Origin of the sequence: Francisella sp. XLW-1, from assembly GCF_008711455.1 — a bacterium.
GTDB classification, from domain to species: Bacteria; Pseudomonadota; Gammaproteobacteria; order Francisellales; family Francisellaceae; genus Francisella; species Francisella salimarina.
Genome location: NZ_VXKP01000001.1, coordinates 173,015 through 260,306, shown reverse-complemented (window position 1 = coordinate 260,306; position 87,292 = coordinate 173,015). Strand labels below are relative to the sequence as shown.

Here is an 87,292-nt window from a genome sequence, read left to right as displayed (position 1 = left end):
GTCTTTATTGTCTTTATTGTCTTTATTGTCTTTATTGTCTTTATTGTCTTTATTGTCTTTATTGTCTTTATTGTCTTTATTGTCTTTATTGTCTTTATTGTCTTTATTGTCTTTATTGTCTTTATTGTCTTTATTGTCTTTATTGTCTTTGTTGTCTTTGTTGTCTTTGTTGTCTTTGTTGTCTTTGTTGTCTTTGTTGTCTTTGTTGTCTTTGTTGTCTTTGTTGTCTTTGTTGTCTTTGTTGTCTTGAGAATTCTGCTGATTATCTTTTTGTTTATCTAGCTCTTTTGCTACTTCTAAATTATTTTTTGCATCTGCAAAATCTGGTCTTTTTTGTATAGCTTTTGTATATGCGTCTATAGCTTTTTTGTATTCGCCCATGTGCGTTAAGGCATTACCCTGATTATACAACCCTTTAGCTGAATCATCTTTTTTAAACTCTTGATATGCATTTTGGTAGTCTCCGGCTTTATAGTATGAAGAACCTTTCCAATTACTATTTTCAAAAGCTTCAGCCGCTTTTTTTGCATTACCACTATCATAGTAGCTCATGCCTTGTTGATCTCTTGTTTGCCATAAATTATTCCACTTATTCGCAAAACAAAAACATGGCAATAGTAACAAGATAAATATTAATTTTCTTAGCGACATATTCTCTCCAAAACACCTCTTCTAAAAAATAGTAAACTCATAGCTACCAGTAACCAAATAAAATAAATCCCCTCATCCTGCCAAAAAATATTTGCCGACTTTTTATCTGATTTCTTTTTACCATTGCCTTGTGTATCTGATAGTAACTTCTTAATATCAGTATTATTAGCAGTTAAAGTCACTAATTTTCCAGATCCAGCTTTTGCTAATGCTTCAAGTTGATTCATATCTATACCAAAATACTGGATATTGCCTCCATCATCTTTTATATAATTACCCTTATCATCTTTAGCAATACCGCCTTTTGGAGTTCCTATTGCATATACATCAGTATCTATACCCTGCTCTGCTAACTGTTTTGCTTTGGCGATAGCATCAGCTGATGGTGTTGAATCTGTTATCAAAATTATCTGACCTTTTTTTGCACCTGCCTGAGTAATTAACTGAGCAGATTTTTCTATAGCTTTATAGATATTATTACCTTGCACAGGCACGATATCTGAATTAATAACAGGGACAAGGTTCTCAACAGTATTCGCATCAGATGTTAAAGGAGAAACAACAAATGGCTCACTTGAGAATACTATCATCCCAACCTGACCTTCTTTTATTCTACGCAAAATATCCAAAGTCTTATATTTAGCTCTCTCAAGCCTAGTTGGAGAAACATCTGTAGTGTCCATAGACTGTGAAACATCTAAAGCTATAACTCTCGAAACATTTTCTTGATATACAGGCACATCTTTATATTTCCATGTAGGACCTGCCAATGCTACCACAGATACAATCCACAAGCACAAAAACAAAAATGGCACTAATGACTTTTTAGTTTTTGACTGCTTACCTACAACTATATGCTCCAATAAATGACTATCACAATACTTAGCCCAACTATTTGCTTGTGAAGAACTTCTAAAAAGTAAAATAACAAAAACTACAATAGGCACTAATGCTAACAGCCACCACGGACGCAGAAAATGAAAATCCATACTAATATCCTCTCCTACGCTTCAACCATACTATAGCCATCACAAAACTTAACAACAATGCAAAACCAAGACTCCAAGGATATAGATATGTAACTGGTCTAACTACTGTTTTGTCTGACTCTATCGGCTCTAGCTGATCTATCGACTCGTATACTTGTTTCAAATCAGTACTATTTTGCGCTCTAAAAAACTTCCCTCCGGTCATTGTGGCAATTTTTTGTAATACTTCTGTATCAAGATCCTCTGATGTATTAACTAATCTTTCACCAAAAGTAGTCTTAACCATCATTTGCCCGCCACCCAAACCTATGGTGTATATCTTTATGTGATACTGTTTTGCAAGTTCTGCTGCCTGCAAAGGCTGTAAAGCTCCGGAGTTGTTTTCACCATCTGTTAGCAAAACAAGAGCTTTAGAGTCACCTGGATATCTTTTGAGCTTCTTAACTGCCAAACCTATAGCATCGCCTATAGCAGTTTGTGGACCTGGTAAGGCAATACTTGCATCATCAAGCATTTTTTTGACAGTTGGAATATCAAAAGTCAATGGCGTTTGTAAATATGCCCAAGTACCAAAAAGTATCAAACCGACCCTATCTCCTTGACGAGTATCTAAAAACTCATTAGCAACACGCATTACAAGATCAAATCTTGACTCCATTTTACCATTAGACTTCTGCATATCTTGGATAGCCATACTACCAGATAGGTCAATAGCCATCATTAGATCTCTACCACTTTGCGGCAAGCTAACTGGTTTGCCTAACCACTGAATACCAGAACCTGAAATAATCAATAATATCCAAATAGTACTTAGAATATATTTAAGATAATTTGCTTTGGTAAAGTCTCCATTTTTATTACCTCTCAACTGAGATTCTAACTGAGCAAAAAATGGTATTTTTAGTGCCAGCTGCTTATCATGTTTTACTCTTGGAAATATCCAATAGCTAACAAAAGGTAAAATAATCAAAACCAAAAACCAAGGATATTCTATATTAATCACAATACTCTCCTTAGCCACTGTTCTGCTACAGTTAAAATTTCATTTAGCGTTTGTTTATCTAATTCGACAGCTCTATAACTATTTGCCAACATGTTAGCTTTGGTATTTTTGAAATTTTGATTTTTCATTTTAGAGTCGAGAAACTCAAGCCATTGCTCACCATGTAGAGTTTTGATTTGTTGATTTGGAAATTTTTGTAATGCTACTCTTTTTAAATATACAGATATATTTTGCAAAACCTCTTTCGGTTTATTTTGTTTAGTCTCTTCTATTGCCCTTCTAAAATCATTAACAATAGAATCCTTATAGTTATTTTTCTTCTTTCTAAAATGTAGAATGATCAAGAAGATAATAAAAGCTAGTACAATCAAACCTAAAAGTAACCACCAACCATAAGCCAAAGGCCACCATTGAGAGACCGTTGCAGGCAAATAAATATCTTTTAATTGAGCCAAAAGATCATTAGTTTGCATAATTAGCTATCCCATAGTTTATTGCTTTAACCAGATCATCATTCGTTGCTATCTCAATAAACCCTGTTTTATTCTTACGTGAAAAATCCTTTATCGTAGTGTATCTTTCTTGATAAAGTTTTTTATAAACATTTCTTTGTTTCTTACTCGCAGCATCTAATATTATACGATGCTCACCATCACTAAAATAATATGTATCTAAAGCTGGTAACTCCTTTTCTATAGGATCATAACTAAATATATTTATAACCTCATTTTTAGCTCTCAATAATTTAAGATACTGTTTTGCTTGATCATCGAAACTACTAAAGTCACTAATAATAATTATCACACTATTACTACGAACTTTCGCATACAGAAACTTTATGACATCTGCTAATTTCTTTTGAGATTTAAGCTGATAATCTTTGTGATCCATCGTTATAAAATTAAACATTTTGATCAGCGCTGATTTATCTTGTTTTGCAGGATAGAAATTATAGCCTTGATCATCAAAAATGATACCACCAACCTTATCATGCGCCTCTAATGCTCCAAACCCCAACAATGCTAGTGTATTGGCAGCCTTAACACACTTAAAGCATTCCCTTGTACCAAAATTCATTGTACTATTTTGATCAACAATAAAATACAGACTACGTTCACGCTCTTCATGATAAACCTTAGTGTATGGTTTACCAAGCCTTGCTGTAAGTGACCAGTGCATCAATCTAATATCATCGCCTGCTTGATAATGTCTAACCTCATCAAAGTCCATACCACGACCTTTTGCATTAGAAATATTTGTACCAGCATTAGTCGTATTAACTTTCTGATTAGCAAATAATTTTAGTGACTTTGCCTGATAGCGATGATTCAAAAGCTCTTGGATATCAGCCTTAACACCTTTATAACTTTTCATTGAGGATACTCTAAGGGATTGGCACAGCCTTTAGCAATTCAGCAATCACATCATCACTTGTGATACCATCAACATCTGCTTCAAATGTTAATAGTATTCTGTGACGTAGAACTTCATATATAACTGCATGAACATCTCCAGGAGATACATAATCATTGCCAGATAACCAAGCATGTGCTCGAGCTGCTCTATCTAATGCTATAGTTCCTCTAGGACTTGCACCAAAGGCAATCCACTTTTTGATACTTGGACTATATTTTGATGGGTCTCTAGTAGCTAGAATCAACTCAATAATATATTGCTCAAGAGCTGCTGACATCTGAACATTCAAAACTTCTTTTTGTGCTGCAAAAATTGCTTCTTGAGAGATATTTGGGTAGCGTAATTTATGCCCTAATGCCTCACCTCTACTTATAGCAAGAATCTTTGCTTCCGTTTTTGGATCCGGATACTCAATCTTCACAAAAAGCATAAATCTATCTAACTGTGCTTCAGGAAGTGGATAAGTGCCTTCTTGCTCAATTGGGTTTTGCGTAGCCATCACCATAAAAAGATTAGACAATGGATAAGTCTTCTTACCCACTGTGATTTGCTTCTCTCCCATAGCTTCAAGCAATGCTGACTGAACCTTTGCAGGCGCCCTATTTATCTCATCAGCAAGCAATAGGTTATGAAATAATGGCCCTGACTGAAACTCAAAGCTCTGTTGCTGAGGTATGTATATCTCTGTCCCTGTCAAATCTGCCGGTAAAAGATCCGGTGTAAACTGCACTCTATGATAAGAGCAATCTATACTTTCAGACAATGTTTTGATCGCAGTTGTCTTAGCTAACCCAGGAGCTCCCTCTACAAGTAAGTGTCCTCCAGCTAGCAATGCTATCAATAAACGCTTATTTAAATTTTCTTGACCAACAACACGATTGTTTAAGAACTCTAGTAATTCCTCAAACTGATTATATACAGACACAGTCTCTCCAAAACCTCTTATCTTCTTTTGTAGAGTATATGGGTTGTTACTAGTTTTTCAAGAGTCTAGGCTCGATATAACTAATTTACAAAGATTAAACAGTGTTATAAACTTTAGTTTATTAACTAAAATCGACAAAATTCTTATGAAATTTCTTAAAATATGGGCAGTATCAATGCTAGTAAGTTTAACACTAGTTAGCTGCTCGAACACATCTGATTTAACTAGCAACCTGAACTCAGCAGGCGAATCTATTGCAAGATTTGTGAATGGTACTTTTTCTGCTAAAATTGATAACACTAGCCTGCAAAGTGTATACAATGCAACACTTTTGGCTCTAAATAACGGTAGTGATAAAATAGTAACTAGCAACATCAATGATGACACCGCGAACATCACTGGCACGTACACTATCAACGGCAGTTTTTTTGACAAAGACCACACTGTTAATTTTGATATAAAACTACTCAAAGGTAACGACAATACTGTTAATTTACTTATCCGAATAGGTAAGTTTGGCAATAAAGAAGCATCTGTTAATTTACTAACAAACATAAAGAGTAATCTAGGATTATAAATAATGAGTGTAAGTACCCCAAAAGTATTATCTATTCAATCTCATGTAGCCTATGGCTATGCCGGTAATAAAGCTGCCGTATTCCCTATGCAGCGTCTTGGTATAGAAGTCTCTCCAATATATACAGTCCAGCTCTCAAACCATACTCAATACGACTTTTTTAAAGGTTCTTTTTTTAGTGCTAAAGATATTCAAAATGTTATAGAAGGCTTGATTACTAACAACTTCTTAGCAAAACAGGATGCTATCTTATCTGGATATATCGGTAACGTCGATGTTGCTAAAGTTATTGCAAATACAGTCACATTACTAAAAGAAAAAAAACAAGCTAGCCTATACTGCTGTGACCCTGTCTTTGGTGATAAATATGATGAAGATGAAACAGGACATATTTTTGCATCAAACGATCACCCAGAAATATTCTTAAAATATTTATTACCATTAGCTGACATAATTACACCAAATATATTTGAGCTAAGTGTACTAAGCGGTGTCGAGATAAGAAAACATGAAGATATAGTCAAAGCATGCCAAAGTCTAATTGTAAAAACCAAAAATGAAAAACAAATCATAATCGTTACAAGTGTGTCTTTTGATAAAAATAAAACTGGCATTGCAATTTACCAGAACAATAACTTTTCTTATATGGAATCTGCCAAATATAAAGTTCAACCTAAAGTAAGTGGCTCAGGTGATATTACTGCAGCGATGTTTTTAAGTTATCTTTTAAAGGGTAAAACATTAGATGAAGCTCTAAGTTTGGTTACTAGATGTTTGGACGGCATCTTCAGGGTTACACACGAATTAAACACTGATGAGCTAGCCTTAATACAAGCACAGGAGTACATCAAATAATGGATCGTTATAGCAAAATCACAGATGTCCATCGCTACAAAAGAGAAATCGTACTGCTAAAAAGTCGCCCTTGTGCTTATGGAAAATGTACTTTTTGTGACTATATACTAGATAACTCAAAAAATATTGACGAAATCAACTCTATTAATTTTGATATTTTAAACAATGTTAGCGGAGAGTTTGGTGTTCTTGAAATAATAAATTCAGGCAATGTATTTGAACTTCCTCAAGCAACTAAAAATCGTATTAAAGAAATAGTTCAAGAAAAAGATATCAAACTACTATTTGTCGAAGCGCACTGGATGTACAAAGACCATCTACATAAAATCAAAGATCTATTTGATACTAATATTTTTATCAAAACTGGTTTAGAAAGCTTTGATAATCAGTTTAGAGAAAAAATTTTAAATAAAGGATTCTTTCATACATCACCGCAACAGCTAAGTGAGCTATTTGACTCAGTTTGTCTCTTGATTGGTGTCAAAGGTCAAACAAAAGAAATAATAAAAAAAGATATTGAAATAGCTAAAAAACACTTTAATCACACGACTTTGAATCTATATGTAAACAATACAACATCAATAAAAGCAGATGAAGAGTTGAAAAAATGGTTCTTAGATGAATATAAAGAGCTATTTAATGATCCACAATTTGAGATACTTGTCAGCAATACTGATTTTGGTGTTGGTGACTAATGCAACTTTAGCTGATATCAAAATACGTTAAAGTATGCTATCTTTGTAGTACAAGTGTACTTTAGGGGAAGATGTTGCAACACACTCTCAAACAAATTTCCGATATTCTAAAAGCAAGAATAATCAATGATCCGTCTACTGAAGTTATTATTTCAGGACTTAATTATGCGGAATCCGCGAAAGAAAATGATTTGACTTTGATAGATCAATACGAGCATATTAAGCTTTGGGAAAACTCAAAGGCTGCTGCTGCTATTGTCAGCGATAAGATTAGCACTGAGTTAGCAAAAATTAATGATAAGCCAATATTGGTAGTGAATAACGCAGACTTAGCCATGGCTAAGGTACTAGAACTATTCTCTGTACCATACCCTGAACAAAATGGCATTCATGAAAAAGCTGTTATAGACCCATCAGCAAAAATTGGTAAAAATGTTGAAATTGGCCCAGGAGCATATATAGGTAAAAATGTTGAAATTGGTGATAATACAATAATCTACGCCAATGTATGTATTTATAACGATACAAAAATTGGTACTAACTGCATTATATGGCCTAGTGTTACAATTCGAGATAGAACAGTTATAGGACACTTCTGTAGACTGTACTCAAACTGCTCTATAGGTACAGATGGATTTGGCTACAGACCTTCAGAAGATGGTAGAAGTATAGTTAGAATTCCTCATATAGGTAATGTTGTGATTGGCAGTTTTGTAGATATTGGCTCTAATACATGTATTGACAATGCTAAATACGGCTCAACAATAATTGGTGATTATACAAAAATCGATAACCTAGTTCAGATAGGTCACAATGTCATTATTGGTAAAGGTTGTATGATATGCGGACAAGCAGGTATCAGTGGCTCTGTAACAGTAGGAGATGGTGTAGTAATAGCAGGTAACGCCGGCATCAAAGATCATACCAAAATAGGCAGCGGAGCTCGAATAGGCGGTAAGGCTGGTGTGATGTGGGATGTACCTGCTGGTGAGAGTCATATGGGATACCCCGCCTATAAAGATACTGAATTAGCAAAACAATGGATAGCCATCAGGAAGCTTCCAGAAACTATGAAAAAACTCAAAGCACTAGCAAAAAGTCTAAAAATAGATCTTTAATCTTTAAATTAAATGTATTTCATACATAAGAAATTTAAATATAACAAATAAGATTTTTAAATATGTAACATGTAGCAGTATAAATTCACCCCCTCCGCTTTAAATAAATAACTTCTCAAAAGCTAATATATAGCTTAATTTCACCTGCATTAGGTATCTAAACTCAAACCAGATACTATACCATTTTAGTATACTCAAAGCCTTTATTTTCAATATCTTCACTCGAATTTAATTTTTGATTTAGACTATTAATATGTTAAAATTTGGAGTGTATAATTATAAGGCAAGAAAAGACCTCTAAATTATCAAGTTATAAGATTTTTTCTTTCCAATTCTTTTACAAAAAGGAAATAACACTAAAATACTAGAACTATAAGGAGAAGCAACATGTTACCAACGCTCATGTCTGTTGACTTAGCAAGATTGCAGTTTGGTTTAACAGCATCATTTCACTTCTTATTTGTTCCTCTAACGTTAGGGCTAACGTGGATTTTATTCACAATGGAACTAATGTACGTAAGAACAGGTAAGCAAGTATATAAAGATATGGTGAAGTTTTGGGGTAAATTACTCGGAATTAACTTCGCTCTAGGGATTATTACTGGTCTAACTATGGAGTTTGAATTCGGTACTAACTGGTCATACTACTCTCAATCAGTAGGTGATATTTTTGGTACACCTCTGGCTATTGAAGGCTTGGCAGCATTTATGCTTGAGTCTACTTTTGCTGGTTTATTCTTCTTCGGCTGGGATAAGTTATCAAAGAAACAACACTTACTGTCTACATTCTGCTTAGCAATAGGTTCAAGCTTCTCTGCGTTACTAATATTGGTTGCTAACGGTTATATGCAACATCCTGTTGGTTCTGAGTTCGTTGCATCTACAATGAGAATGGAAACTGTAAGCTTACTTCAAGTATTCCTAAATGAAACAGCACAAACAAACTTTGGTCACGTGATAACAGCTGGATACACAACTGGTGCGACTTTTGTAATCGGTATTAGTGCTTTCTATCTACTAAAAAATCGTGATAGCGGTTTTGCTAAAAGATCTTTGGGTGTTGGCTTAGGTTTCGGTATCGTTGCATGTACTATGGCGATGTTCTTCGGTGATGCAAACGGTGTAGATGCATTTAAAGTACAACCATTAAAAATGGCTTCGATAGAAGCTGAATGGGATACTTCTAAAGCTCCTGCTGCTTTCAATGCTGTAGCTATCCCAAGCAATGCTGACCAAGAAAACCATTATGCAGTAGAGATACCTGCTGTACTTGGCCTAATCGCTACTCACTCTACAGATGTAGAGGTCCCAGGTATCAAAGCTATCCTCTATGGAAAAGCAGATGCTAATGGTACTAGAGATCCTAATCTTGCATACTACAGAGATATCGCAACAGGTGAAACTGCTGATGTATCTCCAGAAGTAGCTGCTGCTAACCCTGCTAAGTACGAAAAAGTACCTGCTGCGGTAGTTATGATTAGAGATGGTGGTTTAGCGTATGCAGATCTTCTTAAGTGGAGAGAAACTGGTCATGAAGGTGATACTCCTGATGCTAGCTATGCTAACTACAACAACCCTGAATATCAAAGATATATGGGCTTCGGTAAGTTACTTGTACAAGTAGCTCAAGAGAAGTATGGCAAAGCTGATTCAGATACGATAGCAAAAGTTGCTAACGATCCTGAATTAGTAAAAGCAACTGCTACTAATATGGTTCCTGAAGTTGTTAGCATATTCTGGGCATTTAGAATAATGGTTGGAATTGGTCTATTATTATTTGCTCTAATGTTTGTTGGCTTAATCCTACTTGCTAAAAACTCTTTAGGTAGCTCTAAATTTAGCAGACTTGTATTAAGAGTAATGCTATGGTCAATCCCATTACCATTTATTGCTTGCTCTGCTGGCTGGTTCGTAACAGAGCATGGTCGTCAGCCTTGGACAGTATATGGAGAGCTTCCTACTAGTATAAGTTCTTCAGCTCTTACGGCTGCTGATGTAGGCACATCTATGGCAATCTTCTGTCTAATAGACTTAAGCTTATTTGCTGTACTAATTTTCTTAATGTTCAAGTATGCAAGACTAGGACCTAGTTCGTTAGGCACTGGTAAATACCATTTTGAACAAAACAAAAATGATAAATAAGGAGAGATAAATGTTATTAGATGTTTTACAAATTATCTCTTGGCTAGTTGTAGGAGTTCTAATATTCTTAGTAGCTGCTACTGTTGGTTTTGACTTTGGTGTAGGTATTCTTGCCAAATTTGTTGGTAAAGATGACTACGAAAAAAGAGCTATCATAAATACAGTTGGTCCTACTTGGGACGGTAGCCAAGTTTGGTTTATTACAGCTGGTGGTGCTATATTTGCTATTTGGCCACAAGTTTATGCTACTAGCTTCTCAGGTTTATATATCGCTATCTTACTAGTGTTATGGGGACTTTTCTTAAGACCACCTGCTTTTGAGTACAGAAAGAAAATAGACAATCCTACATGGAAAAACTTCTGGGACTGGATGCTTCTACTAGGAAGTGTTATTCCTATAGTTGTCATGGGTGTAGCTATTGGTAACTTATATTTAGGTTTCCCTATCTCTTATGATGATACTTCAAGATTAATATATGGTGCTGTTACTAACGGCCAGTATCAATCTATGTGGGTTACTTTGATACACTTACTAACTCCATTTGCATTATTGTTTGGTATCTTTGCTCTAAATATGTCACTAATGCATGGTTCAGCTTATGCTAAGCTTAGAACAGATGGCGTTTTAAGAGATAGATTTAGAAAAATTACAAATGTTACAGCGACTATTTACTTAGTCTTATTTGTAATCGCAGCTATTTGGATTGCTCTAATACCTGGATATCAGTACTCTACTGGTGCAAGTTGCACATACGCATCAGAAGCATTACAACATCCATTCAGTGCTGGAGTTATTACTAATGACCATTCTTGGTATTATAACTTCACGCAAGCTAAAACTATTTGGATGTGGTTTGCTCCTATTCTAGCTTTTGTTGGCGCATTACTTGTTATCAAGTTCAACAACAAAGATAAAGATGGCTTAGCGTTTATAGCTAGTATGGCTTCTCTACTAGGAGCTGTATTAACAGTTGGCTTTGCATTATTCCCATTCATTATGGTATCTAATGTAGGTAGTTTCCAATATAGCTTGACAGTATTTAACGCAAGCAGTAGCCAAACTTCTCTAATAGGTATACTATGTGCAGCTGTTATTATACTTCCAATCATTTTCTCTTATACATTCTTTGTGTATAAGAAAATGTGGGCAAATGGTCGTAGAGTGTCTGCTGAAGAAGTTAAAGCGAACTCTCACGAGTTATACTAAAAGGAGACTAGTATGTTTTATTTATTATGGGTTACATCTGCATTTGTAGCTGTTGGTGCTGGTTGTTTCGTAGCTAGCAGAATCGACAAAAAAGAAGACTAATTTTCTATCTGCTATTTTCTTCTATTTTATTTCTTCTCTTTGATATAAAATTTTTTTCATTCAAATTTTATTTGTTTAAGAAAATGAAAAAAATAATATATCTAACTATCGCTTTATTTTCTGTTATAACATCTAACTGTTATGCGGATATTATTGTTGGAACAACTGGAGATTATGCGCCTTTTTCAATTTATGACAAAAACGATAATAAATTCTCTGGGAAAGATATTGATCTCATAAAAGCTTTTGCTAAAGCAAATAATGAAGATATTAAATTTGTTAAAACCACTTGGGCAACTGCAGAAAGTGATCTAAAAGATAATAAGTTTGAGGTCTTTGTAGGAGGTATGACAATAACTCCTGCTCGCCAAGCATAATTCATATTCTCTACTCCACTAGGCTCTTTTAGTAAGGCTGCAATGACTAACTGTAAAAACATACCTAAGTTCAAGAGCTTTGCAGACATAGACAATCCAAATACCCTGGTCATAGAAAATAGAGGTGGAACAAATGAAAAATTTGCCTTACAGAAAATCAAAAATGCTCAATTATTAATTATCGCTAATAATAAGCTTGCGGTTAAATCTATCACCGATGGCATAGATGATATATATCCAGATATAATGTTTACCGATTCTCCTGAAATTGCGTACCAGCACTCTATAAATCCAAATATTTGCCAAGTACCAATTAAAGTTGATGATAGTATTTCATATAAGGCTTTTATGTTTGATAACACACCAGCAGGGAAAAACCTTGTGAATAAATTTAATGACTGGATAAAAGATAACCATAAAATTTTTCATCAATATTTAAATTCAGAAAAATAGAAGTTCGCTAAATCAGCCTAGCTCTATTGGGTCAATATCAAAATACATCTTAACTGAATTTTTTAAACTTGACATTATTTGACTATTAGCAACCCATTTAATTATTAAATTTATCTGACTACGTGAGTTTGAGGTTAAAAGTATACTATAACGATATACATTATTTTTTTTCAGATGAAGAGCTGGTAATGGCTTAGATACTTGCACACCAGAGCTATCTTTCAAGTTTGAATATATTTGCTCCAACATATTTAAGACTTTATTCTCATCTTTTGATTCTGCTATGATTTGCGCTTGATAGGTATATGGTGGATAGCTCGCGTACTTTCTTTGCTCTAGAAGATAATTCAGAAACTCAAGATAGTCACTATTTACCAATAACTGTAAAAGTTTATTATCAGGCTGATATGTCTGAAGTATTATCCTTCCAGGTTTATCCGCCCTTCCAGCTCTTCCAGAGACTTGAACTATCGTTTGCGCAGTTCGCTCTATTGCATGGAAATCAGTACTATATAAACCAGCATCAATATTAATTAATCCTGCTAATGTAATATTCTCGAAATGATGCCCTTTTGCTATCATCTGAGTACCAACGACAACATCAACTTGCTTATCATTTATCATCTGATTGATGCTATGTAGATCATTCATAGTTTTGATATTTGATCTATCAAAGCGCACCACCTTATTATATGGAAATCTTGCCTCTATTCTTGACTGAACTTTTTCAGTACCACTACCATAAGCAAAAAGCTCTTCAGCATTACAACTTGGACAAGCTGTAACTATTGGCTTACGAGAACCACAAAAATGACATTCTAAGTACTGATATGGGTGTGTATGTAATGTATATGGTTTATCACATCTCTTACACTCCACAGCCTCTCCACAACTCTTACAGACCAAAGCCTTAGCAAAACCTAATTTGTTGATAAATATTAATGACTGCTGATGATCGTTGATATTCTTCTCAATCAATGAAAAAAGAGTATTACTAATACCATTATCAACAATACTTGATTTTAGATCTAATAGCTCAATCATATTCTGGTGTGAGTTTAGCGCCCTTTTATTAAGCTTGAGTAAATCATATTTACCAACCACATAATTATAATAACTTTGAATAGATGGTGTAGCACTACCCAGAACTACTGCTATATCAAGCTGACTAGCTCGAAATATAGCAACATCACGAGCATTATAACGAATAGTTGTAGTTTGCTGCTTATATGAACTATCATGTTCTTCATCAACTATGATAATCCCAAGATCCTTAAAGTCAGCTAAGACTCCACTTCGAGTAGCAATTACAATATCAGCTTCGCCATTTTTTATTTTTAACCAGTTAGTCAACCTAGCTTTATCACTTAGTTTAGAATGTAATGCAACAACACTCTTATCTATAAACCTCTTCTCAAATCTTTTGATTGTCTGTGGTGTCAGATTTATTTCTGGCACTAAGACAAGAACTTGTTGAGACTTTGACAAAAACCTCTGAATCACATGTAAATAAACTTCTGTTTTGCCGCTTCCAGTTACTCCATAAAGTAGAGATACCTTAAAACCCGATTGTGATATGATTTGCTCAAAAGCAGATTGTTGCTCTAGATTAAGCAACTTAGGTAAATCTGATTCTATAGCATTATTGGACTGTCTTAACTTATAAGTTTTTTTGAGGATGTTTTTATCAAGTAACTTATTAATAACATAACTAGAGACTAGTTCTTTTATATCCTCAAAACGAAGCGCTTCATTATTAGCAAAATTTTTTAGAACATCTTGTTGCTTTGAAGTCAGTTTATGTTGCTGTAGCTCTATTTGATCTAAATATACATAGGTATCTTTCTGAGGAGAAACTTTCTCGATTTTCAAAAAATCATTTGGTAAAGCCAAACGTATAGCATTATATAAATCACAACAATAATACCGCGATAACCACAAAATAAGTCTTTGTACAGCATCGCTAATAGGTTGATCTATAATCTTTAGAATAGGTTTTACTCTTGTAAGCTCATAATCAATCTTTATATCTTTAGCTACAACAAAGCCTATAAGATGACGCTTACCCACCTGTACCAAAACTCTGCTAAATAGCTCGACATTAGTATCTTTAATAGAGTAATCAAGCAAGTAACTTGGAGGTACTGCTAGAGCAACCTTAACAATCATTATCTAACTTCTGCAGTTTTGGTATTTTTATACCAGTAATAAAAGCCATAAACAGCTGTAATGAAAAATATAAAGTTTTGTAGCACTTGACCATACAGTTCTTGTTGATACATGACTACAACGAAATATAAATCCGAAATAATCCATACAATCCAATTTTCCATAAACTTCTCTATAGTCATGATAATTGCTGTAAATGTAATACCTGTCAGAATACCTGTTGAAAATATATCTGCTGAACTAGTGATATAGTTAAATACAATACTAAAAATACATAGTATCACTAGATAGACAATATAACGAAAATAGTCAGCTCTCTTCATCCATTTAACAGTCTTATGCTCACCATCTATACCTTGTGTGTACCACTTATACCAACCATAGCTGAAGAATACCACATAAACGAACTGCAACAGTACCAGTGAGTAGGTCCCCTTCATCGCAAACAAAAATAATAAAAGTATCGCACCTACTATACCCAATGACCAAGACCATACTTTAAGTCTTGCTAAGTATATTGTATACAATACATTTATAATCAATGCTGAATAGTCAAGAGTCTCAAATATCATTATATAATTTCCTATATCTCTAAAAACACTCGTATAATTTTATATCAAGATCTTTATATAAGTCAGACTTTATTACATTAATTTTTCTTATAGAGCTCGTTTTGAAATTAATCGTTGGATTACACGCCAAATATATCTCATACAAGTCTGTACTAAATACATCACAATTTAAATAACAAATATCTTGAGCAGTTATCCTAATAACTCCGGCGGTTTCTAAGTCATATAAAATTTTCTTAACTTTATCGTAATCAGCAACGGCCATCTTTTGATACATCTGATCAATACTAATCCCATTTCTCAATTCTTTTTGAGCCACATGTAGCTCTTTAAGCATACAAACACTTATACTTAAATCATCTCTTTTTACTTCTTTCTTAAAATCTAATGTCACCTCCATATACTGTATAGCTTTGATCATCACAGCACCTAAAAGTGTAATCTGCCAAGCCACATAAACCCAAAGTATAAAAATAGGTATCAAAGATAATGAACCATAAATTACTGAGTAAGTAGGCACATAAAACATGTATAGTGCAAAAATCTTCTTTGCAATAGAAAAAACTATAGCTACAAAAAATGCTACAATTAACGCCGTTTTTGAGCTAATCCTTGTATTAGGTAATATTTTATAAAAAACAAAGAAACCTGCTATTAAAAAAATCAAAGATAATCCGTTTAAAAGATATTGCTCGATACCAATATCTTTTACAAACCAAGCCATAGAAATAAGATACGTACTAGAAATAAATACAAAACCAATAAGTATAGGCCCCATTGTCATCAAAGCCCAATACACTAACAAGCTTTGAACAAGAGGTCGCTGTTTATTAACATAAAAAACTTTATTTAAAGTAATTTCCAACCTTTTAATCATTAGAAAAATAACAACCAATAAAACTATAACTGATGTAATTGGCAAAGAGGTCATCTTATCAGAAATACTTGTTATGTACTGCTGAACTGTCGCTGCAGTCTCAGGAAGCATATTTTGGAAAAGAAAATTCTGCAAATTCTCAGAAAGAGAGCTAAATGCATTAAAAGCATTCAAAATATTTATTATAATGAAGAAAGCTGGTACGATAGCAAACAAACTTGTAAGTGTTATAGCTGCAGCTACTGTTGGGCAGTCTTTACGAAAATATTCTTTGAAGACCCAGATCCAATAGTTTTTAAATATTGACAAATATTTTTTGTATAACTTGATATTAAACATAGAAAAACAACAATGAAAAACATACTAATACTATACTACAGCCAAGGTGGAAGTACAAAGAAAATGGCTCATACCATAGCTCTAGGTGTAGAAGCCACAGGTGCTACAGCCATAGTCCGTACGGTACCAAATATCTCAGCAAAAACTGAGCAAATTGACTCTAAAATTCCAGATAATGGCGATCTATATGCTACAAAAGAAGATCTTGCAAACTGTGATGGTTTAATTGTTGGAAGTCCTGCGTATTTTGGCAATATGGCATCACCTTTGAAATACTTTTTAGAAATTCATAGTGATATATGGTTTAAGGGTAGTCTGATTGGCAAGCCTGTTGGTTTTTTCACAGCTGCCTCTGGGATGCATTCAGGGCATGAGAGCACTCTACTATCAATGATGATCCCTTTTATACATCATGGTTGCCTAATTGTTGGTGTACCATATAGCGAACAAGCTCTAGAGCATACACGTACAGGTGGTACACCGTATGGTGCGTCTCATCTAAATACTTTTTCACCAAACAAGAATATGTCAGATGATGAGATTAAAATTTGTAAAACATTAGGTAAAAGAGTCGCTGATATTGCTAATAAACTTTGTTGTTAGGAGAATATTAGATGAGAAATATTTTTTATACTTTAATATTTTTATCACTTTTACTACTAAACAGCTGTAGCACATCTCAGCCAAGCTATTCTGCTAGCTCTGTAGGTCAAGTATCCCAAGTAAAGCAAGGTAAAATCATAGGCATTCAGCAAGTTCATATCAAAGGTTCTGACAATGTAGGTGCTCGTGTAGGTGGCCTTGCTGGTGGTCTTGGTGGAGCTCTAGCAGGTAGCGGTAATATGCTTACTAGTATTGCTGGTTCTATCGGTGGAGCTCTAGTCGGTGGTATTGCAGGTGGTGCTACAGAAGATGCCATAACCTCTTCAAAAGGCTATCAATTTACAATACAGGTAAGTAATGGTGAAACACTTGCCATATTACAAGAAGATAAACATGATTTAAATATTGGCGATGAAGTAACTATATATATGTCTGGTAATAACACCAGAATTGTTCCTGCAAAAAACTAAAAGACAATATTAAAAATAAGTAAAATTTGCTTTCGCAACACTTATAGTTTAGTATATTTTTCTCATCATTATTGATTAGTATTTACATCTCCTGTGAACACTAAATAGTTTTTTTGACTTAGAGGAACCTAACCTAATGTATAAGAAAAAAGTTACCACACTGGGATTAAGCATCTGGTTTACATGTGCATTTTTTTATGCTCTTGAGTATTTTGTAAGATCATCGACAGGCGCACTACTTGATGACTTCACAAAAGAACCTTATAACCTTAGCCTCGCAGCGACTGCAATGTTTAGCTCATCATTTTATTGGAGTTATATAATATCACAGATACCTGCTGGCATACTCGTGGATAGATTTGGTATCAAGAGAGTTATGATAGTAAGTTCGGCCATATTTTCTCTAGCAATGCTAGTCGCAAGTATTGCTCATAATGAGTCAATGCTTCTGGCTTATAGAATATTAGCTGGATTTGGTGGAGGCTTTGCTATATTGTGCGCTATAAAAGCAATCGCAATTTGGTTACCAAATAGGTTATTTCCTGCATTTACAGGTTTAACGCAATTTGTACTATATATAGGTGCAACGCTTTCAGCTGCTCCTCTAGTATTCTTAGCTAGCCACTTCAGTATTTCACAAATCATGGCTTTACTATTTATAATTTCTATAATTTTGTTGCTTGTTAGCATATTTATAATACAGGTACATCCTGACTACTCTAAGCATAATAAACAAAATGAACATAAGAAAGATAATTTAAAGGATATTATTACTGTATTTAAAAATAAACAAATTTGGTTTAACGGCCTGTACTGCTTCACTATCTATGGAACAACTGTTCTTTTCGCAGACTTATGGGGTATAAAATATCTACAGCTAACAGGTTTTTCTGAAGTCAACGCTGGTTACTGCACTTCATTAATTTTTATTGGTGTAGCTATATCTAGCCCTATATGGGGTACTGTTGCATCAATATTTGATGGTGAGAAGAAATTCTTATTGATTACACCTATTTTTGGGTTCTTTATTGTTACATATTTACTGTTTTTTAATACAAGCTTTCCTATAGCTGTAGTTTTATGTATTCTTTTTGGTGCTGTCCAAGCTGTTCATGTTTTAAACTATTCTGCGTTGAGAAATACAGTTTCTGCAACGCAGATTGCAACAGGATTAGCAGTAGTTAACATGTTTTTACCATTAAGTGGAGGGGTTTTGCAACCAACCACTGGAGCATTAATAACTCACCTAAAACAATCACATGAATCATTATACGCATTCCAAACAACATTAATTATTATTCCAATATTAATGATTCTTTCATTTATAATCGCTTTGTTTATCAAAGATTCAAATAACTAAAATATATACTGCTTTACTCTAACTTTTTTTTAATCTATTATTTGTTATAAAATTTTGAACTTGTATTATGATATGAAAAAATTAGTAATTGCTGTGGCTGTAGCGATAGTCATTATAGCTTTTGTAGCAGTCAACTTTCTAACAAAAGATTCCACCAAACCTCAAACTACTAAAGGATCTCACGATATAACTGTAGTTGCAGCTGAAAACCAGTATGGAAGTATAGCTCAACTTATAGGTGGTAGTAATGTCAAAGTTACTAATATCATAAATAATGCTGATGGCGATCCGCATACTTTTATATCATCAGTTAAGAACGCTAAACTCTTAGCATCAGCTGATGTAATTATTTACAACGGTGCTGATTACGACTCTTGGATTACACCTATTATTCAAAGCAATAAACATGCCAAAATCATTAAGGTACAGGACCTCATAAACTATCCAGAGACTCCAAAATTTGGTATTAACCCACACCTTTGGTATGATCCGGATACATTCCCTGCTCTAGCAAAAAAACTAAAGGAAACATTCTCTGAAGAAGATAGTATTGATAGTAACTTATTTGAAAAAAACCTAGTTAATTTTAATCATAAGTACCAACAAGTATATAACCTAGTTGGCCAAATTAAGAAATCTAGTGCGGGCACACCTGTAACAGCTACAGAGCCTCTGTTTGGCTATATGTCAGATGCTTTAAACTTAGATATGAAGGGTTTGGCATTCCAGTGGGTAATAATGAATGAATCTGAACCGAGTCCTACTATGATGGTTGATTATCAAAACTTATTCTTAAATAAAGAAGTTAAAGTTCTTTTCTATAATAAGCAAGTTACTGATAATGTCACTAATAAAATGTTAGAACTAGCAGAAGAAAACGATATACCAGTAGTTGGTATTACAGAAACAATGCCTACAAATGAAGATGCTATTACATGGATGGTAAAAACACTGCAAAAAACTGCTGAAGCTCTAGATAAAGCAAACCAATAAAATGATCAGATGTTCAAACTTAGTGATTGGCTACGATAAACCAATCACACAACCTCTTAATCTTGAAATCCCAACGAATGCTTGGGTGGGTATAGTAGGTAAAAACGGTGTTGGTAAATCAACCTTTTTTAAAACACTATTAAGCAAGATACCAAGCTTCTCAGGGTCTATAACTATTAATGAAAAGAAAGTTGATATCAATACTATAAGCTACATACCACAAGAGAGAGAAATAAACTTTGAAGAAAAAACTTCGGGTTACACGCTCGTAAAATATAGCTACAAGCCTAGTTCATGGGGGCTACCTCTATTTAATAAAAATTTCAGAGAAAAACTAGACTACTTGATTACCTTGACACAAACTCAAGATTATATTCACAAGCCATTTAGAAACCTTTCTGGTGGTCAAAAAAAACGTATATATTTAGTTCAAGCACTTATAAACAACCCCAAAGTATTACTATTAGATGAGCCTTTATCTGATCTTGATCCAGATGCAAAGCAAAGATTCCTAAGTTGTTTGAGAGCAATTCATAAACAAGAAAATATCACACTACTACTAATCTCTCATGACATGAAAGAGATTAGCTCTCAGCTAGATGCATTTATTCATTTTAAAGACGGACAATGCCATTACTGCAATGAGTTACCATGTCTACAGGAGGATATCTGTGTTTAACTATACTTTTATGATTTATGCTTTTATAGCGGGTACTATAATTGCTCTTATTTGTGGGATTATTAGTTTTTTTGTAATTATTAGAAGATTATCATTTGCATCTCATGCACTAGGACATATTAGCCTTACAGGAGCATCCGGAGCTGTTCTTCTAAATTTATCTGCCATGACTGGACAGCTTGTCATAAACCTAGTCGCAGGTCTTCTCATGGGTGCTTTTGGCGACAAAATCAAAAAGAACGATATTGCAATAGGTATAGTTTTAACTTTCTTTTTGGGGCTTGGTACATATTTCCTATTTTTATATCAAAGTGGCTACTCAGGTTCTGTAATGTCTATACTTGTCGGTAATATTCTGACTGTAACTTTAGAGCAGATTTATATATTGCTTGCCTTAGCTATATTCACCATAGCTCTTCTAGCTGCGATTGCTAGACCGTTATTCATATCATCTATTGACCCCGTATTTGCAGAATCAAAAAGAATCTCAAATAAATTTTTGTCTATATTATTATTTATATGCATAGCAATCACAGTATCTATGGCTTGCCAGATTGTTGGTATATTGTTAGTATTTTCACTACTTATAGGTCCTGCTGCGATTGCTACTCAATGGGTTGATGGATTTTATAAACCTATAGCTCTTAGTACAGTGATATCCATCTTGACCGTTTGGTCTGGAATTATTGCCGCTTATTATATCGATGTTCCTATTAGCTTTTTTATCACTACTATTATCTGTATCTTATATCTGATAAGTATCATAAAAAACAAATTCTATTAATTTTTACTAAACTGTCAAATTGTGACTATACCAAAGCCTTATTTACCATTATAATTATGCTAGTTTTAGTATATTTAATATAAAAAATGATAATAACAAAAGAAGTTGAGTACCGTGGAGACGGTGTTTTATTGAAAGGTTTCTGTGCATACCCTGATAGAGGCGCGCACTTACCGGCAGTATTAGTTGCTCCAACATGGGCAGGTAGAGACAACTTTGCTTGTGAGAAAGCTATAGCGATGGCTAAAAGAGGCTACCTAGGCTTTGTTATAGATATCTATGGTGAGGGCAAAGTAGGTAGCTCTAAAGAAGAAAATGCTGCTCTTATGAATAATCTATTAGAAGATAAATATGCACTGATGACTAGGCTTAGATCAGCATTTAATGTTGTTAGAAAAATGCCTCGTGTTGATAAATCAAGTATTTCTGCAATAGGTTTCTGTTTTGGTGGTCGATGTGTCCTAGATATGGCTAGATCGAACTTTGAGTTAAAAGCAGCTGTTAGTTTCCATGGATTACTAGAATCCAACATCGTCAAAGAACAAAACATAGATACAAAGATATTGGTACTACACGGCTATAATGACCCTATGGTATCACCTGAACAAGTCAATAAATTCCAGCAAGAGATGGATATGCGCAAGGCTGAATGGCAATTACATACTTTTGGTAATACGTATCATGCCTTTACAAATCCTAATGCTAATGATCTGGAGTTTGGTACAGTATTTAACAAACTATCAAATAAAAGAGCCTGGAAGCTTGCTGAAGATTTCTTGAGAGAGACTTTTGTTAGTGGGTACTTTTAAACCATCTAAGCAGATTCAAACCGTAATCCAAACTCTTTAAAAAAATGATCTTATTCATAAATAGCTTGTATATCTATAGATAATTAACTATTATCATTATATGGTCTTTAAAATTAATTTTAATTAAAGATTATACATTATGCACTTATGAAGAATTAAGAGGAGAATACATATGAAAAAGCTACTATTAATCCCTATTATGCTAATAATTATGACAACACTTGTAACTAGCTGTCACCATCATCACAAAAAACAAGAATCTAGTTACTAATATACTCTTATAATCTTCTAATAATAGTTAGTCTTTAATAAAAAATAAATAATGACATAAAAATTTACTTAGTATCTTTCATAAGACCGATATATGGCAACTGGCGATATCTATCATTATAGTCTAGACCATAACCAACTATAAACTTATCTTCAATTTCAAAGCATATATAGTCTAGGTTTACTTCTCTTTCTAGCCTAGCTGGTTTGAATAGTAAAGTCGCGAATTTCAAGCTCTTTGGCTCTAGCTCATTTACACCATCCATAAGCTTATGGTAAGTATGTCCAGTATCCACGATATCTTCGACTATAATTACATTTTTACCTTGGATATACTCTTTTTTCAAAGAACCAATAGTAGAGATTACCTTGCCCGAACTAACTGTACCAGAACCATAAGACGAAGCCGTCACAAAGTGAGTTCTTAGATCAACTTCTAGCTTCCTAGTTAGATCCGCAAAAAACATAAACGAGCCCTTCAATACACAAATCAATACAATCTCTTGACCTGCGTAATCTTTATTTATTTTATCAGCTAGCTTTGTAATCTCAGTTTCTAGCTGTTGGGCATTAATATATACTTCTGTATTATCTTTAGCAAAACTCATAATTAACCCTTTTTGAAATAATCTTCAAAGAATAAAATCTGTTCTCTAGATGGGCCATAAGCCAATGAAGATATTGGAATACCAATATGATTTTCTATAGTTCTTAAATATGTTTTAAGAGCAGTTGGCATATTTTCTTTCGTCACAACTTCATCAAGAGAGAACGGTTCCATATCTACCAATATAGGCTCGACCTTGTATAGATCTATGCCTGGATAAGCACAGAATATTTCTTTGCCTTCATACTTATAACCTATACATATTTTTAGAGTGTCTAAGTCTGAAAGCACATCTACTTTTGTCAAAGCTATAGATGTAAGATTTGAGCATTTAGCCGAGTATTTAAGTAATGGTAAGTCTAGCCAACCGCATCTACGTGTTCTACCCGTAGTTACACCTATCTCACCACCTTTCTTCTGAATAAAGCTACCCACATCATCAAATAACTCAGTAGGGAAAGGACCCTCACCAACTCTAGTAGTATAAGCTTTTGTGATACCTATTACATGATCAAGACTATGTCCTGCAGTTGTTGCACCTGAATACACACCAGCTACAGATGTGCTTGAAGATGTTACAAATGGGTATGTACCATAATCGATATCTAAAAGTACTCCTTGCGCACCTTCATACACAACATTTTTACCTGCAGCAATCGCTTGATCAATTATTGAGAAAGTATCAGCTGAATACTGTTGAAGCTTTTGACCTAATGTATACAATCTCTCAAACTCTTCTTCTAAAGATGGATACTCAACTTTATAAAGATCTCTAAATAATGTCTCTTTCTCTGACAATGAAAGTGCTAATCTTGATCTTAAAACATCTTTGTCAAATAAATGTTTAAATTTGATACCTTTACGTGATACTTTGTCCTCATACGCAGGTCCAATACCTTTACCAGTTGTGCCTATTTTCTCAGTAGTACTACTTTCTCTAACAGCATCTAAAAGCTTGTGATATGAAGTAATAACCGTACAGGATTCTGAGACAAATAGATTATCTGCAGATATCTCAATACCAGTATCTTGTAAACGTGTAATTTCTGCATCTAGAGCTATTGGATCAACAACTACACCATGACCTATTACACATTTTGTGTGCTTATGCAAAACACCTGAAGGAATTAAATGAAGGAATGTTTTTTTACCATTTACGACCAGAGTATGCCCAGCATTATTACCTCCTTGATAGCGAACAACTAGATCTGATTTTTCGGCTAATGTATCGGCAATCTTACCTTTGCCTTCATCGCCCCACTGTGCACCAACGATTACAATATTTGACATATTAAATTGAATATCTAAAGATTAAAGTTTTGATACTAAATATACTAATATATTAGTGAGTATTTTACTAGTAAAATATCTGATAAACAAAAGCGTTTTGACTGAGATTTTGTGATTAAAATTGTTATAATAAGATTTTAATTTTAAGCTTTAACACGCCAATAACAAGGAAAAATCATGTCAAAAATAAAAAGGGTCCTAATATCTGTATCTGATAAAACGGGTATTGTTGAATTTGCCAAAGAGTTAAGCAAACATAATGTCGAAATACTTTCAACAGGTGGAACATCAAAAACCCTTAAAGAAGCTGGTTTAAATGTAAAGGATGTATCTGATCACACTCAGTTCCCAGAAATTATGAATGGTCGCGTAAAAACTCTACACCCACTAGTTCACGGTGGTATTTTAGCAGATAGAGATAACTCTGAGCACCTACAAGCAATGACAGACAACAATATTGGTCAAATTGACATGGTTGTAGTTAATCTATACCCTTTTGTTAATACTGTTAAATCAGGCGCTGACTTTGACACTTGTATCGAAAATATCGATATAGGTGGGCCGTCAATGGTGCGTTCATGTGCAAAAAACCATAAGCACACAACTATCGTAACAAATCCCAATCAGTATGAAATAGTTGCAAAAGAAATGACAGATAATGACGGTCAAACAACTCTAGCTACTAGACGTAATTTTGCTAAAGAAGCATTTGCTCATACTGCTGAGTATGATAGTCATATTGCAAACTGGTTCAGCAAAGAGTTAGATGAAGAATACCCACAAAAACTATTCTCAGTAGGTACTCTAAAGCAAGTTCTAAGATATGGTGAAAATCCTCATCAGAAAGCAGCTGTATACTCTACTGATACTGATTGTGTCAGCATTACAAATGCTAAGCAACTACAAGGTAAAGAGCTATCATACAACAACCTAAACGATGCTGATGGTGCTTTTGAAATGGTTTGTGAATACTCAGAACCCTCATGTGCGATTATCAAACATGCAAACCCTTGTGGTATCGCATCTGGTGAAAATGCTTTTGAAGCTTGGACAAAAGCCCTAGCTTGTGATCCAATTTCAGCTTTTGGTGGTATTGTTGCATTTAACTGCGAGGTTGATAAAAAATTTGCAGAATCTCTAGGCAAGATGTTCCTAGAAGTAATAATTGCTCCAAGCTATACTCAAGAAGCACTTGATATCTTAGCTGCTAAAAAGAACCTTAGAGTTCTAGAGACTGGCAAAGCTTTTGATACAAAATCATCGCGTATGATTAGCAAAAATATTCATGGTGGGATTTTATCTCAATCTTATGACAACGGTGGTGTTGACATTACTGATTGCAAAGTTGTAACTGACAGAGCTCCAACTGACAAAGAGTGGGCTGACATGATGTTTGCTTGGAAAGCTGTTAAATATGTCAAATCTAATGCTATCGTCTATGCTAGAGATACTCAGACAGTTGGTATCGGAGCGGGGCAAATGTCGCGTGTTGACTCAGCTAGAATTGGAGCAGAAAAAGCACAAGCTCATGAAGGTGCTAAAGGTTCTGCTGTGGCTTCAGATGCCTTTTTCCCATTTGCTGATGGTTTAGAGGAATGTATCAAAGCTGGTGCAACTGCTGTAATCCAACCTGGTGGTTCAAAGAATGACCAGGAAGTTATTGATGCTGCTAACAAAGCAGGTATTACTATGGTCTTCACAGGTATGAGACATTTTAGACATTAATCTTTTAAAAACATCTATCTTATTTAAATCTTCTAATTGTATAGTCACTATTTTTAAGATAATGCTGATGTCAACAATGGCGATATTACTAATATTATTCCAACAAAAATAACAAAATAGATACTTTTAGTTCGATATTTCTCAAGACTAGGTATTTTAAAAACAATATACGCAGGCACCAAGCAACCCAATATACCAAAGACAGGTCCAGACAAAGGTACTAATTTATATACAGGAGCATCAAAAACTATTGAAAGCCATGTCATAAAAAAAATTATTCCTACCACAAGCGTATTTAGACTAAAAATACCCTTTGAGTCATCTTTTAGCCCTAATTTGATAGCACTATTTCGCAGCAAGCCTTTTAGAGACTCCTCCATACCTGCTAGCACACTCAAAAAAGATGTCAAAATAGCACATAAGCTAATAATAATTCCACATGTATATATCAGCATATTTGATATGTGCTGTTTCTCTAAAAGTATAAATGCTGATTGATTATTTTGTGTTGCCTCTAATGCATCAGCTCTAGGAATAACTAGCGAAAATGATAAAACATAAAAACCAATAATAATAACCAAGATCACAAATGCTAAAGTCATGGTTTTTAAAGTTTTAGATAAAACAAAATCCTTATCTTTATTACCATAATACTTGCGATAGCCAATCACCATAGGGCTTAGAGATTGGATAAATAATATCGATGTCAAAGAAAATGGTAACATAATAATACTCTTAGCAACGAACTCGCCAGTATCTGTTGGCATTTCGACAACATTCTTAAGTGACCACAGTGGAATCAAAGATATAGACACCAAGATAATCGCTACAATTAATATAAACACCAAAAAAGTTGATACTCGTACAAATAGTTTCTGACTTTTCATTCCAGTGAATATCAGTACAATCATCAGTAAAGCACTATATAGTGCATTTTCTTCCAGGTGCGGGTTTGAACTAATATCAAACATATACAAATATGCTGCTAATGATTTTGCAACAACTTCAGCATATATAATAGTCCATGTTAACATCATCAATAAATATACAGCTCCTAAAAAAACTGCCCATTTACTACCTAGTAATTCAGCTACAGTGTCCTTATATGTTTTTGGTTGTTTTGTAGCAAACAAAGTCTCTATGTATAGCTTTTGAAATAGATAAATACCAGGATAAGCTATTAGTATTGAGACAACAAAAACTACAAAACCTACAACCCCAACACTCACAGGCACCAATACAATACCGGCACCTACTGCCATACAAATACTGACAACTAACCAACCAAAATCAAATTTATCAAAATTTGCTAAACTTCTCATTTTCAACTAACTTGGATACACGTAATTATATTCTAGCTTTTTTGGCGGTGATTAAAAATGAAGAAATAAAAGATTACAAGACTATTTTCTAAGAAACAACTATTGTTTCACCCACACTAAATTATTAGTATCAAAACCTAGTGCCTTAGCTTTTTTAACAAAATCATTTTTGACACTTTGTGGCACAGCTTTAGTTCTTGATAATAGCCATAAATAATTTTTATTAGCACCTGCAACGTAAGCATACTTATAATCATCATCAAGCTTGAATACTACATAAGCTCCATAAAATGGTCTAAAGAAAGATACTTTTAGATATCCCTTATCATCTTCATCTACAAATTTAGCGATACCTGTTGCATAACTTCTCTTACCAGTTGACGGTGTAACTCCACTATTTACCACCTTTATCGAACCATCTGGGTTTAAGCTATACTCAGCATATACTTCTGTCATACCCTTTTCAAAATTATTATCGAATCTAGCTATCTCATACCATTTACCTAAATATTTATCTGCCTGAAAGTTCTGCACAGGCTTAATATTATCAGGTTTTGTTACACAGCCAGTTAATAAAACTGCAAGCAAAACCACAGCTATTGATAACATTTTTCTCATATTATTCACTTTTAATTTTTTATCCATTACCCAGTATAGTAAACTAATCATGATATTTAACTATAATTAAACTTTTTTAATATTATGCAACTAAGTTATTTTGATCTACTCAAAAAAAACGATTTAACAGAATATAAGCTTTTTATAATCACAGGTGATGAACCTTTACAAAAGCATAATATTATAGAAAAAATAACAGATCAGTTTAAAGCAAAAAGTTATGAAATTTCATATCATGATTTAAATGAGCAAAACTTAGATGTCTTGTATGGCGAAGTTGATAGTTTAAGCTTGTTTGCTATGGATAGGCTTATTCAATTTAGCTTTGATAAGCCTCCTCAAAAAAAGCTCCAACAGGCTTTAGTTGATAAACTATCAAATGAAGATGATAATATTTATCTATTGGTTTTCAATGGCATGAAAAAACAAAATATCTCAGCTAAATGGTTCCAGAGCTTGGAGCATCGTGCTGTACACATACGTATTTTTCAACCCAACATAAATAATGCTATAAACATAATAGATTATGAAGCTAAACAACTGGGGCTAACTCTTACAAAAACTGCTATTCAACTCCTAGTCCAAAAAACAGAAGGTAATCTAATAGCCTCTAAACAAATTATCAAACTATTGTCTCGTCAAGAAGTCCAAAACTTTGATGAAAATACAATTCGTCCATTTATACATGAACATGCTAGTTTCGATATATTTGATTTATCTGAGGCTATTTTATCCCAACAAAAAACTAAAGCCCTAAAAATTCTAAATAGCATTTTAGCTGAAAATGATAAACCTCCCTTAATACTATGGGCTATCAAAAGAGAGCTTAGAATAATCTCTCAACTTAAAAACACTCAACCGACATATCATCAAAAGATATTCAAGGATAATAATATTTGGCCCTCAAAGCAGAAATTCTACATCAGTTTAGCTAATAGAGTTAGTATTGACAAAATATCTACAGGTTTTGAAAAATGCCTAGAAGTTGACCTATACATCAAAGGCGCAAAAAAAGGTAATATCCGGCTTAAACTCAATGAAATAATTTTTGAAATTTTCTAGTTCAGTTTTGAGTTTTTTTTATTGTTAAGCTATAAGTATTATTTACTTTTTTTAGACAGTTGATATTATTAATCAGGATTAATCAATCAATGTTAAGGAATATGTTAAAGATATGAAAGTAGTGACCGCTGAATATATATGGATTGATGGTTCAGATCCTGTACCTGGTCTTAGGTCTAAAGGAAGAGTTTTACCATTTAAAGATTTTGAGACAGCTGACGATTTCCCTGAGTGGAGTTTTGATGGTTCCTCTACAAATCAAGCTACTGGTGATAATTCGGACTGTATTTTAAAGCCCGTTAACTTTGTAATCGATCCACTGAGAGAATGTGGATACCTTGTTATGTGCGAAGTTTATAATCCAGATGGAGAGACTCCACATACCACTAATAATAGAGCTAAGCTAAGAAATTTACTGGCTAGTACAGACTGTCAAGATATGTGGGCAGGTTTTGAGCAAGAGTATACAATGTTCAAGAATGGTCGTCCATTAGGTTGGCCTGCTAATGGCTTCCCTGGACCTCAGGGACCGTATTACTGTAGTGCTGGTAATAGCAAAGCCTATGGTCGTGATCTAGTAGAAGCTCATATGCAAGCTTGTTTAGATGCCGGAATACTATTTTATGGTATCAATGCTGAAGTTATGCCTGGACAGTGGGAGTTCCAAATTGGTTACAGAGGTGTCGAAGGCGAAGATGCTGGAATACTGAACATATCTGATCATACACATTTAGCAAGATGGCTTTTAGAAAGACTTGGTGAAGAGTATGGTATAGATATTTCATTTGATAATAAGCCTATCAAAGGTGACTGGAATGGTGCAGGTCTTCATACAAATTTCTCTACAAGTAAAACAAGAGATCCAGAAACAGGTAGAGAAGCGATTAAGAAAATTTGCGCTTCATTAGAAAAAAATCATAAAATAGACATACTAAACTATGGACACAATCTTCACGAAAGGTTAACAGGCGAATTAGAAACATCTGATATGAGTAGTTTTAGTGTCGGAGATGCTGACAGAGGCTGTTCTATTAGAATCCCTAGACCTGTTGCTCTTAAGGGTTATGGCTACCTTGAAGATAGAAGGCCTGGTGCAAACTCTGATCCATATGTAGTTGCTATGGCTTTAGCAAACGCTGCTATTAACTAGCCTAAGCGTTTCTATATATTAAATCTCTCTTTTTTTATGTAAAATAAAATCCATACAATCTTTAAAACATATCTAAATGAAAACAAAAATGATTAGAGCTGGAGCTACTAGTGAAAACTACTATGCAAATATCTTTAATGCTATTAGTGATAAAGATGGTTTTTTGACAAAAACTGATGTATTAGCCATTTTAGATGATGCTGGTATAGCTAGTGATGATCCACGCACCAAAAAGCTGAGAGCTGAACTAGATGGGTTAACGGTCATAGATAAGATTGACTTTAACAAATTCAAGGAAATGACCTTAGAGAGTAGTAGTATCATTGAAAAATCTGTCAATAAAGGCTTTATGATACCTAACTTTAAGGATTTCCAAAAAGAGATTAAAGAAATCTATGAAGAAACCAAAAAGAATGTATCTGGCAAAAATGCAGACTACATCCCCCAATTAGCGCGAGTGGATTCTGAGCTTTTTGCAGTTGCCTTTTGTAGTGTTGATGGCCAAATGATTACTTTGGGCGATTTCTTACATCCATATTGTGTACAATCTACTGCAAAAGCTATTACATACTGTATTGCAACAGAAGAAAATGGCGAGGATAAGGTTCACAAACATGTAGGCAGGGAACCGAGTGGTATTACGTTTAACGCAATCGCATTGAATAAGTATGATTTACCTCATAACCCAATGATAAACTCCGGCGCAATTATGACCTGCTCACTGATTAAACCCGAATGGAATTTAGCGGATAGATTTGAATACATAACAAATGTTTGGAAAAATTTAGCAGGTGGTGAATCTATTGGTTTTGATAATGCGGTATATCATTCTGAAAAAGAAACTGCCGATAGGAACTATGCCCTAGCTCACTTTATGAAAGAAGTTGGAGCATTTCCAGAAGGTACTAATATACATACATCATTAGATTTCTACTTTCAAACATGCTCGATTCAGATCAATGCAAAAAAAATGGCTAAAATCATGGGATCAATTGCTAATGGTGGTATATGTCCTTTTACTCACAAAAAGATCTTTTCTCCGACAACAGTTCGTAACTGTTTATCTATGATGTACTCTTGTGGAATGTATGACTTCTCAGGTGAATACGCATTTTCTGTTGGACTGCCAGCAAAATCAGGCGTATCAGGTGCATTAGTCATAGCCATACCAAATGTTGGTGGTTTTGCAATATTTTCCCCGCGCTTGGACAATAATCACAACTCTGTTAGGGGTGTAGAGTTTAGCAAAAGATTAGTAGAAAAATTTAGTTTCCACAACTATGACCATATCACTCATTGTGACAAAATTAATCCTATTGAGAGTAGAGTAACTATAGAGTCAAACCTAACTCTTGAACTAATCTGGGCTGCCAGTAATGGAGATCTATCAGAAATAAAAAGAGCAGTCGCATTAGGAGTTGATATTAGCAAAGGAGATTATGATAAAAGAACAGCTCTTCACTTGGCTGCTGCTGAAGGTCATGAAGATGTTGTCAAGTACCTCATCCGCAAAGGAGCAAATCCTACTATTAAAGACAGATGGGGCAAAACTCCTCTAGATGATGCTAGAGCTAATAGCCACAGTCATATTGTAAGATTATTAGAAAAAGTCTCATCATAGAAACAGGTAAACTCTTATACTTCATATAATCTTTACTTATATCTCTTATCAAATTATCTGATAATAGCTGGTTGCTTTTATTTTTTAACTCATATATCTTTACTACGGATTAGTTAATTTAAAATCTACAAATAAGGATTTAATTCATGAGTAAATTCATTAATAAAATACTATCAGTAATAGAAATGTTCATATTTGGAATTCGCTGGCTTCAAGCACCAATTTATTTGCTTTTATCACTAGTTCTATTTGGCTTTATCTACGAAATATATCATGAACTTCACCATTTATTTACTGCTTATAGTACCATTGATGAAGATCAACTTATTATACTAGCTCTGACACTATGTGACGTTGTACTAGTAGCAAATCTTGTAGTAATTGTAGTAATAAGTGGCTACGAAAACTTCGTAAGTAAAATGAACCTTGATAAAAAAGGTGGTGGTCAACCTGTTTGGATTAAGAAGTTATCTCCAAATGCCGTTAAATTAAAGATTGCAGGCTCTATTATAGGTATTTCTTCAATATCTCTTTTGAAGAAGTTTCTAGAAGTATCTCACTCATCTGATAGAGATTTAGCATGGTCAGCAGCTATCCACTTAGTATTTGTAATATCTGCGCTACTAATCGCATTTACTTCATTTATAGAAGGTAAATCTCACAAAGCTAGCTATGATGATGATCACTAGTAACTTTACTATCCTAAATATTATTTTCTACGCCCGAGATCTTCATCCTCAGGCTTGCCTTGGATAATTCTAGTACGCTCATCACAAGAAACTAACATATTTTCATCAAATTTAAAGAAAGCATGAACTTCAGCTATTAGTTTACGATTATCCAGCTTGATATTAGCATATACTCTATGTAAAGAGGCTACCATATCACCCTCTTCTACTAGATAAACAAACTCAAATCTAACACTCTCAACAACCTCACGTTGTTTTTTGATGTGCTCAATAAAGCCATCGTAATCAATCTTATGACCATCAACAACTTGTTTATAGTCTAAGCGTACAAATTTTTGAATAAACTTTTCGGAATCAATATCTGGATTATAGATATTTTCAAATAAAGATTTTAATAAGCTTTTTTTCGACACTTTTTACTCAGGCTTCATATGTGGGAACAATATTACATCTCTGATAGATTGCGAATTCGTTAGATACATCACAAGCCTATCAATACCGATACCTTGACCAGCTGTAGGAGGCATACCGTATTCTAATGCTCGGATATAGTCTTTGTCATAAGGCATAGCTTCATCATCACCAGATGCCGCTGCTTCAACCTGCTTTCTGAAACGTTCTGCCTGATCTTCAGCATCATTTAGCTCAGAGAAACCATTAGCAATCTCACGCGCACCAACAAAGAACTCAAATCTATCTGTAAACTCAGGATTACCATCTTGTCTACGTGCTAAAGGTGAAACTACAGCTGGATAATCTGTGATAAATGTAGGTTGAATTAGTTGATGCTCAACCGTCTCTTCGAATATTTCATTTATTAGGTGACCAAGCTCGTGATAAGCTTCTACTTTTATCTTCAGCTTCTCAGCAACAACTTTTGCAGATTCAAATGTTGCTAAATCTTCTTTAGTAATATCATCATTATATTTAACGATTGAATCAACCATTGAAATACGCTCATACTTACCACCAAAGTTAATTTTATACTCACCATACTCAAGTATTTCACTACCTATAACCTCTTGTACAAGTTTAGACAACATATCTTCGGTTAGATCCATAAGATCATTATAATCAGCATACGCCATATAAAACTCAAGCATTGTAAATTCTGGATTATGACGTGAAGATACACCTTCATTTCTGAAGTTGCGGTTTATCTCATAAACACGCTCAAAACCACCAACAACAAGTCTTTTTAGATATAGCTCTGGAGCTATACGCAAGTATAATGGCATATCCAAAGCATTATGATGTGTTTTAAATGGCTTAGCTGCTGCACCACCTTGCAAAACGTGCATCATAGGCGTCTCTACTTCCATAAAATCTAATTTATCAAAATAGTTACGAATAAAACTCACAACTTTTGAACGAACTTTAAAAACTTCTCGAGCTTTTTCATTTGTGATTAAGTCAACATATCTTTGACGATATCTCATCTCTTGATCTGCTAAACCGTGGAATTTATCAGGTAATGGTCTAATTGCTTTTGTTAGGATTTCAAAATGATTTGCCTCAACAGAAAGCTCGCCAGTATTTGTCTTAAACATAGTACCTGTAATACCCACAATATCACCTAGATCACATAGGTTTTTGAAAGTATTGTACTGTCCTTCTGGTAAATCACTTTTTTTAAGATAAACCTGTATTCTACCTGAATAATCCTGTAACGTAATAAAAGAAGCCTTACCCATCACACGACGAAGTACAACTCTTCCTGTTACATTGTAAGTTTTTTTATTTTCTAACTCTTCTAGCTCTTGTTTTGAGTAATGTGCATATTGATTCTGTAAATCATGAGCAACTACATTTCTTCTAAAACCATTTGGATGACTGATACCGTTATTTTGATCTGCTAGTGTTTGAAGCTTTTCTTTCCTAAGCCCCATTTGCGAACTTTCTTGCATATCTGTTACATGTTTTTTAACAAGTACAGATATCTTCTCTTTTACGCTTTCATTTATCTCACTAATGCCTTCTAGAGATTTGCTAACTTGCTCTCTAAGCTTACCTCTTACAGCGTCTTTAACTGTAATATCATTAGCATCCAAATACTCTTTAATCGAATTTTTTATTAAATCTTTTAATTTACTACTCATTTTAAACCTTATTACACTCTCTACGGTTTTGTATATATCTCTGCGATGAAAAAAGACGTCGCTACAACCTATGTAGTAAGTAGCGAAACTTTATTTATCAAACTATTTATTATAACCCACTTTTTAGGCTAGCCTCAATAAACTTATCTAAATCACCATCTAAAACTGCTTGTGTATTTGTATTCTCAACACCCGTTCTTAAATCTTTGATTCGAGACTGGTCTAAAACGTAAGAACGAATCTGACTTCCCCAGCCAATATCAGCCTTTGTATCTTCAAGAGCATTTTTTTCAGCATTTCGTTTTTGCAGCTCCATTTCATATAGCTTTGATTTTAATTGCTTCATCGCACTATCACGGTTTTTATGCTGTGACCTATCGCTTTGGCTTTGTACAACAATATTTGTAGGAATATGAGTTATTCTCACCGCAGAATCCGTTTTGTTGACATGCTGTCCACCAGCTCCTGATGCTCTATATGTATCAACACGAAGATCTGCTGGGTTAATCTCTATATCAATATCGTCATCAACTTCAGGTGATATAAATACCGATGCAAAAGATGTATGACGTTTGCTATTTGAGTCAAATGGCGATTTTCTTACTAGTCGATGAATCCCTGTCTCAGTTCTCAGCCAGCCATAAGCATATTCGCCTTCTATTTTTAAAGTACAGCCCTTAATACCTGCAACATCACCATCTGATACATCATCAACAGTGATCTTGAAACCGTGACTATCTGCCCAACGCATATACATACGCATTAGCATCTCTGCCCAATCCTGTGCTTCTGTACCACCTGAACCTGATTGAATATCCAAAAAAGCATTATTAGAATCCATCTCTCCAGAGAACATTCTTCGAAATTCTAACTTTTCTATCTCGCAAGTTATATCTTGAGTATCTTTTGCAATTTCTTGCATCAAAGATTCATCTTCTTCAGCAAGCTCAAGTAGCTCTGTTAAAGTTTCTAGAGTTTCATAAATATGTTCACAACCATTTACAACATTCTCAAGTTCTACTTTCTGTCTACCCAAGTTTTGTGCATATTCAGGATTATCCCATATAGAGCCATCTTCTAACTCCATAAGAACTTCTGTTAGCTTTTCTTTTTTGACATCATAGTCAAAGATAGTCCCGTAGAGATTCAATACGGGCCGTTAGATCTTTTAATACAATCTTGTAATTTATAGATTCCATTTTATTGATTTTTATTGATTAGAATTTGTGTATAGATTTTATATTTTTGTGCTGAATTTTACAAACAAAGAGTATTCAAAGTTATTTAAATACTCTCTTATTCTTTTAACCTAACTCTGCTATCATTTAGTATAAGATTTCTAATAAAAAATTTACAGATGTCATATCAAGCATTAGCTCGTAAATATAGACCACAATCATTCTCAGAAGTTGCAGGACAACAGCATGCGCTTAATAGTCTAGTACATGCTCTGGAAACACAAAAAGTCCATCATGCCTATTTATTTACAGGCACTCGTGGTGTAGGTAAAACAACACTTGGCAGATTACTAGCAAAATGTCTAAACTGTAAAACTGGTGTTACAGCAGAGCCATGTAATAAATGCGAAAACTGTCTGGCAATTAATAATAATAGTTTTATAGATTTGATTGAGATTGATGCTGCATCACGTACAGGAGTCGAAGAGACAAAAGAGATTCTAGATAATATCCAATATATGCCATCTCAAGGTCGCTACAAAGTATATCTAATAGATGAAGTTCACATGTTATCCAAACAGAGCTTTAACGCACTACTAAAAACATTAGAAGAGCCACCTGAATATGTCAAATTTATATTGGCAACCACAGATTATCATAAAATACCAGTCACAATACTTTCACGTTGTATTCAACTACATCTAAAGCATATCTCACAATCAGACATCAAGGATCAGCTAAAAGTAGTTCTTAATAAAGAAAATATAAGCTCAGATGAGCAATCACTAGACTACATTGCTTATCATGCAAAAGGTAGTCTAAGAGATGCTCTAAGCTTACTTGACCAAGCTATAAGCTTTTGTAGTGGTGAACTTAAGCAAGCTCAAATTAAACAAATGCTTGGGATTATAGATAGTGAAGAGGTCTATAATATTATCGAAGCTATTATAGACAATAACCCAAGTGCGGTATTACCTGCTGTAAAAAATTTAACTCTTACAGAAAGCAATGCTGATGCAGTACTAGATAGAATCGCTGAGATATGGTTTGCATGTTGTATTTATAGTTTTACACAGTCGCTAGATGCCATCAATGATATTGACGTTGATATCATCAATAAGGTTCTTGGCAAAATATCAGTAGAACAAGCACACTTCTTATATCAACTGACTATCATAGCAAAAAAGGATATCTCCCTTGCACCCAGCTTTGAAACTGGTGTAACAATGGCTGTACTTAGACTGATAGCCTTCCAAAAAAAAAACTTAACTAGTAGCCATTCATTAACAACTGGCTCAAATATCTCTTCAGAGACTAAAAATGACATCAAAGCCCTAAAGAATGCTTTGCAGCCACAGCCACAGCCACAGCCACAGCCACAGCCACAGCCACAGCCACAGCCACAGCCACAGCCACAGCCACAGCCACAAAGGCAGCATAGCATACCAACTAGTAAAAACAACTCTTCTGAACCAACACATATGGAGAATGTACAAGAAGAATCTTTAGATAAGAAATGGTTTAATCAACTTACAAGAATTAAGCTAAAAGGATTCACTAAAACATTGGCATACAATAGTCACTTACTTAATGAGTCTGATGAATCTTATGAAATTCAGCTAAATGATGATGCAAAAAAAATTCTTGAGCTTGACCCTCAAAGTTTAGCTAAACTTCAATCAGCAATTAGCCAATACTTGAATAATCCAAGCTTTAGATTAGATATTAAAAACCTACCAAGCATTAACGCTAACTCTAATAGCAAGTCTCCAGCTGAAATAAAAACTCAAAGAGCTATTAAAAAAATTCATAATGATGAAAATGTCAAACTTGTTAAGGAAGCCCTTAATATAGATATTAAAAATGAAGATATAATTTTAACTGATTAAAAGAAGTTATATCAAAGCATCAACCTGTTGTTTTATTGCATCAAAATTAGCTTTAAAGTCACTATTTTGTTTCAATGCACTATATACAACATTACCCATTACTCTCCCAGCCTGCACATCACTTCTCCAATGAGCACCGCAGATCACTCTACTATCTCCATAGTCCACTTCTCTAGCCAAAATTTGCTCCCTATAATTAGGTAGAAGATCAGCTATCGTATACGCAACAACCATACCCCTTGTTGAATGTGCTGAAGGATATGAATGATGTGGATCAGGGTCAGAGCTAGGATCAGAATCAGAATGAGTACAAACATTCTTACTGTAATAAACGTATGGACGCTATCTTTGATAATGGTCTTTTGCCTCTGTTGTAGAGTTTTTTCCATCATGAATAACCTTTTGGAAAAAGTCAGAATGGCTCTTTAACAGTTGCTTAAGTTGCTCTTTCTTTTCTTCTGAAGTATTTGAATCCAAAGGCAAAGCATCTATAAATATGTTAATAAAATTATCTGGATCTGTATTAGCATCATTAATAGCTTGACTATACTTCTCTTTAGATATTTCTTTTGCATTAAAAAAACGACTCTCTACAAAAATTTGATTTGATATGTTCTGATCTTCTGCAAATGATGGTAATAAGTTTGAAACTGGAACAGGTACTTTTTATGCAGGTTCATTAGGTATTTCAGGAGGAGGTGGCAATATTGCTAAACCATTAGGAAGCTTATCTCCACTTAAAAAGCCATCCCCTCTGCGAAAGCTATAGTCGCACAAACAAAAGAAAGCAATACTATTATTTTTTCATACTTGTATATTTCCCTATTTTTATATACAAACATTCAGGGATTATACAAAAATGAATCAATAAGACTAAATATATACTATTGATAACAGTAATAAGAAAATTTTATAAGGGTTTAGATATATTCCCACGCATCTTTATCAGCGAGAATAGCATGTAAGAGTTTATTATTAAGGGTATGACCAGATTTAAAGCAATTAAAATGTCCTAGTATATAACCACCAACATAAAAGTCGCCAATTGCATCTAACAGCTTATGTCTTACAAATTCATCTGCATATCTCAAACCACCATCATTAAGTACACCATCATTTGAAATACCAACAGCATTATCAAGTGAGGCTCCTTTTGCAAGATTGTTTTGGTGTAAGTATGCAAGCTGCTCGTAGAAGCCAAAAGTTCTAGCCTTTGAAACCATCTTAATATACTCATCTAGGTTATACTCAAATAGTATATGATCATTTGTCGCAGCAATTACAGGATGATCCCACTCAATCTTAAACTCATACTTAAGATTATCACTAGGTAAAACTTCTGCAAATTTATCTTCATGCTCAACTCTAACAGGCTTTAATATCTTTATACCTTTACGATTAGATTCTTGCTCAACGATACCAGCTTCTTTTAATAGCTGAGTGAACTCATAAGAGCTTCCATCCATCACTGGTAACTCTGGTGCATTAACTTCAATAAGGACATTATCAACCTCAAACATCGCAAATGCAGACATTAAATGTTCAATAGTCGATACCGATAAGCTCTGATCACCATCCTTTGTTAATAAAGTACACATTATAGCCTCTTTAATATTAGATGGAGTTACTTTGATATCAACTACAGGACTAAGATCAGCTCTACGAAATACTATGCCAGTATCGACATTTGCAGGTTTAACAACCATAGAAACATCAATACCAGAATGCAGACCGATACCCGTAACCGAAAATTCTTTTGTTATAGTTTTTTGCTTCATATTTACTCTCTATTATTAAATTTTAACACTTCAATTTAGCTAACATAATATAGCAATGACAGTAGCAACCTTGCAGATTATCATATACTACAAAAATATAATTACTGTAATCGATAAATTAAATTATATATATCAAAAAATCATATTGATATAGAATCACTGAGATTTTAAGGCTATATCAATATATTTAAATTACTAGAGTTATAAAGAAAAATTATCTTCTTCTAAGGAAACTTGGAATATCTGATTTATTAACATCTTCAGATTCTGTTTTTGGAGTACTAGCAGAAGAGCTAGATACATCATCATTCCTAGAGAAAGATGGTGATGGTTTACTTGAGAAACTTTGAGGTTGACTAGAAGTTGTCTTTTCTACACCAAAGCCTCTTTTCATAGCAACTTTTTCAATACCAGTAACTACAACTGTTACTTTCATAGAGTCTGTCATATCAGGATCGATAACTGTACCAGCAATCACAATAGCTTCATCTGAAATGAATGATCTAATTACTTCACCAACTTCTTCAAACTCACCAATTGACATATCCATACCAGCCGTTATGTTTACAATAACACCTTTTGCACCATCAAGATTAATATCTTCTAATAACGGGCTAGAAATAGCAGCCTCTGCAGCTTCTCTTGCTCTATTCTCACCATTAGCTTCACCCATACCCATCATAGCTAGACCCATATCAGTCATCACAGCTCTAACATCAGCGAAGTCAACGTTAATAAGACCTGGCTTAGTAATAAGTTCAGAAACACCTTTAACAGCATTTCCTAATACATCATTTGCTGCATTAAATGCATCCAAAAGAGATGCTCCTTTGCCAAGAACACTTAAAAGCTTTTCATTTGGTACTGTAATAATTGAGTCAACATGTTGAGTTAATTCATCTATACCATACTCAGCCGCTTTCATCCTTCTAGGACCCTCAAATGGGAAAGGCTTAGTAACTACTGCTACAGTCAGTATACCCATTTCTTTTGCCACTTCAGCTACTACAGGTGCACCACCAGTACCTGTTCCACCACCCATACCAGCTGTGATGAAAACCATATCAGCACCTTCTAGAAGTTGCTCAATTTTTGCTCTATCTTCAGTTGCTGCTCTTTTACCAATTTCAGGATTTGCACCAGCGCCTAGACCTTTTGTAAGATTAGTACCAATTTGTAATACATTTTGTACTTTCGACTTTGATAATGCTTGACCATCTGTATTTAATGCAAAAAACTCAACATCAGTAACATCTTCACACATGTGCTGAACAGCGTTACCGCCACCGCCACCAACTCCAACAACTTTAATTATGGCATTTGAGACCATTGAATCATTAAAATCAAACATATATTTACTCCTTTACTTTCGATTCATTATTGCTTAACTTAAAAATTATTTGAAAACCAACCTTTAACTGATGATATTATCTTCTTCTTCGACTTAGTGGTATTTTCATCAATCTCCATAACATCATCATCAATATTTTGATCATTACTTACATCACTATTTTCTGCAGCATACTTCAATAACCCAACTACTGTGGAGTATGATGGGTTATGGACAACTTCACTTGCACCAGAAACCTCTATAGGACCACCAACCCTTACAGGAAGCTTAAACATATCCTCTGCCAGTCTTGCTAATCCTTTTAGCTTAGCGCCACCGCCTGTAAAGACAATACCTGAAGAAATAACCTCTAATAAACGGTTCTGATCCAACTCACGATATAGAGACTCAAATATCTCTTCTACTCTTGCCTCTATTACAAGTGATAAATCTTGTAATGATATTCTCTTTTTAGCATTCCCTAATGAATTCGGTATATCTATCTTTTCATCCGGATTTTTAAGATATTTACTTGCTGCGTAACCAAATTGAAGCTTTAAGCTTTCAGCAGCCTCGATAGGTAATCTAAACACTTTTGATATATCAGAGGAGATACTACTACCACCGGTTTTAACACTTGATGTATAACATATACCGCCATCAGCAAAGACAGAAAAACTTGTCGTGTCAGCACCAATATTCACAAGGCAAACGCCCATTTCTTTCTCATTGTCAGTAAGAGTCGCACTACTTGCTGCTAAATGTTCTACTACTAAGTTTTCTATAGCATAACCACAATTTGAAACGCATTTACGTACATTCTGCAACATCCTAGATGACGCAACAATAATATGTACATTAGATTCTAGTCTTACTGCAAACATTCCTATTGGTTCAGTAACTCCAGGCTGACCATCAACTATGTAGTCTCTCTGCAGAACATGAAGCATTTCTGTATCAGCAGACATCGGCACAGCTTTTGCTGTCTTAATAGCCATAGCCAAATCTTCTAAGCTCACCTCTCCATTTTCGACAGCTGCTAAACCATAAGAATTAAAGCCATTAATACTAGGCGCACTGACACCCAACGTGACTTCTTTAATATCGACTCCTGCTATGCTTTTTGCTTCATCTAAGGCTGCATTTAGTGTTTCTATAGCCATTTCAAGATTAATAACAGAACCTTGTTTAATGCCCTTTGACTGCTTTTGGCTTACACCTAATATTTTTATACTGTTGTTTTCAGCAAGTTGTCCAATCGCAACGGTTATCTTGTGAGATCCCAAATCTACCGCACAAAAATTATTATTCCCAAAACCCATTTATTATAGCCCCAATCTAAGACAGATATTTTCTTACTTTCATACACTTACATTACATTATATGCTTATTATCATAGAAAACCAATAAAATAAATCTTTTTCTAGTTATACTTTACTGCAAAACCATCACTGTATCTCATATCAAAATATTTCACAGATTTGTAGTTTTTAACATCTTTATATGATTTAAAAAACAGATTTAATCGTTTTTTTAATTTTATAGAACCTAGGACAACTTCAATATCATCTGTAAGTAAGACACTAAACTGATTACCTCTGTAGGATATTTTGACTATTTGCATATTATTATTTTCAGCTACCTTATTTAACTCTTGTAGAGTCTCATAGATATAGTCCTTACTAGCATCATCATTACTATCTATGTATGGTAAATTTTGATCATAATTAAAAACAACTGGAGTGATAATATCCATATTATCAAGCAGAATTTGGTTATTATTCCAATACGCGACAGGCTTATGATCATAGACATATACAACTAAAGTTGAAGGCCAGACTTTCTTTACAAGGGTATAGTCAACCCCTTTCATATCATAAAAATACTTCTCAACAGTATCAATATTAAGATCAAACCACTCTTTATCGTTTAAACCTATTATTTTATTAATTAAGTCCTGCTTTGAAATGTATACCAAACCATCATTAGAGACCACATCTACCCTTGAGATTTTTTTATCTGTCTTACTAGCAATAAAAATCACAGCACCAAAAATTATTACGAAAATAAAGCTTAGTATAAAAAATTTTTTAAAAATCTTTAGCATTGTGCCTGTTCTAATATTGATTTAACAAAGCTATCAAAATCAATCCCCTCAGCTGCCGCTGACTTTGGAGATAAACTATTCTCTGTCATACCTGGTGATGAGTTAATTTCCATAATATAAAAATCTCCCCTATCATCATATATAAAATCGACTCGAGCATGTCCTTTACACCCCAATAGGTCATAGGCTTTTTTGGCTAACTGGCGAACTTCTAGCTCTTTTTGCTCACATAATCCACTAGGTGCATGATATATTGACTTACCGCTATATTTTGACTCATAGTCATAGAACTCATTCAATGGCTCGATCCAGACAGATGAGTAAACATCATTATTAACAATAGCTACAGTTATTTCTTTACCAGTAACCCATTGCTCAATCATTACTTCACCATGCTCTGAAGCTTGTTTATATGCCTCCTCAAGCTCTTTAAAATTTTTTACTTTGAAAGTAGCTATACTAGATCCACCATTACTTGGTTTAACTGCAACAGGAAAACTAATCTCATCAGATTCCACTAATTTATCTGTAAGGAACTTTGCCATGGGTGTAGGCATACGATGGTGCATCCATATTTCTTTCGAGATCATTTTGTCCATAGTTATGACACATGATTTCATAGTTGAGCCAGTATGCTTAATGCCTAGCATTTCAAGCAATGCTGCTACCCTACCATTTTCGCCATCTTCACCGTGCAATGCAATAAAACACTTATCAGGATTTAGCTCTATAAGTTTAGTAACTAAATCTTTTGAGCTTGCATCTAAGCCAGACGCATCATAGCCTTGATTTAGTAAAGAATCCAAAACTGCTTTACCAGATTTCAGAGATACTTCTCTTTCTGGAGAGTCCCCACCATATAGAACGACAATTTTTTCTTTTTGCATAAGTACCTAATTTCTTTTTTGTTTAAAAAAATCTCTTAAGAGCGTACTACACTCTTCAGTCATCACACCAGATGTTACTTTAAGGCTATGATTGATGTTCTTGTTTTGATGCAGCTTTTCATGAGAAAAAGCCCCAACACGAGTATCATAACAAGCATAAATCAACTCAGATACTCTAGCCTGAACTAAACCACCCAAGCACATTATACATGGCTCTAAAGTAACATACAATTTTGTATTAACTAATCTATAATTTTGAAGTTTTTTAGCAGCCTCACGTAAAACTAAAATCTCAGCGTGTGCTGTTGGGTCGTTCATCATTATCGTTTTATTAAAATTTTGTGCGACTATCTGATCATCTTTGACAAGCACTGCTCCTATAGGAACTTCACCGGCATCATAAGCCAACAGTGCTTGCTCATAAGCCTTTCGCATATAGAAAATATTTTCATCTGGACAATTAGGCATAAAGTTTTAGAATTTTCTTCTTGAAGAATTTACATCTCTTAGATAAGATAATACATTACATAATTGTTTGCTAGTACTTTTTTATATATAAACCAGTGGGTACTTGTCAAACTATGTATAACCAACCACACTGGAAATGGAAATCAAAAAATGTCAGAAAATTTCAAAGAACTATTTGAGCAGTCTCTGAAACAAACAGAGATGAGAATAGGTAAAATCATCGAAGCAACTGTAGTAAGCATAGACAAAGAATTTGCAATGATTGATGCTGGTCTTAAATCAGAATCTTTCATACCTGTATCTTCTTTGAAAAATAACAACGGTGAACTAGAAGTAGCTGCTGGTGATAAAATCAACGTTGTATTAGAAGCACTGGACAATAGCTGCGGTGAAACTAGATTATCTAGAGATAAAGCTAAAAAAATCGAGCTATGGGATAGAATTGAAAATGCCTTCGAAAACAATGAAACTGTTCTTGGTAGAATCACTAATCATGTTCGTGGTGGTTACACTATGGATGTTGAGGGTCTAAGAGCATTCTTACCTGGTTCACTAGTTGATACAAGACCTGTCAAAGATGTTGCTCATTTAGAAGACAAGGATATCGAGTTAAAAGTTGTTAAAATCGATACTAAAAGAAATAACATCGTTGTTTCTAGAAAAGCTGTAATCGAAGAAAATAACTCTGGTGATAGAGATGCTATGTTAGAGAAAATCTCTGAAGGTAGCGTACTTCAAGGTATAGTTAAAAACATCACCGACTTCGGTGCATTTATCGATCTTGGTGGAGTTGATGGTCTACTACACATCACAGATATCTCTTGGAGCAGAATTAGCCACCCTACAGATGTATTATCTATAGGTCAAGAAATCGATGTTAAAGTAATCAAGTTCGACAAAGAGAAGCAAAGAATTTCTCTAGGTATCAAGCAGCTTGGTGAAGATCCTTGGTTAAACATCGCTAATGAGCTTCCTGTAGGTGCTAAGCTTATGGGTACAGTAACTAACATAACTGACTACGGTTGTTTTGTTAAGTTAAAAGAAGGTATCGAGGGTCTAGTTCACACATCTGAAATGGATTGGACTAACAAAAACGTTAATCCTCATAAAGCTGTATCTATCGGTCAAGAAGTTGAAGTTATAGTACTTGAACTAGATGCTGATAATCACAGAATTTCTCTAGGTATCAAGCAATGTAGAGCTAACCCTTGGGATGAGTTTGAGAAAAACTATAAGCCTGGCGATAAAGTGACTGGTAAAATCAGATCAATTACTGAATTTGGTGTATTTATCGGACTAGAAGGTGGTATCGACGGTCTTGTACACATCTCAGATGTTGCATGGGATAACCCAGCTAAAGCAATTAAAGAGCTTAAAAAAGGTGATGAAGTTGAAGCAGTATTAGTTTCTGTAAACACTGATCTTGAGAGAATTGCCCTTAGCATGAAGCAACTTTCTGAAGATCCGTTCAAGAACTTCATAAATATCCACCCTAAAGGATCTTTAGTGAAAGGTAACGTTACTAAACTACAAGATAACGGTGCTGTAGTTATGCTTGACGCTGACAATAACATTGATGGTTTCATCAGAATTTCTGAGATTTCTGCTGAGCATACTAAAAATGTTAGTGATGAGTTAAGTGAAGGACAAGAAGTTGAGGCTAGAATCATAAACATCGACACTAAGAAAAGAAGTATTGCTCTTTCTATCAAGGCTATTGATGAAGATACTACGGCTGGAGCTAAGTCTAATTACAAAGTAGAACAAATGACTCCTACAACTCTTGGTGACTTAATCAAAGAGCAACTAAATAAGAAGTAGTACTTCTTCAATCTTTTAAAATCTAGATCTAACTAAACCCCATAAACTATTTATAGCTTATGGGGTTTTTTTATTCATAAAATATAATAGAATATCCCTAATTTATAAATCTGATAAAAATAGTATGCTCACAAAAGATTTGAATGAAATTATATCGAAAATCTCTGATAACCAGGCTGTTAGCATTCCAACTGATACGGTATATGGTCTAAGCTGCAGGATATCCAAAGATGCTGTTGCAAAAATTATCAGCTTAAAAAAAAGAGACTCAAGCAAAGGGTTTATAATAATCTCACATAACTACAAGCATTTGTTAAAATATACAGATACTGCTGTGCTATCAGCACAGCAAATCAAAGAAATATGTTCAGTACAGGAGCAGCCCACGACATGGATCGTACCAGGCAAAGAAAGCATACAATGGCTAGCAGGTGGGAAACCAACTATTGCTATACGCCTAGTAACAACAGATATCATAACAAATATTTGTACTAAAATTGATGATGCTATTATTTCAACTAGTGCAAATATATCTGGACAAGATTTCATCAACAATTCTCATTCAATTAATAAAACTTTTAACAATATTTATATCTTAGAAAGAGAAGTTAACTCTTCACAACCATCAAGAATTATTGATATAATCACTAGAGATAGATATAGGTAAGCACAGGCACTAAAAATTTGCTAATTATCTCAAAATATAATAGCATTAAGACTGCTGAATTCTTTTAAGCTTATAGATAAAAAAGGAATAAAATGGAAAAGATTAATCATAAAGATATACAAGATAAATTATGGAGCAATGAAGATGAAAGTAATTTATCTAACGAGCAGTATAATCAACTGCTAATTGAGCAATATAGAATATATGTTGAGCTAACCGACAGAACTAGCTATAGAAGAATTGTAATTAATTTATTCTTCTTAGTTTTCAACCTTGTTCTTGTAGGTACTGTTGCTTTGGCAATTAGTAATAACATTAATGTTGAGAACCCACCATCAGGCATACTTGTTACTATACCTTATTTTGCGGGATTAGTATTCTGCTATGCTTGGTGGAAAATCATAAGATTCTTTAGACATCATATACAAATAAAAAACAGTATTGTTCCATCTCTTGAGAAGCGTCTTCCTTCAAAAGTTTGGTTGACTGAGGAGCATATTGCTGAACAAAAAGGATCTTTCAAACCTATCAGAATACTCGAAATATATATGCCTTTCATCTTTATGGGTATTTATTCAGCATTATTCTTATTTGTTGAGCTTAACTGGCTTCCTCATACATTAAACTAATTTTATTTCTAAAAACTTTTCTCAAAATAAACTACTCTATTAGATTGCCTGTCGCTTCTTTTAGTCAGCTAACTATATTCATCGTAACAAAATAACTTAAAACTAGTACAATCATGTAAAAGTTACTGAAGTAAACTTAGCGTAGTATTTTATAGTTGTGATCATATAGAATTTAATAAAAACGGGGATTGATAGCTAGTAAGTAATTTTCTTTGCCTCCTTAGAAATATACTCATCATTAGTTTGCCAAAGTTGATTTAACCAAGTCTGGAAGTGCTCCTTATCAGCTTCGCTACTAAAATAATCTCCCATAGGTACTTCAGATATAGGGATTAAGTCTACTTTCACTTTGATCTGCTTAGTTCTTCTAGTCATATAATCCCATAAAGTCTGTTTAGGATTATCATAAACTATAGTCGTATTTAGAACCCCTACCATCCTATCTGAGAGACTTTTTAGAATAACTGCTATACCTCCAGCTTTTGGATTAAGTAAATTCTTATAGTTACTCTTAACAGCCTTTTGTGAGGTATATCTAGTACCCTCAACAAAGTTAACGATAGTTGTTGGTCTAGAGGATAGCTTTTTACAGTACTCAACAGTTTTTTTAATATCTTCGCCTTTTTTCTCTGGATGCTGCTTGAGATATTCTTTCTTATAGCGTCTCATCGCTGGAAACTCTAAAGCCCATGCAATCAACCCTAATACAGGTATAAAGAACACCTGAAACTTCATAAAGAACTTAGGAAAGGCTATTTTCTTATGAAAAATCATCATTAATATAAAAGTATCAAGCCAGCTTTTATGATTGCATATAATCAAATAAGAGCCATTTTTATCCAACTCTTTATTCTGATCAACATCAATTTCAGTAGGTGATAAAAATCGAGCAATAAAAATAACAACACTTACCCATACACTCACAAAATATTGAACTGCTGAAGTACAAAAATACCTTATACCCTTTATCGGCACCAAAAGCTTAATTAATGAAAAAATAAATACTGGTATAAAAGTAATTATAGCAGTAGACATCAAACATACTATCGAGAATAGTCCATAGTAAGCACACCTAATAACATTTATCATCAAAGATTATTAAAAATTACTGATTGTTAGCTTAAATATTATCATTAATAAAAACTTTTTTGAAAGACTATAAAAGATATTAATCGTTTTTAACTAATATTGCTTAAGTAAAGACTTTATTATTAAGTGACTATCACTATCTATCATGACGGTTATAGCTCCATTATTATATGTGTCAAATATTCTTATCCGACTACTTTTATAAACCTGTTTATTGAATGGCTTATCAGATATGTATACGAGGTAATCAGTATTTGATTTTAAAAATTTAGTACTAAGGATTAAAGGACTAATCACTATATTTGGATTAATAATTCTATTATATAAAGTGTAAATTTGTTGCTGATCTTTAGTACTTGAGTTATCTACAATTAAGAATTCTTTATTTCCGTGTCCAATAGTTATAAAGCAACTTTCATCATTAGAAAGAAACTTTACTTTTGTATCCCCAGTTAAGTTAAAATTATTTTTATAGCTACAGCTTTGATGTTTTCTGTTAGTTTCTAAATTTGTAACAACTTTTTTAACAGAGACTATTTGTTTAATAAAATTAAAAACCAAATCATTATCACTTGAACCAACCACTACTAAATAATTAATTTGTTTAATACCTACTAGCTTAATGTAGTTACCTAAAATATTTGCCAACACATATTCATTCTCTAAGTTTTCAGCTGAAATATATAGAAGACTTTTACCATTTTCTTCAACTAATATCATTAAATTTTCAGTATCAAAAATATGTATCCTAAAGTATTGATATTTCTCTGAAGTATTTTCTGAAGATTGCAAAAACACTAAGCATAAAGCTAATCCAAGCAGTCTGATTGAATTACTGAATGGGAAAATAACTAGAACAGTCCCAAAAATAATAATTATAAGACTAAAAAATGAAAAATAACTCCAATACTCAATAAAGCCAGCATAACCCGTCAAAAAGCTTAAATAATAAATTAATAATTTAATAATTAAGCTAGGAATGATCCACAAACTTAGTCCAACATAAGATAGTAGTAAACACACTAACAGTAATGGCACTATAACAAAACTAACCAAAGGAATTGCAACGATATTTGCTAAAATCGAAATAACTGAGAAACCGCCAAAATAATAAACTGAAATTGGTACTAAAAAGATTGCTAGATAAATTTGTGCAAGTAATGTTTTTGTTAATTTTGATTTATATTGTTGTAACACTATAGAAATAATAACCAAGAGCACAACAGCTGAAAAACTCAACCATAGGCTCACACTATATATTGATTCAAAATTAACCAACATTATAATGCCTAAAGCAACAATCAGTGATTTAACTATCGAAATACGCCTACCCAAAAGCCAAAATAATGCTACCACTAGAAGCATTATCAATGCTCGCTGTGTTGGCAAACTAAAGCCCGCTAATAAACTATATATAAAAGCTACTATGACAGAGCTAATAACACCTGCATACTGTGCTGGCAGCTTGCAACATAAGCGTGGGAATAATGACCACAAACCTCTAAAAATAACAAAAATAATAAAAGCCAAAAGTCCTATGTGTAATCCTGAAATTACCATTAGGTGTGATGTACCAGAGCTTATCAATAGATTTTGCTGAGATTGACTAAATTCTTTATCGCCAATAAGTAATGCTAGAATATAAGGTTTAAGTTCATTTCCTTGCAAATCTTTTTCTAGTTTATTAAATAAGTAATACCTTATCCTTTCGGGCAAGTATAAGCTTGCAGTACCTTTGTAGATAATATCCGTATTATCCACCATCCGCCCTATGGCAACGATATCATTATGATCTAAATATTCAGAATAGTTAAAAGCTTCTATATTATCATACTCATGAGGCTTATATACTTTTGCTTCTAACTCTAACTTATTTGCTGGTACTAAATAATGGCGATATGATCTGTTAACCTTTAGTAAGACATCTCCGTATTTATAGCTATGAAAAATAAACTTATAATCGTTACCTTCTAGTCTGGGAATACTACTGATAACACCAGTGAGAAGAATATTTTGGTTATATTTAAAATCCTCAATCCTATCATATGAATAGCAAGAGCAAACACTTACAAACAAAAGCATTATGAGTAAACATTTTTTGTATAACATACAACAACTAAACGACTCTTCTCCTGCTTTTATATTAGCTTAATTCAACGATAACTAATAGCTCAAAAAATACCAAACTTAGTCATGATAAAACTTCAAAAAAACAACTTACTTATACATCAATAAACAAAAATATTTCTTTACTACCAAAATACAAATTTTTTAACCAGTGATCATACCCTCCAATTTGGGACACTTATGTGTTAAGAAAAGGAGACAAAATGAGATACACAAAAGAGTTTAAAGAAGAAGCTATTAAATTGTGTTTACAACCAGATGCAAATCGTAAAGAAATAGCAGATAATTTAGGGGTTAAATATAAAACCATCTGCAGTTGGATATCCAAAGCTATGTCAAACCCACCTAAAGAAATAAAGATAGATTATAAAACGCAGTACCAGCAACTATCTTCTGAAAATGCTGATTTAAAGAAAAAGCTCAAACAAGCAGAAACAGAGCGTGAAATACTAAAAAAGGCAGCAGCGTACTTTGCAAAGCAAAATCTGTAAGGTACGCCTTTATTAAGGAGCATTCTAAAACTATGCCAGTAACAACACTATGTAGATCTTTGAATGTGAGTACATCCTCATATTACAGGTGGATTTATGAACCTATCGGTAAAAGACAGTCTAATGATACTGAGCTAGATGATGCTATTATCAAAATATTTAATGAACATTAATCTAGATATGGAAGTGTTAGGATATACAAAGAGCTTAAAGATATTGGATGGAAAATTACTCAACCTAGAGTATCTAAAAGCATGGAGATACTTGGTTTACAGGCTAAAGCTGCTCGCAAGCATAAGAAAACTACAGATTCTAACCATAACAAACATGTTTCTGATGATTATATAGTTGAAAATTACATAGATGGTGAAGTATATCATATAGATGGACTTGTATCTAATAACAGAGCTATTTTAATTAGTCCTGCTAAATATCATTCTAATTGTTTGGATTATGTGAATGGTAATAATTTAGGCTCTTACACATTGATGAGTAATAATAAATACTATGATCCTCTTTATAAGTTTGCGGAGTATTTAGTTACTAATGTTTATCATATGCCTATACACTCTCTATTTCATATAGAAGTATTTATTGATAAAAATGATAAAATCACATTATGTGAAATTGCTTGCCGATTAGGAGGAAATAATTTATCAAAAGAGATTGAGTTAGCATATGGAGTAGATATAAATTTATTATTTTTAGAACTGGTATACAATAAATCAAACCAAAGTATTATTAGTAATAAGCCGAAATCTTGTGGTGGTAGATATCTCATCCCTCCAAAATGTGGTATTCTAAAAAAAGACATTAACCTACCAAAACATGATTCCATAATAGATTCATTTTCTCTTGGATGCAAAGAGAAACAATATAATCAAATGGAAATGTCGAATTCAGAGCTTGTAAAATTCATTCTTAAAGAAGACTGTGAAGATAAAATGGTTAGTTTGATGGGGCAATTAGCTGATTGGGGAGAAAATAATATTCATTGGGCTAAGGATATGTAATGTTATATGAAGGTTTTTTAGTATTTAAGAATAAGAATTATCTAAATTTTTGGATATCAAATTTAATAAGTAATAGTGCCATATGGATGCAAAATATGGCTTGTGCAATAATTTTAACAAATATTTCAAGTTCACCAACAGAGAACTCTTTAATTCAAGCAGCTACTACTTTGCCATTGTTTCTATTTGGTATTATTTCTGGAATAATAGGTGACAAATATAATAAATATCATATATTAACAGTTATACAGTTCGTACTTAGTTTTTTAGCCATATCGATTGGTATATTTGTTTATAAACAAATTATGAATCCAACAATATTAATTTTGATGACTTTTCTATTTGCTACTATGACTACTTTAAGAATGTCATCTTCACAAGCAGGCATTGCAGAGGTAGTGGAACCACATCAGATTAAATATGCGGCAATTATGAATAACTTAAGCTTTAATCTGTGTAGAACACTTGGCCCTTTTATAGCGGGAATTATTTTGGCTTTATTCCCAACATATCTAGTGTTTATTATTTCTTGCATTTTATTTGGACTAGTCGGTTTTAATTTTTTGCTATATAAAAATGAAGAAAAGACCATACTCAAAACTAAATTACCTTTTAAAGATTGTGTAAAGAAAATAGTCTCAAGTCATACATTTAGGCAAAACTGTTTTGATGCTTTTATTATATTTTTTAGTGGAACATATATATGGGCTATGCTTCCATATATTGCACGTTATAAGCTACATATGACAGCAGCTGGACAAGGTAAGCTTATGGCTATAATAGGAATAGGGGCATTATTAACTGTCATTGTACTTCCACCATTAGTTAAAAAAACTACAAAAAATAATATAATCTACTTATGCTACTTTTTATGTTTTGCATCTATGTTAGGGGTTTTATTTTTTATAGAGATAAATTATGTACTTACTATACTCTTTTTAATTTTATTTGGATTAGGATGGAGTATGAGTGTTGCAATCTTAAATGGAATAGTTCAATCACTTTTTCCAAAGGAAATTGCAACACGAGCAATTTCAATTTACTTAATGTGCATGTACTTCTCTCAGTTTTTAGGAAGTATTTGGTCTGGTTTTTTGACTTCATATATGTCAATAGAATTTTCCTGCTTATCATCAGTGACGCTTTTGTTTTTAGGATTTTGTTGTAGAGCCTCGGTTCAGAGGGGTGTAGAGCTTCTGCGACCATAGTTCTAAACTATGTTAGTTTACATCAATATTTGATAGGTTTTATCTTATATTTTTGCACTATTATATCTCCCATATGTGACTATAATTAATAAATTGATCTACCCCGTCAATTTGGGACAGTTTACCTCTTCATTCTCTATTATAGCTAACTACACATAAAACTAGTATGCATAGCATTTGATCATACCCTCCAATTTGGGACACTTAGGTGTTAAGAAAAGGAGACAAATATGGGTTACCAAAGATATACTAAAGAATTTAAAAATAATGCAGTTAAATTATGTTTACAACCAGATGCAAATAGACAAGAAATAGCAGATAATTTAGGAGTTAAATATAAAACCCTTTGCAACTGGATATCCAAAGCCATGTCAAACCCACCCAAAGAGATAAAGATAGATTATAAAACACAGTATCAGCAATTATCATCTGAAAATGCTGATTTAAAGAAAAGACTTAAACAGGCAGAAACAGAGCGTGAAATACTAAAAAAGGCAGCAGCGTACTTTGCAAAGCAAAATCTGTAAGGTACGCATTTATTAAGGAGCATTGTAAGGTTATGCCAGTAACGACTCTATGTAAATCTTTGAATGTAAGTACAACTTCATACTACAGATGGATTCATGAACCTATCGGTAAAAGGCAACAAAATGATGATGAACTAGATGAGGCTATTACTACTATATTTAATGAACATGAATCTAGATATGGAAGTGTTAGGATATTCAAAGAACTTAAAGATAGGGGCTGGAAAGTTACTCAACCTAGAGTATCTAAACGTATGAAGTTACTTGGTTTACAGGCTAAAGCTACTCGTAAACATAAAGTAACAACAGACTCTAACCATAATAAACATGTTTCTGATAATTTATTAGAACAAAACTTCACAGCTTTATCTGTAAATCATAGATGGGTTACAGATATAACTTACATACCAACACAAGAAGGATGGTTGTATTTGTGTGTAATTATCGATTTATTCTCAAGAGCGGTTATAGGTTGGTCAATGGACTCTAGAATGAAAGCAGATTTAGTCTGTAGTGCTTTAAATATGGCACTGTTTAGAAGAAACTTCCCTAGTGGTGTGATTATACATTCTGATAAAGGATCACAATATTGTAGTAAGCAGTATCAAGATATTATTAAAGAACACTAGCTACTATCAAGCATGAGTTCTAAAGGATGTTGTTATGATAATGCCGCATGTGAAAGCTTCTTTGGAACCTTAAAAGTACAATTGGTACATGATGAAAGCTATAAAACTAGAGAGCAAGCTAAGATATCAGTATTTGAATATATTGAGGCTTACTATAATACAAAAAGGAAACATTCTACAATAAATTATATGACTCCAAATCAGTTTGAATATATAATGGAAAATCAAGAAATATACTGTCCCAAATTGACGGGGTAGATCAGGTTTTGGAGTTAAATGTTTTGGGAATATTCAGTCAATTGATGATCTGAAAAATAAAATTATAAAAGCTATAGAAATAATTAAAGAACAAAAAACTTTAGTAATTTTAGATATTAGAATTCAGAATAGATAAGGAAATAGATTAGATGAGAAATATAAGATGGTTTGACAATACAATTCCCCTCTTAATGAATAATAAGAAGCTCTCTAATAAACGTATTAAAGAATGTGTAATCAATACGATTAATCATCTTGGTGAACTTGGTATAAAAAAGATTAATATTGGAAGTAATAGTTTTTACAGCACAAACCAAGAAATGTTCACAAGTTTTGAATCTAGAGGCTACGAGTTTTATATTAAATCTAAAGGAGATTTATATTTTACAGAATATACACAACTAAATGGAGATGAAGTTCTTATAGTAAGAGAGATTAGCATTAATACATTAGAATCTATAGATAAGAGTCATGAAATAATTAATCAAAATATTGATAATCCTAGATTATATTATAGATTTTCTGGTAACAATGATCTTATAAAATTTTTGATATTAAAACATCTAATAGAACATGATGAGCTTATTAGTATTTCTAGTGACTTTAGTAATATAGATAAAAAATATATTCTAAAAGATATTTTAGAAATCTATTATCCTAATTCAACTTTACCATATAAAAGTGAAAGATTTTATAAGTTAATAGAAGTTTATCTTGGAGTTAACAACTATGATCAATTTAAAGATTTTATTATAAAACCAAAGGTAAATGAAGGAAAATTAAAATATCACAAGCAAGGTCCTGGTAGGCGCTTTGAAATACTGAACGATAGTTTATTGGCTAATGTAAATCAGTATTTTATAGTAAGAGAAATAAATGAAAGTAAGGATATTCAAAAGTATGTTTCACCCCATCAACATTGTGTTAATAACATTAACTTTTTTATGGGTAAGGGTGAAAACCTTGATGGATTAAAGATTGAGTTTGAAATAGAAGATGAAAGCTACGTATTAGATGCTCCTGTTGCTGTATTTATTCCAGCGGGTGTTAAACATACTTTTAGAATTCTATCAGGATCTGGATTTTATCAAAATCATTTATTAGCTGGTAACTACAATAAGGGGATATTAGAAGACTCTGTTGTAGGAGAAATCTATGATAAATAATCAAACGAATATTTCGTCTGCCATATGTTTTGCTCTGCTTGCGAGTATTAGTATGACTTTAGTGGGATTTTTTTCTAGATTTGATGTAAGTATATTATTTTTACTCTTAGTTAGATGCTTTGTACCACTAATAATAATGCTTACACTTTTGTATTATCTGAGAATAACCGTTTCTCTTATAAATATTAAAAGCCATTTTATTAGGAGTGTTTTTTTTATAATAAATCAAGCAAGTTTCTTTTATACAGTGAAGCACAGTAGTGTATTAATGGGCACGTTATTATTTAATACTGCACCATTATTTATACCTATTTTGATTTATCTCTTTTTTAAGGAGAGGGTGAAAAAAAGTATTATACTAGCATCCATAGTTGGTTTGATAGGTGTTTGTATTACTCTTCATCCTAGTTCAGAATCTTTTCTAAATGTATATTCCATTGTTGGAATTATATCTGGATTTTCATTGGCATGTTCACAAATTATTCTACAAAAAAATGTTAGGAATGAGTCTAATCTTTCTTGTATGCTTTGGTTTTATGTATTTTCTACTATGATAGCTGTTTTAATAAGTGCCTATGCTTATATATTTAACAATTATTCAGTTTTTGAAGTTGATTATCATAGTAAAGGTTTATGGGTTGTGATAATTGGCATTTCATTAAGTACTCTTTCTTATCAATTTTTCACAGGTAAATCATATCAAAAATGGAATGTTAAAAACCTAGCTCCAATAATGTATACATCAATATTTTTTGCCGGGATATTGGATATTATTTTCTGGAATAAATTTCCAACATTAATAGAAATATTTGGAATGTTAATAATAATAATTTCCTGTATTTTTGTTATTAGAAATAGATGATTTTAAATGGTTAATGGAGATGTTATGAATATTGCTAAATATAAACAAGTTTTTTCAAGATTGAATACCAGCTCAATATCAGATGCACTAGATAGCTTAGGAATTAAAAATAGAATTGGTAAGTTTATATCTAGAAGCTTAAACCCTAGCTTAATAGGATTTGCCTATACTGTAAAATATGATATTTTAGAAAATAATAGTGATTTTAAAGATGCTGGTAACTATATAGATAATGTTTCAGAAGGAGAAGTGATTCTGATAGATAACTCTGGGAGAGATTAGTGTACCACATGGGGTGAAATATTAACAAAATTTTCTATTTCAAGAAAAATCGGAGGGGCTGTTGTATATGGGGCTATTAGAGATTTGGATGAAATACAAAAAAGCAAATTTCCTATATATAGTAGCCATGTCTCTATGGCTTCAGGTAAAAATAGAGTAAAAAAAGTATCTGAAAGATGTTCTTTAAAAATTGGTAATGTTGAAGTTAATCATGGAGATTTGATCATTGGTGATGTTAATGGAGTAATTTTTATATCTAGAAATATGATTGAAGAGGTAGTTTACAGAGCACAAAATATTGAAAAAAATGAGAAGAATATAATTAAAGCAATAGAAATGGGAATGAGTTTGACTGATGCAAGAAGAAAGTTTAATTACTCTAAACCATGGGAATTATAAGAAGATTGAAAAACAAATCATAAATAGCAAACCTTTTTAAATCTAATTTTAAGAAATTTACATGGAGCTTTATTAATGTCTAAAAAAATTGCCATCATTGGATTTGGTGCATCTGGACTTTCAGTTCTTTTGAACTTATCAGATAGAACAAATAGCCAGATATCTATCGATATTTTTCAGGAAAAAGAACTTTTTTCAAAGTGTGTGGCGTATCAAAATGATCAAAATCATATAATTAGGCCTAAACCTAAGGAACGGATCTAAATCTGCAAAGTTGATTAAAGTGATCTCGAATGTGATTCAACTAGAATAGTCATTAGAGATATTAGCTCGACTCTACATGCTATTAATCAGTAATGAAAAAACTGAGCAATAATGCTTTGTATGAATATCTGAATACAAAATAGACCAGTTAATACAATAATTGGAGAAAAATCAAATCCTGAATTAGTTGGTTTGATTATATTTCTAGCTCTTGATAATAATGGCTCCGTAACTTGATATATAACCATAATAATTGGATTATAGCCTCCTTGAACAAACCAACTAGATATTGCTCTTATTATTATCAAATATACATACATATTAATAACTGCAAAAACTATATCAATCAGCGGTTTAAAGAAAATAAACATCAAACTAAGACCAATACCATTTAATAAGCCTACAAGTAAATCCTGCACCACAAATACAATATACACAGCTACTATACATGACCAATCTAGATTCAAAAATCCTGGTATAAATTTTCTGAGAGGTAATATAGCAGCATTTGTCGCACGCATAATCATCTGACAAATTGGATTATAAAAATCTGCTTTTACCCACTGTAAGAAAAATCTAAACAGTAGTATAAAAGCATAAATGCCAAAGACAATATCTATCAAAAAAGTCGCTACATTAATCAAACCATTTAACATTTATATTTTCCTTTTATTTTTTTGCTGGCTAATAAAGTTCAAACCTGCAGCTATCGCCTCTACTTGAGCAAGTATACATTCTTGAGGATTTGTTCTTGGACTATCTGGATAAACCTCAGTCGTAGTTGTATACTCAGCATTTGATAAAGACATGCATAATTTTTCTTTGTCTGAATCACAAGCCATAATTCCATCTCTGATAATATCATCACCTAATATATTTATGCTAGGATCAGTAGGAGCAATATGAGTAACTTTAGCTACTGCATCAATTATATATTTCTGGAAGTCATAGTGTGGATTTCTATTATTAGCAACTAAATAAAATCCATCTGGAATACCCCACTTATCTATAGTTATACCCTCACGAGCTGCTAATGCTGGTCTAAATTCACTATCATCAGTATCTGTTGTCTCATGCAAATCTATATGCATCAGAAGTTCAATATTCAATGAGTTAATATATTTCATTGCAAGAACCGACTCATCACAACCACTCTCCAGATAGAATGATCTATTAGGATCCATAGCATTAGGATTCCAGCGGTTAATTGTTTCATATCCCCAAGGACTTAAGCAAGGCAAGATCAAGATATTATAATCACTTGCAAACTCTCTAGCTCTATTTGCAGCAAAACTAATAGCTCCTTGTACACCACTTGTTTCATAGCCATGCACTCCACCTGTAACTAAAACATAAGGCTTACTAGCATCCCAGTTTTTAGTCTTAAGTGCATACAACTTATAGCTGCCTACTAAATAATCTAATTCTCCATAGACATCGATATCAAAATCATTTGATAATGCTAAAATCTTTTTTTCAGCTTCTTCTTGATACGATCTTTTTTTGCTTTGCTCAGATAACCATTGTTTTTTTTCTTCAGAGTCCCACTTCTTACCAAGTGTTCCAATATGATATTGTGTAGACATATTAATTCCATATAAAAATTTTATCTATGCAAATAGTATAACGATTAATAGGCCATCTCTGCAAAATTTTTATATATTATTTATTAGATCAATATATAGTACTGATATTTTTGACTAGAACAATTAAAGTATACAATATTGAATTTTTATGGCTGGGCTAGCAGGATTCGAACCTGCGCATGACGGGATCAAAACCCGTTGCCTTACCGCTTGGCGATAGCCCAACATAAGCACTAACTAAAGTTAGTAGGCATAGTTTAATGTTTTGACCACCCATTTGTCAAGAGGTTTATCAAATTTTCTTGCAAGTTGCTGTAGTTTATTAATATTATTAGAAAGTAGATAAAAGCATGATCCAGTTCCTGTCATTCTAAAACCATCATCAATACTATACAAATATTGCTTAAACTCAGGATACTTTGTAAAGAATACATTTTCAAAATCATTATGCATAGTGTTAGTATCAAAGCTCAGATCTTTTGATAATATATCCTTTGTCTTAGCTAAATTCTCACTTTCAAAAAACTCTTTGGTACTAATATGAATATTAGGCTTAATTAATAGTACATATTGTTGCTCAAATTCCTTAGGGTATAAAATATCTCCAATCCCTTCAGCCCATGCTGATCTGCCATACAGAAATATCGGCACATCTGCTCCAAGCTTTTTAGCTAAAGGCATCATCTCCTCATTTGATAGTTCAGGTAAGTAATAATCTCGTAATGCTATTAAAGTGGTTGCTGCATTTGAACTTCCGCCACCGAGACCAGCACCCATTGGTATATTTTTGATAATATCAATATCAACTCCGATATTCTCAATATTATAAGCCTCTTGAAACTCTTTAACGGCTTTATAAATCAAATTATCTTCTTGGGAAGCTATTTGTATATTACTTGTAATTTCAATCTTACTATAATTTTTAAACCTAAAGCTAAGATGATCTTTTAGATCCAAAAATGTAAACCAGCTTTGTAAATTATGATATCCATCATCTCGCTTATTTAATATATGCAAAAACAAATTAATTTTTGCATAACTTTGATAATTTTTGGGTTCTATATTTGCCATGACTTTATAACAATCTTTAACGTTATATTCTCTCTAGACATTCTAATTTTAGCGGGTAACGGATACTTAGAATCAACTAGTTCATAATTCTGATAAGAAATATTCCAACCATTTTGAGATAATTTATGTGGCAACCCTTGCGAGTTCAGTTGCGTATTATATTTGATATTTGGTATAGCTACAGCTTTGATCCAATACTTAAGCCCATCAACGGGAACATACCAGCCTAACTGCTCCAACATTAAGGTTTTGGCATCTTTAGCTACTATTTTTTGTCCTTTACTATTTTCAAGCGATACCTCATCAGTATCTCCTTTTATCTCAACACTACCTATACCCAAAGGACCATATAAGCTAATACTAAATTTATCACCATCTTGAGTGTATATATAGTTAGCAGATTCCGCCTGATTATTATAAATAATCCCAATAACCCCTTTTGCCTGCCACTTATTTAATTGCAAAAGCTCTTCAGATGTCAATTTTTGATCAAATTTCATATTATCATTTATTGGAGCAATACTAGATTGCACGCTAGTGCACGATACTAATAACGATACGAAAATCAGAGTTAATACTAATCTAATTTTGTGCTTTATATCTATTTTTGACTTTAACATAATGCTCAGCATTTTCTTTGATAATTTGTCTCTCATGATCACTAATTGGCCTAATCTTTTTGACCGGCGACCCTAAATACATATAACCAGACTCTAGAACTTTACCTGGAGGAACCAAACTTCCAGCGCCTAAGAAGACCCAAGGTTCAACAACAGCTCCATCAAGAATTATAGACCCCATACCTATTAGACAATTATTTTTGATCTCACAGCCGTGCAATATCACACCATGTCCTACAGTCACATCATCTCCAATAGTTAGAGGATATCCTTGACCCGAATCCTTTGGGTACTCTGTAGTATGTAATGTACTACAATCTTGAATATTGGTCCCTTTTCCAATAGTTATTGTTAAGAGATCACCTCTTACACTAACTTGAGGCCATATAGATGCATCTTGACTTAGAATTACATCTCCTATCACTGCGGCTGATTCATCAACATAAGCTGAAGCATCAATATTTGGTACTTTATCATTAAAAACTCTTACACATCTAGACATAGCTGCTCTCTAGTCTTACTAACATCATCTCTTAATGATACCAAACTATAGCTATCAAATCTTAACCTTTTATCTTTATCAAAAGGCTGAGCATAGCCATTATCATCAATTATAAACAATGCTATAGCATTAGGATTATCTTTAAAGAATTTCTCGAGTGGGTAATTAGGTGTAATATTTGTACTCCTAATAGTAGCACCTTGATTCATTCTCTCTATTAAAACGTTGAAATCAGTACCCTCTTCAAACAACAGATTTGCTAGATTATTTTCTATCGACCCTATGCCTTTGTAGCTTTCTTTCTGAGATGCTCTTAACACAAAAACATTATTTGAACCAAATTCATACCTATATTTCATGGCTGATACAGCATTCACATATTCGCTAGTTGATAATCCTAGCATAGCTCCAATACCCACCAAATTAATACTCCAGTCAGCGTGTGCTGATACAGGACTACCATAATATGTATTCAAGCCTAACTGACGACATTTTTGGACATTTACCCAAGATGAATCAGTAACAACCACTTCAATATCATTTTTGACAAACACTTCTGCTAGTTCACGTGCAAACCTATTCCCGCCGATTATCAAAAATCCTTTACCTTCAGGTTCAGTAACTTTAAGAAGTCTTGATATATAAGGAGTAAATATACTTTGAAAAACCACAGTAAAAACAATTATCATAAATACAAAGAATACTAAAGTGTTAGCCTCATCGTATAATTCAGGATGAGATTTAGTAATTCTTACAGCAACCAATGCCGCTACAGATGCTGCTACAATACCTCGTGGATAAATAATACCCATGACAATTCTTTCTGCAAAAGTTGTTTTAGATTTAATAGAGCATAATAGAACTACAATTGGGCGCAAAATAAATTGTAAAAATAAAAATAGCACTATTAGATCTAGCCAATAGTCTTTGAACAAACTAAAATCTATCTCTGCACCCAGCACTATAAAAAGAACTGAAATAATAACTATACTTAGATTTTCTTTAAATGACAAAATATCAGACATCTTAATATCTTTCATATTAGCCATCACAAGGCCAGCAACCGTTACCATTAAAAGCCCTGCACCATGCATAGTAGCGTCAGTTATTATAAAACCTACAACTATTACAGCTAACACAAAAAAACTTTTTAGATATTCAGGAATATAATGCTTTCTAAAACTCAGTCCTATTAAGTAGCCAAAAATAAAGCCCGAAGTTATTCCCAAAATACATACGAAGATTATATAAGCTATGAATATACTTGTTCCATTAGGCTGATTTGCATAATTCCCCCCTATAACGAACCATGCTAACATGAATACAACTACTAAAGCTCCTATAGGATCTACAAGTATAGATTCCCACTTCAAGATACTTGCAATATGTCTTTTCGGTCTAACAGTTCTCATTAATGGAGGTACAACAGTTGGACCACTAACACATGTAATACCGCCTATTAGCATAGATAGCTCTAAGTTCAAGCCAATGACGTAATAGCAGAACATTGCTGTGAGTATCACTGTAACCCCTAATCCTACAGTAGTCAAAAGTATTACAACACTACTGACACTCTTAATCTTACTAAAATTAAGTGATAAACTCCCCTCAAAGAGGATAATGGCCACACAAATTGATACAAATGGAGATAATGCTTCTCCAAAAATAATCGTACCATCTACAAGTTTAAAGCCTCCATGAAATACAGCTTCAGATAAAGGTCCTAAAATAATACCACTAAGGATCAAAAATAGTATTGAAGGAAGTTTTAGCCTCCATGATAAAAACTGAGATACAATCGCAAAAAACAATATTAAGCCAGATGCTAATAAGATGTAATTAGATGAATGCAGAAATAGCTCCAAACTATTATCCAAAATATAGCCTTAATTGAATATTTAATAATATAGTTTTAAACATTATATCCATATTAGTTTTTTTATCAATGTGATAACACACTATGCCCAACTCTAAAATATAAACACCAAATATTTTTGTCGTATTTCTTATGCAAAAAATATACAATTTATAGCGTTTTAACACAAATATCATTACCATGGAAGTTGCTAACCTTAATAATTTAGAGTCAAATAAATTTATAAAATATATCACTCCTGCTGCTCTTTTTATCACATTGAAAATATTATGTGACCCACTTTTTCTTAACACTATAAATATTAATTTTTTAGGTATTCACCTAGTAATAACACAATCATCTTTGGTATATGCAGGAATTTTTGTCGTGTTAGATGTTTGTTCAATAATTTATGGCCTAAAAAACACTTATAAATTAATAATTCTAGCTATGGTAATGGATGGCATATACTCCTTTGGCGTTTATTCATCATCATTTTTTCATTTGGCTGATATATCTATAATCGGAGATAATAATCACATAAGATCAAGCGCTATACACCAAATCGCTGAGCCGACGATACTGTTATTTTTATCAGGAATGTTAAGCACCTTTGTGACAAATCTAGCAGAAGTCTCTATTTTTAGTTGGATTTATAAGAAACTCTTAAAAAATAATATCTTCTTCTCAACTATAATAAGTGTTGCGATAGTTATCCTAATAAACAATATAGTAATGCTCCCAATTATGATAAAAGACAAAAGTGTTCTATGGACTATGTATTGGTCAAACTTCACGATTAATATGATATTTATAACAGCTTATACAAGCATATATCTAATCTTCTTCAAAAATATCTATACTTCAACAAAAGTCTCTACTAAAGGTTAAATCTATACAACTTATTAGCGGTATTAAAGAATATATCTTGCTGTGATTTAGCATCTGCAAATGTGCTATAAACTATATTAAACCATTTATTATAATTATCTTTATTTGATACAGGGTAATTAGAACCATAACAAAGTTTTGATGTAGCAACACTATCTTTTACCTCATTTAAGATCTCTTTAATATCGTCCTCGTCATTATTTAGATCTCCTCCTGACAGCTTTAGATATAGATTTTGATTATTATCAACATACCTAAGCAAATCTCTCCAATACAGAAGATTGTCTTTTCTTGTTTTTATAGGTAGCCCAAAATGTTCAACACAACAAGTCACATTTGATTTAAGAATATCTGACACAGCACTAACAAACTGTTGAGGATACATCTGACATTCAAATATCATATTATATTTTTTTAAGATGACTAATTTTTCAAACAAGTCTGATGGAATTTCTTTATCAAAAGGGCTATATTTAGCACCAGAATCCTTAGACATTATTTGTCGAACACCTACTATATCTTTACAAGATGATAATTCAATTATTTTTTGTTCGAATGATTGCACATTCTGTGTAAAGTCCACAAATGCAATAACTTTTATATTTTTGTTGCTAAAATTAGCAACTAACCACTTATATTCACATAAATGATCAATATCTTCAGCATGAGCTTCTATATGTACAAAGTTATCTATTTTAAAATCAGACGGTAATACCTTTATAGGCAAATCGGTATCCTTGACCCATCTATTGTAACCATTATCAATATCCCAAAAATGAATGTGTGAGTCTATTATTTTTTGCATAAAGTTTACCTTGCCGTATAGCCCCCATCTACCGGAACTAAAGATCCAGTCATAAATGAACTTTTGTCACTCAGAAGAAAAATCACAACATTAGCAACCTCTTCTGCAGTGGCTACTCTGTTAATAGGTATTTCTTTTGCCTCACTTTTCTCAATATCGGATAAATCAATTCCTCTTACTAAAGAGTGTTTTTCTATTGCATTTCTATACAGTGGAGTATCTGTAGTACTAGGACAAACAGTATTTACTCTTATATTTTTAGGTGCTAAATCTAGTGCCAATGATTTTGTCATCTGAGCAATTGCCCCCTTAGTCAAACCATACGCGAAATTATTCGTTTTACCAACAAAACACTGATCTGAACCATTAAAAACTATAGAAGCTCCTGATTTAATATTCTCAGCCAAAGATTTCAAAATGACCACACTAGACATTAGATTGATTGATATACACTTATTTATTTCATCCAAAGACTGAGAAAATATCGACCCACTTTGATGAATTCCAGCATTAAAGAATACTCCATCAAAATCTATACCTTTTGGCAAAATAGCATCAATATCCATATATTTAGACAAATCAAACTTGATAAATATCTCTTTTTCAAGAACTTCTTCTGGAGTGACAATATCTATGTTATAAACAGTAAAACCTTCTGATACCAACTGATTCAAAACAGCTCTACCGATACCTGAACTTGCTCCTGTGATTAAATAATTCTTTGTACGCATGGAATAAATCTCTTTGGAAAATAAAAATAATGAAACATATATTAACAGTATTTTATCATAAACATACTATGATATTGATAGGCTAAAACACTTTATAGTTTATAGGTTCTACTCTAGATATATACCGATAAATCCAACGTTAACGTATTCATATTCTCACCATTATATAACCTCTGATATGAGTATTCTGGACCAAATAAAACATTATTGTCAAAATATGCCCTTTGTGCCGATGCAATCATCTGATTTTTGATTCCTGAAGATGTAAGACCAAATGTTGGAGATGCATTTGAAGTTGGCATAGGTATATTCTCAGCATTATATGATTGACCATACGTAATGTTAAAGTTAGTATCTCTTCCACCTAGTGTAAGAGCATAAGCTACACCTAAATACCACGCACCAGTATTTACACTAGACCCATTTTGGTGAAAATCTTGTTTATTTGTTGTAGCTGACCACCCACCTTGCAGCTGCCAGATTCCTCCAAGCATTGAATATGCCATAGTACCATCAAAGTTTAACACGCCAATGTTCTTTTCACTCTCTCCAATATTATCTAAGAATTGAGAAATACTTCCATTACCAGCACCAGCAATATTAAAAACATACCCAGCATTAAAACCAACTGATAAATCTTCTGTCCAAGAATCTGTATAGAAAAATCCAGCTGAAAAATTAGCTCTTTTATCATCTGAGCCAAAAACTGTTATATTAGTGTTTATAATATCATTCTTATAGTTTAGCGAAACATTAGTAACCTTATCAGGCGATAAAAACTCATCAATAATACCACTAGTCCATGGTCCACCACCACCATAAGACCCTACCGAAAGCTTACTTCTACCAGCGGTAACAAAAAATGGTGATGTATCTAAATTACCGAAGATAACAAATGCATTCCCTAAGCCAAAACCTCCTGTCTCATCCGTATCAAAATCAAATTGGGCTGTTACATAATGACCTAAGTTAGATAAAAAATATAATTTTGAATTAGTTAAATAAATATTTTGTCCATTAGCAGGAAAGTTTGGAGCTCCACCTGCTCTACTTATCTGACTCCCAAACCATGTTTGAGCATCTGCTTCTATGTACCCACCAAAAAATACTGAGTAATCATCAAAAGTATCTCTTTGTCCCAATATTGTCGATGCAAAAAGATTACTTGAAATCATTCCTATCGGAATACTGTTATTACCCGAATATGATCCCAAATAAGTTATTTGACCTTGAGTCGTAATTGCAGGTGTCCCACCGACATCAATTCTACCATTTGATACAAAAACTCCTTGAGAACCTGTACTATCACCTAGTGATTTACCATCGCTTGCTATATTAGAAGCAATATCTTGTGGAGTTACTCCATCTAGCCCAAGTTGATTGAAATTTTCATTAGCTATTTTCTGGCGATACGTACTAAACTGTGACTTATTATTAGCTTCTACATTTTGAGACTGCACCTTACCTATTTCTTGCTTAAGTATAGATATTTGCTGTTGAAGATCAGAGATTATTTGCATTTCCTGTTTTGACAGGCTTGCTTGCTCAGCAGACTCGCCTGCATATACTTTTATTGTGATAAAAAGAAATAATATAAATATCCATTTAGAAAATAGTTTCACATAATCAAATCTTTGAATAAAAGTTAAGATAGATTACTTTATTTATAATAGACGCTAAATATTAATATTTAATGGCAGATATTAATTATTGATTGGAAAAAGAATTTACTCTTACATTTTTTTGATATATTCAGCAGCATTATCATCCAATGAGATAACACCAGTATTAGCATCATAGTAAACAAGTTCAGCATAACGAGCCCAATCAATAAAAGTATCAAATACACGCTCTGCGATTTCCATTGGATAATAATCATCCAACTCTGCCAAGAACCTACTTCTAGGAGCAGATTGGCTCTCTCTTTCACTCAAAACTTTGACAACATGACGAGCTAATGGAATATACTTTAAGAATAATCTTCCAAAAATAAACTTTCTTTCATCAATATTTGAATCAATAAACTTACGCCCCATAGCAGTCATTTTGATATCACCATCAGATACTTCTGCAAATCGTAAGATTGATAAAATCTCGATAATAGGAAATAGATCATCAATATCAAGATGCAAGTCATCCGCTAATTGAGGTAGATCTACGGCTTCAACATCCTTGATCTCAGCCATCTCATCTAAAAGACCATTCATCTCTGAAATATCCACATCTGGTAGGCGATAACCAATAGTGATAGCAGTCTTTTTGTTCATACGCTCAGATAGCTCTTTAGTTTGAGCAGTAGTCATCATACGATAAACCTGATCAACCAAATCTGCTACTACAGGATCTTGAGAGCTTCTTGGATGAGGAGTATCTATTTTTAATTCACCACGTATGAATCCTGGATTACTGCCAAATATAATAATTCTATTTGCTGTTAAAACTGCTTCTTCAATACTATGAGTAACATACAGAATACCTTTCATCGCTTCATTGTTTTCCCAAAGATCAAGTAAATCCTCTCTAAGGTTCTCAGCAGTAAGAATATCAAGGGCAGAAAAAGGCTCATCCATTAACAAAACATCTGGTTCTAATACAAGAGCTCTAGCAAAACCAACACGCTGCTTCATACCACCAGAGAGCTCTTTCGGATAAGCATTCTCAAATCCATCAAGACCTACCATATCAATCGCTTTTAATGCTCTTTTTTTACGCTCTCTAGCTGGAATATTACGCGCTTCAAGGCCTAACTCAACATTTTGCAAAACGGTAAGCCATGGCATAAGCGCAAAGCTTTGAAAAACCATAGAAATATCTGGAACAGGTGCGGAGACTTTCTTACCTCTATACATTACTTCACCTGAACTTGGACTTAACAAACCTGCGATAATTCTAAGTAAAGTTGACTTACCAGATCCAGATTTACCAAGTAGTGCGACAATCTCACCTTCATGTAAAGTAAAATCAATATTATCTAATACTTTAAGTGTATGACCACCTTTGATGTTAAATTGCTTATTAACTTTTTCTACTGTAAAAATTTTTTTTGAACTCATTTTCTAAAAATCTCCTATGCTTACATATTCATACTAAAGCGATTTTCTGCATAGTTATATAATCTGCGCCAGAATAGTTTATTAGATGCTACTACCAATACACACATTACTATCACACCTAGCAGTACATTTGCCGTATGATCGCCCTGTAGGTTTGTATAATAAGTAATATAATCTCCAAGACCTGATGCTTGAATTATTGACTGATCTCCAGTCCCCCAATTGATATATTCACAAACGATACTTGCATTCCATGCTCCACCAGCTGCGGTAATTGCGCCTGTAACATAGTATGGCATAACTGCTGGGAACAAGTACTTACGCCATTTCATAAAACCTTTTAGTTGCATATTCTTAGCAGCTAGTTTTAGCTCGTCCGGAATTGCTGAAGCACCAGCAATCACATTAAACAATATGTACCACTGTGTCCCAAGAGCCATCAATAAAATACACCATATATTAAAGTTAAGACCCAGAGTTATCACTAAAGTCCCAAAGATGCCATATAGAACGTTAACTGGGAATGCTGCAGCCATCTGTGCATAAGGCTGTACTTTTTGAGCAATTCTAGGTCGCATACCAACCCATACGCCTATCGGCACCCAGATTATTGATGTAATTATAATAAGCACAACAACTCTAAAGCCTGTGAGTAAACCATACCCAAAAACCTTAAAAGTCTCTGATAGACCAATATCAGAATTGTTACCATACACAGCTTGATAAGCAAAGTAGAACAATCCAATAACTATCATCAAGGTAAATACTCTCCACAATATTTTCTGTAGCAATGTTTCTTGTCTTTCTTGCTTTCTGTGTCTTGGTTGATTATAGACTTTATTTAAATTTTTCTTAAAAAATCTTATATTTACCAAAGTTGAAGTTATACTTCCAAACATATTCGAAAAAAGCTTTGTTATTGCAGACTTTTGCAATATCTTCAAAAACCATGATTTACTATAGACTTCTGATTGATTCTCACCCAAAACAAACTTCTCTGACCACACAACCAGAGGTCTAAAGAGTAGCTGATCATACAAGATAATAGTGACTAACATCATCACTATTGCTGCACCAACTGCTCCAAAATCTTGAGCATTGTTCGCTGCATCTATAAATGATCCTATACCTGGTAAGTTAATAGGTATTGACTGTGAAGCACTGAAATTAACAATTATTGTCTCTGATGCAACTATCATAAACCAACAAGCTGACATTGACATCATAGTATTCCAAACAAGTCCTGGCATTGAGAAGGGAACCTCAACTTTCCAGAATCTTTGCCATGCCGAAAGCTGATACATATCAGCCGCTTCAGCCAATTCTTTAGGTACAGTTTTAAGAGACTGATAAAAACTTAATATCATATTCCACACTTGAGCTGTTATAATCCCGAATATCACAGCAGATTGAGCTCCCCATAGTGAGCTTGGGAATAAAACTAAAAATCCAGTAACTGTAATAGCAAAGAAACCCAAAATAGGAATAGACTGTAAAATATCTACAGCAGGAATAATTATACTCTCTGCTCTTTTACTTTTTGCTGCTAATGCTCCAAATATAAATGTAATCAGTAAAGAAATACCTAAACCAATAAACATCCGCATAACTGTTTCTGCTGTATAGTAGGGCAAAAGCCAAAGGTTTAAAGAAACTTCCGAATACTGTTGAACACTTGTTTGATTTGTATAGTCTATATTCCCACCTAAACCTGAGGTTGACCACACAAATATACTTAATACTAAAAGTATAATTGATAACGCTAAAATATCCCACTTAGTGCGAGAAACCTTTGCTGACATATTAGAATTATATAATCTTTTCATATGTCAAAACCCTTTGGTTTTTTTCAACAACGCTTTTAGTATATGCTATTTAGCTTTGTTTTTGTATTATAAATTTGATAATATTTTGCTAGAATCAAGGTAACTGTAAGCATTATTAAATTGCAAAAATGAAAAAAGAACAAAAAATTATAAAAGTAAAACCTGGCGAAAGAGTATCTTGTCCAACAAAATATCATGAGAATTGGAATTTACACCCAAGAGTTTATATTGACCTTCAAGATAAGAAAACTAATACTTGTCCATACTGTGGTACCGTTTTTAAAGTAGAAAAATAATTAATCTTTTTCTATCTTTGCATCTTCATTGCTATCTTGATCTAACTGCTTTATAAAGTATGTCTTTACATCCTTATACTCACTTTGATAAATATCTACCTTGTCTCCTGAAGCATATTCAACATCTGTAAACTGCTCAAATGTTATCGGTGAAGATTTACCATCCTCTAAAACCTCAAACTGATATTTACCTTTTATTTTATCTACATCTTTAGTAGATGCGTAGATGTAGCTACCACCAGCTCCTACTAGAGCTCCACTTCCTGCTCCTATAAAAGCCCCAGCTCCAGCTCCCATCAAAGCGCCTGTTCCCACACCAACAGCTGCAACACCTCCCATAGCAGCAACACATGGAACAATCCCTAAACCTAAAGTAACAATCGTGCATACTGCAGTACCTATTGCTAATGCAAACACTCCTCCAAATACAGCTCCTGTACCAGCACCAACAGCGGCACCACCACCTGTGCCAGTAAGGACATCATCTTTGGTCTCTTGCTTTTTTACTTCTTCTTTTGTTAATAGTTGCTTCTCAGAAACGATTACTCCAGGTCCTACTTCTGTAATTTTTGGATTACTTGAACATCCTATTAACAATATTGACAAAACTATTACCGAATACTTCTTCATGATGCTCCTTATTTATTACGATCAATAACAACTCTAATTTTGCGCTATATCTTAACTAGCTACTACTCCACCATAAATGTCGACTACTATAATGGGATATACAGTATACTTAACGTTATAACACTCCACATTAGTCCTAAAATAGCTCCTACGATACTACCTACTAAGACTCCATTTTTAGTATTTGAGTTATTACTTATAGTTACACATGATGTGATAGTTACTATCAATACTAATACAAATAGGTTTTTTATAAACTTCATAACTTATCACCCCATATTTATCAATTTGGCAAAAGCCCCGTGATAGCCATAAATTTTGACATATTAAAAACTAAACTTTACTTTACTTCAAATTGATATTTTTTATTTCGCATATAAGTTTTACTGATACATATATGACAAAAAGTTACTATTGCTGATTAAAAATAAGATTAAATATGACTATAAGGTATTGGAAAATACTGAAAAAATAGCTCTAACTATTTTGACTGTTGTAAATTATTTAGTACCAAATCTTGAATATGATATATAGCTTGCATATCCTGCTTAGACTGACCTTGTTCGCCCATACTGACTTCTAAGTATACTCTGTCATTTCTTTGGGTTGCTTCAAATGTAACAAGTTCTTTATATTTATTAGAATAGGTCCATACTGTAGATTTTTGTTCACTATAGTCATCACCCTTTACTTCAAACTGTTTAGGATGCTGTTTTATAGCCTCTTTGATTGCAGTATATACCTGTTTAACAGAAATTCCTTGTTGCATTTCAAGACCATATCGACCGCCATCAGATTCAAATCTATTATCTTGAACTACCATATCACCACCAAGGAAAGGTATACAACTAGCTATAAGCAAAGTTACTAAAACCAAAGATACTAGCCTTTTCATCTATATACTCCCATTATAAAATAAAAGCCTAAAATAACGGCTATTAAAGATACAATTACACTAACAAGGATATATCCAATAGCTAATAATGCCTCCCCACGTTGTAGTAAGTTGAGGATATCTAAACTAAAACTAGAAAAGGTAGTAAACCCTCCAAGAAAACCTGTAACAAAAAGAGATCGAACGTATGTCGAAATATCTTCATTAAAGAGCTTAGTCTCTATCAAAAAAGCTGCCATCATTCCAATAATTAGAGAACCAATAACGTTACATAGTAATATACCCAAAGGAATTTGCTTAGAAATATTTGCTGTTGCTTGAGTCAACGCAAATCTTGACATGGCACCAAGGCCACCACCGATACCAACCAATACTAATAAAAGTCCCATTTCTTATTTCTCCAATATTGTATATGCTCCTAGCTCTATCATTTCTTGAGCTAGTGATTTACCAAGTTTAATAGGATCCTCTCCTATAAGTTTTCTTTTTAAGATGTTCTTACCATCACTACTTGCAACCATTGCTGTGAGAGTTATCTGATTACCTTGTAACTCTGCATATGCACCAATTGCAACATGACAACCACCTTTTAGCTCTTGATTGAATGCTCTTTCAGCAGTAGCAACACAAAAGCTATCACTACAGTTTAGATTTTGTAATTTTTCTAAAAGCTTACTACTTTTACTCAAAGCTTCTACAACTACTATACCCTGACCTACAGCTGGTAAAGATATTTCTACCGGAATATACTGTGTTATTCTATCGTTAAGCCCTAAACGAATAAGTCCAGCACTCGCTAAGATAATTGCATCATATTCATCACCATCAAGTTTCGATAGCCTTGTTACAACATTTCCTCTTAAATCTCTAATTATAAGATCATCTCTATAATTCAAAAGCTGAGCCTTACGGCGTAAACTTGATGTACCAACGATTGCACCTTTCGGTAAATCATCTATAGAACTATATTTATTAGATACAAATGCATCTCTAGGGTCTTCCCTGGGCATAAAGCTGGCTAAGCAAAAACCATCTGGTAATTTATAAGGTACATCTTTAAGAGAATGAACAGCAATATCAGCCTTACCATTAAGCATAGCTATTTCTAGCTCTTTCATGAACAGCGCTTTACCACCAATTTTATTAAGTGGTTTATCCAGAGTAATATCGCCCTGCGTTTTCATAGTGCTTATTTGACAAGGAATATTTAGCTCATTTTGGATACGATCTTTGACAAAATTTGTCTGCCATAATGCTAGTTTACTTTCACGACTAGCTACAACTATTTGTTTCATATTTTAAATGTCTTTGCGATAAAGTTTGAGATATCTTTTATTTCTTCCATACATACAGAGTGTTGCATACCCACATAGTGTTTATACTCATTAGCAAAACCACTGGCTTTTAGCTTATCTGATAAATCACGGCCAAGAACTTCGGGCAATACCTGATCATCTGTACCATGACCAACTAGTATAGGTAGTCCTTTATTTACAGATGTAATCTTATCTTTAAAATCACCCCATGCTGGCAAATATGTAGATAAAGCCATAATACCTCCAAGCTTTCTTTGAGACGTAATAGCTGTATAAGTTGCGATTACACCCCCTTGAGAAAAGCCTGCTAAGATGATATTTTCACTAGCAATACCTTGATTGATTTGACTATCTATTAGTTCATTAACTTTTGCAACTGATTTATTTATACCTTCAACATCAACCACTCTATTTAGACTATTAGCATCAAGTGACTTGATATCATACCAAGCACGCATCTGCATCCCCATGTTTATAGTTACAGGCATAACATCAGCATGAGGAAAAACAAATTTAATTTCATCTAATGAAACATCAAAGTAATTAACGACATCAACAAAATCATGTCCATCTGCGCCCAGACCATGCAACCAAATAACACAAAACTTAGACTGCTTTGGCGACTCAATAAGCTCGTAATTCATAAAAATTCTAATTCTTCTAATATTAGTTAGAATGATACATTAATTTGAAAAATTTATTAATATCTAAAAAGTTAAACAATCCTCAAAGCATTACACATTAAGTAATTCAAGCTGTGAAAGAATAATATCAACACCAATTGTGGATAAGTTTGTTCATATCTATATGAAACTTTTGTTAAAAATGTTAATTTACCAAATTAGTAAAGATTTGATACAGGTCTAAAACCATTGATACACAAGGGCTAAATAACTTAAGAAGTAATCGCTCTTTTATTTGCAGCTATTTCTCACACCCTGTGGATAAAACTGTTGATTTATTGTTAGAACTCGGTTAATTCTCTTCAATAACCTTAAAGAAAGCCTCTTGTGTAACAAGGTTTATAGAGGTATTTTGTAATTTTATTTGATCATTTAAATCGTACTTACCACTAACAGCAAGTTTTTTAGTCATCGCTAAATCTGCGATAGAAACCATTAAGCGACCTTTATCTAATTTTTCAATAACTGCTGCCTGGAACTCTAAATTAGGATTCTGCATTAGATAGACTAATTTCCAATGAGAATTAGAAAAACGCTCTGTTTGTCTATTTGACTTAATAGGAATATCTACTTGAGCAATTATATTATCAACATCATCAATGCTAATCATTTGCTTATTTTCTAAGAAATTACGTAATTGATAATGAACAATTAAATCTAAATATCTTCTTAGAGGGCTTGTCACTTGTACATAAGAATCTAAACCCATACCTGCGTGAACATCAGGTTCTGTAGAGTACTTACCTCTTTGGAGCTTTTTACGTGTTGCAAACATATCAGCTATTGAGTCAATATTCTCTAAATCGTCTTGTTTAAGATCATGCTCTGGCTGTGTCGAAAAAGGTACGCAAATATTATTTTCTTTACAAAACTGTCCAATCGCAACTCCAGCCATCAGCATAGTATCACGCACCAATGTTCTTGAGTTTAAGCGTGGTAAGTCAGTTAGTCTGACATTCTTATCATTATCTAATAATATTTTTATCTCAGGAAAATCAAGCTCTACCGCTCCTTTTGCCAAACGCTTATCAGTGAAATATTTAGCATAAACCTCTATTTCTCCAAGTTCTAGATTAGAGATATTTTCTTCAACGAACTCATAAGAATATCTAGTAACTTTTATATTACTAAAACATATCTCAATATCATGAATATCACCTGACTCATCAATTCTAAACCCTACTGACAAAGCTGGAGATACTTCTTGTAGGCCTAAACCTAACTTTTGTGTTGCTTGAGGTGGCAACATCGTAATTATATGCTCTGGCACATATAAGTTAGAACCTCGCGCTCTAGCCTCAAGATCTACTTCATCCCCAAAACTAATGCTAGAAGAAGGGTCAGCGATATGAACCCACATTTTATTTTGTTGAGCATCCCAACTAATTGCATCATCAGGATCATTACTACCCTCATCATCTATAGCATAGGCAGTCAGATGTGTTAGATCAGCACGCTGACTATCTGACTCAGAATTATACTTAAAATCAATAGTATTACTTTCTAATTCCGCACCATATCGATATAGATAAGGGTTAAAGAATTCATCCCAATAATCAATATCCAAGAGTAGCTTATACGCACTATTCTCAGACTCTTCCATATTTAAATATTTAAAGAAACGACATTTTGTACTTTTAAGTGTTGCTAAAGCCTCTATCTCTTTAAGGAACTTTGTGTCTTCGACATTAAAAGTCTTATTATTTAGACGTTCTATAAAATCATTTAGTTCTTGCTCTTTTTTGAGCTTCTCTTGTTTATCCCTGACTACTTGATCTTTTTGCTCTTGTGTATGAATATTGATAGTAAAGTCATCATTAAAGCTAAAATACTCTCCCTCTGAAACCAAAAGCCATACAGTATAAGCTTGATTAGCTCCTACGGATTCAAAAAGAAGCTCACTTAATTCATTAATAGATGTTTGTTGTTGTTCTTGCAATAATTCCCATGTTAACTCTAACTCAGGAATTTCTAACCTCTCAAGCTTATCCAAATCGAAATCATGGTCTACAACTGTAAGTATTTGAACATTTTTTGCAGGTAATTTTATATTCTTACTATCTAAAGTCTCTATTTCTATTTTTTTATCTAATATCTCTATAACCTTTGCAGGTTTTGATTTAAAAATTACTAAGGCATTTTTGATGCTCTGATTTTCAAGTAACATAAAAAAAGTTCGGATGTTATAATGATGAGATTATAACATTCAATAGTTTATATTTTTATGCTAAATGTCGATATTATACGCAGTAGATTTATCAGAATTATAGGAAATATAGTCAAACTGGTATCCAAGCTTTTTCATAAGATCTTCCCAAAAAAAAGATTTACTCTTCCAAGCTACAGCAAACCACTTATAAAAACAAACAAAGAGTCAAATGTTCCTAGAATTATTTGGCAAACAAATTTCACTAATAAGGTAACGCTACCGCTATATGTAAACTATCTGTTTAATCGTTTTATGGCTCCACGCTATGAGTATAGATTCATGGATAATGATGCTGCAGATAAGTATATTACCGAAAATCATCCAGAAGCTCTAAATGCATATAAAAAGCTAACAGTCGGAGCAGCTAAAGCAGACTTATGGAGACTATTGGCTATCTACAAAAATGGTGGTCTATATATAGATATGGATGGCTGTCTTGTTGCTAGACCTGAGAAGTTTTTGAAAGAAAATAACGAAATGTTTATAAAAGCTAAGCATAGAAAAGAAACAGATGAGTCTAAAAAGTACTACGCAACTAACTATTTTTTTGCAGCCGCTCCTAATAACTCAAAAATCAAAGAATATATTGATATTATTCTTAAAAATATCGAAGCTAACAGATCTGATTTAGGCGTTTGGTATTTAACAGGTCCTGGTGTGATGGAAGCAATCATGAATAATGAGAATACTACTTTTAGACATAGTAGAGAAACTTGTATACAGGGAGCTTTCACTAGTGATTACTTTCAATATATAGACAAACCAAATGCTCACTGGACAAAAACCGACAATAAAGATATTTTAGAATCTTAACTTACAGAATTTTATCTTAGATAACTAACAAGAGGTAATAATAATTTTGAGAAAAATAGAATTAACTTAGAAATTATTTATCTTCTTTCTTAACAGCTATACCAAGCTCATTTAATTGCTCAAGAGAAACATTAGATGGCGCTTCTGTCATCAAACAACTAGCTGTCTGAGTTTTAGGAAATGCGATAACATCACGAATGTTTGTAGTATTAGTAAGTAACATAATCAACCTATCAACACCAAATGCAATACCTCCATGAACAGGAGTACCATACGATAAAGCATCAAGCATAAAGCCAAATTTCTCACGAGCTTCTTCATCAGCGATACCTAGTAAACTAAATACTTTTGCTTGGATATCTTCTTTATGAATACGTATAGATCCCCCACCAACTTCATAACCATTAATAACCATATCATATGCTCTTGAGCTTAAGTCTTCTGGATTAATATTTGATAGCTCTTCTACAGACTCAACTTTGGGAGCTGTAAATGGATGATGCATAGCATATAAGCGATTATCGTCTTTTTCAAACATTGGGAAGTCAACAACCCATAATGGTGCCCACTCTTTATCAAACAAGCCAAGGTCTTCACCAATTTTAGCTCTCAAAGCACCCATTGAGTCATTCACAATCTTGGCTTTAGCTGCACCAAAGAATAATACATCACCAACTTGGGCACCAGTTTTTTCAATTACATTGAATAGTGTCTCTTCAGAAATATTTTTCACGATCGGAGACTGTAATCCCTCTTTACCTTCAGATAGTGAGTTAATCTTAATATAAGCAAGTCCTCTTGCTCCATAAATACCAACAAACTTAGTATACTCATCAATTTTCTTACGGCTAAGTTTATCGTTTCCACCTGGTATTCTCATTGCAATAACACGAGCTTCTGGATCATTTGCTGGGCCAGAGAATACTTTGAACTCTTCGTTCTTCATATCTTCTTTGATATTTACAAACTCAAGAGGGATTCTTAAATCTGGTTTATCTGAGCCATACTTATCTATAGCATCAGCAAAACTCATAACTTGGAAAGGAGTCTTAAACTCAACACCAATAGTTTCTTTGAATAATCCAGCAATCATTTTTTCCATAGTTGACATAATGAAAGCTTCATCTATAAATGAAGCCTCAATATCTATCTGTGTAAATTCTGGTTGTCTATCCGCTCTCAAATCTTCGTCGCGAAAGCACTTAACAATTTGATAGTATCTATCAAATCCAGAAACCATCAGTAGCTGCTTGAACAACTGAGGAGACTGAGGAAGAGCATAAAACTTACCATTAAAATTACGACTCGGTACAAGATAATCTCTAGCACCCTCTGGTGTAGCCTTTGTCAAAAATGGTGTCTCGATATCTAAGAAACCATTATCGTCTAAGAAATTGCGCACATATCTAATAGCTTTAGAACGTGTAATTAGTTTGTTTTGCATCTCTGGTCGGCGTAAATCAATATAGCGATACTTAAGCTTGACATCTTCACCTGTTGCTTGGAAATCATCTAACTGGAATGGAATTGTTTTAGACTTGTTTACTATCTCTAAGTCTTCACCAATGATTTCTACTTTACCACTAGCAAGATTTTTGTTCTCTTGACCTTCTGGACGTAGATTGACAGTACCAGTAGCTTTAATTACAAACTCGCCTCTCAAGCTATCCGCTATTTTAAAAGCCTTGCTTTCAGGATTAAAAACTAGCTGAACCAACCCAGTTCTATCTCTAATATCTAGAAAAATAACTCCACCATGATCGCGACGTCTATGCACCCAACCACAAATTGTTACTTTTTGATTTTGTAACTTCTCATTAACATCTGAAGTATAATGTGTTCTCATTTAAATCAACCCTTTAAAAGTTTTTAAAAAATAAATAGACAAAATTTAATCACGATATTATAGCAAGAAATAATAAAGAAGACTAAGTTGATACAAATAAAATGTCAGATAATTATACAAAATTACTAATCCAAGAATATAAAATTAAATTTTATTAAAGCTTTTACAGCATAAAGCATTATAGTATTATATTTTTTACTACTTTTTTTAATTTAAACAAATAAATATAAACATGATAAACGTAGAAAATATCAAACTTGACTACCTAAGCTCCGATGACTATCAAGAACTCAAAGAGGCCATGATAGAGGTTTACAATATTAGAAATCCTTATTGGGAAGACCACCAAGTCGATACTCTAATAAAGAAGTTCCCTGAAGGGCAGGTCGTCATAAAAGTTAATGATCAGCTAGCTGGCTGTGCTTTGTCGATCATAGTTGACTATAAAAAATTTGGTCATAAGCATACTTATAAAGAAATTACAGGTAATGATACTTTTAATACTCATAATGATGAGGGAGATGTTCTATATGGTATTGATCTATTTGTTAAACCTGAATTTAGGAGTATGCGTCTAGGCCGTAGGCTTTACGATTATAGAAAAGACCTGTGCGAGAGACTAAACTTAAAAAGCATTATTATTGGAGGCAGAATACCTGGATACCATGAGTATGCAGATAAGATGACTCCTCAGCAATACATCAACAAACTAAAAAGACAAGAGCTACACGATCCTGTTTTACGCTTTCAGATGAGTAATGACTTTCAACCTGTCAGAGTTGTTAAATCATATTTGGAAGGTGATATAGAGTCTAATGACTATGCAGTACTATTAAAATGGACAAATATCTACTATGAAGAGGAGGCAAAAGAAGCGGCTCCAATCAAAAAAGATGTACGTCTTGGACTAATTCAGTGGCAAATGCGATCTTACAAAAATCTAGATGAGCTAATGCAACATGCCGAATACTTTGTAAATGCCGTATCAAACTATAGATCCGATTTCGCACTGTTCCCTGAATTTTTCAATGCTCCGCTTATGGCTGAAAACAACCACTTATCAGAGCCTGAAGCTATCAGAGAATTAGCAAAACATACACAAACCATTACTGATAAATTTTCAGAATTTGCTGTAACTTATAATATCAACATTATCACAGGAAGCATGCCTGAGATGAAAGACGAGCGACTATACAACGTGGGCTATTTATGTCGAAGAGATGGTACTGTTGAGAAATATGAAAAATTGCATGTAACACCAGATGAAGCGATGGTTTGGGGTCTACAAGGTGGAGACAAGCTAGAGGTATTTGATACTGATTGTGGTAAAATCGGTATATTAATATGCTATGATTCAGAGTTCCCCGAATTAAGTAGAATACTCGCTGAAGATGGTATGGATATACTCTTTGTACCATTTTTGACAGATACTCAAAATGGCTTCTCAAGAGTCAGAAACTGTGCACAAGCAAGAGCTATTGAAAATGAGTGTTATGTTGCTATAGCAGGTAGCGTGGGTAACCTGCCTAATGTTCACAATATGGATATCCAATATGCTCAATCAATGGTATTTACACCTTGTGACTTTGCTTTCCCAGCTACAGGTATAAAAGCCGAAACCACGCCAAATACTGAGATGATCCTGATTGCAGATGTTGATATCAATCTACTTCGTGAGCTGAATCAGTTTGGTAGTGTCAAGAATCTAAGAGATAGACGTAAGGATCTATATACACTAAAGCGTCGAGGTTAATTTAAAAATCTAAACTATCAACTGCCTAAGTCTTCTATTTAGAAATGGTGATAAAATAAATAAAATAATTGCCGCACCACATCCTAACAAAGTAAAATAACCAAATGCTTTTGAATAAATATGAATTGTCTCTACAGGAGCAAGTGCAACTGATTTACCATCACCACTAATTAATATACCAAAACTTGCAGCTAGGAAGTTAGCAAAAGCTGAGCTTAAGACCCACACCCCCATAAAAAACCCTACCATTCTTTTAGGAGATACCACACTAACCATTGCCAAGCCTATTGGTCCTATAAATAATTCACCTAAAGCTTCAAAAAGATAGCTTAAACTTATCCACCATGATGAGATTACACCATTTTCAGCAGTCAAAGGAATCGCTACAACTAAAATGAAAAATGACAGTCCCATGATAAACAGTCCCTTAGCAAATTTAGTTGGGTATGTGTATGGATTTGCTTCATATTTACGGCTTAGATACGTATACAAAGGGCCAAAAAGAATTATGAAGAAAGGTTCTATAGACTGATAAGCACTAGCAGGAATATCGAATCCAAATATAACTCTATTAACATTCCTTTCTGTAAAAACATTCATCATACCACCACTTTGCTGAAGCAGAATCATAAATATCATATAGAAAATAGTTAGTGTAACTGTGATATATATCCTACTTCTATCGTTAGCTTCCGAAATTCTCACAAAATATAGGATTATTAGTAATGTAGTAATCCCTATTAGATATAAAACTCTACTTGCCCAGATAGGATAAGCAAGTAAGACAAAAATAAAACCAGTCAAGATACACAGACCGATAACTATCGTTACTGTAAACTTGTATCTTTCTACTAACAAATTTTTATTTTCTTTGACATCTCTATAGTATCTTGAACCTTTTATAAATATAAATAGACCTACTAACATTCCTATCCCAGCAATACCAAATGCTAGGTTCCAGCTAACTGTCACAGCTATATATGAACAAATAATAGGTGCGGTTATTGCTCCAATATTCATACCTATATAGAGTAAGGTGAAGCCTTCATTTCTTTTGTATTCAGTATCTGTAAACAATGCCCCTGTTATTGCGCCAATACTAGGCTTGAACAAACCTGTACCGACTATAACAAAACTCAAACCTAGGAAAAAATAAATATGCTGTGAATTAGGGACAATCATCACAAAATGTCCTAAAGCTATTAATGAAGCCCCAATAATTATAGATCTATATTGACCTATATATTTATCTGCGATAATCCCGCCAATAATTGGTGTACCATATACCATCGAAGCATATGCCCCATAAATAAGATAAGTTTTAGCATCAGAGATATCAAAAAACTTTAATAGATATAGAATTAGTAATGCTGTGATTCCATAGTAACTAAATCTTTCCCACAGGCCTGTTAAGAAAAGATAAGCCATTCCTTGGGGATATTTAGACTGCTTGGCTATAGTCAGTGACTTCATCTACACCCCTTTTCTTTGTAGTTGCTTTTATAAGCGCTTGTTCGATATCATTTTTAAGATCTTCTACATCTTCTATACCTATTGAGAGTCTAATTAAACCATCACTTAAACCTTGTTTAAGCCTAATCTCTCTAGGAATGGATGAGTGAGACATTAAAGCAGGAATTGATGATAAGCTTTCAACCCCACCAGCACTTACTGTTATCGCGAATAGCTCTAACTCTTCTAAAAATGTTTTTGCTAAGTTATCACTACCATTTAGCTCAAGACTTAAAACGCCTCCAAAACCATTCATTTGCGCTTTTGCAAGGTGATAGTCTGGACTACTTTCTAATCCTGGGTAATATACCCTTTTAACTAACCGATGTTGCTCAAGCCATTTCGCTAGAGTTAAAGCATTATAGTTATGCTGTCTTACTCTTAAAGCTAATGTTCTTAGCCCTCTAGTAGCTAAAAAGCTATCAAATGGACTTGATACTGCTCCACCGGCTAAATGAATAAGATCTAACTTCTTAATCAGCTTGTCATTATCGTTGACAACAACAATTCCACTAATTACATCTGAATGTCCACTTATATACTTTGATGCTGAATGTATAACGATATCTGCACCAAAAGATATAGGTTTTAAATTATAAGGGGTAGCAAAAGTATTATCGACGACAAATATCAAACCATGTTTCTTACAAAACTGACCTAATCTTTCTAAGTTGACCACTCTTAATAAAGGATTAGATGGTGTTTCAACCCATATCATCTTGGTATTTTCTCTAAGATTTTCTTCCAAGTTATCTAAGTCACTTAGATTCGTATATGTTGCTTGAAGTCCTGATGAATATTTCTTAACTTCTTCAAATAGTCTATAAGTACCACCATATAATGCATCAGTAGCTATTATATGACTATCTACACCTAAAATATCTAATACTGCATTAATTGCAGCAACTCCCGATGAAAAAGCATAGCCTTTTTTTGCTCCCTCTAACTCAGCTATAGCTTGCTCGTAACTAGATCTAGTAGGATTACCAACCCTACCATATTCAAAAACTTTTTCACCTCCTGGACTTTGTTGACGATAAACAGAGGATGTATAAATAGGCGTGGTTACTGCTCCTGTTGCTGAATCACCTGGATTACCTGCATGAACAGCTAGAGTATCGATTTTAGAATTTATAATGGTCATTCTTTGCTCCCATAATTTTTAGTTGCTAAAACGATGAGAACAATATTATTAACGTTTTCGCTTTAGCAGATTTTATCTAGCGCCCGCAATTTGAAATAAATCAGCGCTCTTTAGACTAGTTTGTCACTCTCTTATGCTTTATTGCCGTACTCTTGCATATGTTTTGCAATACGTTTATTAGTACCATACATAAAGTGGTTTTCCATTTTTTCTTTATATTTGCTACCTGGAACAGTTAAGCCAACAGCGTCTGCGACTTCTCTAATTAACATAGGGCTTGCTCCACAACAAACTCCTAAATAATTAACACCAAGTTCATAAGCTTCTTTGGCGAAATCTCTAATCTCATAGCGATTACAATACAAAGGATCTAGTGCTGTTGGAAAAGTTCTTCCATGAGGTGCTGGACAACCACAACCATTATTATCTGGCAAATTAAAAAATGTAGGATGACTATCTGTAGTTCTATATGGAATAGGAAGCCCAGCGACATGACACTTAACAGCCTCACGAATTTTCTTTAGATCAGGAAGCATTGTTTGCGGACCTCTAAAGCAGTTCAGACCAACAACATCAGCTCCTAACTGCTCCAACTCTTTACAAGTATCTACAACACTCCAACCATCACGCATAGTATTTTGAGCCATTGGTGCTATAGTTAATACCGTTGGGAGGTTTGCCTTTTTCATGATTTCTAGAGCTCTAAAAGCTTCTTCGGCATAGTAGAATGTTTCTCCAATCAGAATATCAGCACCTTCTTCGGCAGCCCAAGTAATCATCTCATCAAACATTCTAGTTACTTCTTTTTGAGACTCTTGATCACCTTGCTTCCAAATATTTGAGTTAGAGATATTACCTGCCAATAGATTCGGCTGAACTCCCTCAGGTGTTGTATCGGCAACTTTTTTGGCGATTCTAAGCGCCTCTCTATTTAGCTTCTCAAGCAAATGCTCTTTACCTATAACCCTGAGCTTCTCTCGATGACCATTGTATGTAAAAGCTTCTACTATATCTGATCCAGCATGCTGGAAATCTCTATGTAAATTTTCTAAAACCTCTGGATGTTCCAATGACACCATAGGTACAAACTCGCCTGATGACATATAGCCACGACGCTCAATCTCAAATAGGAAACCTTCTGCACAGATTACAGGACCTTTATCTAGCCTCTCAAGTAGATTTTCTTTTTTCATTTTTGGAAATCTCCATGTTTTTAGTTAATAAACAAACTTTTTGATTATTTGCAAAAAGTCTCCTACTAAAACGATGGGGTACAAAACTTAAAAGAAATGTTCGTTTTAGCAGGATTTATAAAGCGCTCGCAAGTTGAAATAAATCAGCGCTATGAAACTAAGTTACATGATTCTAAATACAAGAACAACATTTTACAGTAAAAAACATCCTAATTTGGTCTTTCTACTACGAAAAAATTAAACATTATAGATTATTACTTATCGAAAGCTTCATTATCATAATGTGGATCACTATAATCATCAACCTTATATCCTGCACCTAAGGCTTGATACAAGTTGACAACACTATTCAGAGTACTTAATTTCGCGTTATTAACCAGCATTTTTTCATATATCTCATTTAATGCTTTCTGAGTATACTCAGTTTCACTAATTATGCCTGCCATATATTGTTGCTGGTAAATACTATGTTGAATTTCAGCTGACTTAAGTGAAATTCTCATTTTCTTAAGATTTTCATAACTTGCTGACCTATCTACCAAAGTATCTTCAACATCTTGAAATGCTTGATGAAGTGTACTGATGTAATCATAGTAGGCTTCATAATACTGAACTTTTGCTTTATCGCTGTCAGCAAGAATACTCATGTTAAATACAGGCATTGCTGCTACAGCAGCAGCTGCCCAAGCCCACGCATTTAAAGTTGCTAACTCGCCAAGTGCTAATGTTGCATTTCCAAAATATCCTGTCAAATCAATATTAGGGAAAAATTGTGATCTTGCTAAACCAATATTTGCATTAGCTATTTTTAGCTTATCTTCGGCTATGGCAATGTCAGGACGACTTTCAAGCACTTTAGATGGTAGATTCACAGGAACTACAATATCTGCATTTATATCCTCAAATGTTCTTGATACGTCAATTTTTCCCGGAAGTCTACCTGTTAGAATACGTAGAGCATTTTCAAAATGAGTAATATCACCTTTTATAAGAGCTATTTTAGCTTTCGAAGATAAAAGTAGTTCATGCTTTTCCTCAGACTTGAGCTGCGAAGAAACACCTGATTCAATCTGTAATTGGGACTCTTCATATAAAGTCTCTAAAATCTTTATTTCTTGTTCTTGAAGCTCTAACTGCCTCTTAGCTGCTAATAAAGAAAAATAGCTAATACTAACGCGACTAATAATAGACAGTCGAGTCGCATCTTTAACCCAAGTATTAACATCTTTGCCAAGCCTTGTGATCTCTCCCATTTTAAACTCTCTAGCAATATTGATAGTATAGCTAGGTATCACTCCAGCAAAAGAGCCTCCTAACGTTTGCCCCTGAATACCTTTTGCTAAACCAGTTCCAGACATATCAAAAGGAAGAGCTATAAACCCTCCTCCTCCAACACTCGCTGTGGGTAACCATGCATAATTAGCCTTTTTTACTTCAGCTTCTGCCTGTAATATATTGCCTATAGATACCTGTAAACTTTGATTATCTTTTAGAGCCGTTGTTATAAGGCTATTAAGTACCGGATCATTAAAGTTTCTCCACCATGCTAATTGAGGAAGATTCCATTCTTTAGTTGATTCAATATTTTTATCTTGGCTTTTCCAAAGAGAAGGAACTTCAACTTTTGGCTTATGGTATTCTGGATTAAAAAAACTGCACCCTGAAACCAAAATAGTAACGACCATAGTTAATAATAAGAATTGAAATCTTTTATACATCGTTATACCTACTTATTACCCTTAACTTTTTGATGATATGATAATGACCGTAAGGCGAAATCTAAATTTCTATTGGAAATAGAGTCATCAGATATCCTATTATCATAAATACATAATATTTTTTTTGCTATTTTTGCTAAATATTCTTGATGAGACATCTTTAATCTACTAAATTTGCGAATATCTTTTCTCAAAGCCTTAGTTGCAATCATTTGTGTTAGCTTCTTCTGCGGATGTGGAATCAGCATAAATATTAAGCCTGTCGCAATTACACCAACTAAAAACGCTGCTCCAGTTCCTAATGTATCAGCGATATTAAAAGTCATCTGGTTACTTGGTGATATCGTCAAAAGTACACCCCCGGTAAATCCTAAACCAAGCAGTTGGTTATAATGTATAAGTAAAAAACCAAAGAAAAAAGGAATAAAACAAACCACTACTAGAAGTTCAAAATACCCCAAAGCCTGAGATAGTATATTCAATGCGATAATGGCACCTGGAACAGCTGCCACATATCCTACTATCGCAAATAATGCAGCATAATGGGCTTTAGGTGTAAATGCCGCCATCTGAGAAAGTATAGCAGCTATTATAATCATAAACACTGCTTTTGGACTTTCTGTATATATCCATAAAGAAGATAAAACTCCAAAAAGC

Annotated in this window: 87 protein-coding genes, 1 tRNA gene and 3 pseudogenes (1 of these 91 only partly in view); 40 read left to right on the top strand and 51 right to left on the bottom strand. The window is 33.4% G+C overall.

Features of this window, described 5'->3' with window-relative positions:
- From F3D59_RS10030 to F3D59_RS01270, 6 genes are all read right to left on the bottom strand, one after another.
- Positions 1-651 (bottom strand): tetratricopeptide repeat protein (locus F3D59_RS10030; RefSeq protein ID WP_224721122.1); only part of this gene is annotated, 651 nt, incomplete at its 3' end.
- Entirely contained in the window at positions 642-1,640 is a 999-nt protein-coding gene (locus F3D59_RS01290; protein WP_150463508.1) for a vWA domain-containing protein, read from the bottom strand. The genes F3D59_RS10030 and F3D59_RS01290, both read right to left, overlap by 10 nt.
- A 1-nt stretch (position 1,641) precedes the next feature.
- Positions 1,642-2,643, bottom strand: a complete 1,002-nt coding sequence (locus F3D59_RS01285) for a vWA domain-containing protein (protein ID WP_191092411.1) — start codon at positions 2,641-2,643, stop codon at positions 1,642-1,644.
- The gene (locus tag F3D59_RS01280; RefSeq protein WP_150463506.1) at positions 2,640-3,116 is read right to left on the bottom strand and encodes a DUF4381 domain-containing protein; all 477 of its coding nucleotides are present in this window, start codon (positions 3,114-3,116) and stop codon (positions 2,640-2,642) included. Before F3D59_RS01280 ends, F3D59_RS01285 begins: the two co-directional genes overlap by 4 nt.
- Positions 3,106-4,017, bottom strand: a complete 912-nt coding sequence (locus tag F3D59_RS01275) for a DUF58 domain-containing protein (protein WP_150463505.1) — start codon at positions 4,015-4,017, stop codon at positions 3,106-3,108. Before F3D59_RS01275 ends, F3D59_RS01280 begins: the two co-directional genes overlap by 11 nt.
- 10 nt (positions 4,018-4,027) lie before the next feature.
- A complete protein-coding gene (locus F3D59_RS01270; protein ID WP_013921980.1) occupies positions 4,028-4,984 on the bottom strand; it encodes an AAA family ATPase in 957 nt (318 codons plus the stop codon).
- Between the two features lie 145 nt (positions 4,985-5,129).
- Here F3D59_RS01270 and F3D59_RS01265 point away from each other — a divergent pair, with 145 nt between their 5' ends.
- From F3D59_RS01265 to F3D59_RS10190, 8 genes and pseudogenes are all read left to right on the top strand, one after another.
- Positions 5,130-5,561: a DUF3568 family protein gene (locus tag F3D59_RS01265; RefSeq protein ID WP_191092410.1), complete on the top strand. Its 432-nt coding sequence runs from the start codon at positions 5,130-5,132 to the stop codon at positions 5,559-5,561.
- A gap of 3 nt (positions 5,562-5,564) precedes the next feature.
- The gene (gene pdxY / locus F3D59_RS01260; RefSeq protein ID WP_150463504.1) at positions 5,565-6,416 is read left to right on the top strand and encodes a pyridoxal kinase; all 852 of its coding nucleotides are present in this window, start codon (positions 5,565-5,567) and stop codon (positions 6,414-6,416) included.
- Positions 6,416-7,111: a radical SAM protein gene (locus F3D59_RS01255; RefSeq protein WP_013921976.1), complete on the top strand. Its 696-nt coding sequence runs from the start codon at positions 6,416-6,418 to the stop codon at positions 7,109-7,111. The genes pdxY and F3D59_RS01255 overlap by 1 nt, the downstream gene beginning before the upstream one ends.
- A 74-nt stretch (positions 7,112-7,185) precedes the next feature.
- Complete coding sequence (lpxD, locus tag F3D59_RS01250) at positions 7,186-8,229, top strand: UDP-3-O-(3-hydroxymyristoyl)glucosamine N-acyltransferase (RefSeq protein WP_150463677.1); 1,044 nt, start codon at positions 7,186-7,188, stop codon at positions 8,227-8,229.
- Between the two features lie 387 nt (positions 8,230-8,616).
- Positions 8,617-10,371: a cytochrome ubiquinol oxidase subunit I gene (locus F3D59_RS01245; RefSeq protein WP_150463503.1), complete on the top strand. Its 1,755-nt coding sequence runs from the start codon at positions 8,617-8,619 to the stop codon at positions 10,369-10,371.
- A 10-nt stretch (positions 10,372-10,381) separates the two neighbouring features.
- A complete protein-coding gene (gene cydB / locus F3D59_RS01240; RefSeq protein WP_150463502.1) occupies positions 10,382-11,578 on the top strand; it encodes a cytochrome d ubiquinol oxidase subunit II in 1,197 nt (398 codons plus the stop codon).
- 12 nt (positions 11,579-11,590) lie between these two features.
- A complete protein-coding gene (locus F3D59_RS01235) occupies positions 11,591-11,680 on the top strand; it encodes a YbgT family membrane protein (RefSeq protein WP_150463501.1) in 90 nt (29 codons plus the stop codon).
- Positions 11,681-11,763: 83 nt separating this feature from the next.
- A pseudogene (locus F3D59_RS10190) lies at positions 11,764-12,510 on the top strand (transporter substrate-binding domain-containing protein).
- 12 nt (positions 12,511-12,522) lie between these two features.
- Here F3D59_RS10190 and priA read toward each other — a convergent pair.
- From priA to F3D59_RS01215, 3 genes are read right to left on the bottom strand one after another with little or no spacing between them, the layout of a single operon-like run.
- Positions 12,523-14,679, bottom strand: coding sequence for a primosomal protein N' (gene priA / locus F3D59_RS01225; protein ID WP_150463500.1), 2,157 nt, complete (start codon positions 14,677-14,679; stop codon positions 12,523-12,525).
- Complete coding sequence (pnuC, locus tag F3D59_RS01220; RefSeq protein ID WP_150463499.1) at positions 14,679-15,251, bottom strand: nicotinamide riboside transporter PnuC; 573 nt, start codon at positions 15,249-15,251, stop codon at positions 14,679-14,681. Before pnuC ends, priA begins: the two co-directional genes overlap by 1 nt.
- Before the next feature lie 19 nt (positions 15,252-15,270).
- Positions 15,271-16,467: a YhjD/YihY/BrkB family envelope integrity protein gene (locus tag F3D59_RS01215; RefSeq protein WP_150463498.1), complete on the bottom strand. Its 1,197-nt coding sequence runs from the start codon at positions 16,465-16,467 to the stop codon at positions 15,271-15,273.
- Positions 16,468-16,479: 12 nt separating this feature from the next.
- Between F3D59_RS01215 and wrbA the strand changes: the two genes are divergently transcribed.
- The 7 genes from wrbA (at position 16,480) to F3D59_RS01180 (ending at position 22,165) form a co-directional block, all read left to right on the top strand.
- Positions 16,480-17,070, top strand: coding sequence for an NAD(P)H:quinone oxidoreductase (gene wrbA / locus F3D59_RS01210; RefSeq protein WP_150463497.1), 591 nt, complete (start codon positions 16,480-16,482; stop codon positions 17,068-17,070).
- 11 nt (positions 17,071-17,081) lie between these two features.
- A complete protein-coding gene (locus F3D59_RS01205; RefSeq protein ID WP_150463496.1) occupies positions 17,082-17,540 on the top strand; it encodes a hypothetical protein in 459 nt (152 codons plus the stop codon).
- Positions 17,541-17,676: 136 nt separating this feature from the next.
- Entirely contained in the window at positions 17,677-18,900 is a 1,224-nt protein-coding gene (locus F3D59_RS01200; protein WP_150463495.1) for an MFS transporter, read from the top strand.
- A gap of 72 nt (positions 18,901-18,972) precedes the next feature.
- The gene (locus tag F3D59_RS01195; RefSeq protein WP_150463494.1) at positions 18,973-19,893 is read left to right on the top strand and encodes a metal ABC transporter solute-binding protein, Zn/Mn family; all 921 of its coding nucleotides are present in this window, start codon (positions 18,973-18,975) and stop codon (positions 19,891-19,893) included.
- Position 19,894: 1 nt separating this feature from the next.
- Entirely contained in the window at positions 19,895-20,572 is a 678-nt protein-coding gene (locus F3D59_RS01190; RefSeq protein ID WP_150463493.1) for a metal ABC transporter ATP-binding protein, read from the top strand.
- On the top strand, positions 20,493-21,356 hold the full coding sequence (locus F3D59_RS01185) for a metal ABC transporter permease (RefSeq protein ID WP_150463492.1): 864 nt from the start codon (positions 20,493-20,495) through the stop codon (positions 21,354-21,356). Before F3D59_RS01190 ends, F3D59_RS01185 begins: the two co-directional genes overlap by 80 nt.
- Positions 21,357-21,442: 86 nt before the next feature.
- Positions 21,443-22,165 carry a dienelactone hydrolase family protein gene (locus F3D59_RS01180; protein ID WP_013921962.1) on the top strand — a complete coding sequence of 241 codons (723 nt, stop codon included), beginning with the start codon at positions 21,443-21,445 and terminating at the stop codon, positions 22,163-22,165.
- Positions 22,166-22,500: 335 nt separating this feature from the next.
- Here the strand turns inward: F3D59_RS01180 and hpt are convergent, their stop codons facing one another.
- Together hpt and F3D59_RS01170 are read right to left on the bottom strand one after the other, a co-directional pair.
- Positions 22,501-23,043 (bottom strand): hypoxanthine phosphoribosyltransferase, encoded by a 543-nt coding sequence (gene hpt, locus F3D59_RS01175; RefSeq protein ID WP_150463491.1) that lies wholly within the window; start codon positions 23,041-23,043, stop codon positions 22,501-22,503.
- Between the two features lie 2 nt (positions 23,044-23,045).
- Complete coding sequence (locus F3D59_RS01170) at positions 23,046-24,332, bottom strand: adenylosuccinate synthase (protein WP_150463490.1); 1,287 nt, start codon at positions 24,330-24,332, stop codon at positions 23,046-23,048.
- Between the two features lie 177 nt (positions 24,333-24,509).
- Between F3D59_RS01170 and purH the strand changes: the two genes are divergently transcribed.
- Positions 24,510-26,057, top strand: a complete 1,548-nt coding sequence (gene purH / locus F3D59_RS01165; RefSeq protein WP_150463489.1) for a bifunctional phosphoribosylaminoimidazolecarboxamide formyltransferase/IMP cyclohydrolase — start codon at positions 24,510-24,512, stop codon at positions 26,055-26,057.
- 53 nt (positions 26,058-26,110) lie between these two features.
- Here purH and F3D59_RS01160 read toward each other — a convergent pair whose 3' ends face one another.
- Together F3D59_RS01160 and F3D59_RS01155 are read right to left on the bottom strand one after the other, a co-directional pair.
- Positions 26,111-27,379, bottom strand: coding sequence for an aromatic amino acid transport family protein (locus F3D59_RS01160; protein WP_150463488.1), 1,269 nt, complete (start codon positions 27,377-27,379; stop codon positions 26,111-26,113).
- Between the two features lie 99 nt (positions 27,380-27,478).
- A complete protein-coding gene (locus tag F3D59_RS01155; RefSeq protein WP_150463487.1) occupies positions 27,479-27,997 on the bottom strand; it encodes a lipocalin family protein in 519 nt (172 codons plus the stop codon).
- A gap of 84 nt (positions 27,998-28,081) precedes the next feature.
- On the opposite strand from F3D59_RS01155, the gene holA reads away from it, so the two are divergent.
- The 4 genes from holA (at position 28,082) to F3D59_RS01135 (ending at position 32,519) form a co-directional block, all read left to right on the top strand.
- Positions 28,082-29,059: a DNA polymerase III subunit delta gene (gene holA / locus F3D59_RS01150; RefSeq protein ID WP_150463486.1), complete on the top strand. Its 978-nt coding sequence runs from the start codon at positions 28,082-28,084 to the stop codon at positions 29,057-29,059.
- 112 nt (positions 29,060-29,171) lie between these two features.
- Positions 29,172-30,209, top strand: a complete 1,038-nt coding sequence (locus F3D59_RS01145) for a glutamine synthetase beta-grasp domain-containing protein (protein WP_150463485.1) — start codon at positions 29,172-29,174, stop codon at positions 30,207-30,209.
- Between the two features lie 76 nt (positions 30,210-30,285).
- Positions 30,286-31,830: a glutaminase A gene (gene glsA / locus F3D59_RS01140; RefSeq protein WP_150463484.1), complete on the top strand. Its 1,545-nt coding sequence runs from the start codon at positions 30,286-30,288 to the stop codon at positions 31,828-31,830.
- A gap of 146 nt (positions 31,831-31,976) precedes the next feature.
- Entirely contained in the window at positions 31,977-32,519 is a 543-nt protein-coding gene (locus tag F3D59_RS01135; protein WP_013921953.1) for a TIGR00645 family protein, read from the top strand.
- 20 nt (positions 32,520-32,539) lie between these two features.
- Here F3D59_RS01135 and F3D59_RS01130 read toward each other — a convergent pair whose 3' ends face one another.
- From F3D59_RS01130 to prfB, 3 genes are all read right to left on the bottom strand, one after another.
- Positions 32,540-32,932: a nuclear transport factor 2 family protein gene (locus F3D59_RS01130; RefSeq protein ID WP_150463483.1), complete on the bottom strand. Its 393-nt coding sequence runs from the start codon at positions 32,930-32,932 to the stop codon at positions 32,540-32,542.
- Positions 32,933-32,935: 3 nt separating this feature from the next.
- Positions 32,936-34,618 carry a lysine--tRNA ligase gene (lysS, locus tag F3D59_RS01125; protein ID WP_150463482.1) on the bottom strand — a complete coding sequence of 561 codons (1,683 nt, stop codon included), beginning with the start codon at positions 34,616-34,618 and terminating at the stop codon, positions 32,936-32,938.
- Positions 34,619-34,727: 109 nt separating this feature from the next.
- Positions 34,728-35,817 (bottom strand): peptide chain release factor 2 gene (gene prfB / locus F3D59_RS01120; protein WP_224721119.1). Its coding sequence is split into 2 segments (ribosomal slippage): positions 34,728-35,744 and positions 35,746-35,817, totalling 1,089 coding nucleotides; the frame shifts between segments, so codons are not numbered across the junction.
- 158 nt (positions 35,818-35,975) lie between these two features.
- Between prfB and dnaX the strand changes: the two genes are divergently transcribed.
- Positions 35,976-37,685: a DNA polymerase III subunit gamma/tau gene (dnaX, locus tag F3D59_RS01115; RefSeq protein ID WP_150463480.1), complete on the top strand. Its 1,710-nt coding sequence runs from the start codon at positions 35,976-35,978 to the stop codon at positions 37,683-37,685.
- Between the two features lie 6 nt (positions 37,686-37,691).
- Here the strand turns inward: dnaX and F3D59_RS01110 are convergent.
- From F3D59_RS01110 to tadA, 8 genes and pseudogenes are all read right to left on the bottom strand, one after another.
- Positions 37,692-37,988, bottom strand: a pseudogene (locus F3D59_RS01110) (phosphatase PAP2 family protein); the annotation flags it as partial.
- A gap of 39 nt (positions 37,989-38,027) precedes the next feature.
- The gene (locus F3D59_RS10160; protein ID WP_263477946.1) at positions 38,028-38,162 is read right to left on the bottom strand and encodes a hypothetical protein; all 135 of its coding nucleotides are present in this window, start codon (positions 38,160-38,162) and stop codon (positions 38,028-38,030) included.
- Positions 38,163-38,605: 443 nt separating this feature from the next.
- Positions 38,606-39,463: a UDP-3-O-acyl-N-acetylglucosamine deacetylase gene (gene lpxC, locus F3D59_RS01105; protein ID WP_146421675.1), complete on the bottom strand. Its 858-nt coding sequence runs from the start codon at positions 39,461-39,463 to the stop codon at positions 38,606-38,608.
- A gap of 214 nt (positions 39,464-39,677) precedes the next feature.
- On the bottom strand, positions 39,678-40,814 hold the full coding sequence (ftsZ, locus tag F3D59_RS01100; RefSeq protein ID WP_013921946.1) for a cell division protein FtsZ: 1,137 nt from the start codon (positions 40,812-40,814) through the stop codon (positions 39,678-39,680).
- 38 nt (positions 40,815-40,852) lie between these two features.
- The gene (gene ftsA / locus F3D59_RS01095) at positions 40,853-42,115 is read right to left on the bottom strand and encodes a cell division protein FtsA (protein ID WP_150463478.1); all 1,263 of its coding nucleotides are present in this window, start codon (positions 42,113-42,115) and stop codon (positions 40,853-40,855) included.
- 101 nt (positions 42,116-42,216) lie between these two features.
- The gene (locus tag F3D59_RS01090; RefSeq protein ID WP_150463477.1) at positions 42,217-42,900 is read right to left on the bottom strand and encodes a cell division protein FtsQ/DivIB; all 684 of its coding nucleotides are present in this window, start codon (positions 42,898-42,900) and stop codon (positions 42,217-42,219) included.
- The gene (locus F3D59_RS01085) at positions 42,894-43,787 is read right to left on the bottom strand and encodes a D-alanine--D-alanine ligase (RefSeq protein WP_013921943.1); all 894 of its coding nucleotides are present in this window, start codon (positions 43,785-43,787) and stop codon (positions 42,894-42,896) included. Before F3D59_RS01085 ends, F3D59_RS01090 begins: the two co-directional genes overlap by 7 nt.
- A gap of 6 nt (positions 43,788-43,793) precedes the next feature.
- Positions 43,794-44,255 (bottom strand): tRNA adenosine(34) deaminase TadA, encoded by a 462-nt coding sequence (gene tadA / locus F3D59_RS01080; RefSeq protein WP_149369092.1) that lies wholly within the window; start codon positions 44,253-44,255, stop codon positions 43,794-43,796.
- Positions 44,256-44,405: 150 nt separating this feature from the next.
- On the opposite strand from tadA, the gene rpsA reads away from it, so the two are divergent.
- The 3 genes from rpsA to F3D59_RS01065 all read left to right on the top strand — a co-directional run bounded on the left by rpsA (position 44,406) and on the right by F3D59_RS01065 (position 47,372).
- Positions 44,406-46,076: a 30S ribosomal protein S1 gene (rpsA, locus tag F3D59_RS01075; RefSeq protein WP_150463476.1), complete on the top strand. Its 1,671-nt coding sequence runs from the start codon at positions 44,406-44,408 to the stop codon at positions 46,074-46,076.
- A 124-nt stretch (positions 46,077-46,200) separates the two neighbouring features.
- A complete protein-coding gene (locus tag F3D59_RS01070; RefSeq protein WP_150463475.1) occupies positions 46,201-46,743 on the top strand; it encodes an L-threonylcarbamoyladenylate synthase in 543 nt (180 codons plus the stop codon).
- A 92-nt stretch (positions 46,744-46,835) separates the two neighbouring features.
- Positions 46,836-47,372, top strand: a complete 537-nt coding sequence (locus F3D59_RS01065; protein ID WP_146421668.1) for a hypothetical protein — start codon at positions 46,836-46,838, stop codon at positions 47,370-47,372.
- Between the two features lie 195 nt (positions 47,373-47,567).
- On the opposite strand, the gene F3D59_RS01060 is transcribed toward F3D59_RS01065, so the two are convergent.
- Both F3D59_RS01060 and F3D59_RS01055 read right to left on the bottom strand, forming a co-directional pair.
- Positions 47,568-48,461, bottom strand: coding sequence for an acyltransferase (locus tag F3D59_RS01060; RefSeq protein ID WP_150463474.1), 894 nt, complete (start codon positions 48,459-48,461; stop codon positions 47,568-47,570).
- A 93-nt stretch (positions 48,462-48,554) separates the two neighbouring features.
- The gene (locus F3D59_RS01055; RefSeq protein ID WP_150463473.1) at positions 48,555-50,570 is read right to left on the bottom strand and encodes a ComEC/Rec2 family competence protein; all 2,016 of its coding nucleotides are present in this window, start codon (positions 50,568-50,570) and stop codon (positions 48,555-48,557) included.
- A gap of 221 nt (positions 50,571-50,791) precedes the next feature.
- Here F3D59_RS01055 and F3D59_RS01050 point away from each other — a divergent pair, with 221 nt between their 5' ends.
- From F3D59_RS01050 to F3D59_RS01000, 12 genes and pseudogenes are all read left to right on the top strand, one after another.
- Complete coding sequence (locus F3D59_RS01050) at positions 50,792-51,079, top strand: transposase (RefSeq protein WP_150463472.1); 288 nt, start codon at positions 50,792-50,794, stop codon at positions 51,077-51,079.
- A 32-nt stretch (positions 51,080-51,111) separates the two neighbouring features.
- A complete protein-coding gene (locus tag F3D59_RS09930) occupies positions 51,112-51,252 on the top strand; it encodes a hypothetical protein (RefSeq protein ID WP_191092409.1) in 141 nt (46 codons plus the stop codon).
- A gap of 81 nt (positions 51,253-51,333) precedes the next feature.
- A complete protein-coding gene (locus tag F3D59_RS01045; RefSeq protein WP_150463471.1) occupies positions 51,334-52,092 on the top strand; it encodes an ATP-grasp domain-containing protein in 759 nt (252 codons plus the stop codon).
- A complete protein-coding gene (locus tag F3D59_RS01040) occupies positions 52,092-53,300 on the top strand; it encodes an MFS transporter (RefSeq protein ID WP_150463470.1) in 1,209 nt (402 codons plus the stop codon). The genes F3D59_RS01045 and F3D59_RS01040 overlap by 1 nt, the downstream gene beginning before the upstream one ends.
- Positions 53,301-53,530: 230 nt before the next feature.
- Positions 53,531-53,827 carry a transposase gene (locus F3D59_RS01035; protein ID WP_150463469.1) on the top strand — a complete coding sequence of 99 codons (297 nt, stop codon included), beginning with the start codon at positions 53,531-53,533 and terminating at the stop codon, positions 53,825-53,827.
- Positions 53,828-53,838: 11 nt separating this feature from the next.
- Positions 53,839-54,456 carry an IS3 family transposase gene (locus F3D59_RS01030; protein ID WP_224721137.1) on the top strand — a complete coding sequence of 206 codons (618 nt, stop codon included), beginning with the start codon at positions 53,839-53,841 and terminating at the stop codon, positions 54,454-54,456.
- 12 nt (positions 54,457-54,468) lie between these two features.
- A complete protein-coding gene (locus tag F3D59_RS01025; RefSeq protein ID WP_150463467.1) occupies positions 54,469-54,714 on the top strand; it encodes an IS3 family transposase in 246 nt (81 codons plus the stop codon).
- Positions 54,715-54,863: 149 nt separating this feature from the next.
- Positions 54,864-55,880 (top strand): hypothetical protein, encoded by a 1,017-nt coding sequence (locus F3D59_RS01020; RefSeq protein ID WP_150463466.1) that lies wholly within the window; start codon positions 54,864-54,866, stop codon positions 55,878-55,880.
- The gene (locus tag F3D59_RS01015; protein ID WP_150463465.1) at positions 55,870-56,742 is read left to right on the top strand and encodes a DMT family transporter; all 873 of its coding nucleotides are present in this window, start codon (positions 55,870-55,872) and stop codon (positions 56,740-56,742) included. Before F3D59_RS01020 ends, F3D59_RS01015 begins: the two co-directional genes overlap by 11 nt.
- Before the next feature lie 24 nt (positions 56,743-56,766).
- Entirely contained in the window at positions 56,767-57,024 is a 258-nt protein-coding gene (locus tag F3D59_RS10210; RefSeq protein WP_191092408.1) for a hypothetical protein, read from the top strand.
- Positions 57,025-57,039: 15 nt separating this feature from the next.
- Positions 57,040-57,423, top strand: a pseudogene (locus F3D59_RS10205) (RraA family protein); the annotation flags it as partial.
- A 75-nt stretch (positions 57,424-57,498) separates the two neighbouring features.
- On the top strand, positions 57,499-57,687 hold the full coding sequence (locus F3D59_RS01000; protein WP_150463462.1) for an FAD/NAD(P)-binding protein: 189 nt from the start codon (positions 57,499-57,501) through the stop codon (positions 57,685-57,687).
- Between the two features lie 86 nt (positions 57,688-57,773).
- Here the strand turns inward: F3D59_RS01000 and F3D59_RS00995 are convergent, their stop codons facing one another.
- From F3D59_RS00995 to F3D59_RS00965, 7 genes are all read right to left on the bottom strand, one after another.
- Complete coding sequence (locus F3D59_RS00995; RefSeq protein ID WP_150463461.1) at positions 57,774-58,343, bottom strand: YggT family protein; 570 nt, start codon at positions 58,341-58,343, stop codon at positions 57,774-57,776.
- Positions 58,344-59,273, bottom strand: coding sequence for a M14 family metallocarboxypeptidase (locus F3D59_RS00990; RefSeq protein ID WP_150463460.1), 930 nt, complete (start codon positions 59,271-59,273; stop codon positions 58,344-58,346).
- Between the two features lie 149 nt (positions 59,274-59,422).
- A tRNA-Gln gene (locus F3D59_RS00985) sits at positions 59,423-59,497 on the bottom strand.
- A 19-nt stretch (positions 59,498-59,516) separates the two neighbouring features.
- Positions 59,517-60,344: a 4-(cytidine 5'-diphospho)-2-C-methyl-D-erythritol kinase gene (gene ispE, locus F3D59_RS00980; protein WP_150463459.1), complete on the bottom strand. Its 828-nt coding sequence runs from the start codon at positions 60,342-60,344 to the stop codon at positions 59,517-59,519.
- On the bottom strand, positions 60,332-60,964 hold the full coding sequence (lolB, locus tag F3D59_RS00975) for a lipoprotein insertase outer membrane protein LolB (protein WP_395166648.1): 633 nt from the start codon (positions 60,962-60,964) through the stop codon (positions 60,332-60,334). The genes ispE and lolB overlap by 13 nt, the downstream gene beginning before the upstream one ends.
- Complete coding sequence (locus F3D59_RS00970) at positions 60,927-61,466, bottom strand: gamma carbonic anhydrase family protein (RefSeq protein WP_146421660.1); 540 nt, start codon at positions 61,464-61,466, stop codon at positions 60,927-60,929. The genes lolB and F3D59_RS00970 overlap by 38 nt, the downstream gene beginning before the upstream one ends.
- The gene (locus F3D59_RS00965) at positions 61,451-63,343 is read right to left on the bottom strand and encodes a cation:proton antiporter (RefSeq protein WP_150463457.1); all 1,893 of its coding nucleotides are present in this window, start codon (positions 63,341-63,343) and stop codon (positions 61,451-61,453) included. Before F3D59_RS00965 ends, F3D59_RS00970 begins: the two co-directional genes overlap by 16 nt.
- 179 nt (positions 63,344-63,522) lie before the next feature.
- On the opposite strand from F3D59_RS00965, the gene F3D59_RS00960 reads away from it, so the two are divergent.
- A complete protein-coding gene (locus F3D59_RS00960; protein WP_013921928.1) occupies positions 63,523-64,212 on the top strand; it encodes a VUT family protein in 690 nt (229 codons plus the stop codon).
- Here the strand turns inward: F3D59_RS00960 and F3D59_RS00955 are convergent.
- From F3D59_RS00955 to F3D59_RS00935, 5 genes are all read right to left on the bottom strand, one after another.
- Complete coding sequence (locus F3D59_RS00955) at positions 64,202-65,017, bottom strand: amidohydrolase family protein (protein ID WP_150463456.1); 816 nt, start codon at positions 65,015-65,017, stop codon at positions 64,202-64,204. The two genes, F3D59_RS00960 and F3D59_RS00955, sit on opposite strands and share 11 nt — an antisense overlap.
- A gap of 5 nt (positions 65,018-65,022) precedes the next feature.
- Positions 65,023-65,748, bottom strand: coding sequence for an SDR family NAD(P)-dependent oxidoreductase (locus tag F3D59_RS00950; RefSeq protein WP_150463455.1), 726 nt, complete (start codon positions 65,746-65,748; stop codon positions 65,023-65,025).
- A 113-nt stretch (positions 65,749-65,861) separates the two neighbouring features.
- Entirely contained in the window at positions 65,862-67,370 is a 1,509-nt protein-coding gene (locus tag F3D59_RS00945) for a DUF3573 domain-containing protein (RefSeq protein ID WP_150463454.1), read from the bottom strand.
- A gap of 111 nt (positions 67,371-67,481) precedes the next feature.
- The gene (locus F3D59_RS00940; RefSeq protein ID WP_150463453.1) at positions 67,482-68,801 is read right to left on the bottom strand and encodes a nitrate/sulfonate/bicarbonate ABC transporter ATP-binding protein; all 1,320 of its coding nucleotides are present in this window, start codon (positions 68,799-68,801) and stop codon (positions 67,482-67,484) included.
- Positions 68,802-68,821: 20 nt separating this feature from the next.
- Positions 68,822-70,627 carry an ABC transporter permease gene (locus tag F3D59_RS00935; RefSeq protein WP_150463452.1) on the bottom strand — a complete coding sequence of 602 codons (1,806 nt, stop codon included), beginning with the start codon at positions 70,625-70,627 and terminating at the stop codon, positions 68,822-68,824.
- 128 nt (positions 70,628-70,755) lie between these two features.
- On the opposite strand from F3D59_RS00935, the gene F3D59_RS00930 reads away from it, so the two are divergent.
- On the top strand, positions 70,756-70,923 hold the full coding sequence (locus F3D59_RS00930; RefSeq protein WP_013921922.1) for a zinc-finger domain-containing protein: 168 nt from the start codon (positions 70,756-70,758) through the stop codon (positions 70,921-70,923).
- Here the strand turns inward: F3D59_RS00930 and F3D59_RS00925 are convergent, their stop codons facing one another.
- The 7 genes from F3D59_RS00925 to F3D59_RS00900 all read right to left on the bottom strand — a co-directional run bounded on the left by F3D59_RS00925 (position 70,924) and on the right by F3D59_RS00900 (position 76,614).
- Complete coding sequence (locus F3D59_RS00925; RefSeq protein WP_150463451.1) at positions 70,924-71,553, bottom strand: hypothetical protein; 630 nt, start codon at positions 71,551-71,553, stop codon at positions 70,924-70,926.
- An 86-nt stretch (positions 71,554-71,639) separates the two neighbouring features.
- Positions 71,640-71,816, bottom strand: coding sequence for a hypothetical protein (locus tag F3D59_RS09925; protein ID WP_191092407.1), 177 nt, complete (start codon positions 71,814-71,816; stop codon positions 71,640-71,642).
- 218 nt (positions 71,817-72,034) lie between these two features.
- On the bottom strand, positions 72,035-72,448 hold the full coding sequence (locus tag F3D59_RS00920; RefSeq protein ID WP_150463450.1) for a hypothetical protein: 414 nt from the start codon (positions 72,446-72,448) through the stop codon (positions 72,035-72,037).
- On the bottom strand, positions 72,445-72,837 hold the full coding sequence (crcB, locus tag F3D59_RS00915; RefSeq protein WP_146421652.1) for a fluoride efflux transporter CrcB: 393 nt from the start codon (positions 72,835-72,837) through the stop codon (positions 72,445-72,447). The genes F3D59_RS00920 and crcB overlap by 4 nt, the downstream gene beginning before the upstream one ends.
- Before the next feature lie 3 nt (positions 72,838-72,840).
- Positions 72,841-73,743, bottom strand: coding sequence for a hydroxymethylbilane synthase (hemC, locus tag F3D59_RS00910; protein ID WP_150463449.1), 903 nt, complete (start codon positions 73,741-73,743; stop codon positions 72,841-72,843).
- Positions 73,740-74,408, bottom strand: coding sequence for a dienelactone hydrolase family protein (locus F3D59_RS00905; RefSeq protein WP_150463448.1), 669 nt, complete (start codon positions 74,406-74,408; stop codon positions 73,740-73,742). Before F3D59_RS00905 ends, hemC begins: the two co-directional genes overlap by 4 nt.
- A gap of 331 nt (positions 74,409-74,739) precedes the next feature.
- The gene (locus F3D59_RS00900) at positions 74,740-76,614 is read right to left on the bottom strand and encodes a ribonuclease catalytic domain-containing protein (RefSeq protein ID WP_150463447.1); all 1,875 of its coding nucleotides are present in this window, start codon (positions 76,612-76,614) and stop codon (positions 74,740-74,742) included.
- Between the two features lie 57 nt (positions 76,615-76,671).
- Between F3D59_RS00900 and F3D59_RS00895 the strand changes: the two genes are divergently transcribed.
- Positions 76,672-77,469, top strand: a complete 798-nt coding sequence (locus F3D59_RS00895) for a glycosyltransferase family 32 protein (protein WP_150463446.1) — start codon at positions 76,672-76,674, stop codon at positions 77,467-77,469.
- A gap of 73 nt (positions 77,470-77,542) precedes the next feature.
- Here the strand turns inward: F3D59_RS00895 and aspS are convergent, their stop codons facing one another.
- Positions 77,543-79,315, bottom strand: coding sequence for an aspartate--tRNA ligase (gene aspS, locus F3D59_RS00890; RefSeq protein ID WP_150463445.1), 1,773 nt, complete (start codon positions 79,313-79,315; stop codon positions 77,543-77,545).
- A gap of 232 nt (positions 79,316-79,547) precedes the next feature.
- On the opposite strand from aspS, the gene F3D59_RS00885 reads away from it, so the two are divergent.
- Complete coding sequence (locus tag F3D59_RS00885) at positions 79,548-81,068, top strand: carbon-nitrogen hydrolase family protein (protein WP_150463444.1); 1,521 nt, start codon at positions 79,548-79,550, stop codon at positions 81,066-81,068.
- Between the two features lie 9 nt (positions 81,069-81,077).
- On the opposite strand, the gene F3D59_RS00880 is transcribed toward F3D59_RS00885, so the two are convergent.
- The 5 genes from F3D59_RS00880 to F3D59_RS00860 form a co-directional block, all read right to left on the bottom strand.
- Positions 81,078-82,541 carry a peptide MFS transporter gene (locus F3D59_RS00880; protein WP_150463443.1) on the bottom strand — a complete coding sequence of 488 codons (1,464 nt, stop codon included), beginning with the start codon at positions 82,539-82,541 and terminating at the stop codon, positions 81,078-81,080.
- Positions 82,510-83,724 carry a trans-sulfuration enzyme family protein gene (locus F3D59_RS00875; RefSeq protein WP_150463442.1) on the bottom strand — a complete coding sequence of 405 codons (1,215 nt, stop codon included), beginning with the start codon at positions 83,722-83,724 and terminating at the stop codon, positions 82,510-82,512. The genes F3D59_RS00880 and F3D59_RS00875 overlap by 32 nt, the downstream gene beginning before the upstream one ends.
- A gap of 131 nt (positions 83,725-83,855) precedes the next feature.
- Positions 83,856-84,917 (bottom strand): homocysteine S-methyltransferase family protein, encoded by a 1,062-nt coding sequence (locus tag F3D59_RS00870; protein ID WP_150463441.1) that lies wholly within the window; start codon positions 84,915-84,917, stop codon positions 83,856-83,858.
- A 254-nt stretch (positions 84,918-85,171) separates the two neighbouring features.
- The gene (locus F3D59_RS00865; protein WP_150463440.1) at positions 85,172-86,635 is read right to left on the bottom strand and encodes a TolC family protein; all 1,464 of its coding nucleotides are present in this window, start codon (positions 86,633-86,635) and stop codon (positions 85,172-85,174) included.
- Positions 86,636-86,643: 8 nt separating this feature from the next.
- Positions 86,644-87,292, bottom strand: the end of a protein-coding gene (locus tag F3D59_RS00860; protein ID WP_191092406.1) for an FUSC family protein. It continues 1,073 nt past the right edge of the window; the window shows 649 of its 1,722 coding nt (coding positions 1,074-1,722); its start codon lies beyond the right edge, outside the window — the gene reads right to left on this strand; the stop codon is at positions 86,644-86,646.

Coding starts and splice junctions, on each gene's coding strand:
- F3D59_RS00930 (WP_013921922.1), top strand. CDS start 70,756: ATGAAAAAAGAACAAAAAATTATAAAAGTAAAACCTGGCGAAAGAGTA.
- F3D59_RS01185 (WP_150463492.1), top strand. CDS start 20,493: ATGCATTTATTCATTTTAAAGACGGACAATGCCATTACTGCAATGAGT.
- F3D59_RS01235 (WP_150463501.1), top strand. CDS start 11,591: ATGTTTTATTTATTATGGGTTACATCTGCATTTGTAGCTGTTGGTGCT.
- F3D59_RS01025 (WP_150463467.1), top strand. CDS start 54,469: ATGAGTTCTAAAGGATGTTGTTATGATAATGCCGCATGTGAAAGCTTC.
- ftsZ (WP_013921946.1), bottom strand. CDS start 40,814: ATGTTTGATTTTAATGATTCAATGGTCTCAAATGCCATAATTAAAGTT.
- F3D59_RS01000 (WP_150463462.1), top strand. CDS start 57,499: ATGTCTAAAAAAATTGCCATCATTGGATTTGGTGCATCTGGACTTTCA.
- F3D59_RS01020 (WP_150463466.1), top strand. CDS start 54,864: ATGAGAAATATAAGATGGTTTGACAATACAATTCCCCTCTTAATGAAT.
- F3D59_RS09925 (WP_191092407.1), bottom strand. CDS start 71,816: ATGAAGTTTATAAAAAACCTATTTGTATTAGTATTGATAGTAACTATC.
- F3D59_RS01280 (WP_150463506.1), bottom strand. CDS start 3,116: ATGCAAACTAATGATCTTTTGGCTCAATTAAAAGATATTTATTTGCCT.
- F3D59_RS00900 (WP_150463447.1), bottom strand. CDS start 76,614: ATGTTACTTGAAAATCAGAGCATCAAAAATGCCTTAGTAATTTTTAAA.
- F3D59_RS00990 (WP_150463460.1), bottom strand. CDS start 59,273: ATGTCTACACAATATCATATTGGAACACTTGGTAAGAAGTGGGACTCT.
- lolB (WP_395166648.1), bottom strand. CDS start 60,964: ATGTTAAAGTCAAAAATAGATATAAAGCACAAAATTAGATTAGTATTA.
- aspS (WP_150463445.1), bottom strand. CDS start 79,315: ATGAGAACACATTATACTTCAGATGTTAATGAGAAGTTACAAAATCAA.
- ftsA (WP_150463478.1), bottom strand. CDS start 42,115: ATGGGTTTTGGGAATAATAATTTTTGTGCGGTAGATTTGGGATCTCAC.
- hemC (WP_150463449.1), bottom strand. CDS start 73,743: ATGAAACAAATAGTTGTAGCTAGTCGTGAAAGTAAACTAGCATTATGG.
- lpxC (WP_146421675.1), bottom strand. CDS start 39,463: ATGAAGCAAAAAACTATAACAAAAGAATTTTCGGTTACGGGTATCGGT.
- F3D59_RS01035 (WP_150463469.1), top strand. CDS start 53,531: ATGGGTTACCAAAGATATACTAAAGAATTTAAAAATAATGCAGTTAAA.
- ispE (WP_150463459.1), bottom strand. CDS start 60,344: ATGGCAAATATAGAACCCAAAAATTATCAAAGTTATGCAAAAATTAAT.
- F3D59_RS01085 (WP_013921943.1), bottom strand. CDS start 43,787: ATGCAAAAAGAAAAAATTGTCGTTCTATATGGTGGGGACTCTCCAGAA.
- pdxY (WP_150463504.1), top strand. CDS start 5,565: ATGAGTGTAAGTACCCCAAAAGTATTATCTATTCAATCTCATGTAGCC.
- F3D59_RS01215 (WP_150463498.1), bottom strand. CDS start 16,467: ATGTTTAATATCAAGTTATACAAAAAATATTTGTCAATATTTAAAAAC.
- F3D59_RS01265 (WP_191092410.1), top strand. CDS start 5,130: ATGAAATTTCTTAAAATATGGGCAGTATCAATGCTAGTAAGTTTAACA.
- F3D59_RS00925 (WP_150463451.1), bottom strand. CDS start 71,553: ATGAAGAAGTATTCGGTAATAGTTTTGTCAATATTGTTAATAGGATGT.
- F3D59_RS00880 (WP_150463443.1), bottom strand. CDS start 82,541: ATGAAGTCACTGACTATAGCCAAGCAGTCTAAATATCCCCAAGGAATG.
- F3D59_RS01135 (WP_013921953.1), top strand. CDS start 31,977: ATGAGTAAATTCATTAATAAAATACTATCAGTAATAGAAATGTTCATA.
- holA (WP_150463486.1), top strand. CDS start 28,082: ATGCAACTAAGTTATTTTGATCTACTCAAAAAAAACGATTTAACAGAA.
- F3D59_RS00905 (WP_150463448.1), bottom strand. CDS start 74,408: ATGAATTACGAGCTTATTGAGTCGCCAAAGCAGTCTAAGTTTTGTGTT.
- F3D59_RS01050 (WP_150463472.1), top strand. CDS start 50,792: ATGAGATACACAAAAGAGTTTAAAGAAGAAGCTATTAAATTGTGTTTA.
- F3D59_RS00865 (WP_150463440.1), bottom strand. CDS start 86,635: ATGTATAAAAGATTTCAATTCTTATTATTAACTATGGTCGTTACTATT.
- F3D59_RS01160 (WP_150463488.1), bottom strand. CDS start 27,379: ATGAGAAGTTTAGCAAATTTTGATAAATTTGATTTTGGTTGGTTAGTT.
- lysS (WP_150463482.1), bottom strand. CDS start 34,618: ATGAGTAGTAAATTAAAAGATTTAATAAAAAATTCGATTAAAGAGTAT.
- F3D59_RS01145 (WP_150463485.1), top strand. CDS start 29,172: ATGAAAGTAGTGACCGCTGAATATATATGGATTGATGGTTCAGATCCT.
- F3D59_RS01180 (WP_013921962.1), top strand. CDS start 21,443: ATGATAATAACAAAAGAAGTTGAGTACCGTGGAGACGGTGTTTTATTG.
- cydB (WP_150463502.1), top strand. CDS start 10,382: ATGTTATTAGATGTTTTACAAATTATCTCTTGGCTAGTTGTAGGAGTT.
- F3D59_RS10210 (WP_191092408.1), top strand. CDS start 56,767: ATGAATATTGCTAAATATAAACAAGTTTTTTCAAGATTGAATACCAGC.
- F3D59_RS01190 (WP_150463493.1), top strand. CDS start 19,895: ATGATCAGATGTTCAAACTTAGTGATTGGCTACGATAAACCAATCACA.
- F3D59_RS00940 (WP_150463453.1), bottom strand. CDS start 68,801: ATGAGTTCAAAAAAAATTTTTACAGTAGAAAAAGTTAATAAGCAATTT.
- F3D59_RS00920 (WP_150463450.1), bottom strand. CDS start 72,448: ATGAAAAGGCTAGTATCTTTGGTTTTAGTAACTTTGCTTATAGCTAGT.
- F3D59_RS01170 (WP_150463490.1), bottom strand. CDS start 24,332: ATGTCAAATATTGTAATCGTTGGTGCACAGTGGGGCGATGAAGGCAAA.
- hpt (WP_150463491.1), bottom strand. CDS start 23,043: ATGAGTTTTGCTAAAGATAATACAGAAGTATATATTAATGCCCAACAG.
- F3D59_RS00955 (WP_150463456.1), bottom strand. CDS start 65,017: ATGCAAAAAATAATAGACTCACACATTCATTTTTGGGATATTGATAAT.
- F3D59_RS01275 (WP_150463505.1), bottom strand. CDS start 4,017: ATGAAAAGTTATAAAGGTGTTAAGGCTGATATCCAAGAGCTTTTGAAT.
- F3D59_RS00895 (WP_150463446.1), top strand. CDS start 76,672: ATGCTAAATGTCGATATTATACGCAGTAGATTTATCAGAATTATAGGA.
- glsA (WP_150463484.1), top strand. CDS start 30,286: ATGAAAACAAAAATGATTAGAGCTGGAGCTACTAGTGAAAACTACTAT.
- F3D59_RS01200 (WP_150463495.1), top strand. CDS start 17,677: ATGTATAAGAAAAAAGTTACCACACTGGGATTAAGCATCTGGTTTACA.
- F3D59_RS01090 (WP_150463477.1), bottom strand. CDS start 42,900: ATGCTAAAGATTTTTAAAAAATTTTTTATACTAAGCTTTATTTTCGTA.
- F3D59_RS01155 (WP_150463487.1), bottom strand. CDS start 27,997: ATGAGAAAAATGTTATCAATAGCTGTGGTTTTGCTTGCAGTTTTATTA.
- pnuC (WP_150463499.1), bottom strand. CDS start 15,251: ATGATATTTGAGACTCTTGACTATTCAGCATTGATTATAAATGTATTG.
- F3D59_RS00995 (WP_150463461.1), bottom strand. CDS start 58,343: ATGTTAAATGGTTTGATTAATGTAGCGACTTTTTTGATAGATATTGTC.
- F3D59_RS00960 (WP_013921928.1), top strand. CDS start 63,523: ATGGAAGTTGCTAACCTTAATAATTTAGAGTCAAATAAATTTATAAAA.
- F3D59_RS01045 (WP_150463471.1), top strand. CDS start 51,334: ATGGAGATACTTGGTTTACAGGCTAAAGCTGCTCGCAAGCATAAGAAA.
- F3D59_RS00935 (WP_150463452.1), bottom strand. CDS start 70,627: ATGAAAAGATTATATAATTCTAATATGTCAGCAAAGGTTTCTCGCACT.
- F3D59_RS01055 (WP_150463473.1), bottom strand. CDS start 50,570: ATGTTATACAAAAAATGTTTACTCATAATGCTTTTGTTTGTAAGTGTT.
- F3D59_RS00885 (WP_150463444.1), top strand. CDS start 79,548: ATGATAAACGTAGAAAATATCAAACTTGACTACCTAAGCTCCGATGAC.
- F3D59_RS09930 (WP_191092409.1), top strand. CDS start 51,112: ATGCCAGTAACAACACTATGTAGATCTTTGAATGTGAGTACATCCTCA.
- F3D59_RS00875 (WP_150463442.1), bottom strand. CDS start 83,724: ATGACCATTATAAATTCTAAAATCGATACTCTAGCTGTTCATGCAGGT.
- F3D59_RS01245 (WP_150463503.1), top strand. CDS start 8,617: ATGTTACCAACGCTCATGTCTGTTGACTTAGCAAGATTGCAGTTTGGT.
- F3D59_RS01065 (WP_146421668.1), top strand. CDS start 46,836: ATGGAAAAGATTAATCATAAAGATATACAAGATAAATTATGGAGCAAT.
- F3D59_RS01255 (WP_013921976.1), top strand. CDS start 6,416: ATGGATCGTTATAGCAAAATCACAGATGTCCATCGCTACAAAAGAGAA.
- rpsA (WP_150463476.1), top strand. CDS start 44,406: ATGTCAGAAAATTTCAAAGAACTATTTGAGCAGTCTCTGAAACAAACA.
- wrbA (WP_150463497.1), top strand. CDS start 16,480: ATGAAAAACATACTAATACTATACTACAGCCAAGGTGGAAGTACAAAG.
- dnaX (WP_150463480.1), top strand. CDS start 35,976: ATGTCATATCAAGCATTAGCTCGTAAATATAGACCACAATCATTCTCA.
- F3D59_RS01070 (WP_150463475.1), top strand. CDS start 46,201: ATGCTCACAAAAGATTTGAATGAAATTATATCGAAAATCTCTGATAAC.
- F3D59_RS00870 (WP_150463441.1), bottom strand. CDS start 84,917: ATGAAAAAAGAAAATCTACTTGAGAGGCTAGATAAAGGTCCTGTAATC.
- F3D59_RS01060 (WP_150463474.1), bottom strand. CDS start 48,461: ATGATAAATGTTATTAGGTGTGCTTACTATGGACTATTCTCGATAGTA.
- purH (WP_150463489.1), top strand. CDS start 24,510: ATGTCAAAAATAAAAAGGGTCCTAATATCTGTATCTGATAAAACGGGT.
- F3D59_RS01015 (WP_150463465.1), top strand. CDS start 55,870: ATGATAAATAATCAAACGAATATTTCGTCTGCCATATGTTTTGCTCTG.
- F3D59_RS00970 (WP_146421660.1), bottom strand. CDS start 61,466: ATGTCTAGATGTGTAAGAGTTTTTAATGATAAAGTACCAAATATTGAT.
- F3D59_RS01195 (WP_150463494.1), top strand. CDS start 18,973: ATGAAAAAATTAGTAATTGCTGTGGCTGTAGCGATAGTCATTATAGCT.
- F3D59_RS01040 (WP_150463470.1), top strand. CDS start 52,092: ATGTTATATGAAGGTTTTTTAGTATTTAAGAATAAGAATTATCTAAAT.
- F3D59_RS00950 (WP_150463455.1), bottom strand. CDS start 65,748: ATGCGTACAAAGAATTATTTAATCACAGGAGCAAGTTCAGGTATCGGT.
- crcB (WP_146421652.1), bottom strand. CDS start 72,837: ATGGGACTTTTATTAGTATTGGTTGGTATCGGTGGTGGCCTTGGTGCC.
- tadA (WP_149369092.1), bottom strand. CDS start 44,255: ATGCCTAATTGTCCAGATGAAAATATTTTCTATATGCGAAAGGCTTAT.
- priA (WP_150463500.1), bottom strand. CDS start 14,679: ATGATTGTTAAGGTTGCTCTAGCAGTACCTCCAAGTTACTTGCTTGAT.
- F3D59_RS01290 (WP_150463508.1), bottom strand. CDS start 1,640: ATGGATTTTCATTTTCTGCGTCCGTGGTGGCTGTTAGCATTAGTGCCT.
- F3D59_RS01205 (WP_150463496.1), top strand. CDS start 17,082: ATGAGAAATATTTTTTATACTTTAATATTTTTATCACTTTTACTACTA.